General features: G+C 45.5%; 110 protein-coding genes, 3 pseudogenes and 1 other annotated feature (2 of these 114 cut by a window edge). Of the genes and pseudogenes, 34 read left to right on the top strand and 79 right to left on the bottom strand.

The genetic code is table 11. The features are described from left to right. On the top strand, positions 1–619 hold the 3' portion of the coding sequence (gene cobA, locus bslm_RS01830; protein WP_076458388.1) for a uroporphyrinogen-III C-methyltransferase. 833 nt of this gene lie to the left of the window's left edge; the window shows 619 of its 1,452 coding nt (coding positions 834–1,452); its start codon lies off the left edge, out of view; it ends in the stop codon at positions 617–619. 31 nt (positions 620–650) lie between these two features. Here the strand turns inward: cobA and ffoR are convergent, their stop codons facing one another. Continuing rightward, positions 651–1,661, bottom strand: coding sequence for a ferredoxin--NADP(+) reductase (gene ffoR, locus bslm_RS01825; protein WP_029727065.1), 1,011 nt, complete (start codon positions 1,659–1,661; stop codon positions 651–653). Between the two features lie 162 nt (positions 1,662–1,823). Between ffoR and bslm_RS01820 the strand changes: the two genes are divergently transcribed. The 3 genes from bslm_RS01820 to bslm_RS01810 all read left to right on the top strand — a co-directional run bounded on the left by bslm_RS01820 (position 1,824) and on the right by bslm_RS01810 (position 4,524). Next, positions 1,824–2,678 carry an alpha/beta fold hydrolase gene (locus bslm_RS01820; protein WP_046380773.1) on the top strand — a complete coding sequence of 285 codons (855 nt, stop codon included), beginning with the start codon at positions 1,824–1,826 and terminating at the stop codon, positions 2,676–2,678. Between the two features lie 99 nt (positions 2,679–2,777). Beyond that, complete coding sequence (locus bslm_RS01815; RefSeq protein ID WP_010886400.1) at positions 2,778–3,662, top strand: permease; 885 nt, start codon at positions 2,778–2,780, stop codon at positions 3,660–3,662. A 4-nt stretch (positions 3,663–3,666) separates the two neighbouring features. Beyond that, positions 3,667–4,524, top strand: coding sequence for a TIGR03943 family putative permease subunit (locus bslm_RS01810; protein WP_046380772.1), 858 nt, complete (start codon positions 3,667–3,669; stop codon positions 4,522–4,524). A gap of 36 nt (positions 4,525–4,560) precedes the next feature. Here the strand turns inward: bslm_RS01810 and putR are convergent, their stop codons facing one another. The 7 genes from putR to bslm_RS01775 form a co-directional block, all read right to left on the bottom strand. Next, positions 4,561–5,796, bottom strand: coding sequence for a proline utilization transcriptional regulator PutR (putR, locus tag bslm_RS01805; protein ID WP_003234651.1), 1,236 nt, complete (start codon positions 5,794–5,796; stop codon positions 4,561–4,563). A 152-nt stretch (positions 5,797–5,948) separates the two neighbouring features. Further along, positions 5,949–7,403: a sodium/proline symporter PutP gene (gene putP, locus bslm_RS01800; RefSeq protein WP_072175235.1), complete on the bottom strand. Its 1,455-nt coding sequence runs from the start codon at positions 7,401–7,403 to the stop codon at positions 5,949–5,951. Positions 7,404–7,493: 90 nt separating this feature from the next. Then, positions 7,494–9,041 carry an L-glutamate gamma-semialdehyde dehydrogenase gene (pruA, locus tag bslm_RS01795; protein ID WP_003234655.1) on the bottom strand — a complete coding sequence of 516 codons (1,548 nt, stop codon included), beginning with the start codon at positions 9,039–9,041 and terminating at the stop codon, positions 7,494–7,496. A 16-nt stretch (positions 9,042–9,057) separates the two neighbouring features. Next, complete coding sequence (gene putB, locus bslm_RS01790; RefSeq protein ID WP_003246421.1) at positions 9,058–9,969, bottom strand: proline dehydrogenase PutB; 912 nt, start codon at positions 9,967–9,969, stop codon at positions 9,058–9,060. 189 nt (positions 9,970–10,158) lie between these two features. Next, the gene (locus bslm_RS01785; protein ID WP_003246492.1) at positions 10,159–10,941 is read right to left on the bottom strand and encodes a nucleotidyltransferase domain-containing protein; all 783 of its coding nucleotides are present in this window, start codon (positions 10,939–10,941) and stop codon (positions 10,159–10,161) included. 84 nt (positions 10,942–11,025) lie between these two features. After that, positions 11,026–11,982: a cephalosporin C deacetylase gene (gene cah / locus bslm_RS01780; RefSeq protein WP_015382711.1), complete on the bottom strand. Its 957-nt coding sequence runs from the start codon at positions 11,980–11,982 to the stop codon at positions 11,026–11,028. A 71-nt stretch (positions 11,983–12,053) separates the two neighbouring features. Beyond that, the gene (locus bslm_RS01775; protein ID WP_046380771.1) at positions 12,054–13,028 is read right to left on the bottom strand and encodes a LysR family transcriptional regulator; all 975 of its coding nucleotides are present in this window, start codon (positions 13,026–13,028) and stop codon (positions 12,054–12,056) included. Between the two features lie 75 nt (positions 13,029–13,103). On the opposite strand from bslm_RS01775, the gene bslm_RS01770 reads away from it, so the two are divergent. Continuing rightward, positions 13,104–13,907, top strand: coding sequence for a class I SAM-dependent methyltransferase (locus bslm_RS01770; RefSeq protein WP_372553874.1), 804 nt, complete (start codon positions 13,104–13,106; stop codon positions 13,905–13,907). A gap of 27 nt (positions 13,908–13,934) precedes the next feature. Here the strand turns inward: bslm_RS01770 and bslm_RS01765 are convergent, their stop codons facing one another. After that, positions 13,935–14,495 carry a shikimate kinase gene (locus bslm_RS01765; RefSeq protein WP_003246473.1) on the bottom strand — a complete coding sequence of 187 codons (561 nt, stop codon included), beginning with the start codon at positions 14,493–14,495 and terminating at the stop codon, positions 13,935–13,937. Positions 14,496–14,772: 277 nt separating this feature from the next. Between bslm_RS01765 and tmrB the strand changes: the two genes are divergently transcribed. Next, complete coding sequence (gene tmrB, locus bslm_RS01760) at positions 14,773–15,366, top strand: tunicamycin resistance ATP-binding TmrB (RefSeq protein ID WP_029727058.1); 594 nt, start codon at positions 14,773–14,775, stop codon at positions 15,364–15,366. Between the two features lie 49 nt (positions 15,367–15,415). Here the strand turns inward: tmrB and nadE are convergent, their stop codons facing one another. Together nadE and bslm_RS01750 are read right to left on the bottom strand one after the other, a co-directional pair. Next, positions 15,416–16,234 (bottom strand): ammonia-dependent NAD(+) synthetase, encoded by an 819-nt coding sequence (nadE, locus tag bslm_RS01755; RefSeq protein ID WP_003246440.1) that lies wholly within the window; start codon positions 16,232–16,234, stop codon positions 15,416–15,418. Positions 16,235–16,363: 129 nt separating this feature from the next. Continuing rightward, positions 16,364–16,960, bottom strand: coding sequence for a DUF1989 domain-containing protein (locus bslm_RS01750; RefSeq protein ID WP_003246345.1), 597 nt, complete (start codon positions 16,958–16,960; stop codon positions 16,364–16,366). 129 nt (positions 16,961–17,089) lie between these two features. Between bslm_RS01750 and bslm_RS01745 the strand changes: the two genes are divergently transcribed. Further along, positions 17,090–18,430, top strand: coding sequence for an amino acid permease (locus tag bslm_RS01745; protein WP_029727057.1), 1,341 nt, complete (start codon positions 17,090–17,092; stop codon positions 18,428–18,430). A gap of 1 nt (position 18,431) precedes the next feature. On the opposite strand, the gene bslm_RS01740 is transcribed toward bslm_RS01745, so the two are convergent. The 3 genes from bslm_RS01740 to bslm_RS01730 form a co-directional block, all read right to left on the bottom strand. Further along, positions 18,432–19,193, bottom strand: a complete 762-nt coding sequence (locus bslm_RS01740) for a YqcI/YcgG family protein (RefSeq protein WP_046380770.1) — start codon at positions 19,191–19,193, stop codon at positions 18,432–18,434. A gap of 69 nt (positions 19,194–19,262) precedes the next feature. Continuing rightward, on the bottom strand, positions 19,263–19,892 hold the full coding sequence (locus bslm_RS01735; RefSeq protein WP_003246469.1) for a LysE family translocator: 630 nt from the start codon (positions 19,890–19,892) through the stop codon (positions 19,263–19,265). Between the two features lie 73 nt (positions 19,893–19,965). Then, positions 19,966–20,430 (bottom strand): MarR family transcriptional regulator, encoded by a 465-nt coding sequence (locus tag bslm_RS01730; RefSeq protein ID WP_003246360.1) that lies wholly within the window; start codon positions 20,428–20,430, stop codon positions 19,966–19,968. A 112-nt stretch (positions 20,431–20,542) separates the two neighbouring features. On the opposite strand from bslm_RS01730, the gene bmr3 reads away from it, so the two are divergent. Further along, positions 20,543–22,081: a multidrug efflux MFS transporter Bmr3 gene (gene bmr3 / locus bslm_RS01725; protein ID WP_003234681.1), complete on the top strand. Its 1,539-nt coding sequence runs from the start codon at positions 20,543–20,545 to the stop codon at positions 22,079–22,081. Positions 22,082–22,124: 43 nt separating this feature from the next. Here bmr3 and bslm_RS01720 read toward each other — a convergent pair whose 3' ends face one another. The 5 genes and pseudogenes from bslm_RS01720 to bslm_RS01700 all read right to left on the bottom strand — a co-directional run bounded on the left by bslm_RS01720 (position 22,125) and on the right by bslm_RS01700 (position 29,202). After that, positions 22,125–23,750, bottom strand: a complete 1,626-nt coding sequence (locus bslm_RS01720) for an L-lactate permease (RefSeq protein ID WP_032722894.1) — start codon at positions 23,748–23,750, stop codon at positions 22,125–22,127. A 31-nt stretch (positions 23,751–23,781) separates the two neighbouring features. Then, entirely contained in the window at positions 23,782–24,747 is a 966-nt protein-coding gene (locus bslm_RS01715; RefSeq protein ID WP_046380769.1) for an L-lactate dehydrogenase, read from the bottom strand. A gap of 176 nt (positions 24,748–24,923) precedes the next feature. After that, on the bottom strand, positions 24,924–26,903 hold the full coding sequence (amyE, locus tag bslm_RS01710) for an alpha-amylase (RefSeq protein ID WP_003234692.1): 1,980 nt from the start codon (positions 26,901–26,903) through the stop codon (positions 24,924–24,926). Positions 26,904–27,051: 148 nt separating this feature from the next. Further along, positions 27,052–27,653, bottom strand: a pseudogene (locus bslm_RS01705) (DUF6773 family protein). Positions 27,654–27,768: 115 nt separating this feature from the next. Continuing rightward, positions 27,769–29,202, bottom strand: coding sequence for a YfcC family protein (locus bslm_RS01700; protein ID WP_003246402.1), 1,434 nt, complete (start codon positions 29,200–29,202; stop codon positions 27,769–27,771). A 149-nt stretch (positions 29,203–29,351) separates the two neighbouring features. Between bslm_RS01700 and bslm_RS01695 the strand changes: the two genes are divergently transcribed. Next, on the top strand, positions 29,352–30,503 hold the full coding sequence (locus tag bslm_RS01695; RefSeq protein WP_003234698.1) for a M20 peptidase aminoacylase family protein: 1,152 nt from the start codon (positions 29,352–29,354) through the stop codon (positions 30,501–30,503). A gap of 38 nt (positions 30,504–30,541) precedes the next feature. On the opposite strand, the gene opuAC is transcribed toward bslm_RS01695, so the two are convergent. From opuAC to opuAA, 3 genes are read right to left on the bottom strand one after another with little or no spacing between them, the layout of a single operon-like run. Beyond that, positions 30,542–31,423, bottom strand: a complete 882-nt coding sequence (opuAC, locus tag bslm_RS01690; protein WP_003234700.1) for a glycine/proline betaine ABC transporter substrate-binding protein OpuAC — start codon at positions 31,421–31,423, stop codon at positions 30,542–30,544. Beyond that, the gene (opuAB, locus tag bslm_RS01685) at positions 31,423–32,271 is read right to left on the bottom strand and encodes a glycine/proline betaine ABC transporter permease subunit OpuAB (RefSeq protein ID WP_003234703.1); all 849 of its coding nucleotides are present in this window, start codon (positions 32,269–32,271) and stop codon (positions 31,423–31,425) included. The genes opuAC and opuAB overlap by 1 nt, the downstream gene beginning before the upstream one ends. A 1-nt stretch (position 32,272) precedes the next feature. Further along, positions 32,273–33,529: a glycine/proline betaine ABC transporter ATP-binding protein OpuAA gene (gene opuAA / locus bslm_RS01680; RefSeq protein ID WP_003246301.1), complete on the bottom strand. Its 1,257-nt coding sequence runs from the start codon at positions 33,527–33,529 to the stop codon at positions 32,273–32,275. A 289-nt stretch (positions 33,530–33,818) separates the two neighbouring features. On the opposite strand from opuAA, the gene bslm_RS01675 reads away from it, so the two are divergent. Continuing rightward, positions 33,819–34,121, top strand: coding sequence for an ArsR/SmtB family transcription factor (locus tag bslm_RS01675; RefSeq protein WP_010886398.1), 303 nt, complete (start codon positions 33,819–33,821; stop codon positions 34,119–34,121). A gap of 68 nt (positions 34,122–34,189) precedes the next feature. Further along, positions 34,190–35,362 (top strand): MFS transporter, encoded by a 1,173-nt coding sequence (locus bslm_RS01670; protein WP_003246304.1) that lies wholly within the window; start codon positions 34,190–34,192, stop codon positions 35,360–35,362. Between the two features lie 252 nt (positions 35,363–35,614). Here bslm_RS01670 and niaP read toward each other — a convergent pair whose 3' ends face one another. From niaP to bslm_RS01635, 7 genes are all read right to left on the bottom strand, one after another. Further along, positions 35,615–36,817 (bottom strand): niacin permease NiaP, encoded by a 1,203-nt coding sequence (gene niaP / locus bslm_RS01665; RefSeq protein ID WP_003246397.1) that lies wholly within the window; start codon positions 36,815–36,817, stop codon positions 35,615–35,617. 121 nt (positions 36,818–36,938) lie between these two features. Next, positions 36,939–38,030, bottom strand: coding sequence for a toxic anion resistance protein (locus tag bslm_RS01660; RefSeq protein ID WP_003234715.1), 1,092 nt, complete (start codon positions 38,028–38,030; stop codon positions 36,939–36,941). Positions 38,031–38,045: 15 nt separating this feature from the next. Next, positions 38,046–39,659 (bottom strand): YceG family protein, encoded by a 1,614-nt coding sequence (locus bslm_RS01655; RefSeq protein ID WP_003246317.1) that lies wholly within the window; start codon positions 39,657–39,659, stop codon positions 38,046–38,048. Between the two features lie 84 nt (positions 39,660–39,743). Beyond that, complete coding sequence (locus bslm_RS01650) at positions 39,744–40,517, bottom strand: TerC family protein (RefSeq protein WP_003246458.1); 774 nt, start codon at positions 40,515–40,517, stop codon at positions 39,744–39,746. Positions 40,518–40,567: 50 nt separating this feature from the next. Then, positions 40,568–41,146 (bottom strand): TerD family protein, encoded by a 579-nt coding sequence (locus tag bslm_RS01645; RefSeq protein ID WP_003241242.1) that lies wholly within the window; start codon positions 41,144–41,146, stop codon positions 40,568–40,570. A 34-nt stretch (positions 41,147–41,180) separates the two neighbouring features. Beyond that, a complete protein-coding gene (locus bslm_RS01640; protein WP_003234723.1) occupies positions 41,181–41,762 on the bottom strand; it encodes a TerD family protein in 582 nt (193 codons plus the stop codon). Between the two features lie 21 nt (positions 41,763–41,783). Then, positions 41,784–42,383 (bottom strand): TerD family protein, encoded by a 600-nt coding sequence (locus bslm_RS01635; RefSeq protein WP_003234725.1) that lies wholly within the window; start codon positions 42,381–42,383, stop codon positions 41,784–41,786. Positions 42,384–42,666: 283 nt separating this feature from the next. On the opposite strand from bslm_RS01635, the gene bslm_RS01630 reads away from it, so the two are divergent. Continuing rightward, complete coding sequence (locus tag bslm_RS01630; protein WP_046380768.1) at positions 42,667–43,662, top strand: LLM class flavin-dependent oxidoreductase; 996 nt, start codon at positions 42,667–42,669, stop codon at positions 43,660–43,662. Between the two features lie 37 nt (positions 43,663–43,699). Here bslm_RS01630 and znuB read toward each other — a convergent pair whose 3' ends face one another. The 6 genes from znuB to rapJ form a co-directional block, all read right to left on the bottom strand. Further along, positions 43,700–44,542: a zinc ABC transporter permease ZnuB gene (gene znuB, locus bslm_RS01625; protein ID WP_003246340.1), complete on the bottom strand. Its 843-nt coding sequence runs from the start codon at positions 44,540–44,542 to the stop codon at positions 43,700–43,702. Next, positions 44,500–45,195 (bottom strand): zinc ABC transporter ATP-binding protein ZnuC, encoded by a 696-nt coding sequence (gene znuC / locus bslm_RS01620; protein WP_003234730.1) that lies wholly within the window; start codon positions 45,193–45,195, stop codon positions 44,500–44,502. Before znuC ends, znuB begins: the two co-directional genes overlap by 43 nt. Positions 45,196–45,250: 55 nt before the next feature. After that, complete coding sequence (locus bslm_RS01615; RefSeq protein ID WP_003234733.1) at positions 45,251–46,210, bottom strand: metal ABC transporter substrate-binding protein; 960 nt, start codon at positions 46,208–46,210, stop codon at positions 45,251–45,253. A gap of 187 nt (positions 46,211–46,397) precedes the next feature. Continuing rightward, positions 46,398–48,083, bottom strand: a complete 1,686-nt coding sequence (locus tag bslm_RS01610) for a glycoside hydrolase family 13 protein (RefSeq protein WP_003234736.1) — start codon at positions 48,081–48,083, stop codon at positions 46,398–46,400. A 24-nt stretch (positions 48,084–48,107) separates the two neighbouring features. Then, complete coding sequence (locus bslm_RS01605) at positions 48,108–48,884, bottom strand: SDR family oxidoreductase (protein WP_003234739.1); 777 nt, start codon at positions 48,882–48,884, stop codon at positions 48,108–48,110. A gap of 106 nt (positions 48,885–48,990) precedes the next feature. Then, positions 48,991–50,112, bottom strand: a complete 1,122-nt coding sequence (gene rapJ, locus bslm_RS01600) for a response regulator aspartate phosphatase RapJ (RefSeq protein WP_046380767.1) — start codon at positions 50,110–50,112, stop codon at positions 48,991–48,993. Between the two features lie 122 nt (positions 50,113–50,234). Between rapJ and cwlK the strand changes: the two genes are divergently transcribed. Next, complete coding sequence (gene cwlK, locus bslm_RS01595; RefSeq protein WP_046380766.1) at positions 50,235–50,738, top strand: peptidoglycan L-alanyl-D-glutamate endopeptidase CwlK; 504 nt, start codon at positions 50,235–50,237, stop codon at positions 50,736–50,738. Between the two features lie 7 nt (positions 50,739–50,745). Here cwlK and bslm_RS01590 read toward each other — a convergent pair whose 3' ends face one another. Further along, positions 50,746–52,107 (bottom strand): YcdB/YcdC domain-containing protein, encoded by a 1,362-nt coding sequence (locus bslm_RS01590; RefSeq protein ID WP_046381483.1) that lies wholly within the window; start codon positions 52,105–52,107, stop codon positions 50,746–50,748. A gap of 186 nt (positions 52,108–52,293) precedes the next feature. After that, the gene (locus tag bslm_RS01585) at positions 52,294–53,715 is read right to left on the bottom strand and encodes a YcdB/YcdC domain-containing protein (protein ID WP_046380765.1); all 1,422 of its coding nucleotides are present in this window, start codon (positions 53,713–53,715) and stop codon (positions 52,294–52,296) included. 173 nt (positions 53,716–53,888) lie between these two features. Here bslm_RS01585 and bslm_RS21215 point away from each other — a divergent pair, with 173 nt between their 5' ends. After that, positions 53,889–54,020 carry a hypothetical protein gene (locus tag bslm_RS21215; protein ID WP_003246334.1) on the top strand — a complete coding sequence of 44 codons (132 nt, stop codon included), beginning with the start codon at positions 53,889–53,891 and terminating at the stop codon, positions 54,018–54,020. Positions 54,021–54,042: 22 nt separating this feature from the next. Continuing rightward, on the top strand, positions 54,043–55,107 hold the full coding sequence (locus bslm_RS01580) for a DUF4352 domain-containing protein (protein WP_003234750.1): 1,065 nt from the start codon (positions 54,043–54,045) through the stop codon (positions 55,105–55,107). Between the two features lie 39 nt (positions 55,108–55,146). Here the strand turns inward: bslm_RS01580 and bslm_RS01575 are convergent. From bslm_RS01575 to natA, 3 genes and pseudogenes are all read right to left on the bottom strand, one after another. Continuing rightward, positions 55,147–56,080: pseudogene (locus tag bslm_RS01575) on the bottom strand (aldo/keto reductase). 135 nt (positions 56,081–56,215) lie between these two features. Next, positions 56,216–57,376 (bottom strand): sodium ABC transporter permease NatB, encoded by a 1,161-nt coding sequence (gene natB / locus bslm_RS01570; protein ID WP_046380764.1) that lies wholly within the window; start codon positions 57,374–57,376, stop codon positions 56,216–56,218. Beyond that, the gene (natA, locus tag bslm_RS01565) at positions 57,377–58,117 is read right to left on the bottom strand and encodes a sodium ABC transporter ATP-binding protein NatA (RefSeq protein WP_003234757.1); all 741 of its coding nucleotides are present in this window, start codon (positions 58,115–58,117) and stop codon (positions 57,377–57,379) included. A 143-nt stretch (positions 58,118–58,260) separates the two neighbouring features. Here natA and natR point away from each other — a divergent pair, with 143 nt between their 5' ends. Together natR and natK are read left to right on the top strand one after the other, a co-directional pair. Next, positions 58,261–58,962: a two-component system response regulator NatR gene (gene natR / locus bslm_RS01560; protein ID WP_003234759.1), complete on the top strand. Its 702-nt coding sequence runs from the start codon at positions 58,261–58,263 to the stop codon at positions 58,960–58,962. A 12-nt stretch (positions 58,963–58,974) separates the two neighbouring features. Next, positions 58,975–59,931, top strand: coding sequence for a two-component system sensor histidine kinase NatK (gene natK / locus bslm_RS01555; protein WP_046380763.1), 957 nt, complete (start codon positions 58,975–58,977; stop codon positions 59,929–59,931). 39 nt (positions 59,932–59,970) lie between these two features. Here the strand turns inward: natK and bslm_RS01550 are convergent, their stop codons facing one another. Then, positions 59,971–61,047, bottom strand: a complete 1,077-nt coding sequence (locus bslm_RS01550) for a helix-turn-helix domain-containing protein (RefSeq protein ID WP_003234762.1) — start codon at positions 61,045–61,047, stop codon at positions 59,971–59,973. Between the two features lie 234 nt (positions 61,048–61,281). On the opposite strand from bslm_RS01550, the gene bslm_RS01545 reads away from it, so the two are divergent. Then, complete coding sequence (locus bslm_RS01545) at positions 61,282–61,665, top strand: RDD family protein (RefSeq protein ID WP_046380762.1); 384 nt, start codon at positions 61,282–61,284, stop codon at positions 61,663–61,665. 37 nt (positions 61,666–61,702) lie between these two features. Here the strand turns inward: bslm_RS01545 and lipA are convergent, their stop codons facing one another. Both lipA and ansZ read right to left on the bottom strand, forming a co-directional pair. Continuing rightward, the gene (lipA, locus tag bslm_RS01540) at positions 61,703–62,341 is read right to left on the bottom strand and encodes a lipase EstA (protein WP_015715191.1); all 639 of its coding nucleotides are present in this window, start codon (positions 62,339–62,341) and stop codon (positions 61,703–61,705) included. A 161-nt stretch (positions 62,342–62,502) separates the two neighbouring features. Beyond that, on the bottom strand, positions 62,503–63,630 hold the full coding sequence (gene ansZ, locus bslm_RS01535; RefSeq protein WP_046380761.1) for an asparaginase AnsZ: 1,128 nt from the start codon (positions 63,628–63,630) through the stop codon (positions 62,503–62,505). Between the two features lie 216 nt (positions 63,631–63,846). Between ansZ and lmrA the strand changes: the two genes are divergently transcribed. Continuing rightward, complete coding sequence (lmrA, locus tag bslm_RS01530; protein ID WP_003246449.1) at positions 63,847–64,413, top strand: transcriptional regulator LmrA; 567 nt, start codon at positions 63,847–63,849, stop codon at positions 64,411–64,413. A 38-nt stretch (positions 64,414–64,451) separates the two neighbouring features. Next, on the top strand, positions 64,452–65,891 hold the full coding sequence (gene lmr(B) / locus bslm_RS01525) for a lincomycin efflux MFS transporter Lmr(B) (protein ID WP_032728901.1): 1,440 nt from the start codon (positions 64,452–64,454) through the stop codon (positions 65,889–65,891). Between the two features lie 42 nt (positions 65,892–65,933). Here lmr(B) and bslm_RS01520 read toward each other — a convergent pair whose 3' ends face one another. Continuing rightward, entirely contained in the window at positions 65,934–67,046 is a 1,113-nt protein-coding gene (locus tag bslm_RS01520; RefSeq protein WP_046380760.1) for an aminotransferase class V-fold PLP-dependent enzyme, read from the bottom strand. Between the two features lie 78 nt (positions 67,047–67,124). On the opposite strand from bslm_RS01520, the gene pcp reads away from it, so the two are divergent. Continuing rightward, positions 67,125–67,772 carry a pyroglutamyl-peptidase I gene (pcp, locus tag bslm_RS01515; protein WP_046380759.1) on the top strand — a complete coding sequence of 216 codons (648 nt, stop codon included), beginning with the start codon at positions 67,125–67,127 and terminating at the stop codon, positions 67,770–67,772. Here pcp and tatC read toward each other — a convergent pair. From tatC to cwlJ, 6 genes are all read right to left on the bottom strand, one after another. Next, on the bottom strand, positions 67,769–68,497 hold the full coding sequence (gene tatC / locus bslm_RS01510) for a twin-arginine translocase subunit TatC (RefSeq protein WP_003234779.1): 729 nt from the start codon (positions 68,495–68,497) through the stop codon (positions 67,769–67,771). The genes pcp and tatC overlap by 4 nt on opposite strands. Positions 68,498–68,557: 60 nt before the next feature. Beyond that, a complete protein-coding gene (tatAD, locus tag bslm_RS01505; protein ID WP_003223835.1) occupies positions 68,558–68,770 on the bottom strand; it encodes a sec-independent protein translocase protein TatAD in 213 nt (70 codons plus the stop codon). 13 nt (positions 68,771–68,783) lie between these two features. Further along, on the bottom strand, positions 68,784–70,535 hold the full coding sequence (phoD, locus tag bslm_RS01500) for an alkaline phosphatase PhoD (RefSeq protein WP_014478721.1): 1,752 nt from the start codon (positions 70,533–70,535) through the stop codon (positions 68,784–68,786). Between the two features lie 18 nt (positions 70,536–70,553). Then, positions 70,554–70,730 (bottom strand): hypothetical protein, encoded by a 177-nt coding sequence (locus tag bslm_RS20300; RefSeq protein ID WP_003246278.1) that lies wholly within the window; start codon positions 70,728–70,730, stop codon positions 70,554–70,556. A gap of 81 nt (positions 70,731–70,811) precedes the next feature. Next, entirely contained in the window at positions 70,812–71,543 is a 732-nt protein-coding gene (locus bslm_RS01495) for a vWA domain-containing protein (RefSeq protein WP_014478720.1), read from the bottom strand. A gap of 105 nt (positions 71,544–71,648) precedes the next feature. Then, positions 71,649–72,077, bottom strand: coding sequence for a cell wall hydrolase CwlJ (gene cwlJ / locus bslm_RS01490; protein ID WP_046160016.1), 429 nt, complete (start codon positions 72,075–72,077; stop codon positions 71,649–71,651). A 312-nt stretch (positions 72,078–72,389) separates the two neighbouring features. On the opposite strand from cwlJ, the gene bslm_RS01485 reads away from it, so the two are divergent. After that, complete coding sequence (locus tag bslm_RS01485; RefSeq protein ID WP_003246313.1) at positions 72,390–72,776, top strand: YndM family protein; 387 nt, start codon at positions 72,390–72,392, stop codon at positions 72,774–72,776. Further along, positions 72,736–72,870: a hypothetical protein gene (locus bslm_RS21210; RefSeq protein ID WP_121591398.1), complete on the top strand. Its 135-nt coding sequence runs from the start codon at positions 72,736–72,738 to the stop codon at positions 72,868–72,870. The genes bslm_RS01485 and bslm_RS21210 overlap by 41 nt, the downstream gene beginning before the upstream one ends. On the opposite strand, the gene bslm_RS01480 is transcribed toward bslm_RS21210, so the two are convergent. The 15 genes from bslm_RS01480 to glnK all read right to left on the bottom strand — a co-directional run bounded on the left by bslm_RS01480 (position 72,831) and on the right by glnK (position 89,067). Next, positions 72,831–73,517, bottom strand: a complete 687-nt coding sequence (locus bslm_RS01480; protein ID WP_080480999.1) for an ABC transporter permease — start codon at positions 73,515–73,517, stop codon at positions 72,831–72,833. The genes bslm_RS21210 and bslm_RS01480 overlap by 40 nt on opposite strands. Positions 73,518–73,535: 18 nt before the next feature. Next, positions 73,536–74,459: an ABC transporter ATP-binding protein gene (locus bslm_RS01475; RefSeq protein WP_046160014.1), complete on the bottom strand. Its 924-nt coding sequence runs from the start codon at positions 74,457–74,459 to the stop codon at positions 73,536–73,538. Between the two features lie 91 nt (positions 74,460–74,550). Next, positions 74,551–75,486 carry a two-component system sensor histidine kinase YcbM gene (gene ycbM, locus bslm_RS01470; protein ID WP_046380758.1) on the bottom strand — a complete coding sequence of 312 codons (936 nt, stop codon included), beginning with the start codon at positions 75,484–75,486 and terminating at the stop codon, positions 74,551–74,553. A 1-nt stretch (position 75,487) separates the two neighbouring features. Further along, positions 75,488–76,168, bottom strand: a complete 681-nt coding sequence (gene ycbL, locus bslm_RS01465; RefSeq protein WP_080481000.1) for a two-component system response regulator YcbL — start codon at positions 76,166–76,168, stop codon at positions 75,488–75,490. Between the two features lie 96 nt (positions 76,169–76,264). Beyond that, on the bottom strand, positions 76,265–77,203 hold the full coding sequence (locus bslm_RS01460) for a DMT family transporter (protein ID WP_046380756.1): 939 nt from the start codon (positions 77,201–77,203) through the stop codon (positions 76,265–76,267). Between the two features lie 20 nt (positions 77,204–77,223). Continuing rightward, positions 77,224–77,385: an anti-TRAP regulator gene (gene rtpA, locus bslm_RS01455; protein ID WP_003234807.1), complete on the bottom strand. Its 162-nt coding sequence runs from the start codon at positions 77,383–77,385 to the stop codon at positions 77,224–77,226. 96 nt (positions 77,386–77,481) lie between these two features. Next, positions 77,482–77,729, bottom strand: a binding site (T-box leader). A gap of 110 nt (positions 77,730–77,839) precedes the next feature. Then, positions 77,840–78,706, bottom strand: coding sequence for a macrolide 2'-phosphotransferase MphK (mphK, locus tag bslm_RS01450; RefSeq protein ID WP_046380755.1), 867 nt, complete (start codon positions 78,704–78,706; stop codon positions 77,840–77,842). Positions 78,707–78,979: 273 nt separating this feature from the next. Continuing rightward, positions 78,980–80,512, bottom strand: coding sequence for a galactarate dehydratase (gene garD / locus bslm_RS01445; protein WP_014478709.1), 1,533 nt, complete (start codon positions 80,510–80,512; stop codon positions 78,980–78,982). Positions 80,513–80,603: 91 nt separating this feature from the next. Further along, positions 80,604–81,305, bottom strand: coding sequence for a FadR/GntR family transcriptional regulator (locus bslm_RS01440; RefSeq protein ID WP_003234813.1), 702 nt, complete (start codon positions 81,303–81,305; stop codon positions 80,604–80,606). Positions 81,306–81,374: 69 nt separating this feature from the next. Then, on the bottom strand, positions 81,375–82,742 hold the full coding sequence (gene gudD, locus bslm_RS01435) for a glucarate dehydratase (RefSeq protein ID WP_046380754.1): 1,368 nt from the start codon (positions 82,740–82,742) through the stop codon (positions 81,375–81,377). Between the two features lie 36 nt (positions 82,743–82,778). Beyond that, complete coding sequence (gene gudP / locus bslm_RS01430) at positions 82,779–84,146, bottom strand: glucarate transporter GudP (protein WP_014475680.1); 1,368 nt, start codon at positions 84,144–84,146, stop codon at positions 82,779–82,781. A gap of 84 nt (positions 84,147–84,230) precedes the next feature. Continuing rightward, on the bottom strand, positions 84,231–85,697 hold the full coding sequence (gucD, locus tag bslm_RS01425; RefSeq protein WP_046380753.1) for an alpha-ketoglutaric semialdehyde dehydrogenase GucD: 1,467 nt from the start codon (positions 85,695–85,697) through the stop codon (positions 84,231–84,233). A 29-nt stretch (positions 85,698–85,726) separates the two neighbouring features. Further along, on the bottom strand, positions 85,727–86,653 hold the full coding sequence (gene kdgD, locus bslm_RS01420; protein ID WP_003246372.1) for a 5-dehydro-4-deoxyglucarate dehydratase: 927 nt from the start codon (positions 86,651–86,653) through the stop codon (positions 85,727–85,729). A 226-nt stretch (positions 86,654–86,879) separates the two neighbouring features. Further along, positions 86,880–87,824: a glutamine utilization two-component system response regulator GlnL gene (gene glnL / locus bslm_RS01415; protein ID WP_003234824.1), complete on the bottom strand. Its 945-nt coding sequence runs from the start codon at positions 87,822–87,824 to the stop codon at positions 86,880–86,882. A gap of 10 nt (positions 87,825–87,834) precedes the next feature. Next, positions 87,835–89,067 (bottom strand): two-component system sensor histidine kinase GlnK, encoded by a 1,233-nt coding sequence (gene glnK, locus bslm_RS01410; RefSeq protein ID WP_010886394.1) that lies wholly within the window; start codon positions 89,065–89,067, stop codon positions 87,835–87,837. 301 nt (positions 89,068–89,368) lie between these two features. Between glnK and bslm_RS01405 the strand changes: the two genes are divergently transcribed. The 4 genes from bslm_RS01405 (at position 89,369) to mmuP (ending at position 94,419) form a co-directional block, all read left to right on the top strand. Beyond that, positions 89,369–90,352, top strand: a complete 984-nt coding sequence (locus bslm_RS01405) for a glutaminase (protein WP_032724836.1) — start codon at positions 89,369–89,371, stop codon at positions 90,350–90,352. Positions 90,353–90,374: 22 nt separating this feature from the next. Continuing rightward, positions 90,375–91,811, top strand: coding sequence for an alanine/glycine:cation symporter family protein (locus tag bslm_RS01400; RefSeq protein WP_046380752.1), 1,437 nt, complete (start codon positions 90,375–90,377; stop codon positions 91,809–91,811). Between the two features lie 128 nt (positions 91,812–91,939). Beyond that, positions 91,940–92,887 carry a homocysteine S-methyltransferase gene (mmuM, locus tag bslm_RS01390; protein WP_032722876.1) on the top strand — a complete coding sequence of 316 codons (948 nt, stop codon included), beginning with the start codon at positions 91,940–91,942 and terminating at the stop codon, positions 92,885–92,887. Between the two features lie 119 nt (positions 92,888–93,006). After that, positions 93,007–94,419: an S-methylmethionine permease gene (gene mmuP, locus bslm_RS01385; RefSeq protein ID WP_046380751.1), complete on the top strand. Its 1,413-nt coding sequence runs from the start codon at positions 93,007–93,009 to the stop codon at positions 94,417–94,419. Positions 94,420–94,455: 36 nt separating this feature from the next. On the opposite strand, the gene bslm_RS01380 is transcribed toward mmuP, so the two are convergent. The 3 genes from bslm_RS01380 to gamR all read right to left on the bottom strand — a co-directional run bounded on the left by bslm_RS01380 (position 94,456) and on the right by gamR (position 96,752). Further along, positions 94,456–95,526 (bottom strand): branched-chain amino acid aminotransferase, encoded by a 1,071-nt coding sequence (locus bslm_RS01380; protein WP_019712566.1) that lies wholly within the window; start codon positions 95,524–95,526, stop codon positions 94,456–94,458. 208 nt (positions 95,527–95,734) lie between these two features. Then, positions 95,735–96,010 carry a DUF1648 domain-containing protein gene (locus bslm_RS01375; RefSeq protein WP_014478698.1) on the bottom strand — a complete coding sequence of 92 codons (276 nt, stop codon included), beginning with the start codon at positions 96,008–96,010 and terminating at the stop codon, positions 95,735–95,737. A 34-nt stretch (positions 96,011–96,044) separates the two neighbouring features. Then, on the bottom strand, positions 96,045–96,752 hold the full coding sequence (gene gamR / locus bslm_RS01370; RefSeq protein ID WP_003234841.1) for a transcriptional regulator GamR: 708 nt from the start codon (positions 96,750–96,752) through the stop codon (positions 96,045–96,047). 218 nt (positions 96,753–96,970) lie between these two features. On the opposite strand from gamR, the gene nagB reads away from it, so the two are divergent. The 3 genes from nagB (at position 96,971) to gltP (ending at position 101,025) form a co-directional block, all read left to right on the top strand. Then, complete coding sequence (gene nagB, locus bslm_RS01365) at positions 96,971–97,720, top strand: glucosamine-6-phosphate deaminase (protein WP_046380750.1); 750 nt, start codon at positions 96,971–96,973, stop codon at positions 97,718–97,720. Positions 97,721–97,740: 20 nt separating this feature from the next. After that, the gene (gene ptsG, locus bslm_RS01360; protein ID WP_046380749.1) at positions 97,741–99,636 is read left to right on the top strand and encodes a glucose-specific PTS transporter subunit IIBC; all 1,896 of its coding nucleotides are present in this window, start codon (positions 97,741–97,743) and stop codon (positions 99,634–99,636) included. 144 nt (positions 99,637–99,780) lie between these two features. Then, positions 99,781–101,025 carry a glutamate-aspartate/proton symporter GltP gene (gene gltP, locus bslm_RS01355; RefSeq protein WP_014478694.1) on the top strand — a complete coding sequence of 415 codons (1,245 nt, stop codon included), beginning with the start codon at positions 99,781–99,783 and terminating at the stop codon, positions 101,023–101,025. Positions 101,026–101,059: 34 nt separating this feature from the next. Here the strand turns inward: gltP and trhO are convergent, their stop codons facing one another. The 10 genes and pseudogenes from trhO to purT all read right to left on the bottom strand — a co-directional run bounded on the left by trhO (position 101,060) and on the right by purT (position 108,457). Beyond that, on the bottom strand, positions 101,060–102,028 hold the full coding sequence (gene trhO, locus bslm_RS01350) for an oxygen-dependent tRNA uridine(34) hydroxylase TrhO (protein ID WP_046380748.1): 969 nt from the start codon (positions 102,026–102,028) through the stop codon (positions 101,060–101,062). 248 nt (positions 102,029–102,276) lie between these two features. Beyond that, positions 102,277–102,369 (bottom strand): annotated as a pseudogene (locus bslm_RS21575) (hypothetical protein); the annotation flags it as partial. Between the two features lie 86 nt (positions 102,370–102,455). Then, positions 102,456–102,734, bottom strand: a complete 279-nt coding sequence (locus bslm_RS01345) for a hypothetical protein (RefSeq protein ID WP_046380747.1) — start codon at positions 102,732–102,734, stop codon at positions 102,456–102,458. A 54-nt stretch (positions 102,735–102,788) separates the two neighbouring features. Further along, positions 102,789–103,580 carry a phosphatidylserine decarboxylase gene (locus bslm_RS01340; RefSeq protein WP_046380746.1) on the bottom strand — a complete coding sequence of 264 codons (792 nt, stop codon included), beginning with the start codon at positions 103,578–103,580 and terminating at the stop codon, positions 102,789–102,791. Continuing rightward, complete coding sequence (locus bslm_RS01335) at positions 103,573–104,061, bottom strand: DedA family protein (protein ID WP_003234861.1); 489 nt, start codon at positions 104,059–104,061, stop codon at positions 103,573–103,575. The genes bslm_RS01340 and bslm_RS01335 overlap by 8 nt, the downstream gene beginning before the upstream one ends. Further along, positions 104,052–104,585 carry a CDP-diacylglycerol--serine O-phosphatidyltransferase gene (gene pssA, locus bslm_RS01330; protein WP_009966430.1) on the bottom strand — a complete coding sequence of 178 codons (534 nt, stop codon included), beginning with the start codon at positions 104,583–104,585 and terminating at the stop codon, positions 104,052–104,054. Before pssA ends, bslm_RS01335 begins: the two co-directional genes overlap by 10 nt. A gap of 195 nt (positions 104,586–104,780) precedes the next feature. Next, on the bottom strand, positions 104,781–105,671 hold the full coding sequence (gene cesB / locus bslm_RS01325; RefSeq protein WP_046380745.1) for an enantioselective carboxylesterase CesB: 891 nt from the start codon (positions 105,669–105,671) through the stop codon (positions 104,781–104,783). A gap of 170 nt (positions 105,672–105,841) precedes the next feature. Then, the gene (locus bslm_RS01320) at positions 105,842–106,240 is read right to left on the bottom strand and encodes a YbfJ family protein (RefSeq protein ID WP_015482736.1); all 399 of its coding nucleotides are present in this window, start codon (positions 106,238–106,240) and stop codon (positions 105,842–105,844) included. Then, positions 106,203–107,144 carry an extracellular metalloprotease Mpr gene (gene mpr, locus bslm_RS01315; RefSeq protein WP_046380744.1) on the bottom strand — a complete coding sequence of 314 codons (942 nt, stop codon included), beginning with the start codon at positions 107,142–107,144 and terminating at the stop codon, positions 106,203–106,205. The genes bslm_RS01320 and mpr overlap by 38 nt, the downstream gene beginning before the upstream one ends. A 143-nt stretch (positions 107,145–107,287) precedes the next feature. Beyond that, the gene (gene purT / locus bslm_RS01310) at positions 107,288–108,457 is read right to left on the bottom strand and encodes a phosphoribosylglycinamide formyltransferase 2 (protein WP_259638743.1); all 1,170 of its coding nucleotides are present in this window, start codon (positions 108,455–108,457) and stop codon (positions 107,288–107,290) included. A gap of 215 nt (positions 108,458–108,672) precedes the next feature. Between purT and bslm_RS01305 the strand changes: the two genes are divergently transcribed. The 4 genes from bslm_RS01305 (at position 108,673) to bslm_RS01290 (ending at position 113,690) form a co-directional block, all read left to right on the top strand. Continuing rightward, positions 108,673–109,500, top strand: a complete 828-nt coding sequence (locus bslm_RS01305; RefSeq protein WP_015382640.1) for an AraC family ligand binding domain-containing protein — start codon at positions 108,673–108,675, stop codon at positions 109,498–109,500. Next, positions 109,497–110,417 (top strand): DMT family transporter, encoded by a 921-nt coding sequence (locus bslm_RS01300; protein WP_046380743.1) that lies wholly within the window; start codon positions 109,497–109,499, stop codon positions 110,415–110,417. The genes bslm_RS01305 and bslm_RS01300 overlap by 4 nt, the downstream gene beginning before the upstream one ends. Before the next feature lie 74 nt (positions 110,418–110,491). Further along, positions 110,492–112,690: a glycoside hydrolase domain-containing protein gene (locus bslm_RS01295; RefSeq protein WP_046380742.1), complete on the top strand. Its 2,199-nt coding sequence runs from the start codon at positions 110,492–110,494 to the stop codon at positions 112,688–112,690. Positions 112,691–112,778: 88 nt separating this feature from the next. After that, entirely contained in the window at positions 112,779–113,690 is a 912-nt protein-coding gene (locus bslm_RS01290; protein ID WP_003246251.1) for a hypothetical protein, read from the top strand. A 514-nt stretch (positions 113,691–114,204) separates the two neighbouring features. On the opposite strand, the gene bslm_RS01285 is transcribed toward bslm_RS01290, so the two are convergent. Beyond that, positions 114,205–115,343 carry the 3' portion of an MFS transporter gene (locus bslm_RS01285; protein WP_003246425.1) on the bottom strand. It continues 112 nt past the right edge of the window, so only the last 1,139 of its 1,251 coding nucleotides appear in the window; its start codon lies off the right edge, out of view; its stop codon occupies positions 114,205–114,207.

Here is a 115,343-nt window from a genome sequence, read left to right as displayed (position 1 = left end):
CGCCGATCTCATCGAGTGGCCGAAATGGCGGACCGAAAACATGCCTGTCAATGAAGAAATTCTTCGAAAGATTGGCACCTTTGAAGACGTTTTTTTCACATCGCGCCGGGCGGTTTGTGAATTTTTCAGAGCACTGGCTTCTCAGAAAATCGACATCCGCCAGCTGACAGCCAAACTGAGTGCAGCATCTGAGCAAGCAAAGACAGAGCTTGAGAAACGGGGCTTTCTTGTCACCGCCATTCAGCCTGATTCAGAGAAACGTCTTGTTGTCGGGAGCCGCCATGCAGTGGAAAACATGCAAAAGCATGAATCCTGTTCGTTTTATATCACTCATGAAAACGTCATAGATGACCGGTTCACCCACATGATTCAGCGTACCATCAGTGAATCCCCGCTGCACATGGTCATTTGCCCAAACAAGCTGTCCGTTCAGCAATTGATCAATGGTGGCGAACAAATTGGCATTTTGCCGGAACCGTCAGCAAGCCGCCCTCCTATCGTCTGCATAGGCGATGACTCAGCTGCCGGCATTTATGGATTCACAGCCGTACAAGAACAGGATGAATTGCTAGCTTTCATCCACAATCAACATGCAGAGAAAAAACTCCTTCACACCTGATGGCAAGCAGCCCTTTTCCTCAAGGGCTGTTTTATTTATGCACCAATTTTTTATGATGGGTGGAATACATCGCCATATTCTCGGCCTTAGGGTCCAGATAAGCCTTGGCACTGTTGACCGCTGTCGGGCCTTCCGTAAATCCGCCGGCAATCAATCTCAGCTTGCTTTCATAAAAAGCCGCGTCGCCCGCCACAAACACGCCCGGAAGATTCGTTCGCATATGTCTGTCAGCTTTCACCCTTCCTTCTTCAATCTCCAGCCCCCACTCCATCATCGGCCCTAGATCAATTTTGAAGCCATGATTAATGATCAGCTCATCAATTTCTATGTCTTTCCTCTGGCCAGACTCAGTATGACAAACGGTCACGCTTTTGATGCCCTCTTCATCTCCGTTCAAATGCTCCAGCCGATAAGGCGTAAGCACCCGCACCGATGATTGCTTCATTTTCGTCACGCTGCTTTCCATTCCGCCGAATTCCTCACGCCGATGAACGACAGTCACAGACGCCGCAATCGGTTCAAGCTCATTAGCCCAATCGACCGCAGTATCTCCGCCGCCTGATATCACCACGCGTTTCCCTTTAAACGCATCGAGCTTCTCCACTCCATAATGAAGATTTTTGCCCGCATATCGGGCCGCATCCTCGCTGTCAAACTCATTGACCTCAAGTGTACCCATGCCGCAAGCCAAAATCACAGTTCTTGTATAGTGCTTTTCCCCTTCAGAACCCGTCAGTACAATGGTGCCGTCATTCAGGCGTTCAAACCCGGTCACACGCTGATTCAATACGATATCAGGATCAAATGTTGCCGCCTGCTCCTTCAGCTGCTCGATCAGCTGCTTTCCCGCAATCCCCGGTATGCCGCCGATATCGCGAATGATTTTCTCAGGAAAGAATAAAGACACCTTCCCTCCGAGCTTCGGCAAAAATTCGATTACCTTTGTTTTCAGCTCCCGCATCCCGCAGTAAAAAGCAGTAAACAGCCCGATCGGCCCGCCCCCTATAATCGTAACGTCATATACCTCTTGATTCTCAGCCATCCGTCCTGCCTCCCGTTCACATCTATATCAAATCATTTTAATTGAGAATGAATATCAATACAGAGTATATCATATTTCACGAGCCTGTGTTTATTCATTTCTTCACCTTGTGATCAATTGCTGAAAACTCTATAATAGGCAAAAAACAAATGGGAGTAACAGATGAAAAGACGAGTCGAAACGATCACCTTCGATGGCAGTACACTAGAATATTCTGTGACAGGCAAGGGAACTCCGATCCTTGTCATGCATGGCGGGCATTCAAATTGTTACGAGGAATTCGGATACATAGCGTTGATTGAGCAAGGGTATTCCATCATTACGCCTTCAAGGCCTGGCTATGGACGGACGTCAAAAGAAATTGGAAAAAGTCTTGCCAATGCCTGCCGTTTCTATGTGAAATTATTAGATCATTTACAAATCGAGAGTGTCCATGTGATCGCCATCTCAGCAGGAGGGCCGAGCGGCATATGCTTTGCCTCACATTATCCGAAAAGAGTAAATACATTGACCCTGCAATCCGCGGTCACCAAAGAGTGGCTCACCCCAAAAGACACTGAATATAAATTGGGGAGAATTCTCTTCCGCCCGCCGGTGGAAAAGTGGATATGGAAGCTGATTTCTTCTTTGAATAACGCTTTCCCGGGTTTGATGTTTCGAGCTATGAGCCCCCAATTCAGCACGCTTCCGTTTCAGCGAATCAAGTCCTTGATGGATGAAAAAGACATAGAAGCATTTCGGAAAATGAACAGCCGGCAGCGCTCGGGTGAAGGATTTCTGCTTGACTTGTCACAAACCGCCGCTGTAACTTTAAAAGACCTGCAAGCCATCTTATGTCCCGTGCTGATTATGCAAAGTGTTTATGATGGATTAGTTGGCTTGTCACATGCACATCATGCAAAAGAGCACATTCGTGGCGCTGTTCTCTGTTTGCTTCACTCATGGGGACACCTGATTTGGCTCGGAAAAGAAGCTGCAGAAACAGACAGTATCCTACTCGGTTTTTTGGAATCCTAACCAAAGTGAAACGATCCTTTCCCTTCCTCCGTCAAACAAGCAGTGCCTTTTTTTCTGGTATCATAAGAAAGGCAGCTTAACATGAGCGGAGGTTTTATTGTGACAGCACAATCATCTTTTCTTCAGCTGAATTCTATTTTTATCAGCATTTTAATAGAAGCCATTCCGTTTATTCTGATTGGTGTCATACTTTCCGGAATCATTCAAATGTTTGTTTCTGAAGAAATGATTGCAAGAATCATGCCGAAAAACCGTTTTCTCGCCGTTTTATTCGGTGCGCTGGCCGGCGTTTTATTTCCCGCCTGCGAATGCGGCATCATCCCGATTACGAGGCGGCTTCTGTTAAAGGGAGTTCCTCTGCATGCGGGCGTTGCTTTCATGCTGACCGCGCCTATCATTAATCCTATCGTTTTATTTTCTACTTATATTGCGTTCGGGAATAGATGGAGCGTGGTCTTTTACAGAGGCGGACTGGCTCTCGCCGTTTCGCTGATCATCGGGGTCATCTTATCCTATCAATTTAAGGATAACCAGCTTTTAAAGCCTGATGAACCCGGGCACCACCATCATCATCACGGCACCTTGCTCCAAAAACTGGGCGGGACCTTGCGGCATGCCATTGATGAATTTTTCTCCGTGGGGAAATATTTAATCATCGGCGCCTTTATCGCAGCCGCTATGCAGACGTATGTCAAAACATCCACTCTGCTTGCGATCGGGCAGAATGATGTATCCTCTTCCCTCGTGATGATGGGTCTGGCGTTTGTCCTGTCGCTTTGTTCAGAAGTTGATGCGTTCATCGCGTCTTCCTTCAGCAGCACATTTTCATTAGGATCGTTAATCGCCTTTCTCGTCTTTGGCGCAATGGTGGATATTAAGAATCTATTGATGATGCTTGCGGCCTTCAAAAAACGATTTGTTTTCCTGCTGATTACATACATTGTCGTGATTGTTTTAGCGGGATCACTACTGGTAAAGGGGTGATTGGGTGTTTCGTCTATTGGTGCTGATGGGATTTACGTTTTTCTTTTATCATCTGCATGCCTCAGGAAATCTAACAAAATATATCAATATGAAATATGCCTATCTATCCTTTATTGCGATCTTCCTGCTGGCCATTTTGACAGTCGTTCAAGCGTACCTATTTATCAAGTCGCCTGAAAAAAGCGGGCATCACCATGACCATGATTGCGGGTGCGGCCATGATCACGAGCATGACCATGAACAAAACAAGCCATTTTATCAGCGTTATTTGATTTATGTTGTTTTTCTTTTTCCTTTGGTGTCAGGCATCTTCTTCCCGATTGCAACGCTTGACTCATCCATAGTCAAAACAAAAGGGTTCTCGTTTAAGGCGATGGAGAGCGGAGATCACTACTCCCAAACACAGTATTTGCGGCCTGATGCCAGCCTTTATTACGCGCAAGACAGCTATGACAAACAAATGAAACAGCTGTTTAATAAGTATTCCAGCAAAAAAGAGATTTCTCTGACCGATGACGATTTCCTAAAAGGAATGGAAACCATCTATAACTATCCGGGTGAATTTCTCGGACGGACGATAGAATTTCATGGATTTGCTTACAAAGGAAACGCAATTAACAAAAATCAGTTGTTCGTATTAAGGTTTGGCATCATTCACTGTATCGCTGATTCCGGCGTGTACGGGATGCTTGTGGAATTTCCGAAGGACATGGACATCAAGGATGATGAATGGATTCACATTAAGGGCACTCTGGCCTCAGAATATTACCAGCCATTCAAGTCAACTCTCCCTGTCGTCAAAGTAACTGACTGGAATACCATTAAAAAACCTGATGATCCGTATGTTTACAGAGGATTTTAAGTGAAGACGAAACCAGTACAAGTACTGGTTTCTTTTTTATTTCTTTTTCATCAGCATCAAATCGAGATAGAGCTGGCACCGTGTTCTGAAATCGCTTAAATCGATCGATGTCATCTCAGTAATCTGTTTGATGCGGTAATTCAATGTATTTTGGTGAATAAACAGCTGTTCTGCCGCTGGTTTTGTTTTGCAGTTGTTGAGGAGATAGATTTCCAAGGTTTTGAGCAGCTCAGTGCTGCTTTCTTCGTCTTTTGCTTTTAATAAAGCTAAATCTTTATTCTCGTATTCTAAAAATTCATTTTTCTGTTCGATGCTTTCTAAATAGCGGTAAATGCCGAGTTTGGCATATTCATATGGAATGTTTTCCTGATTGCCGGTGATTTCTGCGGCTTTGATGACTTCAAGTGCTTCTGTGTAGCTCTTGCCAAGTTTTAATAGGTGATTATATTCGTTTCCGATACCGATATAAATAGGGGTAGGTATTTTTTGAAAGTGAAAATGTGTTAACAGCTTGTTAATAAACTCAGAAGCTGCTGAGGAGACGGAGCTTTTTTGGGAAAAACTCGCTACGACGATGACAATGTTTGATTCGATCGTTAAGACATGACTGACCTTATCCCGTAAATTCAGGTACGACCTGATATTTTCCTTTAAATCCTCAACCGCTTCCCCATCCCCATTTGCGGCGTGCAGGATAACAACTGAAAACATGGAAGGCAGCACGGTGTTGATCCTTTCAGCTTCCCGTCTGAGTTCCTTCTCAGAGGTAAATTGCTGATAGATCGCCCGTTTGATGAGATCCTCTGCTTTTTCTTCCTTTTCCTGTTTCAATTTATTCGTTTTATAAATGATTTTCCCGACATGGAAGGAGGTCTCGTACAAAAAGTCGAGCTCTTCATCCGTCAGATTTTGGTCCAGCTCCTGAATCCAGATGTAGCCCATGACTTCCCCTTTGTGCTTTGCACTCACGACCACCCTCTGGTTTAACCCAATGCTTTCAATTTTATTGACGCGAAAAGGCTCAGGCTCTGTTTTCAATTTTTCAATAATTCCGTCCTTCAGAAACCTCTCAAAAATCTGGACCGGACACTTTTTCGAAAAAATAGTCTGCTGGTTGGCAGAATCAAAATGGTTAATATAGTAAGAATTATAGGCTAACAAAAAGAAATCCGCGCTTTCCAGTATCACTGGCTTTTGCAGTTCATAGCTAATAAAATCAATTAGCTTATCAACATCTGAAAATGAAAAAACTCTCTCTAAAAGCTCTTCCATACCTTTTTCTCCTATACTTTTTTTACTTTAATCATATCCATACGGGGTCTTTTTGTATAGAAAAAAATACGTTTGTTTCCAAAAGAAAAAAATGGCCGCTTAAAAGGAGAAAAGAGGAAAAAGGGACAGCCCCTTCCTCCTCCTTTCGATCTTTATTGCGACATTGTATCTTGGTAGTCGTTGAACTGGTCTGTGACAGCTTGTGACGGAGCCTGCGTCAATATGCTGACAAAAAAGACAGATAATAGACTCGCAGCAAAACCAGGTATCATTTCATACAGAAAGTCCGAAAGACCGGCATTCGCCCAAATGATTACAGTCGCTGCTCCCACAATCATGCCGGCGAGTGCCCCCCATTTGGTCATTCGTTTCCAAAACAGACTGAGCAGTACAACTGGCCCGAATGATGCACCGAAGCCCGCCCACGCGTAGCTGACCAATCCAAGGATGGTGTTATTTTTCTCCCAAGCCAGAACCAACGCGACAATTGAAACAGCCAGAACAGCCAGTCGGCCTAAAAACACCAGTTCTTTATCTGAAGCTGAGCGTCTGAACATCGACTTATACAAATCTTCTACCAGAGAGCTTGATGTCACAAGCAGCTGGGAAGAAATTGTACTCATAATCGCGGCCAAAATCGCTGAAATCAGAAAACCCGTGATAATCGGATGGAACAAGATATTCCCTAATTGAATAAAAATCGTCTCTGGGTCCTTCAGTGTCATGCCGCGCTGATGGTAATAAGCGATTCCGCCCAAACCGGTCAGCACTGCGCCTACTGCAGACAAAATCATCCAGCCCATCCCAATTCTGCGCGCTCTTTTGATCTCTTTGACAGACGTTATCGCCATAAAACGCACAATAATATGCGGCTGGCCAAAGTATCCCAGCCCCCAGGCAAACAAAGAAATAATGCCAAGGACGCTCGTTCCTTTGAAAATATTAAACATATCAGGATCTACAGAGCGGATTTCAGCAACTGTATCACCTGCTCCTCCCGTGTGGAAAAACGTAACGATCGGCACAAGAATGAGTGCGGCAAACATAATAATCCCCTGAACAAAATCTGTCCAGCTGACTGCCAAAAAGCCGCCAAACAGGGTATATGCCACAACAACACCCGTCACAATCCACAGGCCGGTGTGATAATCCATCCCCAAGATGCTGTTGAATAAGACGCCGCCGGACACCATTCCGGACGATACATAAAACGTGAAAAAGACTAAAATGACAATTCCCGAAAACAGTCTGAGAAGCTTTGTTTGATCTCCGAAGCGATTTTCCAGGAATCCGGGAATTGTAATAGAATTCCCCGCTTTTTCAGTATAGGTTCTCAGCCGTGGTGCGACGTAAAGCCAGTTCGCCCACGCTCCAAGGCAAAGTCCGATGACGATCCAAGCGCCGCTCAGACCAGTAGAAAACATGGCGCCCGGAAGCCCCATTAGCAGCCAGCCGCTCATATCGGCAGCGCCGGCACTGAGAGCGGTTACTGCCGGACCCAAAGAGCGTCCTCCCAGCATATAATCCGTCAGATTCGACGTACGCTTGTAAGCAAAGTAGCCGATTAGCAGCATTCCCGCCATATAAATACAAATCGAAATAATCAGCTGTGTGTTTTCTATGGCACTTCCTCCTCTTTTTTATAGTATATGGATGAAATGGACACCCCCGCAGGGAGGATGCCCATTTAGTCCCGCTTAGAACATTTCACTGATTGTTTTTGCTTGCATATGCAGAGCCAAGTAATCCGGCCCGCCTGCTTTTGAATCCGTTCCCGACATTTTGAAGCCGCCAAACGGATGGTAGCCGACGATAGCACCTGTACAGTTGCGGTTGAAGTATAGGTTTCCGACATGGAATTCCTGTTTCGCACGCTCGATGTGCTTGCGGTTGTTTGTGATAACCGCGCCTGTCAAACCATATTCAGTATTGTTTGCCACTTCTAAAGCTTCATCAAAGTCTGACACTTTACAAAATGCAACGACAGGTCCGAAAATTTCTTCCTGCATGAGTCTTGCTTTCGGATCAAGGTCAGCGAAGATCGTCGGTTTGATGAAGTATCCTTTCGAATCATCACCAGTACCGCCGCTTACTAAACGCCCTTCCTGTTTTCCGATCTCAATATAGCTCATAATTTTATCATAAGAACCTTGGTCAATGACAGGTCCCATATAAACATCTGCACTGTCAGGTTTAGCTGTTACTTTTGATTCCGTAATTTCAATGACACGCTCTAATACTTGATCATACACTTTTTCATGAACTACTGCACGTGAACCTGCAGAGCATTTTTGTCCCGCAAAGCCGAATGCTGAAGTAAAGATCGATTGAGCCGCTAATTCAATGTCCGCATCCTCATCAACAACAACCGTATCTTTACCGCCCATTTCAGCGATGACACGCTTTAAATGCTGCTGGCCCGGCTGAACCTTCGCCGCGCGTTCGAAAATTCTCGTACCAACTTCTCTTGATCCCGTAAATGTGATAAGGCTTGTTTTCGGATGGTCAACAAGATAGTCGCCTACTTCCGCTCCGCTTCCCGGAACAAAGTTGACTACGCCTTTTGGCAATCCGGACTCTTCAAGCACCTCAACAAATTTTGCTGCAATAACAGGTGTAGCACTCGCAGGTTTCAGAACCACTGTGTTTCCAGTAACGATCGGCGCCACTGTTGTGCCTGCCATGATCGCAAACAAGAAGTTCCAAGGCGGGATAACGACTGTCACTCCAGTCGGCGTGTATACATATTGGTTTTTCTCGCCTTCACGGCTGTTGACCGGTTTGCCTTTTGCCAGTTCGATCATTTGGCGTGCATAATACTCCATGAAGTCAATCGCTTCAGCCGTATCGGCATCCGCCTCGTTCCAAGGCTTTCCTGCTTCTTTCACAAGCAAAGCTGAGAATTCATGTTTTCTTCTGCGGACTTTGGCAGCAGCGCGGAACAGGACAGCCGCTCTCTCTTCAGGAGACGTGTATCTCCACTCTTCAAATGCTTTTGCAGCCGCTTGAATCGCTTGCTCAGCGTGCTCTTGAGACGCTTTTGACACTCGGCCGACGACTTCTTCTTTATCAGCCGGGTTGATTGAAACGATTTTCGCTTCCGTTTCCACTCTCTCGCCGTTAATGACAAGCGGATAGTCTTTTCCTAAATATTCGCTTACTGTCGCAAGCGCTTTTTTAAACGCTTCCACGTTGTTTTGATCTTGGAAATTTGTGAATGGCTCGTGTTTGTAAGGTGTTGTCATGATAATCTCTCCTTTTTTACTTCTTTGTCATTCCTTTGAAAGCAAATGCAATGTTTGACGGACGTTCTGCAAGGCGTCTCATAAAGTAGCCGTACCAATCCTCGCCGTATGGCAGGTAGACTCTCATGTTATAACCTTCTTTTACGAGGCTGAGCTGGGTTTGCGACCGCATGCCGTACAGCATCTGAAATTCAAACTTGTCATTGGCAATGCCATGTTCCTTGGCAAGCTGCTTTGTAAAGTCGATCATTTTGTCGTCATGTGTGGCAATCGCTGTATAGTGACCGTTTAAGAGCTGCTTTCGGATGATTTTTTTGTAATTTTCATCGACATCGCTTTTCTCCGGGAAAGCTACTTTTTCTGATTCTTTATAAGCTCCTTTTACAAGGCGAAGGAACGGGTTTAAAGAATCCAAATCGTCAATGTCTTTTTCCGTCCGGTACAGATAGGCTTGCAGCACTGTGCTCACATGCTCGTATTTCTTTCTGAAATCTTTGAAAATATCAAGCGTTTTCTGGCATCTGACTTCGTCCTCCATGTCAATGGTGACCATGATTTTATGTTTCTCGGCCGTCTGAAGGATTTTTGTCATATTTTCATACACCAAATCCATATCTATATCCAAACCTAAAGACGTCATTTTTAAAGAAACGTGTGAGTTCAGCTCCTGATCTGCGATGGTCGCAATGGTTTGAATGCACTCTTCCGTACGCTCCCGTGCGACCTCGGCGCTGTTCACAAACTCGCCTAAATGATCGACAGTAACTGACAAACCTTGGCTGTTAAGCTGTCGAATGGTCGGGATTGAACTGTTAAAGTCATTCCCGCCGATAATTTTACCCGCTGCTACCCGGCTTCCCCAGTTCCTCGCCATTTTATTGAGAAAGCCGCTTTTGGATAAAAATAAGAAAAAATCTCTTGTGATCACTTCCAACCTCAACACCCCGCAATCTAAGAAGTATTTGTATGAGTTTATTGTAAATGGACAAAACCGACGTTCACAATATTCTCAAAATACAAAGATTCTGATTATTTTTGTGGGTTTGCCACAATCAGATAGTTAGAAAGTCGGGGGGGATTCTGTCGAATAAAGGAGAAAAGGAAGCGACAAAAAACATCAGCTTCCTCCATCCTTCCACACTTCTTCAACCGTATTCAAAAGCAAACGGTTCAATTCAGATGTCATATCTTTTTTCTCTGCCTTCAGTTCTTTTGCCGCTTCCATGATTCTTTCGATTTCCGTTTCAATGAATTGGTGAATAACATCGATTCTTGCTTCGAGGTCAAGCTCTTCCCCTCTTCTTTTCCGTTCAAGCAAGGTTTCCATTTCAGCCTTCAGCTCGGGTTCAGCAACAAGTTCATTCATCAAAACAGTAAAGTCCATTGGCGGTATGGTTCCGTGCTTTTCAATCCATTGGCAGGCCAAAATAGGCCGAAGAACGTAGAAGTACTTTTTAATTTTGACCTCTTGTCCTTGTAGATAATCCTTGACGTTCCTTCTCGCCATATTGATATAGTGATACACGCTTGCTTCAGGCTTAAATGCCTCCGTGCGCAGTTTTCTTAACTGCTCTGCGGTCGTAAATGCTTCATAATACACAATGTCTGAGGACAGCCATTCGAGTAGCGGAGGGTTTGACTTTTTGAAAAGCCGAAGCGTTTTTCTCAGCTCCCAGCCGCTGATATCCAGCAAATCGTGAATCGGTTCCTCAATGACATCACGCTCCTGCTCAATTGAAAAGTACCACTCCTTTTTCGGAACATAAATAAAGCGGACGTCGTAATCACTATCCTGCGAGGGAAATCCCCATGCGCGGCTTCCTGACTCGACGGCATACACGATTTTGACTCCGTATGACTGCTCGATCCGTTTTAATTCATCAATGATTCTTTGTTTCATATCTATTCGTCTCCAGTCTGTTCTCATTCCGGCAGTTTGCAGAAAAAAACCGCCTGATGATATGCGGCGGCTTTTCACATTTTATCAGCCTTTAAGATGCTGCTTAAAGAAAGCAAGTTTTTCCGTTTGAAAAGCAGGGATATACTCATGTCCGAAGTAGCGGTACACCTTCAGCTCTTTCTCTGTTTCCAAATGATTGTAGGCGGCAAACACGGTGGACGGCGGCGTGACCTTGTCAATCAGGCCGATTGACATCAGGACAGGCACCTTCACTCGGTCAGCGAGATTCATAATATCGAAATATGAAAGTGTCTTCATCGCCTGCACTTCTGTTTCCGGACTGCCATTTCTTCTGAAGAAGGAATTGATTTCAAGATACGGCTGTTCAAGCGCCACATCAATGGCCCGTTCGAAGTTGCTTAAATAAGGATAATCGGCAACCGCGGCTTTTGGAATGTCTGACAGCGCCGCTGCGGCAATGGTTAAACCTCCGCCTTGGCTTCCTCCTGTCACACCGATCCTTGTTTCGTCAACCTCGTCAAAGCTGCTGATAACCTCAAGCGCGCGGACGGCGTCCAAATAAACACCGCGGTAATAGTATGTATCTTTATCAAGAATTCCTTTCGTCATCCAGCCCAAAGCGTGACCGTGCGGTGAAATACTCGTATCCTCGCTGCTCTGCTGGCCGCGGACAAGCATGCCGAATGCGGCGTAGCCATGGAGTGCCCAGTTTACCATTTCATGAATCTCACCATCATAGCTTGCATTGTAGCCATGATATTTCACGATCGCCGGATGCGGGCCTTCCTTGTCAGGCACCGCGTACCATCCGGTAATGCGGGCGTTTTCGAAGCTTTTATATGTGAGACGGTACACTTTTACTCCGTCAGCAGGATAGTCAACCGGCTGTAAATCAGGTTCTGCTTGGACTTTTGCAAGTTCCTCCAAAGATAATTTCCAAAACTCAGAAAAATCTTTCGGTGCTGTTTTTTCAGGCTTATATGTTTGCAATTGGTCGAGCGGCAGATCGAATAGTTGCATTTCCGATTATTCCCCTTTGTTTTATAAGATTTAGTTTGTATTCCTATACTACCACGTTTCGTCTTTGTTTTCTAAATATTTTCATCTTTGTTTCCCAGACAGCCTTCATCAAACGTTTGTTTAAGACTTTCCCGGCTTAGTTCCATAAAGGCCTGGGCGGTCAGACTGACATAGCGGTTCTTTAAAAAGACAAAGACGAGGGTTCGTGATGGCGCGGATTGAATCGATAAATAGATCACACCCGGATCTTTATCCCTTCTGACCATATTCGGCGCCATTGTCACACCTAATCCGTTAGCCACAAGAGATTGGGCGGTTTCAATATGGCTTGTCTTAAAGGCAGCATTCGGCTTAAAGCCGCTTTCCGCACAGAGATCGAGAACTGTCCTGCGAAAGCCGAAGCCTTCTTTTAACAGAATAAATGGCACGTTCCTTACCATGTCAATCGGCACACACGGCTGGCGTCCCTCCTTACCTTCCAGCGCTTTCTCAATCAGCGCGACCAATTCCGGCGGCATCCACCTTTGTTTTTCCTTCGGCACCGCCAGAACAACCGGTTCCGTGAGCAAGGGTGTAATGGAGAGCCGTTCATCCTCGATCGGCAAGGATAAAACAGAAAGGTCAACTTCTCCCTTTGCCGTCATCTCCTCTAATGAAACCGGATCTTTTTCAACAAGCTGAACCTCCACATGAGGATAGCGCGCCAAAAACTGCTTCAGCAGCGGAGGAAAGAGATATCTCCCTGTTACAGCAGGAATCCCGATGGATAATTTATGACCGATTCCCTGAGATCGCTCCTGCATTTCCCGAAGCAAATCATCTCTGGAACGAATGATGTCCTCGGCTTTTTCAATGAAACGCCTGCCGTGAGGTGTCAGTGTAACAGAGCCATGGGATCTGTGAAAAAGGATAAGCCCCAGCTCCGCCTCAAGCTTTTTGATTTGCAGGCTGAGAGACGGCTGTGCGATATGAAGATGTTCCGCCGCCTTTGTAAAGCTTTGGCGCCGGGCAATTTCCGCTGCATATTCCATCACTTTAATATCCATTTCAGCCTCCATAGGTTGAACCTATCATTTTCATCATTTTTATATCTTGGACGAATCATAACAGAAATTGCTAACATAATCCATATCATCATTTACGAAAAGAAGGAGCTGGTTCAAATGACAAATGAAACACCGTTTTCTAAAAACGCCGAGATGTATCGGGATGAAAAGGTATTTGCCGAGGGGGAAGATTTGGGGTTGATGATCAAAACAGCGGAATGCCGGGCAGAGCATCGAGTGCTGGATATAGGAGCGGGCGCCGGCCATACGGCGCTGGCATTTTCTCCTTATGTACAGGAGTGCATCGGTGTTGATGCAACGAAAGAGATGGTTGAGGTTGCGTCCTCCTTCGCGCAAGAAAAAGGAGTTGAAAACGTACGCTTTCAGCAAGGAACGGCAGAGTCACTCCCCTTCCCCGACGATTCATTTGACATCATCACCTGCCGATACGCAGCCCACCATTTTTCAGATGTCCGCAAAGCTGTCAGAGAGGTTGCACGCGTACTAAAACAGGACGGACGTTTTCTCTTAGTTGATCATTACGCGCCTGAAGATCCCGTTCTTGATGAGTTTGTCAATCATTTGAACCGGCTTCGAGACCCTTCCCATGTTCGTGAAAGCTCATTATCAGAATGGCAGGCGATGTTCAGCGCTAATCAACTGGCCTATCAAGACATCCAAAAGTGGAACTTGCCGATTCAATACGATAGCTGGATCAAACGAGGCGGAACCCCCGCTGACCGAGAAAAACAAATCATTACCCACTTGAATCACGCATCAGACGAAGCACGCGACACGTTCTGTATTACATTGAACCAAAACGGACAGCCCATCTCCTTTTGTTTAAAAGCGATTTTGATACAAGGGATAAAACGATAAAAAAAGCCGTGCGCTGCGCACGGCTTTTTACATCGGCTGATAAAGATCCCAGCCAATTTTTAATGTCTCAACAATGTAATCGGCAACCTCTTCCGGGGAAAGGTTGTCTGTTGCCACTTTTGAATTGTGCTTGTCATAAATGACTTTTCTTTCGTTAAACAGCTGTTCCATTTCATCCATTGAACGGTTATGCAGCACCGGGCGGCTTTCGATCAATAAATCCGCGCGCTGCTTCCAGTTCTCCCATGACAGGTCCAGATGAAGCACGAGACAGTTTTCCAGACAGCAATTCCTGATTTCTTCTTGTTTAAAAGATCCCCCGCCCAGAGATACGATTTTGAATCGTTTATGATGGCAGATGTCTAAAATATATTCCTTCTCCGTTTTCCGGAAAAAGTCTTCTCCCTTTTTCTCAAATATCTCAGGAATTGACATATTGAAATCCTTTTCGATCTGTTGGTCAATATCAATAAAATCTCTATATAATTTTTTAGCGACCAATTGGCCGATTGTTGTTTTTCCTACACCCATGAATCCGATCAGGACGATATTTCTTTCTCTTACTGGGATGGCTCGTTTAGCGTTCATCTTCGGCGAAATCCTCCTAAGGAATGAAATTTTATATTCATTATATGCTTATTTAGCGAATATTTATATAGATACCGGCTTTACCGGTCAAGCTTATAGTGCGCTTTGTTGTTTAGCCATTTTTGCCTGAATGACATTCATTGTACAACATTTCTGCAGGTATTTTAATACTTCGACGCAAAAAAGCATTAAAACCTTCTGCCTTTATTGTTTTTCCAGCTGACTCTTCGATGGAAGGGTCTTTTTCTGTATGATAAATAGGAAGGGAGAAATGGCGATGATCATTTGGATAAACGGGGCATTCGGTTCCGGAAAAACACAAACAGCCTTCGAACTGCACAGAAGGCTGAACCCATCTTACGTGTATGATCCCGAGAAAATGGGTTTTGCGCTGCGCTCCATGGTGCCGCAGGAGATCGCAAAGGACGATTTTCAAAGCTATCCCTTATGGCGGGCGTTCAATTACAGTTTGCTAGCTTCTCTGACAGATACATACCGCGGCATCATTATTGTGCCTATGACGATTGTACATCCTGAATACTTCAATGAGATCATCGGCAGGCTCAGACATGAAGGCAGGATCGTTCACCACTTTACACTAATGGCTTCAAAGGAAACCTTGTTAAAAAGGCTGCGCACCAGAGCAGAAGGAAAAAACTCCTGGGCCGCCAAACAAATTGACCGCTGCATTGAAGGTTTATCATCACCCATTTTTGAGGACCACATTCAAACAGACAACCTGTCGATTCAGGATGTGGCAGAGAACATTGCCGCGAGAGCCGAACTCCCATTAGATCCTGATACGAGAGGCAGCCTCCGAAGGTTCGCCGACAGATTAATGGTCAAGCTGAATCATATCCGCATCAAATAAAGCTTCTGTACACGACAAAAGCCCGCTCCAAGAGCGGGCTTTCTTCAACTTATTTCCACCAGTCATCAAACATAGACGCCGGAACCTGGCGTTTATGTTCAGTCATGCTGTAGCGTTTTTCCAGCGCTTCTGATACTTTCGCTGATACTTCTTTTCCTTCGAGATAATCGTCAATCTCGTCGTAGGAAATGCCAAGCTCTGTTTCATCCGACTGCTGCGGTTTTTCGTCGAGCAGATCGGCAGTCGGTTCTTTTAAGTATAAGCGTTCCGGTGCACCCAGCTCTTTCAGCAAGGTTCTTCCCTGGCGCTTCGTCAAGCCTGTCAGCGGCAGGAGGTCTGCTCCGCCGTCACCGTACTTCGTAAAGAAACCAGTCACTGCTTCAGCAGCATGGTCTGTTCCTAACACAAGAAGGCCTTCCTGGCCGCCGATCGCGTATTGCGCGATCATTCTTGTTCTTGCTTTTACGTTTCCTTTATTAAAGTCAGTCAGCTGATCGCCTGTTTCCTGCTGATACTGATCAGAAAAAGCGCTGACTGTCGATTTAATATCAAACTTCCATGATTTATCCGGCTTAATAAACTTCAAAGCAAGCTGGGCATCGTCTTCATCCTGCTGTGTGCCATGCGGAAGACGGACCGCGATAAATTGAGCGTCTCCGCCCTCCTCGCGAATGCTCTCCACCGCAAGCTGAGCGAGTCTTCCCGCAAGTGTTGAATCCTGGCCGCCGCTGATTCCCAATACAAAGCCTTTAGCACCGGTTTTCTTTACATATTGTTTTAAAAAATTGACTCGGTCCTCAATTTCTTGCTTTGGATCAATTGAGGGCTTCACATGTAACTCACGCATAATCTTTTCCTGCATGCTCATCCCAATCATTCCTCCTGTACATTTTCCCTTGTTACTGATCATTTCCCCAAATCAATGAAAATGAATCATGACTGTTATGTATCCCTATTAAATATAGCACAGGTCTTCATTCACAGTGAACAAGAGAGATCAGCTGACTTCAACCCGTATGGATGTCACACTGTCGCCATTGCATTTCCCTTTTTCAATCGGGCAGGAAGAAAACGCGACAATTAAATCCATCTCCGCCCTGAGCCTTACATAATCTCCGGCATTCGAAAGCGGCGTTTCCACAGACAGATTCCCTTTCTCATCAAGGACAGTATTCATAAAAATCGCAAATGGGTAATGCATGTGAGGCTTCGGTACGCCAAACTGCTCAAGCGCACGGTTCATATTGTCATAGCACGTATCCTGAAACTCATCCTTTTGCTTCCCATATAAGAGCCTGTTCATATCAGGACGGCAGGCGGGCAGCAGCAGATCATGCTTGCCGACCGTATCTTCAATCAGGGTTAACATCGGCTTATACAGGTTGGAGTAGAGATGGTCGTTGACCTTCACATGAATGGAGTGATTGGCGTCTATCGTCGCTCCCTGATCAAGGTGTTCATAAAAATCCTTGGCATGGTATGCGACAAAATCAGCCACCTGCTGCCCTTCTACATCAACCACCTTTAAAATCTGACCCTTTTTCAGCTTCAGCCCAAGCCCTTTTTTCGGCTCCACAATATATTGCTGTGTCATTGGTTTGCTCCTTTTTTCATTAGTATGAGCGTCCGCTTCCTTCTCCATGTAAAAAGAGGCAAAAATCCGATGTATATAAGCTTCGGACAGATCACAATCTAACCTTAGATAAAAGGGGTTGAATAAATAATGAGCCAAACAAAAAAAGACCAGCCAAAAGGGAATCTGGCTTGGTGGCAGCTGTCACTGATCGGAGTCGGCTGCACGATTGGAACAGGCTTCTTTCTCGGTTCCAGCATCGCAATTGTAAAAAGCGGTTTTTCCGTTCTCCTTTCATTTCTGATCGCAGGGATCGGTACGTATTTTGTCTTTGAACAGCTCGCCAAGCTATCGGCGAAGCAGCCGGAAAAAGGCTCGTTTTGTGCGTATGCCCGAAAAGCATTCGGCAAATGGGCAGGCTTCAGCAACGGCTGGGTGTACTGGACATCAGAAATGCTGATTACCGGAAGCCAGCTGACAGCCATTTCGCTATTTACGAAGCATTGGTTTCCTCAAGTGCCGCTATGGGTGTTTGCCTCAATCTACGCAGTACTTGGGCTCCTTATTATTTTCACCGGCCTGTCCGTCTTTGAAAAAACAGAAAACGTGCTGGCAGTGATTAAAACAGCTGCTATTTTTATGTTTATTGTCATTGCCATCCTGGCTTTATGCGGTATCCTGTCCGGCGGAAATCATGGCATACATGTTCCAAATAAGACGAGTGAGTTTTTCCCATACGGCGCCATGGGGCTGTGGACAGGTTTAATCTACGCGTTTTACGCTTTTGGCGGAATTGAGGTCATGGGGCTGATGGCGGTTCACTTAAAAAAACCTGAGGAAGCGTCTAAATCAGGGAAACTGATGCTGGCAACGCTGGCGATTATTTATATCATTTCAATCGGGCTGGCTCTGCTTTTGGTTCCGTTACACAAGTTTACAGAACAGGACAGTCCGTTCATTACGTCATTAAAAGGATATAACCTTGAGATCATCCTTGATATATTTAACGGGATTTTCATCATCGCCGGGTTCTCGACTCTTGTCGCTTCGCTATTTGCGGTTACGACATTGCTTTGTACAATGGCTGATGACGGCGACGCGCCGAAATGCTTTACTCTAAAGGAAGGCAAAAAAATATGCTGGCCGGCACTTGGGCTGACGTTTGCGGGGCTTGTCCTCTCCATTATTCTGTCGTTAGTGCTGCCTAAAAACATTTATGAGCATATGACAACAGCTGCGGGGCTTATGCTTTTATACACTTGGCTGTTTATCCTGTTCTCCAGCAAAAAGCTGACTGATCCCGAGGGCATGGGAAAAACGCAAATTTATTTAGCGATGGTTCTGATTGCTGCGGCTGTGTCCGGTACATTGTTTGAAAAATCAAGCCGGCCCGGTTTTTTCGTCAGCATAGGTTTTCTCGTGATCATCGCCATCGTTACCATGATCTATCAAAAAAAGCAGGGTCATAAAGATCGCCCTGCCAGTCCTTGATTTATTTCATTTTGTTGAACATGTTCTTTAAATAAGAAAACGGGCACTTCGATACCTGTTTTTCGTCATCACGGAGGAAATACTGCTTCCATTCACGATTATCTTTTCCTCCGTACCAGCCTAATTGCGGGTGAATCGGAGCCTGATCATAGGCCTCTAAACGAGATCGGATCAGCCTGCTCATGTTACGGCCAAATGCAGTTGATCCATTTAGGTCATCAAACACCCACCTTGGCTGAAACGTGACCATAAAAAAAGGAAAGCTCCGGCTTCTTCTTGCCTCGTGCCCCGGTGTAGCGCACAGAATGAAATACGGCTCGCCGTCAAAACAAAACTCCCATTTATAATGCTCAGGATCGGCCGGAATGTCTTCCGGCCATTCTTTTTCGTCTTGATGACTCAGTCTATTTAAAAAGCGCCAAAACATCTCTTCATACGCTTCAATCGAATAATGCTCCGCCAAATCTTCCGGTGTATCAAACAACACAACGAGGGATGCGTATTTTCCCGTGTCACGCGATATCTTGCCGTACTCCGCAAGCAACGGAGCCAGTTCCTCCGCTGTGCGGTTTACCCGCGGATCTCCGGCAAAAGCAATCCGAAGCTGATCAGTCAGAAACGCCTGGCGTCCGGGAATGCACGGAAATGTATCCGCGTCGTCCCCCAGAGTTTCTGCCAGCAGCTCAAAAGCGATTCTTTGCCATTCAGGAAGCTCTTCCTGAATACGTTCCAGAAAACTTTTGGTGTAAATCCCATTCACCATTGATCCACCTCCAGTATCATCTGGATACTATATTAAAACTGGAAGCGGCAGGTGACTGTCCTTCATGAATCAGCCCAATAACTGTTTGATGCCCTGATAACCAAAGTAAAAGCCAAACACAAGGAGGGATACACCGGCGATTCCGGTCAATCCTCTCAATAGCTTTTCATGAAGCAGGTTTCTGAACGTACTGGCTGTGATAGCCATGCAGAAATCCCAGATTAAAATGCCGATCATGATGCCGGAGCTATAGATTAGAAGCTGATTCATATTGTAGGCCTCTGCTGTTTTCGCAAGAATGCTTCCGTAAATTCCAAGCCAAAAAAGGATGCTCAATGGGTTTGACAATGAAATGAGAAAACCCGATGCGAATGTTTTCCTGTATGACGGTTTCCCCCGCGAGCTTCGCACATCCATCGGTTCTCTGACGTTTTTAAGCGTTTCAATTCCGGTATAGGTCAGGACAAAAAAGCCGAAGAGCCACAAAAACGTTTTCACAAATGGAGCGGTCAAAAACTGTGACAGCCCGAAATAGATAAAAAGCATGTACAGCCCATCCGCTGTCATGGCGCCTAAACCGAAAATCCATGCATGCCAAAAACCGTTTTTAATTCCTTTGTCTATTTGCGCCGCATTCACTGGCCCCACAGGCGCAGACAAAGACAGTCCCAGCACAATATAGCTCAAAAAAATGTTCACCGGCCCGTACTCCCTTCTCTTATGTAACTTGTACAATTTATTCGGGAACGGGCCAAGCTATGCACAAATTCACTTACTGTTTCAGACGTTCAAGCTCTTCCTCCATAATATCGGCGGCTTTGCCTACAAAACTGAAAATGAGTTCCAGCTCCTCTTCCGTATATTCGCGGCACAAATCCATCGTCGACTCAGACAGAGGACGGAACAAATCCTTTATATGTTTTTTCGAAGCAGTCAAAGGGACGATTACGACTCTCCTGCGATCGTTCGGGTCCTTTTCACGAGCCACATACCCCGCTTTTTCCAGCCGGTCAACAAGCGCCGTGACGGAACCCGTGCTGAGGCCGGTTTTTTTCCCCAACTCTCCGGCCGTCATCGGCCCTGCTTCATTTAAAATGTCAGCTGATTTCAAATCGGTGGGAAACAGACCGAGAGCTTGAGCGGCTGCCTGATGAAACAGAACCGTTCTTGTGCCCAGTTTTCGAAAAAGCTGAACAGCAGTCTTTTCCAACTCACTTCTAGAATTTCTTGTTGACAACTGACAGTCCTCCCTATAAAATCGAGTTTATCTTGATAATCGAGATATTCAACAATCAAACTATTATCATGATATCAGAACTTACATAGAAAAGTAAGAGGAGGTAGAACAAATGGACACAACAACAGCAAAACAGGCTTCCACCAAATTTGTGGTCCTCGGTCTCCTGCTGGGCATCTTGATGTCTGCAATGGACAATACGATTGTTGCCACCGCGATGGGCAATATCGTAGCCGATCTTGGAAGCTTCGATAAATTTGCCTGGGTGACGGCATCCTATATGGTGGCGGTTATGGCTGGCATGCCGATTTACGGCAAGCTTTCCGATATGTACGGCCGAAAACGTTTTTTCCTGTTTGGACTTATTTTTTTCTTAATCGGTTCTGCTTTATGCGGGATTGCCCAGACGATGAATCAGCTGATCATCTTCCGGGCCATTCAAGGGATCGGAGGCGGCGCGCTCCTGCCGATTGCCTTTACCATTATCTTCGATTTGTTTCCGCCGGAAAAACGCGGAAAAATGTCCGGCATGTTCGGTGCTGTATTTGGATTATCCAGTGTTCTTGGTCCGCTCTTAGGCGCGATCATTACAGATTCGATCAGCTGGCACTGGGTGTTTTACATCAATGTGCCGATCGGCGCATTGTCATTGTTTTTCATTATTCGCTACTACAAAGAATCTCTGGAGCACAGAAAGCAGAAAATAGACTGGGGCGGCGCGATTACCTTAGTCGTATCCATTGTATGCCTGATGTTCGCCCTTGAGCTTGGCGGCAAAACATACGATTGGAATTCCATTCAGATCATCGGGCTGTTTATTGTATTCGCCGTTTTCTTCATTGCCTTTTTTATTGTGGAGAGAAAAGCAGAAGAGCCGATTATTTCTTTCTGGATGTTTAAGAACCGCTTGTTTGCCACAGCGCAGATTCTCGCTTTCCTGTATGGCGGAACATTTATTATTTTAGCGGTATTTATTCCGATTTTCGTTCAGGCGGTCTACGGCAGCTCGGCGACAAGCGCGGGCTTCATTCTGACGCCGATGATGATTGGATCAGTCATCGGAAGCATGATCGGCGGGATCTTCCAAACGAAGGCAAGCTTCCGCAATTTGATGCTGATATCTGTTATAGCTTTCTTTATCGGCATGCTGCTTCTTTCCAATATGACGCCTGACACAGCACGGGTATGGCTGACAGTCTTTATGATGATTTCAGGCTTTGGTGTAGGCTTTAACTTCTCCCTGCTGCCGGCGGCATCGATGAATGATCTTGAACCTCGCTTTCGGGGAACGGCAAACTCTACAAATTCATTTTTGCGATCATTTGGCATGACCTTAGGCGTCACCATTTTCGGAACGGTGCAAACAAACGTATTCACGAACAAGCTGAGCGACGCCTTCAGCGGGATGAAAGGCTCAGCGGGATCAGGTGCTGCGCAAAATATTGGCGACCCGCAGGAGATATTCCAAGCGGGAACACGTTCCCAGATTCCTGATGCGATCCTGAATCGCATTATTGACGCGATGTCATCAAGTATTACGTATGTGTTTTTGCTCGCTTTGATTCCAATTGTCCTCGCGGCGGTTACCATTTTATTTATGGGGAAAGCCAGAGTGAAAACAACAGCCGAAATGACAAAGAAAGCAAATTAACATAAAAAAGCAGTACATGCTGGGCATGTACTGCTTTTTTCTATTACACTCCTAATCTTGCAAGAATAAACGTCCATATACAAATGATCAATAACAGAATCAGGCTGTACGCCACTGTCCTTTTAAACAGTTTAGATTCCTTGCCTGTTTGGCCGACCGCTGCGGCAGCGATGGCGATAGATTGAGGAGAAACAAGTTTCGCCATGACACCGCCCGCCGTATTTGCGGCTAACAGCAAATCTGAACCCGCACCGATCTGCGCTCCCGTGACAACCTGCAAATGGCCGAACAAAGCATTATTGCTGACAACAGAACCGGTGATGAACACGCCAATCCAGCCGAGAACAGGACTGACAAACGGGAACAGGTCTCCTGTTTTCGCCAATGCTAACCCAATTGAAGAGCTGAGCCCTGCGAAGTTGGCCAGATTGGCAAACCCCATCACGAAGCAGATCGTGATAATCGGCACCCACAGCTCTTTTCCCGTCTCCTTCAAGGAAGCAAAGGCATCCCGATAAGAGAAATTTTTGCTGAACAGCCCTGTCACGATGACCGCCGCTAAAATCGCTGTTCCAGTCGCTGACAGCAGATCAACTTTAAAGACTGCATCTAACGGCATGGCAGATGGCGCAATCGGCGGCATTTTCATAATTTGCTGATGCAGAAAAGGCATTTTGAACAGGAGCGTTGATTGATATAACAGCCCGCCTTCTTGGAAAAGCGCTTTGAAGGCAGGAAGGCTCCAAATGGTGATCGCCGCAGTTAAAATGTAGAAAGGAGACCACGCTTTCGCAATGTCAGCGGCACGGTATGCCTTTTTCTCACCAGCATCGCCGGCCCCTTCCTCGCGGTAAATCTCTTTCGGCTGCCATTTGCGGAGGAAGAGGGCAAGCCCGCCCATGCTGAATAAGGCCGCCAAAATGTTTGCTAATTCCGGCCCGAGCACCGCCATTGTCAGTGTCTGAACCGCTGTATACCCACCGCTCACAACCAGAAGAGCGGGCCATGTCTGTCTGATTCCTTTCATTCGGTCTAATAAGAATACAAGCAGGAATGGTATTAAAAATGAGATCATCGGCAGTGTCCACATTAATGTCCGAGATAGCTCAAGAGCAGACAAATCACCAATCTGCGCCCCTGTGATGACAGGAATCCCAATCGCCCCAAAGGCTCCGGAGGCGGCGTTTGCAATCAAGCAGAGCGCCGCTGCTTTTAACGGTTTAAAACCAAGTTCGACGAGCAGCGCCGCACTAATCGCAATCGGAACACCAAAACCGGCCGCGCCTTCTAAAAACGCGTTAAAACAAAAACCAATTAATAATAGCTGTAATCGTTGGTCAGGCGAAATGCCGGCAATGCTGGACCGAATAATGGTAAATTTCCCGGTTTTCACTGCAATTTTATACAGCCACACCGCCATCAGGACGATGTAGCCAATAGGCCACAGCCCGCTCCCGATTCCTAACAAAACAGAAGAAATCGCTTTTTCAACCGGCATATGAAATGCCAAAACGGAGACGAAGAAACTGACGGCTAGGGTAAGAAATGCCGCAAGAATGCCTTTCATTTTCAAAACAGTTAAAGCCAAAAGAAAAAAGAGAATCGGAGTGAGCGCCACAAGTGCGCTCACATACTCGTTTCCAAACGGATCATACAACTGCTCCCACATTGACAATCAGCCCTTTACTCTAAAGTTGCGGTTAGTTGACTTTTTGTTCTGCAAAATGAGGTTTTAAAATGTTTTTAAGGACGCCGGCGCTGTGAAGGAACTGTTCTTTTTCTTTCTCATTTAAGTTCAGCTCATTGATACCTGCGATCCCTCCGCGGTTCACGACAGCCGGCACACCGATGTACACGTCATCTGCACCGTATTGCCCGTCCAAATATGTGCTGACAGTTAATATGCTGTTTTCATTATGAAGAATGGCTTTTGTAATGCGAGCAAGACTCATCGCAACCCCATAATAAGTCGCGCCTTTTTTCTCAATGATATGGTAAGCTGCGTTTTTCACATCATCTACAATTTGGTCCAGCTCCTCTTGTTTGTACGCATCGTTTTTCTCAACGAGTTCACTGACCGGCACACCGCCGACATTCGCGTGGCTCCAAACAGGAAGCTCTGTGTCGCCGTGCTCTCCGATAATATGCGCGTGCACGTTTTGAGGCGCTGCGCCAAAGTATTCGCTCAGCATGAAACGGAATCTCGCAGAATCAAGTGTTGTGCCGCTTCCAATCACCCGCTCTTTTGGCAGGCCGCTGAATTTCCATGTTGCGTAAGTCAGGATATCAACCGGATTTGTCGCGACTAAGAAAATGCCGTCAAATCCGCTCGCCATGACTTCACTAACGATGCCTTTGAAAATCTTCAAGTTCTTTTCTACTAATTCAAGGCGTGTCTCACCAGGTTTTTGGTTTGCTCCGGCGCAAATGCAGACAATATCAGCATCCTTGCAGTCTTCATATGTTCCGTAAGATGTTTTGACCGGTTGTGGCGCAAACGCCTTTCCGTGGTTTAAATCCATCACATCGCCCATTGCTTTTTCTTTATTTACATCAATGACCACAAGCTCATCTGTGATCCCTTGGTTAATTAACGCAAATGCATAACTGCTTCCAACAAAACCCGCTCCGATTAAAGCTACTTTATTTACATGTTTGTTCATCATTAATCATCCTTCCAGGGTATGTTTCTCTTTGATGTCTTTTTGTTTGTGAAGTATTTCACATTTATATTGTGCAACACTTCACAAACTTTTGCAAGAGAAAAGTTTTGTCTGATTTATGAACAAAAAAGAAACCATCATTGATGGTTTCTTTCGGTAAGTCCCGTCTAGCCTTGCCCTCAATGGGGAAGAGAACCGCTTAAGCCCGAGTCATTATATAAACCATTTAGCACGTAATCAAAGCCAGGCTGATTCTGACCGGGCACTTGGGCGCTGCCATTATTAAAAATCACTTTTGCGTTGGTTGTATCCGTGTCCGCAGGCAGCGTCAGCGTGTAAATTCCGTCTGCATTTTTAGTCATTGGTTTTCCAGGCCAAGATCCGGTCAATTCAATTACTCGGCTCCCATCATGTTTATAGATATAAGCATTTACCTGGCTCCAATGATTCGGATTTTGATAGCCGATGGTTTTGGCCGACGCTGGATCTCTTTTAACAAAACTGTATTTCTCGGTCCTCGTTACACCATCACTGTTCGTTCCTTTTAACATGATGGTGTATGTTTTGCCAAATGGATCTCCTTTTCCGATTGTGAATTGATCTCCATCCTTAAACGCCGTCTCTGGTCCATTATTGATTTGATAAACGGCTTTTGTTGTATTCGCATCTGCACGCAAGGTAATCGTCAGTTGATCATTGAAAGAATGTGTTACACCTGTTTTGTAATTCTCAAGGAAAACATGAGGCGCTTTTGCAATATCATCAGGATAAAGCACAGCTACAGACCTGGCATTGATCGTGCCTGTCAGTTTACCATCGTTCACTTGAAATGAACCCGCTCCAGCTTTATTGTCATACCTGCCATCAGGCAATTTTGTTGCCGTATTGATAGAGACAGAGGATGAACCTGCATTTGCCAGCACAACGCCATGTGAGCCGCGCTGATTCATAAATATCTGGTTGTTTCCATTCGGGTTCGAGAGTTCCTCAGGCTGTCCAGCCATCACATTGTGAAATCTATTGACCGCAGTGATAGCCTGATCTTCAAATAAAGCACTCCCGCGATCGCCTATTTGGCTTTTCCCCGGGAACCTCACACCATTTCCGCCTCCCTCAGGTCTGGAAAAGAAAAGAGGCGTACTGCCTGAACGAGAAGCTATCACCGCCCAGCCTAAACGGATATCATCATCGCTCATCCATGTCGACTCTTCATCATCATTGGCATACGTATCATGCGACTCTACCCATGTCACTAGCTTGTCCGCAGACACATCAGATGCATAGTGGGAGATATTCGACACGCCCAGATTACGATTCTTTAAAGCGGACCTTATGGAATGCCCATAGTTAGACGCTGTCACATCCATATAATTCGCATATGCAGCATCTCTGGAGGCACTATCCTGCAGGATTTCTCCGTATTGGAACTCTGCAGATGTATTTGTGATATTCGGCCAAAATTGACTGCCGTAACTGCCATCATCTGGAAGCTCTATATGTTTGGCGGCATCAAATCGAAAACCGTCTGCCCCGTCATTCAATGCCCTGTCTAAGAACCGTTTCAGATAGGACTGTACTTGTGTATTTTGTGTATTCCAGTCATACAGCCCGAGCAATGAATTCTGCGTGACATCCCATCGATCAGACCAGTTTTTAATTTGTGTGTTTCCATGTGTCCAGTTTGGAATACTCTTAACCTCATTGGAAATCGCGGCATAATCACTGGTGGTATGATTGATGACCGCGTCAACAATGACCTTTATGCCATATTCTTCAGCGGCTGCACACATTTCTTTAAATTCTTGTTCAGTACCTAAGTAACGGTTGCCAATTTGATACGATGTCGGCTGATACAGCCAGTACCAGTTCGACATGCTTTTATCTCCTTGATTCCCTTCCTTTACTTGGTTAATCGGAGATGTCTGAATGGCTGTATATCCTGCATCATGAATATCCTTCATATTGTGTTTTAACGTATTGAACGACCAATTCCATGCATGAAGAATGGTTCCGCTTTTGATCGACGGTGCTGTAAGCTCATTCGATTTGTTCGCCGTTTCAGCACTCGCAGCCGCCGGTCCTGCCAGAACCAAATGAAACAGCAATAAAAATCCAGCGAATAACGGCAGTAAAGAGGTTTTGAATCGTTTTGCAAACATTCTTGACACTCCTTATTTGATTTTTTGAAGACTTACTTCGGAGTCAAAAATCCCTCTTACTTCATTCTTCCGCTTCCTCCTTTCAAACCGATGTGAAGACTGGAGAATTTTGTTAACGCTTACATTTAAAATTATCACAATCACTCTATCAAAACAACTTGGCAGAGTGAATACAAATCAATGTTCCTATAAAAAAAGCTGCCCGAAACTGTGAACGCTTCCCTCGCTTTCCAAACAAAAAAAGAAACCATCTATTTTTCAAGATGATTTCTTTTTTATTTCTTCTTTTACCGCTCTTCTGTAAGCCAGCTTCACAATCACATACCGAAGCAGAAACAGAACGCCGCCGCAGACGATAAAAAGAAGAATCATTTTCAGCCAAGCGAAGAATGTATGGGGAATCCCCCTGTCGTACATCGTAAGCACCACTACCGCAAAGGCGACCGCAATTGATTCTATTCGCTGCTGCTTCACCCGTTTTTGCAGTTCTTCTTTGGTGTCTATTCTCGGCATGAGCATTCCGGATGCCGCAGCCCTGATGCAGTAATATAAGATAATGATGAACAAAAACACAAGGCTTGCAGCCCATTCTTTAAACGGAAATTCAAACATAATGCCGCGGATGATCACATCAAGCAGCGCAAATGCTCCCGCTATCATCCCAATCTCCGACCAGATTTTTTGTTCTTTTTCTTTTACTCTCTTATTTTTCCCATTCACGCCTGAAAGTCTATTACGCAGATTATTCATGACCTTCCTCCCGCACTTTTACGAATGGCTTATGGCTTACATGTTACAATAACAGCCTGCGCTTCTGCAATGAATAACTCAAAAGCCCGCCGTACAAGCCGGCGGGCAGCAATCGTTAAAACGGCCCCCAATTGATCATGACGCCGATCACGATAAAGACAAGCCCGATCAAGAACCAAATCAGAGCAAGCGGCACCATAAACCGCAGCCACTTGACATACGGAATACCGCTGGCGGCAAGCACCGCCATGAGAACGCCGGATGTCGGGTTCACACAGTTGACGACCCCTTCTCCAAGCATAACCGCTTCAACCGCAACCTGTCTCGTGATTCCCATCAAATCAGCGAGCGGCGCCAGGATTGGAATAAATACAACGGCTTCGCCAGAACCTGAAGAGATGAGAAAATGAAGCAGCGCACTGGCGATATACATGCCGATTGCCCCAGCAATCGGGCTGAATCCATCCAAAAGTGAAGCCAAAGCATTGACGACAGTATCGAGAAGCTTTCCATTTTCAAGGATAACGGAAATGCTTCGTGCCATCCCGACAATCAGCGCCCCGTATACAAGACTTTGGCAGCCCGTAATGAAGGTTTTGGCAATATCGTTCGCCGCAAGCCCGCCTATTAAACCGGCAAGGACAGAAATAAAAATAAATGTCGCAGCCATTTGGGAATCTGACCAGCCAAGCTTCAAAGCGCCGTATAAAAATCCGACAAGTGAGAGTCCCGCCACAGCCAAAATCAGCTTATGGCGAACGGTAAACGGCACTGACTGATCTTCTTCTTTACCGGCTTCGCCCATTCCTGCCGCAGGGAACCAATCTGTTCCTAACACACTGGCATCTTTTGATTTTTTTAATTTTCTCGTATACAAATAGATATAAATAATAGAAGACAGCAAAAAGCATATGTATATCACAACTCGCAGGCCGATTCCTGAGAAAAGAGGGAGCTCCGCGATTGATTGTGATAAACCGAGCGGTGACGGTGATAATATGGTGGAGTTAAATCCAGCGTAGCAGCCGATGTATATAACAGCGGCTCCCGCGACTGCGTCCCATTTTAAGGATCGTGCCACAATGAGGCCGATGGGGATAAAACCGATAACTGAATTCACGACAATCCCGGTTGTTCCGAGAATGGAGAACAATGCGCCGACAATACAAATAAATAATAATTGCTTTGTGCGGAATTTGCTGATGACATTGTAAATCAGGCCATTGATGGCACCCGTTTTTTCTAGAATAGCAATGGTGCCGCCTGTGAATAAAATCAGAAAGATGATGGGTGCTGATCCAACCATTCCATCCTGTAGAGAAGTAAAAAAGCTGATCAAGCTGACCGGAGACTGTTCAATTGAATGATAGCTTCCCGGAACAGCGGTCGTGACATCCCCCTTTGTCACGCGGTCAAATTCACCTGCCGGCACAATATATGAAGCGATTGCGCAAATGAAAGCAATCATAAATAAGAGGACATAGGCGTCAGGCATTTTAAATGTCATACGTTTTTTCTTAGGCTGTGTTTCGGCTGCTGGCATACTCATATTTCGATCCATCCCCTCTGTTTGAAAATATTAATTATTCTGAAAAGTAGCAATATGTGCTATATTATATACAGCCTATATTTCTGTTTCAATATAAATAAAGTAAAGAAGGTAAAAATTCATTCTGATAGAAGGAGGTATTTCTAACCATGCAAAAGCTTTCAGAAGAAATGAAACAAACCATTATGGACATCTTCGAGCATCTGCACGCGAACCCTGAAGTCAGCTGGAAGGAATATGAGACAACTTCATTTTTGAAACAAAAGCTTGAGGATTTAGGGTGCCGGACGCGCACGTTTTCAGACTGCACCGGGGTTGTCGGCGAAATCGGCTCAGGCTCACCTGTTGTAGCGGTACGCGCTGATATTGACGCGCTGTGGCAGGAGGTTAACGGCACATTTCGCGCCAACCATTCCTGCGGACACGATTCACATATGACAATGGCATTGGGCACGTTAATGCTGCTCAAAAAACAACCTGAGCTTCCGAAGGGCACAATCCGTTTTATCTTTCAGCCGGCAGAAGAAAAAGGCGGCGGCGCCTTGAAAATGATAGAAGAAGGCGTGCTTGATGATATCGACTATTTGTATGGCGTTCACGTCCGTCCGATCCAGGAAACACAGAACGGCCGCTGCGCTCCGTCTATTCTGCACGGATCAAGCCAGCACATTGAGGGAACGATCATCGGGGAAGAGGCTCATGGCGCCCGTCCGCACCTCGGGAAAAACAGCATTGAAATTGCGGCATTTCTTGTACATAAGCTCGGACTCATTCATATTGACCCGCAAATCCCGCATACCGTCAAAATGACAAAACTTCAAGCCGGCGGTGAAAGCTCTAACATCATTCCAGGAAAAGCATCGTTCAGCCTTGATTTGCGCGCACAGACCAATGAAGCCATGGAGGCGTTAATCGCCGAGACAGAAAGAGCCTGTGAAGCGGCCGCCGCTGCATTCGGCGCAAAAATCGATCTGCAAAAAGAACACAGCCTTCCTGCGGCAACACAAAACAAAGAAGCTGAAGCGATCATGGCAGAAGCCATTACAGATATCATCGGGGCTGAGCGGCTTGATGACCCGCTTGTTACTACCGGCGGAGAGGATTTCCATTTTTACGCCGTGAAGGTGCCGAATCTGAAAACAACGATGCTCGGACTAGGCTGCGGGCTCCAGCCGGGGCTCCATCATCCGCACATGACCTTTGACAGAAATGCGATATTTACCGGCATTCATATTTTGGCGAACGCCGTGCTCAAAACATTTCAGAAGGCGGAATCACTTGCTGCCGCTAACGCTTCTTAACGCAAAAAAAGCAGCCTGGCTACAGGCTGCTTTCTTCATTATTTATTCAAATCTTCAATTGAGTTGACATTTTTCATATATTGAGGAACAACAAGCCCCATCTTCACACCAGTCATACTGGTGCCAATATCATCATATTTGCCTTTATATTTAGCAGCGTATGCTTTATGGGTATTCGGCAGCCATGCGGAAAGTGATGCATCCGCACTTCCCGTTGCAATTGCAGTCCACATCGGCCCAGCCTCTACCTGAGTAAGTGTTACCTCATAGCCCAAGTCTTCTAAGACTTTGCCTATGACGTTTGTACTTGCAATCTCACTGTCCCACGCCACATAGGCAAGGTTGATTTTGTCTCCCTTCACCTTTTGAACGCCTTTTGTCCATTCGGCTATCTGATCCTTGTGTTTATTGACGTACTCAGCAGCAACTTTGGCAGGTTTCTCGCCTTCTTCCACTTTGATCATGATTTCGCCCATTTCGTCTTGCGTCCATTTAAACTGGCTCAGAAGCTTTGCGGCATTCGGCTGCTCTTTGCTGAAGCCTTTGCGTGTGATCGTATGGATTTCCTCTGCGCTGCCATAAGATTGTTTCGGATCATCGAGATATTTCAGCTTATATCTGGAGAACATCCAGTGCGGTGTCCATCCTGTAATGATAATCGGTTTCTTACGGTCGTATGACTTTTTAAGCGTAGCGGTCATCGCAGCACTTGACGCTGAAATCAATGTCCAGTCATTCAGGTCATAATCCTTCATCGCTTTGTCAGTCAGGGACATAATCCCTGAACCGGGGTCAATCCCGATGATGGTCTTATTCACTTGTTCTGCTGCGGATGCATTTTCATCGTTTTCTGAACCGCAAGCCGCAAGTGAGAGCGCCAGCATGGCTGAAACGCCGATGCCGATGATTTTTTTAAGCATCAGGCATTCCCCCTGCTTTTCTTCTTCACTTTAATATTTTGAGTAATACGGTCCAGGGTAATGGCAACGATAACGATGGCGATACCGGCCTCTACTCCGACCCCGGTTTTCAGCTGTGTAACGGCACTGTATACTTCAGAACCAAGTCCCGGTGCACCGACCATTGCGGCGATAACAACCATTGATAACGCAAGCATGATGCTCTGGTTAATTCCGGCCAAAATCGTTTTTGTCGCAAGCGGAAGCTGAACTTTAAACAAACGCTGAGCTGTTGTAGAACCGAATGCCTCAGTCGCTTCAATCAGATCCGCCGGCACTTGTTTAATACCGAGAACAGTCATGCGGATTGTCGGCGGCATCGCGAAGATAACAGATGCAACAACACCCGGCACAACACCGATGTTAAAGAAGAAAATCGCCGGCAATAGATATACGAAAGCAGGCATTGTCTGCATTAAATCAAGAATTGGCGTTACAATACGGCGAACCGTTTCCTTCTGAGACGCCCAAATTCCGATCGGTACCCCGACCACAATCGAAATAATCACAGATGTCAACACAAGCGCCAATGTTTGCAGCATTGGGTCCCAATATCCTAAATAATCGATCAGGAGGAATCCAATCAACGTAAATAACGCAATTCCCCTTGTACTGATCCACCACGCAAGTGCGGCGAAAATAATCGTTAACAAAATAGATGGAATAAATCCAAGACCGGTGACAATTCCATTTACAAAAGCGGCCAATCCGTTAGCGATTCCGTCGAAGAATCCGCCAAACGTCATCGTAATCCAGTCAACAAAACGGTCAATAATATCTGCTAAAGGTATTCTAGGCAGTCTATCCATCTTATTTCACCTCCTGTGCAGAAGGATCTTGTGTTTGTTCGTTAGTGCCTTCAGCATTGATATACTCGTTATTGCCGGCAAGTGCGCCAATCAGCGCGCCTCTTACGACAATTCCTTTCATTCTTTGCTTCTCATCCACAACCGCAATTGGAATATTCGCATCGGACACAACGTCAAAAATCTCAGTCAGATACGTATTCTCTGGTACAGTCGTAAATTCTGTATTCAAGATGTCTTGAAGTGACAAATCAGACTCAGCCGCTTTTTTCGCATCAGACGCATAGATAACACCTAATAATTTCTTTTGTTTATCCACTGCATAAATTGAAGAAATTCCAAGGTTTTTCATCAGTGTCAATGCTACGCGAGGCCCTTTATCAATCCGCACTGTTTCAGCGCGTTTCATAATGTGGCCTGCTGTGAGGACTTTAGACAAATCAACATCTTCGACGAATTTCTCAACATATTCGTTAGATGGATTCATCAGGATTTCTTCAGGCGTGCCGATTTGAACGATGTTGCCGTCCTTCATTAGGACAATTCTGTCGCCGATCCGCAACGCTTCGTCCAAGTCATGCGTAATAAAGATAATTGTTTTTCCGACATTATCGTGAAGATCAAGAAGCTCATCCTGCATATCTTTACGAATCAGTGGATCGAGCGCACTGAACGCTTCGTCCATCAGAAGGATGTCCGGGTCATTCGTCAACGCGCGGGCAAGGCCGACACGCTGCTGCATCCCGCCGGAAAGCTGGTCGGGATATTGGTGTTCAAATCCTTCCAGTCCAACGAGCTTAAGAGACTCAAGCGCTTTTTGCTGCCGCTCTTGTTTGTCTACACCTTGAAGCTCCAGTCCGTATTCTGTGTTTTCAAGTATCGTTCTGTGCGGAAACAGAGCGAACTTTTGGAAGACCATGCTGATTTTTTTCCGGCGGACTTCCCGGAGCTGGTCTTTTGACATATTTGTTATCATGTCACCATCAATGTAAATATTTCCGGCAGTCGGTTCAATAAGCCGGTTTAACATCCGTACTAAAGTTGATTTACCGCTCCCTGATAGACCCATGATGACAAATATCTCACCATCATATACTTCAAAATCTGCCTGATTAACCCCAACGGTTGATCCGGTTGCTTTCAGGATCTCTTTTTTTGTCTTTCCGTTGGCAAGCATTTGAACTGCCTTCTTTGTTTGTTTCCCAAAAATCTTAGAGACTTTCTCGACTTTTATCTTAATTGGTTTCTCATCTACACTCATATTTTCCCTCCATATTAAGCAATCTTTATTACCGTAACATTTATGTAACTTCCCACACAAACAGCATATTCTCTTTTATTCTGTACCATTTCTTTATAAACATCCATGTGACCACATGATCTTATTTATGCTTCTAAATGCTCTGTAATCCTCCTATATGATTGTATTTTACGGGTGATTTTTCTCCTACCTTTAGTTGAAAACGCTTTTATTGGAATTGAATTCCTCCTTCCTCTTATGACTTCCTGCTCCTTTACTGGAAAAATAAGTTGCTTTTTCAACACCCATTATGTATTATAGTTTCATGACTATGAAACAATCAGATGATCAAATCAGAGCGCAAATTTTTAAAGCACTGTCTGATGAATCAAGGCTTGCCATTATTCGTACGCTTTATGTCAGCGGAAAAGAACTCAGCTGCGGTGAAGTAGGTGAAAAGTGCAATATTGTCAAAACCACGGCATCTTATCATTTTAAAACGCTGCGTGAAGCGGGATTGACGGCAACCCGGAAAGATTCGCGGACAAAATACGTCAGTCTGCGTGAAGACACATTTCAAACATACCTGCCTGGCTTTTTGGAAACCCTCTAACAAAGGGTTTTCTCTATACATATCTGTTTCATAGTTTTAAAGTTATAAAACAATAGGAGTGATAAAATTTGAATCGCATTTGGCTTTTCTTCAGTGTCATGTTTGTCATTGGCACGGATACCTTTTTGCTTTCGCCGCTTCTCCCCCTTTTACAGGATCAGTTTCATGTCTCTACTGATTTGTCAGGCTGGATGGTCAGTGCTTATGCACTCGGTTATGCACTCTTCGCTTTCATTGCAGGCCCAATCTCAGACCGGCTGAACAGGAAAACAGTCATGCTGTGGGGACTTGCAGGCTTTATCGTATCCACATTTTTATGCGGCATCGCTCCCTCTTTTGCCGCCATGTGCCTGTTCCGTTTTGCCGCAGGCGTTAGCGCTGCGTTTGTGACGCCTCAAATTTGGGCGTCCATCCCAGTCATTGTCCAGCCTTCTCAGATCATAAAAGGCATGGGGATTGCGACAGCAGGTTTGGCCGCTTCACAAATGCTCGGACTTCCTATTGGAGGGTTTCTCGCTTCCTTTACATGGCATACGCCATTTTTCGTTTTGTCAGCGTGCTCGCTTATTCTTCTATTGATCCTGGCGGCGGTCATGCCTGGCATCCGGCCTTCTGAACCATTGGCGCGCCCATCAATTGTCAACCCCTATCGGGAGCTTTTTTCATTGCCGAAAACATCGGTCATTCTGCTTGCCTATTTTCTGTTTCAAACCGGAAACTTCGCATCGTTCAGCTTTCTGGGTACTTGGCTTTCCGCGGATTATCATTTAACCGTGTCACAAATTGGCGCAGCTATGCTTGTACTCGGACTGGGAAATATGCTCGGGAGCCTTATCGGCAGCCGGGTTTCAGAAAAGCTGGGCATGTTTAAAACACTGATCAGCGGGATGCTGCTAATGGGCGCTCTCTATTTCGCTCTTCCGTTCTTTCCAAACTTGTTTTTAGTAGAAGCCGGCTTTTTTCTCACGTTCTTTACAGCTGGCATCATCTTTCCGTTAATGATGGGTGTCTTTCAATCCATTGCACCAAATGCGCGAGGAACCATCGCTTCCCTTTCCAATGCCGCTATGTATGCCGGAACCACTGTCGGTACAAGTATTGCAGGTTTTTTATATCAAAGCACACAGCATTTCGGAGCTGTCACAGGATTTACTGCCATTCTGTTCATACTTTCTATGACGCTCTACCAGACAATCAGTAAAACCGGGAAACGCCAATCCACAGCCCGGGCGCAATTGTAAAAAAGCACCTCATTCAAGAGGTGCCTCAGATTGTTGACAAAATCTTTTCAGCGTGATTGAAAACCCTTGAAGTCTAGGAAGGACGAGCATAGGAGCGGACATTCACAGGATGTGATGACGACGGCGTTTAGGCAGGACGCCTGAGAATTTAGCCGTTGATCCACTTCGCATTGAGCACCGAAGCGCAGTCCTGACAACGAATGCGAGGGTTTGTCGACACGCTGAAAGCACCTCTTTTAAGAGGTGCTTTTCCTATTCTAGCTCAGTTTGTTTCGTTTCTTTCCCCATAATCAAAATACAAGCAACCGCAAGTAAGATTGCAATGCAAAAGATTGAAAAGATGACCGAAAACGAAATATGACGGGCTGCCAGGGTTCCGACGAGCAAAGGCCCGAAGATGCCGCCGATTCTTCCAAACGCTGCTGTCGTTCCTGAACCTGTTGCTCGAATCGCAGTCGGGTATTGCTCCGGGGTATAAGCATACAGCACGCCCCACGCACCGAGATTGAAAAACGATAACAGCACTCCAGCCGTAAGCAGAAGACTTAAGGAATCCGCCGTTCCGAAGAAATAGGCGCTTCCTGCTGTGCCAATCAAGTAAACGACGAGTATCCACTTCCGGCCCGCTTTTTCAATCAGCCATGCGGCAGAGAAATAGCCAGGTAGCTGAGCAAGCGTCATCAGCAGGACATATTCAAAGCTTTGAATCATGCTGAAGCCTTTCAGCAGCATGACACTCGGGAGCCATAGGAACATGCCGTAATAAGAAAACACCACACAGAACCAAACGATCGACAGCATCACCGTCGGCCGTATATACTGTCTTGCCCAGACGCTTTTTACATTCTCCCACATCGACCTCTTTTTGGCAGAAAGCGATTCATATTTCGGCGAATCAGGTAGACTCGTCCGCAGGTACAGCGCATAAAAAGCAGTCAGCGCAGTTAACAGAAGGGCAGCCTGCCAGCCGAAGCTTGGTATCACAAAGTAAGAAATCAAGGCCGCTGCGAGCCAGCCCACGGCCCAAAAGCTTTCCAAAAGCACAATCACTCTGCCCCGCTTTTCAGGCACAACCGCTTCCGAAACGAGTGTTGAAGCGACTGGAAGCTCGCCGCCAAGTCCCATACCAATCACGAAACGAAGGATTAGAAATGCCGATAAGCTCGTCACAAAAGCGGAAATGCCGCTTCCGATGGAAAAGCATAAAAGGGTGATGATGAACACTTTTTTGCGGCCGATTCGATCAGCAAGCAAACCAAACAAAAACGCACCCGCAGCCATGCCGATGGAATTGACGCTTCCGATCCATTTCATTTCTTCGGGCGACAGATTCCACTCTACATGGAGCGCGGCGATAATAAACGATAATATTCCGACATCCATTGCATCAAACAGCCACCCCAAACCGGCGACGCCCAGCAGTTTACGCTGGGATATAGGCTGTTGTTTTCCCATTGCCAACACCTCTGATATGCAAAATGATTACCGTTTAAGTTTACACCTGTCTTTACACATTGTCATTAACTAAATGATGTAATTGAAATACCCCGCTTATGTTCCACAAGCGGGGTTTTTATTATTGCTGCAATGCTGCTTTTTTAATATTATCCTGAAGCTGGGCAATTCGTCTCGCGCCGTCTTCGCGGAGGCGCTTGTTTTCTTCTTCGATTTGTTTTGTTTCCTGCATGCCGCTGACAATCGTGTTCCAAGACGATTCAATCGTTTCAATATCTATGCTCGGTCTGCCGGCCATTCTCGCAATTTCAACACTTTGGCTCGAGATGTTTTCAGCATTTCGTTTCAGCATCTCGTTTGTCCGGCGGTCAAGCTCGCTCATGGAATCAGCCACAAGCTTTTGCCGCTTTACCGTAACAGCCTGAATAATGCCGTTTTTGAAAATCGGAATGGTAATGATAAACGCGGAGTTGATTTTCCCGATCAGCTTTGCATTTCCTCGCTGCAGGAGACGGATTTGAGGTGCGGTTTGAAGCGCCACCATCCGTGCCATGTCAAGATCATACACCCGTTCCTCAAGCGCCTGAATGCCGTTGCGCAACGTATCGAGCTGCATTTGCGCCAGCTGGTTCCCGCTTGCCGCTTTTTCCTCATATGAAGGAAGGATCGACTGCATCTCTTCCAGTTTCATCTGCCCGGCAACGACGTATTTTTCAAGCTCCATATAGTATTTGATATTGTTTTCATACATTTCATCGAGCGTGTAGTTCGTCTTCGTCATCTCATCTTTGTATTTTGAAATCTCAACGTGGATTTTTTCAATCTCTCCGCCAAGCGTCTGATACTTTTTAAAGATTTTTTCAATCATGCTGCCGCCGCGTTTGAAAATTTTCGCCATTAATCCCTTTGGCTCATCAAAATCATTTTTGTCGAAGCGGTCCATGATTTTCCCAAGCTGAGTCAGCATTGTGCCGGAGTCTGTCACGCTTGTTGTTTTCATCATCCCCAAGATGCGGTCAGAGAACTTGGATATTTCAACGGCCGGCTCCTTGCCGTACTCAAGCAGCTCCATTTGGTTTTTGACGTCAATTTGTTGAGCAAGCCGCTTCACTTCTGGTTCCTGACGGAGCTGAAGACGGATATCGTCAGCTTTTTGCTGGGAAATCTCTTCATTTTTATCGAGAACAAGCGGATTTTGATTTTCTGTTGTCATGCTTTTCTTCTCTCCTTATTTTTGGGTAATGGTTCTGAAGAGCCTTTTCACAAGCGAAGGCTCTTTGTAGTCCTGCTGAAACACCATGTCATCCAGCCAGTGGATATCATACTGATCCTCTTCAATAAACTGCTCAATATCTTGGTGTCCGGGCGGATTATAAATGATGATATCGATTCCGATTTCATTCAGGAACAGCAGGGCGGCAGCATCCGAACGCGTGAGTCCGCCGCTCATTTCCGTATGATATAAAACGAGTTTCGGAACGGTTTGCGCATAGTCGAACATTTGAATCAATTTCAGCAGATTAGCAGGCAGGTTTGTTGTTTGTTTAAACAAATAGATTTGAACATCCTTGACTTGTTCCTGATGCAAGGCTTTAAGCCGCGGGTACCTGCACATTCTCGAAATCGTTTTGGCAATGGCAGTCTGAACGCCCGCCGGCAGCTGTTTGTACTGCCACACATTGCTTGCCATCAGCTTGTCCGGATCAATGTTCCCTTCTTGATCAAGTGCGTGGCTGTAGTGAAATTGATAGTTCGACTTTATTTCTTCTGTAAATGGAAAGCTTCTGACCATTTCTGTTTCCTGATAATCCGCTAGAGTATGAAGCCTGTTCCAATATTCCTTATTGTCTTTCGACACGCCCATAATTTTGGCGAATACATTCGGAATCTCAATGGAATGTTTATCAGCTTTGAAATTCGGCCGAATAAAGGCGCGTTCTTTCGTGATTAAAAACAATTCATCATAGGTCGTTTTCAGCGTAACGGACACCGGTGTGTGATCTCTGAACTGCCACGGCTTATATAGCATGGATTCCTCGTGATTCAGCACATGTTCAATTTCCTTTGTTGAGCGGTAAGCCACTGTTGATTTCCGGTCTGGTTTTTCTTTCGGAAACGGCTGAAGCTCCGAAACATCCGGGAGCTTTTCCGTAAAACCGAGCTCCTGCTTCGGGTCGACAAGCGCCAGCTGATCCGTTCCCGCCGGATGGAACAGCAGTACATCACAGCCGACCAGCATCAGATAATATAAGAAATAGAGCTGGCTTTTCGTCGCATCTCCATACCAAACAACCTTCGGCATCTCCCGCTCTATATCGGTTTTTTCCAGCCAAGGGTTCAGATGGTTTAAGGAAAACTTCGAGACATCAAGCAGCACTCTGCGAAAATCAGGATGATTCAGCCCCTTTTCATGACTGTCCGCAAAGGTATGTAAAAGCGTCATCAACGCTTTTCTTAAATGGCGGTGCATCAAGGGATTTGAGTGCTTCGCAATCAGCTTTTCCCCGTCCAGAAAGGCAACAAAGCGGCTGACTGACAGCCCTTTTTCTTTCTGATTGATGGAATGAATATGCTGAAGCTTTTGAAATGTTTCCGGTTCGATTGTTTTATCAAGCGTTTCACTCAAAATCGTTATGCGGTCGTTTACAGACAGCTCATACAGCTCGTTATAGTAGTCCGTCTCATCAATAGGCGTGCCCAATATCTGACCGGCAAGACGAGAAAAAGAAAGGCCTTGTGCAGTTTCATAGTGATCCCGCTCCGGCAATGGCTGAAACAGCAGGCTTTTCCAATCGCCATCAGCCGGAAGTGCTTTATGAATGGTTAGTTCTTCTTGTCTCATCATATCCTCCTTTCCGGTTTGTCATTGAAACGATATTTCGGTAACAAAAAAGGAAGGACATTGAACCTCCCTCCTTGTTTTGTTTTATTCTTCTTTTGAAGCGGCTGTTTGTTCGCGCACCTGCTTTTGTTTATTGATGTAGTGAATGATCAATGTTACCGCAAATGCAGCGATAATGATAATGAAGAATACAGAGTGCGGCATTTCGTAATGGAAAGCGCTCCCCGCCATTTTCAGCGCGATAATGCCGATTAAGACGAATGCTGTGTTTTCCAGCTCAGGAATTTTATCAATCAGCACAAGGAACACTTTTGCCACTGTACGCATCATTAAAATACCAAGCATACCGCCAATCAGAAGCACCCATACTTTTTCAGATACTGCAAACGCGGCCAGGATGCTGTCCACAGAGAAGGCAAGATCCATTAATTCTACTGAAATGACAGTCGCCCAGAAGATCCCGAACGTGCGGACCATCCAAGAGTTTTTCTTCATGCCGTCCGCTTCCTCTTCTTTTTCGCCTATCCAGAAGTGCTTAATGACGAGCCAAGCCAGGTAAAGCGCGCCAAGCACCTTGATCCACCAGAATTTAATGAGAAGCATACCGAGCCCGATGAAAATAAACCTGAAAATATAAGCTCCAAACAAACCATACGTTAACGCTTTTTTCCGCTGTTTTTCCGGCAGGTGTTTAACCATGACCGCAAGAACAAGCGCGTTATCGGCCGATAAAAGGCCTTCCAGAACAACAAGGGAACCGATCAAACCCCAGGAAACAGGATCAGTCAGAACTTCCCCCCACATTTTCCAATCGAAAAATGAAGCATACGTAGACAAAATATGATGTAAAAAGTCCAAGTTTTTTCCTCCTATAATTTGAAACGGTGACTTCTCTATTTGTCACTCGCTTACACTTGCAAACCGTAATTCCGGCACAATGCAGCCAGCCCGCCGGAAAATCCGCTGCCGATTGCATTGAATTTCCACTCGCCGCCGTGTCTGTAAAGCTCACAAACGACAACAGCTGTTTCAATGGAGAAGTCTTCTCCCAAATCGAAGCGAAGAAGCTCATTCTGCGTTTCTTCATCCACAACGCGGACAAATGCATTGGAAACTTGTCCAAAGTTTTGGCTGCGTGCTTCAGCGTCGTGAATGGTCACTGTGATGCCGATTTTCTCAATGTGAGCAGGGATTTTTGAGAAATCAACGATAATCTGCTCATCATCTCCGTCGCCCTCACCCGTGCGGTTGTCACCCGTATGGATGACACCGCCGCTCGGATGTTCAAGGTTATTATAGAAGACGAAATCGAGATCATTTACGCAGTTATCATGCGCATCAACTAAAAAGGCCGAAGCATCCAGGTCAAAATCGTGTCCGCCGGAGTACTTGTTTGTATCCCAGCCTAAGCCGATCACCGCTTTAGTCAGTCCCGGATTTGTTTTTGTTAAATCAATGCGCTGTCCTTTTGATAATTGAATGGCCATACTGCCTCTCTCCTTTCTGCTCTTCGTATTTGTCTTAACCGACTTGCAAACCGTAGTCTGTTGCAATGCGGGCAAGGCCGCCTTGGTAGCCTGAGCCGATTGCTGAGAATTTCCACTCGCCGTTATGTCTGTAAAGCTCCCCTGCAATGATTGCCGTTTCAATAGAGAAATCTTCTGCAAGATCGTAACGGATGAGCTCTTCATTTGTTTCTTCATTTACGATGCGGACAAACGCGTTTGATACTTGTCCAAAGTTTTGGCTGCGCGCTTCTGCATCGTGAATGGTAATAACAAATGAGATTTTATCAATGTTTGCCGGTACAGCGCTGAGATTTACTTTTACATTCTCATCGTCGCCTTCGCCAGCACCAGTCAGGTTGTCGCCTGAATGAACGACTGAACCGTTGCCGCCTTCAAGCTGGTTGTAGAAAATAAAGTCGTTTGGTGACGCGCATTTGCCTGCGGCGTCTAACAGAAACACACTTGAGTCAAGATCAAAGTCGTGTCCGCCGTCATACTTGTTCGTATCCCAGCCTAAACCGACAACAACCTTTGAAAGACCAGGATTTGTTTTTGTTAAATCTACTTTTTGTCCTTTTGCCAATGAGATTGTCATGTTTCATCCACTCCTTTTCTTTTATACGTATCGGCTGATAATATCTTCTAATCTCGTATCGTTTGTGCCTTCACCGATCGCCGCAAACTTCCACTCACTGCCGCTGCGGTAGATTTCTGCTGTAATCAGGCTTGTTCTGCCGGCGTAATTGTCTCTCAAATTGTACTTGAGCATTTCCTCGTGATTAGATTGATCAACTACGCGGATAAACGCATTTTGAATCATGCCAAAATCTTGTTTTCTTCTGACACAATCGTAAATGTTTACTACAAATACAAGCTTATCGATGTTTCCAGGCACTTTATCTAAATCTATCATAATTTGCTCGTCATCGCCTGCACCGTCACCCGTCAGGTTGTCGCCTGTATGCTGTACACCGCCGCAGCGGCTTTTCAGGTTGCCGAAATAAATCAGGTTTTTCTTATCGGTGAATTTTCCGTTTTCCAGCATCAGCACTGAAGCGTCACAGTCGATATTCGGACCGCCTCCGCCAAGCAGTTTGCTGAAGAATCCTCCGCCTGAGGACACTGGGTCCCAGCCGAGACCGACCATCAATTTTGACAGACCGGCTTTTCCTTTTGTTAAATCAATTCGTTGACCTTTTTCTAAAGAAATTGCCACACGATTCACTCCTACTCATCGAAATGTGAAGATAGTCACATTTATTTTTACGCTCACAAGGAAAATAAGCCGTAAATTACTAATATATACGTTTGTTATTATATCAAAGTTTCGTAAAAGTTAAGAATAATTGACGAAAAACCTCGAAAAAAAACTTCCATATTTGATATATGATTTGCAAATGCTATAAAGTGCGCTTCTTAAACAAACCATTTGACGCGGGCAAGTCATTTTGCCTATTCTGGTGTCACCATCTAAAAACAGACAGAAAGGAAGCGGCCTTTTGATTCATTTAAGCATACTTGATCAGGCACCTGTTTCTAAAGGAGAAAGCCCTGTGACAACTCTCCAGCATTCGGTTGAGCTTGCCCAATTAAGCGAAGAGTGGGGCTATAAGCGTTATTGGTTTGCCGAGCATCACAGCACGAAAGGACTGGCAAGCACAGCGCCTGAAATCTTGATCGCCCGCATCGCAGCACAGACAAACACCATTCGTGTCGGATCAGGCGGCGTGCTTCTGCCCCAATACAGCCCATTTAAAGTGGCTGAAACCTTTCGCCAGCTTGAGGCCCTGTATCCAAACCGGATTGACCTCGGCGTCGGTCGCTCCCCCGGCGGCACGACAAAAACCAGACTTGCATTAACGGACGGGGTGAAAAAAAGCTTAACCGAATTTAACAGACAGCTGCAGGATGTCTCTTATTTTCTAACAGATTCCCTTCCTCCCGACCATCCGTATGCCGGAATCAAAGCGGCGCCCCTTATTGGTACGGCACCCGAGCTATGGGTGCTCGGTCTTGGTGAAAACAGCGCAAGACGCGCGGCGCACCAGGGGATTGGATATGTATTTGGGCATTTCATTAATCCCGAGCGAGGAGAAAATGCATTCCGCATCTACCGGGAAAGCTTTCGGCCCTCAGCCCATTTTTCGAATCCATCCGCACTGTTTACGATTTTTGTCATTTGCGCAAAAACAGATGAAGAGGCAGAAGAACTCGCATTAAGCCAGGATCTGTGGCTTCTTCGCGTCGGAAAAGGCTTGGACAGCCGCGTGCCAAGCATCGAGGAAGCGAAAGCTCATCCCTATACAGCGTCCGATAAAAAACTCATAGAAGAAAACAGAAAGCGGATGGTGATCGGTTCTCCCACCACTGTCAAACAACAGCTGTTAGACCTCACAGGCTGCTACGAAACAAATGAAATCATGGTTCTGTGCAATGTGTTTGATTTTGAGGCGAAAAAAGAATCTTATGAGCGCCTTGCCGAATTGTTTCTATAAAAAAAGCAGTTTTCCCTAGGGAAAACTGCTTTTCATGTTATCGGCTTCTTTTTTTGCGCTGAGCTTCTTTTTTGATAAACGTCCAAACTCCCTGAACTGCAAATCCGATTAATAGCAAAACGATCAATAGCAGGGTAATAGACGGACCTGGCGGCGTCCCGAGCTGATAGGATGATGTCAGTCCCGTAAATACGCTGAATAATGAAATGAGTATGGCTGTAATGAAAACCATGTTAAAGCCTTTTGCAATTCTGATGGCGAAGGCTGCCGGCAATACGAGCAGGGCCGATACAAGAAGGACCCCGATGATCGGAATAATGACTGAAATCGCAAGGCCTGTGACAATACTGAATGACAACGAGAGAACGTTTGTATTGATTCCCGATGTTTTGGCTGTAGCTTCATCAAACGTCAGCAGGTAGAGCGGCCTTCTCAGTACAATAAAATAAAGCAGGATCAGCAGTGTGATAATACTGATAATATAGACCTGCTGCTGGTTTACTGTCACAAGCGATCCAAATAGGTATTGATCGATGCTCATATTGGCTGTGCCTTTGGAAAGGCTGATTAAAAACATCGCGAAGGACAAACCAGCTGCCATTAAGATGGCAATGGACACTTCTGAATAAGTCCGATACGCCCGCCGCATGTATTCAATTCCGATCGCGCCGATGGTCACGACGACTATGCTTGCTGCGGTTATATTGGTGCTGAGAAAAAAGCCGATGGCAACACCTGACAATGAGATATGTGAAAGTGTGTCAGCCATTAAGGCCTGTCTTCTGAGAACGAGATACACTCCTAGTATCGGAGCCATGACGGCGATCATGCCGCCTGCTAGAAAAGCTCGTCGCATGAATTCCAAGTCAAACATTTCCATCCGCCTTTTTCTCCTCTCTCTAATCGAATCACTTTATCTAAAAATTGCTGTACTTCGTTTTGTTCGTGAGTAACCATCACAACTGTGCGGTTGTGATTTTTCACGAGATGATGCATAAATTCGTAAAATCCTTTTCTGCTGTCGTAATCAACAGCTGTCGTCGGTTCGTCCAGCATCAGCAGATCCGGGTTGCTGGCGAGCATTCTGGCGATACAGATTTTCTGTTTCTGTCCGCCTGATAAATCACCGATTTTACGATGGCGGAGGTCCCACATTTCCACCATTTTCAATGCTTTTTCTACTTCAAGATGATCTTCTTCATTTAAACGTTTAAACCATTTCCCTTTTGTATAGCGGCCTGACTGAACAAGCTCCAGCACCGTGCTCGGAAATCCGGCATTAAATGAAGAAATTTGCTGCGGGACGTACCCTATGGTCAGGCGTTTCCCTTCTGTATTCCTTTTACTGATCGTCACTGTGCCTTCCCACGGTTTCAGCATGCCGAGCATTACCTTTATGAGCGTCGATTTAGAGGCGCCGTTTGGTCCAGTGATGCCGACGAACTCACCGCTTTCAATATCAAGTGATACTTTATCTAAAACAGGCGTATGGGAATAGCCGAAAACGATATCTTTCAATGAGACGAGATTCATGTTAATCTTCCTTTCTCACAAAGAAATAGTGTGCACCCCTCCGGCGCACACTATCTTATGATTTAACCAATAGTGAATCTTTCAGGGCATCGAGGTTTTGTTTCATAATGTCGATATACCCTAAACCTTTATCCTGTTCTTCTTTGCTCAAGCCTTCCAGTGTATTCAGCACTTCTGTCTTCGCGCCGATTTCACTGGCGAGCGTATCTGCGACCTTTGAGGATGCAATTTCTTCAAAGTAAATAACTTTTACATTATGTTCTTTGGCATATGTTTTCAGCTTTGCCAAGCTGGCTGCGCTCGGTTCTTGGTCAGGTGAAAGCCCTGCAATCGGAACCTGCTTCAAGCCGTATTCTTTTGCCAGATAGCCAAAAGCTGTATGCTGCGTGATAAATTCTTTTTTCTCCGCTTTTTTTGCGGTTGTACGATATAGTTTATCAAGATCCTGCAGTTTTGCAATATATTCTTTACTATTTTTCTCATAGTATTCTTTGTTATCCGGGTCCTGCTTCACGATTTGAGCCGTAATATTTTTAACTTCCTTCTGTGCCAGAACAGGGCTAAGCCATACGTGAGGGTCCATTGCATGACTGTGCTCATGCTCCCCATGATCATGCTCTTCGTGTTCTTCTTCAGAGCCTTCCATTAAATCAATGCCTTTGCTTGCATTAACGAAAACGGCATGGCCTTGGCCCATGCTTTTTTCAGCTGACGGAACCCATGTCTCCATGTATTCACTATTATAAACGAACAAATCAGCATCCTGAATGTTGGCAATGTCTTTCGGCGTCGGTTCCCAATCATGCGGTTCAACGGAAGATGGGATTAACAGATCCACATCGCCTTTGTCTTTTACAATTTGTTTTGTGAATTCATACATCGGGTAGAACGTTGTGACAACGTGCAGTTTATCACCCTTTGAATCCGCCGACCCTTTTGTTGATGAGTTGCCGCATGCTGCAACTAATAAAAAGCACGCTGCAATCACAAACAAACCGCTCCATTTTTTAAACATATCGTATATCCCCTCTTTTTCAGTAACTTTAAATCAAAATGATAACGATTTTGTAATCCTATATCATAATAAACCGAAGTCATTACGTTTTGCAAGAATAAATTTCATTTTCATTTATTCTTCCCGCCTGCAGAGCGAATATATGTACTAAAAAAACCCGGCTAAAAATGCCGGGCTACTTCAATCATTAGTTTGTTTTGTCCAGAAGATAGACCCTGCTCTCATAAGGCCGGAACACCATTTCGTCATCAAGATCATCGTTGTTATAATTGCTGAGAAGCAGTGAGGCCTGAGCTTTGCCGCAGTTCTTAGGCCACTGAAAAACAGCCTGCTCTTTTGAAAAATTATTGACCGACAAAAGCTGTTGTTTACTGTTTTCTCTCATGTATACAAACAACTGCGGATCGTCCGGAAGCAAAAGATCAAAGCTCCCTTTCATGAGGTCAGCGTACTGCTTTCTCAGGCTGATCAGCTTTTTGTAATAGTTTAAGACAGAATCAGGATCTCCCTGCGCTTCCTCCACATTGATTGCGGTGAAGTTCGGATTGACCTTCAGCCAAGGCGTGCCGTCAGTAAATCCGGCATTTTTGCCGCTGTTCCACTGCATCGGGGTCCGGGCGTGATCCCGGCTTTTGGCTAAGATCGATCTCATCACATCATTTGGATCATAGCCTTTTTCAAACACCCGTTTATGATACATATTGATCGTTTGGATATCTTTGTAGTCTTCAATCCGGGTGAACGGCGCGTTTGTCATCCCGATTTCTTCTCCCTGATAAATATACGGCGTGCCCTTCATAAAATAAATTACGGCTGCCAGCATTTTCGCTGATGCTTTGCGGTATTCCCCATCGTCTCCGAATCTGGACACAATCCGGGGCTGGTCGTGGTTGCACCAAAACAATGTATTCCAGCCTTGATGTTCAAGCTTCTTTTGCCATTTTGTCAAAACCGATTTTAAATCAGAAAGCTCAAGGGGCTTCAAATCCCAATGTTCTTTTCCGGGCTGCTGATCAAGCTCCATATGCTGAAAGTGAAAAATCATATTCAGCTCATGCTTATCTGTTCCCGTATATTTCAGGCCTTCTTCCGGTGTGACACTGCCGACCTCTCCGACAGACATGACATCATAATGAGAAAACACTTCATCTGTGATTTCTTTTAAATAGTCATGGATTCGTTCGCCATTTGGCTGAAAGGGCTTCGGCTCTGCCTGCTGATTGATATAGTCCTCATACGAAGGAAGATATTCTTTCTTAGAAATGAGATGGAGCTGATCAATTCGCAAACCGTCGACCCCTTTATCGAGCCAAAATTTCATCATGTCATACACCGCCTGGCGAACTTCGGGATTTTCCCAGTTTAAATCAGCTTGTTTGACGGCATTCATATGGAGATAGTATTCTCCGGTGTGCTCTTCGTATTGCCAGACCGGGCATCCATAGTTTGAGAGCCAGTCCGTCGGCGGGCCGTTCTTTGTGCCGGGACGCCAATAATAATAGCTACGGTATTTGCTGTTTTTGTCCAGCTCCGCTTCTTTAAACCACGGATGCTCGACCGAGGTGTGATTTAACACAAAGTCCATCACCAGCTTTAATCCCCGCTGATGCACCTGGTCCAGCAGCTCGTGAAAATCGTCCATTGTTCCGTAAGAATCCATAATCGCCTTATGGTTTGTCACATCATAGCCGTAATCAACATTCGGAGAAGGATAGATCGGGCAAATCCAAATCACATCTGCCCCGAGCTCCTTTATGTAGTCAAGACGGGAAATAATCCCCCGCAAGTCCCCAATTCCGTCTCCATTGCTGTCCTGAAAGCTTCTCGGGTAAATTTGGTACACCACTGCATCCTTCCACCAGTCTGTTTTCATCCCGCAATCCCCCTGTTTTGTCTTCTATTCAAGCTGAGATGGATAAAGTGTCATTCCGCCGTCGACGAAAAGTGTTGCGCCGGTCACATAGCTTGCTTCCTCAGATACGAGCCAAGCTGCTGCTGCCGCCACTTCTTCAGGCTTTCCGAAGGCTTTCATCGGGATTTTTTTCAATTGTTTTTGCCTGCTCTCTTCCTTTTTCGTATCAACATTTGATTCTGTGGCAATGGTGCCGGGCGCTATCGCATTGACGCGGATTCCCTTATCCGCATAATTGAGCGCCAGCGTTTCCGTCATCATCTTGATGCCGCCTTTGGATGTGGAATACTGAACGTTTACAGGGCGCGGAATCTGCTGATGAACACTTGAGATATTCAGCACATTGCCCTTGATATTGTTTTTCATCATGTGGTTAAGTGCTGCTTTCGCTCCCAGAAAGGTTCCGGTAACATTGACATCAATCACTCTCTGCCAATCTTCAAGACTCATCTCATGCGGCATCGCCTCAACGCCGTTAAAACCAGAGTTGTTTACCATCACATCGAGCGTGCCGAAATGCTCTAATGCTGTGTCCAAGAGCGCCTGAATCCCCTCTTCTTTTGACACGTCCGCCTCAACTGCGACGGCTTTCCCTCCGTTCTGCTTAATGATTTCCAGGGTTTCATCGGCTCCAGACGGGTCGCTGTGGTAGTTTACAACAACATTCATTTTCTCCTGTCCGAACCGTTCCGCAATGGCCTTCCCGATTCCTTTTGAAGACCCTGTCACAATCGCTGTTTTTCCGGTTAAATCTTTGTACATACTTGATATCCTCCTCTGTTTCTCACTATGCAGTGGAAAATACCCTGTTTTTCCGAGTTGAAAACAGCACAAAAAAAGCAGAGAACCTGTAGTTCTCTGCCATTTCCTATTGAAAACGCTGCTCGGCAAGCTTCTTTTTAATATTCATCAGCCTGCGGTAAAAGAAAGCGGCGGACTCGTAATGTTCCAGCTGATTGAAACGTTCCGCTGTATCATGCAACAGATCTTCGGCGTCAGCAAGAAGCTGCCTGGATTCCAGCAGGTCAAAGCATTCTGTAAGCACGTTCAGGTCGCCGCTTCCAAGATACAGCTCATGAATGAGGCGGAATTTCGTCAAGTACGAGTCATCCTCCCATTCAGCCGCGCTCTTTATCCCGCGGTCATACGCCTCTACTGCCTTGTCGTATTTTCCCTCTTTACAGTAGATATGGGTCAGTGAAAATACAGCTTGAACAGCTTGCTGAAAGTTGTGCTCCTCAAAAATGGCGGCGGCTGTTTTGAAATAGCCCTCCGCTTCTTTGTAATCACCCAGACTGTACTTACAGTGTCCGACATTATAATAGGCAGCGGCGATCATGTATGCTTCTTCAAGCTGCCTGGCATGATCTAAAGCGCTGCACAAGTGGGTCAGTGCTTTTTCATGATGATACACATCGGTCAAATTTCCGGCGATGATAAATTCACACTGAACCCGGCGGCGACCGTACAGTTCATATTTCGTATAGATATCAAGCGCCTGGCTCGCATAATTCATGGAAAAATACGTTTGTTTGATGTGATAATACACTTCTGCGACTTTAAAAAGAAACTCAGCTTTTTCGATCTCATCCTCGACATACTCGAGCTTTTCCTCGGCATGTTTATAATGGTCAATCGCTAATATGAAATTTTTCTGCTTGAATTCGTACATTCCTCTGAAATAATAAAAGTAGTATTCCAATAAGCCCGTGAGTTTTTGCTGATTGCTTTCAATTTCGTTCAGCATATCAGAGAACGGAGGCTTGGTGTCGCTGTCTTTCACCGGCATCAGCTTATCAAGCATGATTCGATGCCGGAATTCCATCAAAGAAAAATATAAAAGCAAGTCCTGATTCTCTTCCATATCTTCTAAATCATATTCAATCTCCTGCTTTAACGCTTCTGCTTGATCTGCTTCAAATGCGCGAATGAGCTTGTACCATTCATTCAGCTTTACTGCTACTTCTTCTGATGGAATCTTTGCTCTCATCGGTCTGCCTCCTTCCTCCTGCTACTATTTATGTTATATTTTATCATAGCTGTTCGCTTTTAGAGAGAGTCAATCACTTAAAAGCGTTAACATTCAGCACATCTTGAGAAAGTGAGACCGATATGAAGTTACCCGCAAAAACATTTGTTATCTTATGTATTCTATTTCCTCTAGATCTTTGTTTTAGTTATATTCGGCATGAATGGCATTCTCAAAACGCCTTGCAGGACATGCCTGTCCCCTCGGATCTTCATCCGATTGTGAAGCAGAATGCCGATGCACTCAAAGCCGCTGCAGCGAATAAAGGCATTACCGTCGTCATTACTGAAGGATTCAGGTCCTTTAAGGAACAAGATGAATTATATAAACAGGGACGTACAAAAAAAGGGAATATTGTCACCTATGCAAGAGGAGGGGAATCGTATCATAACTATGGTTTAGCGATTGATTTCGCCCTTCAAAAAAAGGATGGAAGCATCATATGGGATATGGAATATGACGGCAATCAAAACGGAAAATCAGATTGGCTGGAGGTTGTCGAGATCGCTAAGACACTCGGTTTTGAATGGGGCGGGGATTGGAAACGATTCAAGGACTACCCCCACTTGGAGATGATTCCTAACTAGACACCCCTCACAGCCTTTTCTTTTTCCTTATGTGCGCATCAATATAGGAAGGGTAAACCGGCTTATAGACAAGTTTGTAGTGCTGGTCACTGCCTGCTGTAAAGTCAGGCTGCCATTCCAGCTTCACATCAAAAGCGGCTAAAAACGCTTCTCTTGCTTCTTCAGCGGAAACATCCGGCCTGTGATTTATCGCTTCCAATTGTTCAGGTTCAATATCAGGCGCCATAAAAGCGTCAATCAACCCAGTTTCCGGATTGACAATGATGCGGGCAGCGCCGAACCGCAGCGGCACTCCTTTATACCAGACAGAAAAATGGTTGCGGACTCTCCCTCTTTCATCAATTCGGACGGGATTCACCCTGAAAAACTCAGCCGCTCTCGGATAAAGGGCATACAAAAATTGAAGCGCTATCTCTTGGCATTCTTCCGTGGAGCATTGGCGGTTGTTCGGCCGCTCCATAAAAGAAAGCGCTGCTTTTAATTTTCCGGTTCTTTTATCCGTCTTCATTTTGATTGTGTTTTTATTTCTCGTTTCAAAATAGCTTCCTATGCTTAAATCCTTACGCTCCGGCGCAGCGCCCCTGCGCCATGTGCTTCCAATTTGTTCTCCAAAGTCTCTTTCACTGACTTTCTGCATATCAGAGGTAAAACCCAGCAAGGCAAATATATCAACTTCTTCCTTGTTCTGAAGCGGCGGCAGTGGCGCCGTGTTTTCTATTCTTTCATCTGCGATATGCTGGTCGGGCACAATTTCGTCTACATCTGCGGGATAGCTGTATCCCGGGAGAATCGGTTCATAAACAAGCCTTGGTTCCTGTTCGCCATCAATGACATCGTACATCAGCTCAAAAGACATTGTGTTTAAGTAATGGGACACAACCTTCTCTTTTGCTACAAATTCCGTCGGAACTTCGGCTTTATGCCCTTCCCCGTAATATAGAAAGTGGACAATCTGACCGTTGCGTGTCATATCAATTAAAAAACCTGAATTGGGAATCGGAAGCCCCAGCTCCATTTTGGTATAGACAAACCGGATGTGCTGCCCCCGTTCTTCCTTGCCTTGAAAATGAAAATTCATAAATGTACCGGGATGATTGGCAGCGGCAAATTGAAGAGCCGTCAGCTTCAGCTCGGCATCTGGAAGTTGTTTGTCTGTCTCGGAGCGGACAGTTGTTGAAAAGGTGAGCAAAGCGCCGTCATTTCTGAGTTCAACTGTAATGTGCTTTTCCGGATCTTTAGGGTCCTTCCAGATAAAATATGCCTGCCCGTTCTTCTTTTGCTTTTGGTCGTAATCTTCTATCTCAAGCTCATAATGCGTCGGTACATTTCCGATCTCCTGCGCCTTCTTTTTCAGCTGTTTATTAACCAATGAAGTCATCCCTTTCAAAGAGTCTACGACAAAGAGAATCCTGTTTATTATATAAAAAGACCTTTCTTCTTTTAAAGTGAAGAAAGGTCCTTTTCTATTATTGTCATTGTTTTTCGAGATTCTTTCTGTTACTTTCATCACGTACTCTCTTCTATGCCTGAGGCAATTGCGTGACTTTTGGCTGTTTTACCATGAGCTGAAGACAGGCTCTCCTGTATGTGCATCGATAAAACGCGGATACACCGGCTTATAGACGAGCCGGTAGCTGTGTTCTTCATCATCTCCGTACTCTCTTTCCCAGCCAAGCTCAACTTTAAAATGCTGCCAAAAGATAGCCTTGGCTTGTTCAACTGAAATGGCCGGCACAGGATCAATGGTTGCCAGCTCATTTGGGTCAATATCCGGTCCCATATAAACGGTGATATACCCTGTCTGGCGGCTGACACAAATTTTGATCTGCCCAAATCGGAGCGGAACTCCGTGACAATGCGTTTCAAATGTAAAAACAGCGACTGCGTTTTCTTCTTCATCCTTTTCATCGTATCTGATCCTAAAATATTGATCGGCATTCGGAAATAAAGCAAACAGAAAGCGAAGCGCGATTTTTTCGCACTCTGCCAAGGTTACTGTCAGCGGCCCTTTTTCCTCCATAAATGACATGACGCCTTCGAGTTTTCCGGTTTCTTTGTTATAGATGGTTTTCAGCACTTGATGAGTCCGTCCCTTAAACCAGCTGTCCATGCTTTTATCCGCCGGCTGATACACAGGGTCATCCGGATTCCGCCAAACGATTCCGATTCTCCCATCTCCCAAATCCGCTTCCCGCTCTTTGACAAACCCATTTTCAATACCAATCATGCTGTCAGGATCGGCCTTTTCGCGGATGCCCTCGAATAAAGGGAGAGGAAAGCTCTCCGGCTCCCTGTAATCATCGTCATCATCAACTCCTCCTTGTTCTTCTTGAACCAAATCCGCAGGTACGGTAATCGCCCTACATTCAGGCTCATACACCAAATGCGGCTGATCATCTCCGTTTTTGTAAACAGAACGATGGAGAACCTCAAACAAAAGGTCGAACTCCACGTCCTTCTTGATAAAGGCAAGTGCCTCTTCAACATCCGCGACCCTCTTTGGCTTGATGATGCTGCCCGCTTCGCCGTAATAGCGGAAGTAAACGATCTCACCTGATAAGGAAACATCAGCCATAAATCCGCTCATGGGGAGAGGAAGCCCAGCCTCCATTTGAACATATGAAAATCTCACTTTATCGCCGTATGCAGGGTCATTTTCTTCACGAACAAAGGCAGAGAGTGCCCCCGGATGATGAGTCTCGACAAATTGGCGCATGATATCCTCTAGTTTCTCCTCAGACAGCCTTTTTCCGCTTTCAGGCTCAATATCACGGGAAAGGGATTCCAGCTCCCCGTCCGGTCCAAGTTCCACGATAATGCCGATATTCTCATCCTGAGGATCTGTCCAACAAAAATAGGCTCTTTTGTCATCACCGCCATAATCTTCAATTTCCAGTTTTAAGTGTGTCGGCACCCGGCCGATTTCCAGTGCTTTTTGTTTCAGTCCCTCTTTCTTCACAAAGGCGGCCCCTTTCATCCTTCTTAAGTTCCCTCCAACTAATCAAAAAGTAATAGTCTAAAATACACAGTTTTCTGAGTTTACCAGTTTTACCAGAACATTTTTCACCAAAAATAGGATGATGAACCTATTCAATATAAAAGCTAATAATCTTAAAATTAATTCCGTTGTAACTTTTTATAGGTCCATTCATGACAAAGGAGGGCGGAGTTTCCAGAAAATCCGGTGAAAACCGTGAGAAAAGAACTGATTTTTTTGGTTATATGATGCTAATCCATTCAAAAAGATCCATTTCTCAAAGACAAAAGACTCCCCTTTCCTAAACCATTTGAGGAGGAAAAATGAATGTTTCAGAAAAAAACGTACGCTGTTTTCCTAATTCTTCTGCTGATGATGTTTACAGCTGCTTGTTCCGGCAGCAAAACAAGCGCGGAGAAGAAAGAATCAGAAACAGAAAAAAGCTCAGATATAGCTCAAGTCAAAATCAAGGATGTCTCTTACACACTTCCGTCTAAATATGATAAGTCCACTTCAGATGACCAGCTTGTGTTAAAAGTCAATGTCGCGGTGAAAAACACAGGAAAAGACCCGCTGAATGTAGACAGTATGGATTTCACATTGTATCAAGGTGATACCAAAATGTCTGACACAGACCCTGAAGACTATAGCGAAAAGCTTCAAGGCAGCACGATTAACGCTGACAAATCCGTTGAAGGAAATCTTTTCTTCGTTGTAGATAAAGGCAAGCAATACGAGCTCAACTATACGCCGGAATCTTACGGTGATAAAAAGCCAAAATCAGTTACTTTTAAAATTGACGGAAAAGACAAAAAAATCCTGGCGACGGCAGATAAGCTTCAAGATTCTGCAAAAGCGTTATCAGCTTATGTTGATGTCCTTCTTTTCGGCAAAGATAACGCCGATTTCGAAAAAATCACCGGCGCTAACAAAAATGAAATTGTAAATGATTTCAATGAATCAGCCAAAGACGGTTATCTCTCAGCTTCCGGCCTTTCCAGCACATATGCGGACAGCAAAGCGCTTGATAATATCGTGAACGGCATTAAAGAGGGATTAAGCAAAAACTCTTCCATTCAAGCAAAAACGACTTCAATCTCTAAAGACGAAGCAATTGTTGAAGCCACAGTTAAACCTGTAGATGCATCTTCTCTTTCAGACCGTATCGAAGACAAAGTGAAAGACTACTACAGTAAAAACTCTAGTGCCAGCTATGAAGAGGCAGTGAAATACGCGCTTCAAGTCTACCCTGAGGAATTCAAAAAGCTTGGACCTGCTTCATCTGAAAAAACAGTTGAAGTGAAAATGAAGAAAAATGACATCGACCAATGGCAGCTTGATATGGATGATTACAGAGCAGCAGAATTAGTCGAAGCATTCATCAAAGAATAAAACACCAAAAGGAAATAGCCATGACGGCTATTTCCTTTTTTATTTGAAAATGTCGCTGATGAAATTCACTTCATCTTCGGTCAGTTCAATGTTCAAGGTTTTCAGGTTATCCTGTAATTGCTCAGGTCGTTTAGCTCCTGGAATAATGGCATCAATCGCCGGTCTCGTTAACAGCCACGCCAAGGCGACATGTGCCGTATCCGCTTGTTTTTCCTCTGCTACTGCTTTCAGCTTATCTACTTTTTTGAGATTGTGGATAAACGTTTCACCCTGAAATTGAGGTTTATCCTTTCTGAAATCATCAAAGACTGTGTCTTGCGTGAATTTTCCTGTCAGCAGTCCGGACGCAAGCGGAAAGTAAGGAATAAAGGAGATGCCTTGTTTTTCACAGTATGGAAGAAGCTCTTTCTCGGCATCACGCTGTATGAGAGAATATTCGGCCTGGAAGACCTCCAAATAGCCGTCAGCATTAAAATCCTGCAATTGCTGATAATCGAGGTTCGAAGCGCCGATCGCTTTGATTTTCCCCTCATCCTTCAGCTCTTTCAAAGTGCCCGCCACTTCAGCGAGAGGTGTTTTTCCATCCGGAAAGTGAACATAATACAAATCAATGTAATCTGTTTTCAGCCGCTTCAGGCTCTTCTCCACCTCGCTGCGAAGAAACTCCCGGCTATTGTCTAATTCAATGCTGCCGTTCACTTCTTTATGAGCTCCTTTGGTGGCGATGATGAGCTCATTCCGCACGCCGCGTTCCTGTACGACTTCGCCGATTAATTCTTCAGATCGCCCCAATCCATATATAAAGGCGGTATCGATAAAAATTGACGCCGCCATCCAATGCCGTGCGCACTAAATCCTTCCCTGTTTCATCATTTAGATTTGGAAATAGATTATGTCCGCCGACCGCATTCGCGCCGAATCCGATCCGCTTCACCTTCAGCTTCGTTTTGCCGAGTGTACGTGTTTGATCCATTGTTCCTTCTCCTTTGAAACCAATTTTGATGAAAAATAGTGCAGGGTCACTTTTTGTATTAGATATCCTTTTTCTATTTTCCTTCTTTTTTCAGGATATACAAAAAGGAGAAAGTGTATTTCTCCTTTCGCAAGTTTATTTTGGAAGAACCCATTTGTCTTTCAGGAAACAGGCTCTGGCTAGTAAAAAGAAGATGGCGATGAGCACGGCGATGGTTCCTGATGTAGACAAAATGGCAGCCGGGTCAATCATCCCGAATAAAAGCTGTTTAAATAACGCATGCAGGTTCAGAAACGGGATGAGAAAGTATGATAAGTCAAATTGGTTCGGTGCCTTGCTGAAGATGAAAAACATCGGGAATACAGGCAAAAAGACGACGAGAGACATATAACTTTGCGCTTCTTTTACCGAGCTGGACATGATGCTGATGAAAAGCTCCATCGCAGATATCAGCAATGCAGAGAGCACAATGATTAAGGCTGAAGCGCCGATTACACTCCACATATGATCTCCCAGCTGGAAGGCCGTTTTTAAATTTTCGGTAAATAACACGGTGGACAAAATCAAAAACACCAAAGCCAATACACCTGAAGCCACGCCAAAAGTGGAAACCGCAAGCCACTTGCCGACCAGCACTTTATTTCTGCTGACTGGCGTTAATAGCAGCGCCTCGATTGACTTCCGGTCCTTTTCACCGGCCATGATATCAAGAGCGATCGGCATTGCGCCGGAAACAATGGAAGTCAGAATCAGCATGGGCAGAATGGCGGAAAGCATAATAGCGGAAGTCCCTTTCTCCTCATCCGCTTCCTTTTGCTGAATTGTAAACGGCTGGATCACCGATTGATCAATATGCTTATTTGTTAAACGTTGCTGCACAATTTCATTTTTGTACTGATCTAAGGCTGACTGCACAAGCTGCATGGCATTTGACGACCCTTGATCGATTGAATTGCCGTAAACATCAACCTTAAAAGGTGTCATGCTGTTGACATATGAGTCGAACTCTTTCGGGACGTTCAGATAGGCATCTGCTTTTCCTTCATCAACTGCCTCTTCAGGCTTTGCAAATGTTTTTACGCTGATTTCGTCAATCGCATGAAGCTTGCTTTCCAGTGCGGGCGGAAGCGAATGGCCGACAGCCAGCGTGTACTGCTCCCCTTTGTCGGACAGCATGCTTTCATAAAAGAAGACAAGTCCAAGCATCATAATCATCGGCACTAAGATTGTGAGTAAAATCGTTTTTCTGTCGCGCAAAGCGTCGATCATTTCTTTTTTATAAATATGGCTCAGCATTTAAGAAATCCCCCTGACAAGCTTAGACATAAAGATGTAATTCAAATCCTCACTGCGCTCGCTCTCGTATAGTGATTCAAGCGCCCCTCGATAAATCACCTCTCCGCTGTGAATCATGATGACACTGTCACAGAGCGCCTGCACTTCCTCCATAATGTGGCTGGAGAAAAGAATCGTTTTTTGTTCTCTTTTCAGCTGCTGTATAAATTCGCGGAAGATGTTGCTTGACGTAATATCAAGCCCAGTTGTCGGCTCATCAAATAAAATGATGTCCGGATCGTGAATCAGCGCTCTGGCAATGGCGACTTTCTGCCTCATGCCTTTCGAAAACCCGCCCACTCTCCGGTTCATATAATCGCGCATGCCGAACCGTTTCGATAAATCTTCTATTCTTGCTTTGATCTCGTGGCGGTTCAGCCCATACAGCCTGCCGAAGTATTGGAGATTTTCTTTAGCGGTCATCCTGTCGTAAAGCCCGGTTTCTCCTCCGAATAAGACACCGATTCTTTGTTTGACCTCAGCCGGCTGCTTGACCGTGTCAAAGCCGTCTACTGTGATTACACCCTGTGATGGTTCAAGCAAGGAAGCAATCATTCTCAGCATCGTCGTTTTGCCGGCACCGTTTTCTCCGAGAATGCCGACGACTTCTCCTTTTTCAATTGTTAAGCTTACATCTCGCACCGCTTTGACTACTTTTTTCTTATCCTGAAACCTGCGGCTGCAATCGGTCAGTGTAATCATGTCACAATCTCCCTTATCTTTATTTCTAGTAATGACTATATACGAAAAGCTGGATTAGTTGGATAAAGTTGTCGCGAAGAGTTCTTTTTATGTCGCGAAATGGGATAGAATAAAGATGATTCTATGTAACTAGGGGAATGATAATGGTAAAAGTCGGACTTGTAGATGATTATCGAGTAGATTTAGAGAAGCTGGAAGCGATCGTGTCCAGAATGCAGGACGTCGAAATTGTCTTTTCCACCGATTCAGCGAAGGAAGCCTACAGGCGGGTAAAGAACGGAGACATTGATCTGCTGCTTGCCGATATCGAGATGCCCCATATGTCTGGCTACGAGCTTGCTGATTTGATCAAATCCCATTCACTTGATGTGGATGTGATTTTTGTTACCGGCCACGGCGGTTATGCGGTTCACGCCTTTGACCTAAATGTCCATGATTATATTATGAAGCCGTACTATGCCGACCGTCTGGCCGCTTCCTTCGACCGGTACTTGAAAAAGAAAACGGAAACGAGTTTGAATGGGCGTATATTGATAAAGCAAAAGTCTGAAATGCACGTCCTGCAAAAGAAGGATATTATTTTCGCAGAACGGACGGGACGTTCGACGACGATTGTGACAACCGCCGAAGAGGTGCAAACGTATCAAACATTAAATGATATTAAAGGCGACCTGCCCGAAAAGGATTTTCTCCGTTCGCATCGTTCCTTTATTATCAACATTCATTACATAAAGCATTTTTCCGCTTATACCAAGCATTCATTCACAGTTTCCTTTGAGGGAACGTCTAAAAAAGCGATGATCACCAAGCAGCAGCTTGATTATTTTCAAAACTACTACTTTTGAGGAGTTCAGAACGTGATTACCCTTTTTCAATGTCTTTATCTGGTTTTATTTAGTTTCATATGTTATCAGGGAGCTGCTGCTTTTTCACACAGCACAGCCGTCTCTTGGCTCACCGCTGTTTTAGGCGCAGCTGCTGCAGGATTGTACATTTGGAATACGAAGCGGGTGTGGAAACACTGTTCCTCAGGGCTTTGTGCATGGATTGCCGTGATTCAAGTGATGGCGGCGGGAGTGGTGCTGATCGGCATAGACATCATGCAGGCATTATGTGTAATCGTAATATTTGCAGGGTGTGAAGGGCTCCGTATCGGACAGTCTGCTTTACAGGCAAGGCTTTCTGATCAAATTGATAAGCTGACTCAAGCTGAACAGCACGCCAATCAAATGCTGATTGATGTCAGAAGCCGGAATCATGACACAATGAAACATATCACTGCAATCAAATCAGCTCAGCCCAAGGCAGATACACAAGCATATATTCAAAACTGGGCGGATCAATACAGCCAATATGACCGTTTTTTGAAAGGAGAGAACGCGTACGTTGCAGGGGTGCTTTATGATTTTTTAGAAAAAGCCCGCGCCTCGAATGTGAGTGTTTCGCTGCATATGCATACACCGCTTTCTTCCCTTCCGTTTTCGCCTGCTGATCAGGTCAGCTTGGTCGGCAACATATTAGAAAATGCGCTCGACAGCGCAGCGGAGGCCCGAGAAAAAGCAGAGATTAAACTGGAAACTTCACTGCGCAGCGGACTTTATGTACTGACTTGTGAAAACAGCACTCCCGGGATGGACCCAAAAGTGCTCGATACAATTTATCAATCGTTTGGCCGCTCAACAAAAAACGGCGCTCATGAAGGCATGGGCACATATATCATTCAAAAACTGGTGAAGGGCGCTTTTGGCAGGCTGGATTTTACCTACCGCCACCCCGTCTTCCGGTTAGAAATCAAAATTCCGTTTCAGAAATAAAAAAACCTTGAAAAGCCTGGCTTTTCAAGGTTTTTTCCATTATGAGGATAACGCTTGTGCAAAGCGATCCGCTTCATCCTGCAGCGTGCTTTCAATTTCTTTGTAACGGCTGGAAATCGTTGATGCGCTGACGCCGTATTTTTTCGCCAGTTTAGCTTGAGAAACGGACGCGCCGTTAAGAGAAATCGCGTTTACATAATATTCAACTGCCGCAGCAAAAGCTTCCGGCTTTCTGATGACAGGTGATTTTTTCTCGCAGAATGTTTTCCAGATGTCAATAACAGCTGGGATCAATTCAGTCGGATACTCTTCCCCGCTCATGCCTTCTTCAATAGCCGCAGCGGTTTCTTTCTCCAAGTCGTTTGCCCACTCAACAGTGCTTACTTCCGCTTTTTCTGCTTGTGGCTCTTCATCTTTCTCAGCTAACAACGCGAACAGAACGTTGTTGAATTCCTGCTTCATGAAGTCCTCCGGCGTTTTGCCTTCCTTCACAGCGGCATCCGCATATTTCTTCACCTTGCTGATCAGCGCTTCTGTTCGCTTTACCGGGAAGATCGTGAACTGCATGAAGAATTCTGCTTTTTCCGCTTCGTGGATTGGGTATCCAAGAATCAGGCTTCCCACTGGAGGAAGGTCTTGATTGCTGGCGTCCATTTCCACTTCAAATTGTTTTGCCGTAATAACATCTTCAAAGTGAATGATGCCTTCCTTCAGGTCCTTCAGCAGCAATAAAGCAGGCGTCATGCTCTGCCATGATTCTACGATCTCACGCGTTTTCGGACGAGTGATCGAATCGCCTTTTTTCTGAAGGTACTCTTCGAAGATTGTCTTCTCACCAGCAAGCGGGTGGAAGAAGATTCCCCAGATTCCTAAGTTAAATACGCTGATGTCTTTCGTCTGTCTGTCCATAGCAGAAAGAAAATCATGCTGGTTGATAAAGCCTGAAATGCTTTCTCTATGTACTGTGAAGGCATACTCCACTAAGTCTTCCTGAATTTGTTTCGCTTCTTTTGCCGCTAGTTCCGCCGGGAAGTCGACAACTTTACTTCCGCAGCATTTTTTATATTTCTTGCCGCTGCCGCATGGGCAAGGGGCATTTCGTTTCACTTTTCCCACAATAAACCCTCCGAATTCTGTTGTAACTTTTCTATTTTAACAAAAATAACTTCTGAGGGCTTGGTTTCGGGCTAAAAAAGAATTTGGTAATGTAATAAGCTGGCTGATTATGCCAATTTACCTATGACATTTTCACCAATTTTTGTGATTTAAGGCTTATCACCTATTCCCACTTTAGGCCCTTCTTTTTTACAATCATTAGGTATTTATTTAACATTTTAAGGAGTGTTTCTATTGGAACTAGCTGGTTTCATGCTGCGCGCCTGCGCGCTTGTACTTGATGTAATCATTGCCGCAGCAGTGATTTTGGCAGCCGGATTTACGTTTGGCGATGGGTCCGCCGGTGTCATTATTGTCGCCATATTGATGCTGATTGTGTCCCCTTTGCTGATGCCGCTGACAAATTGGAAGGGCACACTGGGCAAAAAAATCATCGGGCTGCAAATCGTGAGGGACGAAACATATAAAAAAATATCCTTCCCGCAAGCCATTGTCCGTTACCTGATAGCGTGGGTGCATGTGTTCTCCCGCCTGATCTATTTGACTGCCGCATTTACGAAGAAAAAACAAACCGTTCATGATATGGCTGCGAAAACAATTGTGCTGAAAGCAGAATAACCTTGAAGAATAGGACTCTTCAAGGTTATTTATCTCATTAGTTTGTATTCTGGCCCCCGCCGTTCAGCCCTTCTTTAATCAGGCTGTTGACTTGGCTGCTGTACAGAAGGCCGATGTGTCCAACGCCATGGATTTGAACGTTTCTAGCACCGTCTAATCTTGATAAATAATTCATGACAATCATATCGGCACTGCTGTAAATGGATGTGTATAAAATCTTTTGATTTGGATCTGTTCCCGGAAGCGCCTTGCCTGTCGTCAAACGGTTGGCGCCGCCAAGCGTCACGACGTTTTCAACTTTATTTCCGCCGTCCAGATTTTTTATGTAGTAAAGTGTGTTCGCGCCCCCCATACTGTGAGCGACAATATCCACTTTTTTCGCACCCGTTTCATCTAAAACCTTTTGCACAAATCGTGACAATACCGGGCCATTGTTATAATTTGTGCCTGTCTTGTCCCAAAAATCAACTGCATACAGCTTGTCCCGCGACCAGCCCTGAGATACGAGATAGCTCTTAATTCCCGCAAAATTGAATGATGCCCCTCCAATACCGTGAACCATAACGACTGGATTGTGTTCAGCGGCTTTTGCTGACGGCTGCAACGCAAACAGCGATGTAACAGACAGCATCAAAATTGTTACAAGTGCAATGATCCTTCTTTTTACAAATTTCATAATATCCTCCTTTTTTTGTAACAAATTCTCCAAATATATTACGTTACCAAATTAATTAAGTAAAGGGTAATTTTGGCTTATTTTTAAAGAAATTTTAAGATTCATAGATCATTATTGGTCCTAAAAAGCCAAAAAAAGAAGGCTTATTCGCCTTCTTTTCTTCAATACTCATTGAAATAAGCTTGGATTTTTTGAGGATCATTTGTTTTGGTAAGCGCAAGCATCAGCAACATCCGTGCTTTTTGGGGGTTTAAAGAGTTCGATGCCAGCAGGTCCTTTTCCGCATAGTCTTGGTTTGGTGTGACGACACCATTTCCCGTGCGGGTAGAGCGCACCACTGTGACGCCTTTTTTGACTGCGCTGTCCGTCCCTTTTTCGGCTGCGTCAGATAAAGACCCGTTCCCAGAACCGGCAAATACAATCCCCTTTGCTCCGGCTTTTACAGCAGCGTCAAACAGGTAGCTTCCGTCATTTTGGTATCCATAGATAATGTCAACCTGAGGCAGCTCATCAAGATTAGAAACCGAGAAATCCGTGTCCTTCGTATGCTTACGGGTAATCTCATTATTAAAATAGATATCATCGGCAATTGTTCCGACAAAGCCCATTTCATCTGATTTAAATGTATCTGTTGTGGTTGTGTTTGTTTTGGTGACATATCGGGCTGAGGCAATCCGGTCGTTAAGAACAACAAGCGTCCCTTTCCCTTTTGCCTCAGGGGCACCTGCCACTTTCACTGCATTGTACAGGTTAGAAGGCCCATCAGCGCTGATGGCTGTGGAAGGTCTCATCGAACCGACAATAACAACCGGTTTATCACTTTTCACGGTGAGATTCAAAAAATAAGCGGTTTCCTCCAATGTATCTGTTCCATGAGTCACGACGATTCCGTCTACATCATCTGAAGCGAGCAAGTGGTTGATGCGTTTCGCCAGCTTCAGCAATATTTTATTATCAATATTTGTGCTGCCGACGTTAACAATCTGCTCGCCGCTGACGTTTGCAATGTCCTTCATTTCTGGAACTGCCTCGATCAGTGATTCAACGCCGACAACACCTGCTTTATATTCAGTTGTTGAGGTTTTCGATTGATCGGCACCAGCTATCGTGCCTCCTGTCGCTAAAATTCTAATGTTTGGCAGATCCTTTTTTTCAGAGGCAGAAGCCGAAGAGACTTTTTGTGTCTGCGTTTTTTCTTTCGGGGATTCTTTTGTTTCAGGAGAATGTGAACATCCGGTAAAAACAAACAATAGTGCGGTAAAAAGTACGAGCATTCGTTGTTTTTTCATCTATTTCTCTCCTTACATCCATATGATGATTAATCATTGAATATTTTATCTATTCAGTCAAAAGATCAGTCAGCTTTTCTCTCAGTATTTTTTGTTGTCATATCCTTCTTTTTTTGTCTTTTCATACAATGAATTTTTCTTGACAATTGATGATTGAATCAAGATAATAGACCAGTCACTATATTTTTGATTGCAATTCAGTAAGGTGGGAATGTTATGAGTTATGGAGATTCCCGTGAGAAAATCCTTTCGGCAGCTACCCGGCTTTTTCAGCTGCAGGGGTATTACGGCACGGGGCTGAACCAGATTATAAAGGAAAGCGGCGCGCCTAAAGGCTCTCTTTACTACCACTTTCCCGGGGGTAAAGAACAGCTTGCGATCGAAGCCGTGAATGAGATGAAGGAGTATATCCGTCAGAAAATCGCGGACTGCATGGAAGCCTGCACCGATCCAGCGGAAGGCATTCAAGCCTTTTTGAAGGAGCTCTCCTGCCAGTTTTCATGTACGGAAGACATTGAAGGCTTGCCTGTGGGCTTGCTAGCGGCTGAGACGTCATTGAAAAGCGAACCGTTGCGCGAAGCCTGTCATGAAGCCTACAAAGAATGGGCCTCTGTGTATGAGGAAAAACTGCGGCAGACTGGCTGCAGCGAGAGCCGTGCAAAAGAAGCCAGCACTGTGGTTAACGCGATGATTGAAGGCGGCATTCTTTTATCTTTGACGGCAAAAAACAGTACGCCGCTCCTTCATATCTCCAGCTGCATTCCTGACCTGCTGAAGAGATAAAAAAACGACATACTACATGCAGTTGATAGAGAGGGGAAATGATTTTGGAAACAACAGCTAAAGCATCTCAGCAATACAAAGTGATGCCGATTATGATTTCCTTGCTGTTGGCCGGTTTTATCGGCATGTTCAGTGAAACAGCACTGAATATTGCGTTAACCGACCTTATGAAGGAATTGAACATTACAGCGGCAACCGTCCAATGGTTAACGACGGGCTACCTGCTTGTACTCGGTATCCTTGTTCCTGTTTCAGGACTGCTGTTGCAGTGGTTCACAACAAGACAGCTTTTTACCGTGTCACTAATCTTTTCAATTATAGGAACCTTGATCGCGGCACTCGCGCCAAGCTTCCCGTTTTTATTGGCGGCAAGGATCGTTCAGGCACTTGGAACCGGTCTTTTACTGCCGCTGATGTTTAACACAATCTTGGTGATTTTCCCGCCTCATAAACGGGGTGCCGCAATGGGAACGATCGGGCTTGTCATTATGTTCGCGCCCGCCATCGGCCCAACTTTCTCAGGATTGGTTCTGGAACATCTCAACTGGCACTGGATTTTCTGGATCTCTCTTCCATTCCTTGTGCTGGCGCTTGTTTTCGGTATCGCATATATGCAGAATGTATCTGAAACGACAAAGCCGAAAATCGATGTATTGTCTATCATCCTGTCGACGATTGGCTTCGGCGGCATTGTGTTCGGATTCAGCAACGCGGGTGAAGGCTCCGGGGGATGGTCCAGCCCGACTGTTATCGTGTCGCTGATTGTCGGCGTTGTCGGCCTTATCCTATTTTCAATCCGCCAGCTGACAATGAAGCAGCCGATGATGAACCTCCGTGCGTTCAAATACCCGATGTTTATTTTGGGTGTGATCATGGTGTTCATTTGTATGATGGTCATTCTGTCATCTATGCTGCTTCTGCCGATGTATCTGCAAGGCGGCTTAGTCCTGACTGCATTTGCATCTGGTCTTGTTCTCTTGCCGGGCGGTATTTTAAATGGATTTATGTCCCCTGTTACAGGCCGCTTGTTCGATAAATACGGGCCGAAATGGCTTGTCATTCCGGGATTTGTGATTGTCACTGTTGTACTATGGTTCTTCTCAAATGTCACGACCACTTCAACGGCTGTGCTGATTATCATCCTGCACACCTGCTTGATGATCGGGATTTCTATGATCATGATGCCTGCACAGACAAACGGTTTAAACCAACTGCCGCGCGAATTTTATCCAGACGGCACCGCCATTATGAACACGCTGCAGCAAATGGCCGGCGCTATCGGAACAGCGGTTGCGGTCAGCATTATGGCTGCAGGCCAGCATGATTATATGAGTACAGTTAAAAACCCTGCCGATCCGGCAGTCATCCCGCAAGCTTTGACAGCAGGCGTACAGCACGCATTTGTGTTTGCAATGATTGTTGCCATTATCGGTTTAATTGGCGCTTTCTTTATGAAGCGCGTGAAGGTAGATCATTAATATGAAAAGCCCCTGACTAGTGTTCAGGGGCTTTTTTTATGTTTACTTGTGGATCGTTTTCGCCGCGATTTCATCAATCGCGTGCCGCATTTCCTCCTTCGTATTATAAAAATGGGGAGCGAGACGGATGACATTGTCCCGCGGCGCACAAATCACTTTTTTCTTCTTCAGCAACACCGCCGTTTCCGATGCCCGCTCATCCCGGATCGCAACCATGCCCGGCTGAATCCCCTCTTGTCCCGCCGCCAGCTTCAGGCCTTTTTCAGCGGCATATTGAACTGCATCGACACAGATCGTTTTCACATGATCCCGGATATGAGAAACCCCAATATAATTCAGCAGCGATAAAGCCGCTACAGCTGCGGATACGCTGATAAAAGCTGGGGTGCCCGTTTGAAAACGGCGCGCGCCTTTCGCATAAGCCCCATCAAATCCGTTCTCTCTGCCGAACCAAGCTGATGCTTTCGGTTTCAGTGCGTCAGCCAGCTCCTTTCTCACATAAAGAAACGCCACACCCGGTATGCCGAGCAAATACTTCCGGGTGCCTGCCGTCAGCATATCTACGCCCCATTCCTTCACATCAATGGGAATATGCCCGGCTGATTGATAAGCATCTACAAACAATAAAGAGCCCTTTCTCTGAGAAATCTCGGCAATCGCTTTTATATCCTGAACATAGCCGTCACGATAATGAACGTGAGGAACACACGTCAGTACTGTTTCATCCGAAATATCCGTTTCATACTGTTCGAGCGGCATCACACCGTCTATTGATGGAATGACGGATACGGTATAATCGGAGTGTGCCTGCCAAACATGAGGCACCGCCGGAAAATCCATATCTGTATATACAACGTGCTTCTTTCCAAATGCAGTTAAGGACGATGCTACAGAAACCAGCGCATCAGAAACTGACGGCACAATCGCCACTTCATCCGGTTCAGCCCCGATCAGCTTTGCAAACTCGTTTCTCGCAAACTCTGTTTTTTCGATCGCTTCTTTCCAGTTCGTCCCCATATACAGCAGGCTATCATGATAATCCTGGATCGCCCTTGATACAGGCTCTGCCAATGCGCTCTGAGAACAGCTGGCAAGCATCGTATGCGTCTGCAAGGTTGGGAATAAATGACGATACTGCTGCGGCAAATGCTCCATTATGATTCACTCCTTTACATTATTTTGATGAAAAACCCATAAATAAACAATAGAATAAAAGAAAAAGGAGATGAGAAGATGAGAAAAAAAGTGCTGATCACTGGCTTTGACCCTTTTGACAAAGAAACCCTCAATCCATCATGGGAAGCGGCGAAACGGCTTAATGGCTTCGAGACGGAAGAAGCCATTATTACAGCGGAACAAATTCCAACCGTCTTTAGATCCGCTCTGGACACTCTGCGCCAAGCCATTCAAAAACATCAGCCAGATATCGTGATTTGTGTCGGCCAAGCAGGAGGACGGATGCAGATTACACCGGAACGAGTGGCGATCAACCTTGCAGATGCGCGAATCCCCGATAACGAAGGGCATCAGCCGATTGATGAAGAGATTTCTCCAGATGGGCCCGCCGCTTACTGGACAAGGCTTCCCGTGAAACGAATGACTGCTAAGATGAAGGAACACGGCATTCCAGCTGCGGTTTCCTACACAGCGGGGACCTTTGTATGCAACTATTTGTTCTACGGGTTAATGGATCACATTAGCCGGACATCCCCGCACATTCGCGGCGGTTTTATTCATATTCCTTACATTCCGGAGCAAACAATCGACAAAACAGCACCGAGCCTCAGCCTGGACACGATTGTCCGGGCATTGAGAATCGCCGCTGTTACGGCCGCACAATATGATGAGGATGTGAAGTCACCGGGCGGTACGCTGCACTAAGCGGCCGCCGCTGTTTCTTCCCTCAGCCTCTTTTTGTAGACAAACGCCGATAGGGTGACACTCACTTCAAACAGGACAAGAAGCGGGATCATCACGAGAAAATCAGAAATAAAATCAGGCGGTGTAATCAATATGGACACGACAATCAGCAGAAAATAGGACAGCTTTCTCGCTTTGGCCAGTCTGTAAGGATTTAAGATGCCCAGCCTTGTTAAAAACATCACCACCAAGGGCATCTCAAACAAGAAGCCGAACGGCAGGCTCAAATTCACCATAAACCTAAAGTAGCGGTCAGCCGTAAACATCGTTTCAAAGTGGCCGGAGGATAAATGAGTCAAAAAGCTGAGCACGATCGGAAACAAGACAAAGTATCCGAAGGAGATGCCCGCCAAAAACAACGCAAATAAACCTGGTATGTACATGAGCGTCACCTTGCGCTCCATTTTCGTCAGCGCCGGTGCAACGAAACGCCACAGCTGGTACGCGGCAACAGGGATAGAAGCCGCAATGGCACAAATGCCGGAAAGCATCATATACACCCAGAGGATTTCACTCGGCCCAAGCACAGCCAGCTTTCCATCCAAATCCCTGATTAGCCAGTCATAAATGTCCTGTACGAACAAAAAAGCCGTGATGAGAAATAGAAAAAATGCCGCAAGGGTGACGATAATCCGGCGGCGAAGCTCTTCTAAATGCCCGATCAGATGGGTTTCTTTTTTATCCATTCAAAAAAGCCCTCCCTTTCATAAAAAAAGAGGCAGACCCGGTGTCTGCCTCATCAGCATTCAGCCCGCGTTTTTGTCCTGCTTTACCGCTGTCAGCTCAGCTGATTTCTCTTCTTTTTCATCACCAGACACAAGTGATTTTGTGGCGCTTTTAAATTCCAGCAGTGTCCGTCCGGCAGCTCGCCCGATTTCCGGCAGCTTGGAAGGGCCAAAAATAATGAGGGCGATGACAAAGATCAGAATCAAGCCCGGTATACCAATGTTTGAAAACATGTTTTTTCACTCCTTAATTCGTGATTTTTGCCCTTTTCTTAATCATTTGTTTTTCGTGGGCTTTGTTGTGCGCAAAGAAACGATCCTCCTCGACTTCATCGGATTGCTTCACCCCGCCTTGGATTGTTGTGGATGATACCTTTCTCAACCCAGTTTGGTCTTTCTGGTAAACGAATGAAGCCCGCGTGGAAATGGCTGCGCCCGGCTCGGTCACAAACGGCATCACCCGATAATCGGCTTTCCACTGGTGAGGCGTCACTGTACAGCGGACATATCCGCGATAGTCGTTAAAGAACTTGATGTGCGGATTTTCTTTTAAAATTTGGTCCGTATCCGCTCGCTTATCCGCTCCGTTCCCTCCGGAAGTGATCGAGGTTCCGACAAATTCGGCTCCGAATATTTTTGAACTTGTCTTCTCGAAATCGACATGCAAATTCGATGCCCAGCTTGCATGTACATCACCTGTCAGTACGACAACATTATTCAGATTTTTGCTTTTAATGAAATTGATAACCCGTTCGCGCTGAGCCGGATAGCCGTCCCACGAATCCATGCTGTAGATCGGGCTTGCGCTTGTCCCGAAATTCCACTTGGCAAAGAAAATCTGCTGCGCCAGCACATTCCAGTGGGCTGTCGAGCTGCCCAAATTGTTGAAGAGCCACTGCTCCTGTTCTTTTCCAAGCAGGGTCCGATTCGGATTGAGCGATTCATCAGAAGGCGGCTTATTGCCGTCGTTATTGGCTTGGTCGTCCCTGTACTGGCGGGTATCAAGCACATTGAAGGACGCCAGGTTTCCGTACGTAAAGTGCCGGTACAGCTGCATATCTGGGCCATTCGGCAAAGAGGAAATGCGGAGCGGCATATGTTCATAGTATGCCTGGTATGCTGCCGCGCGACGGAGCACGAATGCTTCAACCGACTGTCCTTTTTCAGGTATTTTATTGGCATAGTTGTTTTCAACTTCATGGTCATCCCAAGTTACAACCCAAGGGAATGCCGCATGTGCAGCTTTAAGATTGGCGTCAGAACGGTATTGAGCGTGACGGTTCCGATAGTCTTGCAGCGTAATGATTTCCGCGCTGTTGTGCGTGCGGACATTGCCTGTTTTTGATACATATTCATTTGGGCCGTATTCATATATGTAATCACCGAGATGGAAGACAAGATCAAGCTTTTCCTTTGCCATATGCTTGTAGGCCGTATAATATCCGTGCTCATATTGCTGGCAGGAAGCAAATGCAAAGGTCATTTGCGGCACATTGGCGCCAGGGGCAGGCAGTGTTTTTGTTTTTCCGACAGGGCTTAGTTCATGACCGGTTTTGAAACGGTAATAGTACACTTTGTTTGGCTCAAGCCCGTCCGCTTCCACATGAACGGAATGGGCAAGACTTGGTTTAGCCATTTCAGTGCCTTTTCTTACGATTTTGCGGAAATGCTCATCCTTTGCGACCTCCCATTTGACAGGCACTGCTTGCTTCGGCATTCCCCCGCCATTCAGCGGATCTGGTGCCAGACGTGTCCAAAGCACGACACTGTCAGAAAGCGGATCACCTGACGCTACCCCTAATGTAAACGGATAGCTTGAGAATTTAGGCGCAGCATTTACTTCAAAGGCCCCAACCGACTGGGCAATCGTTAATCCAAGAGAAAGTCCTGCAATCTTCCCCGCTCCTTGAATAAATTTGCGGCGGTCAAACGTATTGTTTTGAAAGCTTTCCTCTTTCAGTTTCTGTACCCATTCATCAAAACGACTGTCGTATGCCATTCAAGATCCCCTCTCTCCTCATTGATCGTCTCCATTATAGGAAATCATTGTTAAACGACTGTGAAGAAGTGTGAACTGATTGTAAGCGCTGAACATTAAAAACAGGTCTTCCCTCACAAGCCTGCTGCTGAAACATGCCGAAAGCTGGCTGAATGACGCGTTTTCTGCATATCCTGTCGTTTGCAAGCCGCCCATTCGGCCTATTTTTCTTCACATGATCTTAAAAAAACAAAAACACCGAGCCATTTCGCAGAATGACTCAGTGCTCTTTATCAGTTATTTCGAAAACAATCTGCTGAAAAAGCCCTTCTTTTTCGGCTTTTCAGCAGGAGGCTCTTGTTCTCTTACAATCCCTTTTTCCTTCGCTTCTTTCAGCCAAAATGGAAATTCAGCAAGCAGAGCATCATAAAGCTCATCATCAGAAATGCGGTCAATCTCTTCGATATGCAGGAAGTTCGTGTTATCAATGACACGCCCTTCTAACGTATCCAGTTTATTGAGAAAATCAAAGTTTCCGTTTCCGATGCCGACAAACTGCCAGAACACCGATTTATCAGAAGAAGCTTCAATTATCGGTTTGATTGACTTTTTACAGCCCCCGTCATTGATAAAAACAATGAAAGCAGGATACGAGCTCGGCTCCTCCGCAACATATTTGCGCAGCACGTCCTTCATGACTGGCGGCTCATCATTTCTGCCGAATTTATGCAAGCGGTCATTATTTAAAATTTCACGATCGACATAGCCCGAAAAATCCTTTTCTGAAACTGGCTTTAATCGGGAAAATTCATTATCATACACCCATACATCCAGCAAACCGTTATCATCAAACTGATCAGCCACTGCCAAAATCCGCTCCACCACATTTTGAACCGTCCCGTTTTTGTAGAGCGGTCTCATCGATCCCGTAATATCAAGAACCAGTCCAACACGAGCCGTCACCTTCGTTAACTGCTTTTTCTCCAGTACGATCTTTACACTTTTCTTTTGCAGGTCAATTGTTGCCATTCTGTCATCTCCGTCAGCTCTTTTTTCTTCGATTATCTCACAGGAATATTTTCCATTGCATCTTTTCAAAGAAAAACACCGTTCAATTTGAACGGTGTCCTGTCTCTAAAATGTGTTATATACATTTTCACACGTCTCCGCCGTCGGCTGATAAAAGCAGTGTGACTTAAATCTGGCCACAAACGGCTGGTTATACCACTGGGCTGGACAGTCCCCCTGCGGCCTGAAGTACCATAAACTAAATTTTGCAGGCCAGCGCCTTTCACCATTAATCGACCGGCGTGCAAGGGCACGCTCGCTATCTCGAGCCCTTTGATAAAAATATCCATGAGTCACAGCCTCAAACGCGTGTGGCTGATAAATCATCTGCCTGATGGTGCGGAGGCCTTTAAAATCTGAGCAATTCGCCCGCAGCCGATTAATTCCAACGTTGCCGACAAGCAGCATCCCCTGCTTGCCTTCACCTTCCGCTTCCGCTCTGAGCAGCCTTGCCATCAAATCGACATCCGCACTCGTTGCTTTCACGACCGCCATCACGTCACCTCCTCTTGATCTCTTTTCATCATATTTCATTACTTCAGAAGTGATGACGGAGGGACAGGAGAGTTTTTAAATTTATTCATCTAAAAACAACAAACATAATGGGCTGTTGGGCATCAAAGCAGCGTCCGGTGCAGTACAAGCTTCACATTTCCGCTGTCGAAGCGCCGCAGCCTCAATTCCTGGATTCACATCATTGACCCCTCCCCAGCAGATTTGCACCCGCCTCCGAAAAGAAATAAGGTTTAACTTTTTACATTTGAGGAATTATACATAACAAATCAAATGACAAAAGGAGGAATTGTAATGACACATGTGAAAGCGCTCGCTATTAAAGGTATTATGACGATTATTGTGTTGTATCTGGTGCTTGGTCTGGGCTTTGGTTTCACGTTTGGTGATACGCTGCTAATGACGATTGTGTTAGGGGTTATTTCTTATTTGCTGGGCGATCTTTATGTATTGCCGAAATGGAATAATATGATTGCAACTTTGGCTGATTTTGGCTTGGCCTTTCTCGTGATTTGGCTGATGGGCATGCCGCTTTCTATGGGGATGACTGGCGGTGAAGTTGCATTGGCGGCTTTATTCGGCGCGATCGTCATGGCAATCGGTGAATATTGCTTCCATTTCTATATGATGAGCAAAGAGATTGGCAAGAAGCATTATCTTGAAACAAGAACAGACTCATAATAGAAAGGCCGGTGCTGACAGCATCGGCCTTTTATACATATTGGGCGCCTTTGTTTACGCATCCTGCTTGTCCGCATTCCTGATCGCCATGTAGGAAAAGAACAATCCGAATGCCGCTAACGATAACGGGATATACACAACAGATGAAATCGAGAAGCCCGGACTTGTTGAACTGATGAGCATCACAATCACTACAGACGAAATGATGGTTGCCGGAACCGAGTGTTTACGCATTCCAAAAAAGATGGGAACTAAACTGGTTCCAGCGGCGCCAAAAGCGAAAACCGCCATTTTGACCGCCTGTTGAGAAATGATCTCGGAAGTAAGCTCTCCCGGTATGAAATGGCAGATCGAGTTCAGCCAAAAGAAACCGGCGGCTATGAGTATATTTGAAAGTAAAATCGTGATAAACGTCAGTCCGCCCGCGATCATGAGCTTAGCGGTGAGCAGCTTTTTACGGCTGATCGGGTACGTGAACATCACAAGAATGGTTTTGTTTTTATATTCCGAAATCACCAATTTTACGATCAGCACAGCGCCAAATACGATAAATACCGCTCTGACGAAGGTGCCGATGATGAGGAATGCTTCATCCGAACTTTGGAACGAAACCCCGCCATCGGCTTTTTCGGAATAACTGATCAGCCACATAAAGCCCATAATGATCACGTTGGCAATAAGGGCACCTCTGATATACCAGCCCATTTTCATTTTTCTTAATTCGATTCTGATCAAATTCATCAACGTGTCTCTCCTCCTTTACGCACTGATGCTATTGCCGTTGATCAATTTGATAAAATAATCCTCCAGCGACGTATATTTTCTGTTCAATGATTCAATGTCTACATCATTTAAAATCAGCGCTTTGGATATAGCAGCCTGTGAGGCTTCGGCTTCGTAAATTCGGATTGTTTTCTCATTTAAAATTTTAAAGTTGGTTAATTGCAGCTCTTTCTCCAGCACAAAGCAGGCCCTTGTCTGATTCGGCGTGACAAGCTCGATGTATTCAGTGTTCTGGCCCCTGACATCTTCCATTGACACCTCTTCTAGCAGCCTGCCGTCCCGAATGACGCCGATTGTGTCCGCGATTTGTTCGATTTCACCCAGCAGGTGGCTTGAGATCAGCAGTGTCATCCCGTACTCTTTGCTCAGCACTTGAAACAATTGCCTGATCTTTTTAATGCCGAGAGGGTCAAGACCATTCACCGGCTCATCCAAAATGAGCAGGTCCGGCTTCGTGAGGATGGCACGCGCAATTCCAAGGCGCTGCTTCATCCCGAGGGAAAAGGTTTTGACGGGTTTTTTGTCGATTTGTTTTAAATTCACCATATCCAGCACTTCTTGTATGGCTTTTTTATTGTGGTATCCCATATATTCACAATGCAGATCTAAATTTTCTTCAGCTGTCAGGTTTTCATAAAAAATCGGATAATCAATCATGCTGCCGATGTTCCCCAGCACCTCATATGACGTGTGGGTGAACTTGTTCCCAAGAATGATGATTTCACCGCTTGTCGGTTTGACAAGGCTCGTCAGCATTTTCATAATGGTTGTTTTCCCCGCGCCGTTCGGGCCGAGAAAGCCGTAGATTTCACCTTTTTTAATATGCATGCTGACATTGGATACGACCTCTATGCCCTGATACGTTTTGGTCAGCCCGTTTGTTTGTACGATATAAGTCAACTTTGTTTCTCCTTCCCTCTCTTTTCCTGTTTTCTATTGTAGCGGCGAGCCCTGTCATTTTTATTTCTCAAACCTTAAGAAATTCTTACGATTAATATGTCATGCGTTTCAATGTGATCGTAAATGCAGTCCGTTCGTACGGCTTGCTTTGGACGGATATCGTGCCTCCCATTTTTTCTGTAAGCCGTTTTGTGATGGTTAAACCCAGGCCGCTTCCTTGAAATGCTTTATTTCTGGATTCTTCAAGTGTGTACAGCCTCTCAAACACCCGCTGCTGATCGGTTTCACTAATCCCTTTTCCGCGATCCCATACGGTGATGGCGATGTTCCTCTCATCATAAGACAGCGTCAGCCCGATTAACTTGCCGGCCGCGCCATATTGAATCGCATTGGACAATAGGTTTTGCAGGATTCTGTCCAGAGCCTCTTCATTCGCCTGCGCATACACCGGCGTATCCGGGATATCGATGGCTGCTTGAAAGCCTTTTGACTGAACAGCGTCATAATAGTGCAGGATATTTCGTTTGCATATGTCATTCATATGTACTTTGGTGATCGGGATCTCTTTATCTTCAGATTCTAATTTCGCTAAATCAAAAAAGGAGTTGATCATCTGAATGAGTTCATTTGTTTTCTGGCGGAGCTTCTCCAGCAATCTTTCCCGCTCTTCGTCCGGCATGTTCGGATCACTTTGAATCGCTTCGATATAACCAAGAATGACTGTTAACGGCGTTTTCAGGTCGTGCGACATATTGGTCAGCATCCGCTTCATGGATTGCTCTGTTTTGGCAAATTGGGCGCTGATCTGCTGACGATTCTCAACGATAAGATTGATGTTAACAAGCAAGCCTTTGAGCGTATGATCGTCTGTAGGAAGCAAAATTTGTCCTGCCGAATCCCGGCTGAGCATGTAGCTAAGCTGGTCAGCCGTGTAAGCCAGATTCCCGTCCCGCTTCTTTTTCATTATGAATTGAATCACATTCAGACACGCCAGAGCGATGACAGCGGCCACCCATAGCACTGTCATTCTAAAACTCTCCTAATTTATAACCGATGCCCCATAGCGTTTTAATATATTGAGGGGAGGAGGGGTCATCCTCAATCTTTTCTCTGAGCCGCCGCATATGTACGTTAATGATGTTCTGATCATCAAAGTACTCTTCATTCCAGACGGAACGGTAGATTTGTTCTTTCGTAAACACTTTTTTAGGATTTGATGCGAATAAGCACAGCAGCTGCCATTCTGTTGACGTCAGCTGGAGCGGTTCTCCGTTTTTGAAAACGGACACATTGTCTACGTCTATCGCAAGCTGGTGAATCCGGATCACCTTATTCACAGCCGGCTCCTCTGCCGAATATTGCGTCGCCCGCCGTATCGCGGCTTTTACTCTGGCTGTCAGCTCAATCATCGAAAACGGTTTGGCGATATAATCATCCGCCCCAAAGCCCAGTCCCAATGCCTTGTCCACATCTCCATCTTTTGCCGAAATCATTAAGACCGGAACGTTGCTTTTTTCCCGGATGATTTTCAGAAAATCCATGCCGTTCAGCTTCGGGAGCATGATATCAAGGAGGACCAAATCGTATGAACCCTGCTGAAACAGCCGGATGCCCTCTTCTCCGTCGAAAGCATGCACAATTCCAAAGCCTTCTTTTGTTAAATAATGATCCACCATTTCACTGATTGAGTGGTCGTCTTCTACAAGCAATATGCGTTGCATCTTCTCACCTAACCTTTACAAAATCAAAAAACACACACGTAATTACACTTATTGTAATTGAAAAACGTGTGCGTTTTATAAAAATTATTCATTTTTTCCTGTTTTCAGCTTCCTGTATTCCATGCCCGTAATGACAAAGAATACGGCAGTGCATCCAATGACTTGAATAAGCCGATGCCGTTCACCGAGAAATAAAGCTCCATAGAAAATCGTCAGGATAGGCCCTGCCATTGAAATGGCGGCGGCTCGCTGTGCCCCGATTCGTTTTATGCCCTCAAGCATTAGCACAAATGGAATCACAGTGGTCACGACTGCAATTACCGCGAACAAACCATACATAGAAAGCGGATATGCTGCCATTGGCGTATTCATGCCAGCCGCCGATTTTATCCCTGTGTAAAGCATCATGGCAGCTCCAGCAGCTGTCATCCCGTATGCATTGAGACGGATCCCCCCGATTTGATGGACGAGATGCCCGGAAAGGACAAGATAACCAGCATAGACGGCCGAAGATAACAAAATGAATACAGCTCCAATCATATTCGCCTGGAAAAGCTCAGCATTCCAGCCGCCCAGCGCCAAGAAAAGCCCAAACATGACCGCCAGCACTGCGAAGAGGTCCTGAATTAAGGATATTTTCCGGTCACGACACGCGGTGAATCCAAACACAAACAACGGATAGCTCATCAGCAATATACGTTCAACCATTGCGGATACATGGTTCAGCCCGATAAAATCAAGCAAGGGAGACAGAAAAAAACAAAACACTCCCGCGCCACAAGCCTTCCATAGGTCTCCTTTTTTCTTACCGTCTGGCATTGGAGGACGGTATATTAAAAAAATCAGCCAAAACAGCGGAACAGCCAGCAGCTGCCTGTATAGCAGCACGGCATCTGGCTCAGCACCCATTTGGTATGCCCATTTTATCCAAATCGATTTAGACGCAAAACAAACTGTTCCGATCAGCAAAAAAATCGTACCTGCTGCGGCCTCACGAATCTTACTCTGCTCTTCTGCTCTCATCTCAGCTCAGCTTTTCTCCTTTACTTATTCAAATGCTTTTGGATAAAATCCAGAAGCGTATATCCTTGAGCAGTCAGAATAACACCTTTTCCGCTGCAGGCCGGGCAAGGTGTTCCTTCGATTTCTCCCGCTCTTTCACATTTAGGACATGCGACCTCAAGATCATCAGTTGCAATGACCATTTGATATCCTCCTTTCTAACTCATCTGCTATGCCACCACCAGCCATCGTCCATTGGCCGTCACCTCCTTTAAGAAACACAAAAACCCCCGTCCTATGCAAAGGACGAGGGTCTCGCGGTACCACCTTTATTAACAGCTATACAGCCGTTCACTCTAAGTACAGAAAACCTATGTTTCGATACTCCTCTCTTGGTAACGGGGAGAGAAACCCGGCATCGCCTACTATTCGTTCAGCAAAGCAATTCAGAAGCCCATTCGGCATCAGGGGAGGATCGGTTCACACCTGCCACCGACTCTCTGAACCTCCATTCTGATGCGTACTTGCTCTTCCTCACGATTGTTAATCCGTTCTATTATTTGTAGAGTTTATAATACTCGGTTCATGAAACGAAGTCAATTCTTAATCCGATGTTACAGCAAGTGCTTCCAGCGCCATATTGATGTGTTCCTCCTGCTATGTTTGCAGAGCGAATTTAGCTATTTCCAACGGATATGCAGCTTGCATCTCTGAGATGTGTTCCTGCATTTTTGCCCATTTCCGGCCGCCTGCTTGATCATAGTATTCAAGCAAACGGGCAGTTTCTTTTTCTCCGAAAATGGTTTGATAAAGAACAAAATCCTTAGCTGGGTCAGCAACCTTCGCTTCTGTCCAATCCAGAAGTCCTGTGACACGTCCATTTTGGTCGATAAGGATATGCGGCGGGTGGAGATCGCCGTGTATCAAAGAAGAGAAACCCGGCCAGTATGCATCATCATCTATCCACTTTTGCCATCTTTCCCAAAGCGTCGTAGATACGCCAAGCTTATTCTTCACATCAACCATAGAGTCTGCTGTCATTTGCCTGAAATCTTCTGGCCTTATCACTTCTATTCCGGATTGCCCAGCAGATATTTGATCCGTGCCATGTAATTCAGCCAGTATGTCGGCAAGTGTGCGGACAAAGTCGTCTGACGGCGGCTGATGATCCATATTCCATACATATTGCTTTTGTTCCAAGTCAATTCCAGCAGCCGGCGTTCCTTTTAACATTGGGTAAGCGATCAATTCCGGTGTATGAATTCTCCAATCCGGCACATCAGCAGTCAAATTCGCGCGGAGAAAGGCAAGCGTTATGCCTTCTGCAGATGCTCTTTCCACAACATCACTTCGCCGCGGTTTTCGCAGCACCCATGGCATACCTGTGTCGTCCTTGGCAAATACAACTTGAAAGTCCATTCCGGTTTCATTCAATTGCGCGTTCTCAGAATGAACCGTCAAACCTTGGCTGCGTGCAAGCCCGACAATCTCAGTGATAAGCTGTTTTTCGTTAAGGTTTGTCATCCCATTTCCCCTTTCTCATGCTCCGGCCTGCAGTAAAGAGAAGGGATGCTTGAAGGTACAAAAAAAGGGCAGGCACGCCACCCTCTTTTTTGATAATCATGTAAGGGCTCATACATAGGCGGATTCATCCCGTCTCGCATTCAGGCGAGAGTTGTTCACTATTGAATTCGTGTCACTCGGAATCTAATGAATGCCATGCTGTAACCCCTCCGTTTCCTATACGCTGATTTTCATTTTACAACATATTCCATCTTCCCGCTATAAAAACATGAATCAAGTCACTGGAGCAGGATTAAACAAGCACAAATCATTATGAAGGCCCCAACGGTCAGCCCACGTTTGTTTGCGGCCGCTTGCCACATCCAAAATCGTCCTGAAGATTTCCCAGCCTACGTCTTCGATACTGGCCTCTCCTGTCGCGATTCGGCCGGCATTGATATCGATTAAATCAGCCCAATGCTCTGATAAGGAATGCCGCGTCGATACTTTCAGCACCGGTGCAGCAGCCAGGCCATATGGTGTTCCCCTCCCTGTCGTAAACACCTGCAGATTCATGCCCGCAGCCAGCTGCAGGGTGCCGCACACAAAATCGCTTGCCGGTGTCGCCGCGAACAGCAGGCCTTTTTGCTCTGCTCTTTCACCAGGGCCGAGCACGCCGGAGATGGGGCTTGTGCCTGATTTCGCTACCGAGCCTAACGCTTTTTCCACCACATTGGATAATCCGCCTTTTTTATTGCCTGGTGACGGGTTTGCGCTTCGGTCTGCGTCTCCCCGCCGGAGATAGCTGTCATACCACTTCATCTCTTTGATCAGTGATTGTCCGACCTCTTCACTGACAGCCCGCGGCGTTAATAAATGAATGGCATCCCGCACCTCTGTCACTTCAGAAAACAAAACCGTTGCACCTGCGCGAACCAATAAATCAGCCGCGTACCCCACGGCAGGGTTCGCCGTCACGCCGGAAAACGCATCACTGCCGCCGCATTGCAGGCCGATAACCAGATCCGAAACAGGGCATGACACCCGGGTTCTGCTGTTCAGCCTGATTAACCGTTCCTCCGCCATTTCCAAAATGGATTGGATCATCGCCGCAAAACCTCGGTGATCCTGGAGCGATAGAATGTCATCATCATTTTCGGAGGCAATTCTTTCCGGGAGGAGCTTTTCACATCCCAATCCGATTACCATTACTTCTCCGCCGAAGTTCGGATGCTTCGCAAGATTTTGAATCGTGCGGATCGGAATGACAGCGTCGGGCGCATTGATCGCCACGCCGCATCCGTATTGATGATGCAGCGGCACAACGTCATCAACATTTGGGTATTTCGGCAGCAGCTCTTCTTTTATTCGTTTGACTGCATAATCCAAAACACCAACAACACATTGAACACTTGTCGTGATGCCGAGGATATTTTTTGTCCCCGCACTGCCATCCGCATTTCGGTATCCTTCAAACGTGTAGCCTTCAAGAGGCGGCCGCGGCTGCGGCACCCTGTTTGCGAGAGGAAGATCGTCTAACGCCGGAGGAGCGGGCATTCTCACGAGGGCTTCCCGTATCCAGCTCCCGCGTTTGATCGTCTCATCAGCAAATCCGATCACCTCTCCGTAACGCACGATCTCGTCCCCTTGATTGAGATCGGTGAGGGCCACCTTATGGCCTTGAGGAACATCCTCTTCAAGTACGAGCCCGCATGAGAAAACAGTGCCCTTTGGCAGTCCTCCATCATTTACAATAATCGCGGTGTTATCTATTTCATGCACTTTGATGTAAAGGGGCGCTTGGTTCTTCCTGAGGTTCATCGCCATATGAAAATCACTCCTCATAACTTAGTAAGCGTTTTCTAAATTGGTTTTAAAAAAACCGCAGCTCTTACGTTTCAACTGCGGTTGCTCACCATTATTTTTCATCCATTCCTTTTAAAATTTTGTCACGGACAAATTTCAGATGCTCATACATGTGGTAATGTGCTTTGTACGGATCTCTTTTGGCAAGGGCGTCGTAGATTTTTTTGTGATATTCGACCGTTACATCTCTCTCCCTGTACGGAATTTGGCTGTCAATTTTCGCATGGGTGATCAACAGGGACTGAATCATCCCTTCAACGACGGGGTTATTGGCGCTTAACGCAATAATTCGATGGAACTCTTTATCCGCTTCACCATAAAGATTGTCAGTGCTGTTGGCAATATCGTCGATCGTCTTCTGCAAACGCTGAAGCTCTTCCTCATTGATTTTTTCCGCGGCAATTGTCACGAGTCCGAGTTCTAGCGCCATCCGCGCTTCAATGATAGCCGGAAGATTATCAGTGGCCAAGGCAAGCATGACGGAAAACGGCTGCATGCCGATTTTATCGTTGAAATATGTGCCCCCTCGTGTTTTTCTCGTAATGACGCCCAGCGTTTCAAGTGAACTGAGTGCCTCCCGAAGCACCGGCCTGCTGACATGCAAAATGTCCATCAGTTCCATTTCTGTCGGCAATTTGTCTCCGGCCCTCAACTGTCCGCTCGATAATAAATGGACAATCCGTTCGATGACCTGCTTGGCTAATGTTTTCCGATTGACTGTATCGACTTTCAAATCCTCTAAACCTTCGTACACGAACAACTCTCCCTTCAGTTGTTCAATTGTAAGACAAAATAGCGGATATGACAATATTTACAATCAAACTTATCGCACAAGACACGGGCGCTTCCGGTCAAATTCCCAGTTGCTGATCAGGAACTGCATTGGGATCGCGTCATTCCGTGCGCCTAAATTCATTTTCCGATAGATCTCATGCGCTTTTTCCACTTGTTCCATATCAATATCGATGCCTAGTCCAGGCTTATCCGGCACCTTGACACAGCCAGAAGAAATCTCAAAAGGCTGTTTCGTTAATCGCTGCCCGTCCTGCCAGATCCAATGGGTATCAATCGCCGTGATCCGCCCCGGAGCCGCTGCTGCCACATGGGTAAACATCGCAAGGGAAATATCAAAGTGGTTGTTGGAGTGCGAGCCCCATGTCAAACCCCAATCATGGCACATTTGCGCAACCCGCACCGACCCTTGCATCGTCCAAAAATGCGGATCAGCCAGCGGTATATCGACCGCGTGGAGCTGAATCGCGTGACCCATTTCCCGCCAGTCTGTCGCAATCATATTTGTCGCAGTCGGAAGCCCTGTCGCGCGGCGGAATTCAGCCATTACTTCACGAGCGGAGTAGCCATTCTCATCCCCGCACGGATCTTCCGCATACGCGAGCACATCTTGCTTTCCTTTGCATAATGCAATAGCTTCCTCTAATGACCATGCCCCGTTCGGATCAAGAGTGATCCTTGCCTCTGGAAAACGTTTCGATAATGCGGTAACAGCTTCGATTTCCTCTTCTCCCTGCAGCACCCCGCCTTTCAATTTGAAATCCTGAAAGCCATAGCGCTCCTGTGCGGATTCGGCAAGACGCACAATGGCCTCCGGCGTCAGCGCTTCCTCATGGCGCAGACGGAACCACGCACAATCTGACTGCTCATCGCTTTGATACGGCAAGGTCGTCCGCTTTCGGTCGCCGATGTAAAAGAGGTAACCGAGCATTTTTACTTCATCACGCTGCTTCCCTTCGCCCAGTAAAGCCGCGACCGGTTCCTGAAGAAACTTTCCAAGCAAATCTAACAAAGCCGCTTCCAGTGCGGTGACGGCGTGCACAGTGGTGCGCAAATCAAACGTCTGGTTTCCGCGCCCTCCCCTGTCCTGATCGCCAAACTGCTTTCTGACCGTTTGCAATATCGCCTGGTACGCACCGATAGATTTTCCGACAACAAGCGGCTCTGACAGCTCCAGCGTGCGGCGAATATGCTCTCCGCCAGGCACCTCGCCGACTCCCTGATTTCCGCTGTTGTCTGTTAAGATTACGATATTCCGGGTAAAAAACGGGCTGTGTGCTCCGCTTAGATTCAGCAGCATGCTGTCATGTCCCGCAACAGGAATCACCTTCATTTCAGAAATTGAGGGAATATTCGATCTTTTTTCTTTTTGAACCTGCTCTTGTATCGGTGAACTCATGCATTTTCCTCCCTTTATAAAGCGCTTTCATAAATATTAGACAGGCAACGATTGATCGGGGTCTTGTTCTTGTTTCTTTAACACGACCCGTTTGATCGGCCCGACCAGCAGCAAATAGCTGAGGATCGCCGCAATCGCGTTAGCGCCGACAAACACAAGCGCGCCATTGAAAGATCCAGTGGCATTAACAATGTATCCGATAATAATCGGTGTTGTAATTGAGGCAATATTCCCGAAAGTGTTGAACAAACCGCCGCTTAATCCTGCACATTCTTTCGGAGACGTGTCCGACACGACAGCCCAACCCAATGCGCCGAAGCCTTTTCCGAAAAACGCGAGCGACATAATGACAACGACGAGCCATGCTGAATCTGTGTAGTTGCAGACAATCATACTGCAAGACAGCAGCATGCCGGCAATGATTGGCACTTTTCTTGCAAAGGTCAGTGAACGGCCTTTTTTGAGTAAGATGTCTGACACAATACCTCCAAGCACGCCGCCGGCAAATCCGCACAGCGCCGGCAGGGAAGCGACAAACCCAGCTTCAAGAATAGACATGCCGCGGGCCTGAACCAAATATACCGGAAACCATGTGAGAAAGAAATAGGTGAGAGTCGTAATACAGTATTGCGCGATGTACACGCCAATCAGCATGCGGTTCGTTAACAGCTGTTTGATATACGGCCATTTCGATTCTGTTTCTTGTTTGCTTTTACTGTCATCCATGGAAATCAGCCCGCCGCCCTGTTCGATGTACGCAAGCTCAGCTTCATTAACCTTTGGGTGTTTTTTCGGTTCATACACCGTTTTTAGCCAGATGACAGCCAGAAGAATGCCTGCAATACCCATGACAACGAAGACGGAATGCCAGCCGAAAGAGTGGGTAAGCCAGCCCATTAAAGGAGAAAAAATGACGATTGCGAAGTATTGTGCTGAATTAAAAAAGGCTGAAGCTGTCCCGCGCTCGGAGCTTGGAAACCATGAGGCAACAACTCTGCCGTTTCCGGGAAATGAAGGCGCTTCTGATAAACCAACCAGAAAACGCAGTGCAAACAGCAGGATAATCGCTGTGCCGGCGGAGAAAAAGCCAATCGCCCCTTGCAGCAGCGTAAAAAACGACCAGAAAAAGATGCTTAACGCAATGATAGTCTTTGAACCAAAACGGTCCAGCAGCCAGCCGCCCGGAAGCTGTCCGATGACATAGGCCCAGCCAAAGGCAGAAAAGACATATCCCATGGCGACCGAGTCCAATCCCAAATCGTGCTGGACGGAATCTCCGGTGATGGAAAGCGTCGCTCGATCCGCGTAGTTAATAGAGGTCACAAGAAACAGCATAAACACGATGAACCAGCGCACGGACGTTTTTTTGCCCGCCGGTGTAACATTCGCAAAGTCTTTTTTCATAGTATCTTCTCCTTTTCAAAGTAGAGAATCATATGCTGGCTGTGATAAAGCCGGGAAAGAGACGCATGCCTCTTTCCAGCACCATTACGGCTTCACAAAAACGGTTTTGATCGCTGTGAAAAAGTCCTTCGCTGCCTCACCCTGTTCTCGGGAGTGGGAGCTCGACTGCTTCATGCCGCCAAAAGGCGCCTGCAGCTCAACACCTGCGCTTTCTGCATTGATCCGAACCAGCCCGGCATCGATTTCATCAATGAAAGAAAGCATTCGGCCGATGTTTTCCGTGAAGATGGATGCACTTAATCCGAACTTCACATCATTGGCGATGTTCAGCGCCTCTTCCATCGAGTCCACCTTGATCAAGGCGATCACCGGACCGAAAATTTCCTCCTGGGCAATTGTCATCTCAGATGTCACATTGTCAAAGATGGCAGGCTGAACATAATAGCCGTTTTGATACTTTCCGTTCTCCAGCTTTTCTCCTCCTATTAAAAGGGAAGCCCCCTCCTGTTTGCCTTTCTCAATGTATGACAGGCAGTTATCAAGCTGATTCTTGCTGGCAATCGGTCCCATCCAGACATCCTCTTTTAAGCTGTCTCCGATTGTAATATCTTTTGTGCGCTGGAGCAGTTTTTCTTTAAAGCGCTCATAAATTTCGCTTTGTACAATGACACGGCTTGTCGCGGTGCATTTCTGGCCGGTTGAACGGAAGGCCCCCGTTATGACAGCTTCGGCCGCAGCTTCAAGGTCAGCGTCATCAGCTACGATGACAGGGTTTTTGCCGCCCATCTCAAGCTGGTACTTGGCTCCCCTCGCTAAAGCGGCTTGCCCGATGATTTTTCCGACTTGATTTGAACCGGTAAACGTAACGGCGTTTACACCGTCATGCTCAGCAAGCCCCTGCCCGACAACAGAACCCGGGCCTGTCACCAAATTGATGACCCCTGCCGGGAGCCCCGCTTCCTCAAAGCAGGCAATGATCTTCGCGCATGTCACAGCTGTTTCTGTCGCCGGTTTGATGACAACGGTATTGCCGTATACCAATGCCGGCGCCATTTTCCAAATCGGAATCGCCACTGGGAAGTTCCACGGAGAAATCACGCCGACCACACCGAGCGGAACACGGGTGGTAAACATGAGCGCGTCTTTGTCAGTAGACGGAATGACGTCACCCGTTTTTCGCATGCCCTCTCCGGCGTAATAGCGCAGAATGGCAATCCCCCGGGCTGTTTCTCCCTTCGCTTCCGGCAATGTTTTACCCATTTCACGCGTTGCACAGGCGGCGATTTCCTCCAAGCGCTGCTCCATAATATCCGCTGTTTTGTATAAGTATTGGCCGCGCTCGGCACCCGTCAGCTTTCTCCAAGCCGTTTTGGCTTCATTGGCGGCGGCGACGGCACGTTCCACATCTTCAGCCATTGAATTCTGTACATATCCGACAATGTCATTCACATCGGCAGGGTTTTCGACCTTGACCAAATCGCCTGATTGAGACTTAACCCACTCTCCGTTAATAAAGTTGAGGTACGTGTTTTGTTCCGTGATCACAGACATGCCCATTGCCCCTTTCGTGTTTTTTCTGGTCAAACCGTCGCGGCTTTTTTCGGAAAACGGTCAGCCGCCTGCTTCAAAATTGCTTCCAATTGCTGATAATGATCTTTTTCAACCGGGCCGACAGGCGGTCTGGCTGTATTCCTTACATTCAAACCCATGATTTCCATACCGGCTTTAATCAAGGATACGGCGTAGCCTTTTCGTTGTTTGCGAATGTCGTTGATCGGCAGAATCACATGCCGATAGAGTTCCTTCACAAGCTCGTCATTTCCGTTTTTCAATGCATCATAGAACATTCGCGAAATATGCGGGATATAATTTGAAATCGCTGAAGAGTAAGAGTGGAACCCGATCGGCAGATAAGCCGGCATCGTCACTTCAGCCATCGGCATTCCGTTGAGCCATCCTAAGCGGTCGCCGATCGTATAGACGAGGTTGATATTCAAATCCATATTTCCTACCCCGTCTTTGACACCGACAAGCTGTTCACATTCGGTCAGACGTTTGATCTGTTCAACAGAGAGAACTGCGTTATCGCGCTGATAAAGAATCGCGTTCAAGTCAGTGCTTTCAATAATCGTTTTCGCATACTGGTACAGCCCCTCCTGTTCGCCATGCACCAAATACGGAGGCAGGATCAAGTAGCCGTCGGCGCCTTTTTTCTCCGACAGCTGCGCCCAATCAAGCGCTGTGCTGAGGTTGCCGCCCACCCCCGTGTAGACCGGCACCTTTCCTCCGGCTGCCGAGACTGCGACTTCCACCATTTGCTCATATTCCTTCTGGCTGAGAGATTGGAATTCACCAGACCCGCAAGCGATAAAAATCGCTTCCAAGCCCTCATTCAGCAAAAACTCAATGTTTTGAAAAAGAGCTTCTTCCTCCAGTTTTCCTTGTGTGTTAAAAGGAGCAACCGGAAAACCTAAAATTCCAGCGGGTGCTTTTCTGATACGGCTCATCAACATAACCTCCTGTTATTTGTGTATACAGCCTCTATCTGTAAGCGCTATTATTAATTTTTCTTTCATATCCGCTCCTTCCCATATATCCTTTTGTTTAATTGTAAGACAAATAAACAATAAGTCAATATCTTTATTTTCTGATATTTTATAAAAAAGAGGTAAATCACTGTCCGGCCGGGATTCTGCGCAGCAAAAAAACAGCCAGGTCAGCCGGCTGTTTGGTTTATATCCTTCTTTGTTTCATCGTCTCATGCAAAAGCTTTGCTTCCAAAAAAAACACGTGGATGAATTTTTTCATATTTATTCTAGCAGGTGCAAGGGGTTTTGCATCCTTGGATTGGAGTTCTTTCATTTTCTGGCTGACAACCGGAAAATCAAAGAATTTGGATGCATAGGTTTCAAATTTTGGATTCGAAAAATCAGTTGTGCCCAGTGAAGCAAAATGGTGCAGCGAATGAATAATCGCTCTGCGGATACGCTGCTCCGAGGCTTTCATTTCGCGATTGACTTCCGTCTGTGAGGCCCCTGTGCCCAGCTTCCGTACCGCTACTTGGGTGAATATTTGTTTTAGCGAAGGGCTTTGTTTTTCGTGCGGCTCGGATTGCTCGTGTTCTGCTAAATACTGCAGGACCGCCATGAGATCATGTGCGCCGCCTTCTCCCATCATGCCCAGCTCGGACAACAGGAATGTTCCTGCCTCTTTTAAACCGCTGTCACTCTTCTGCTGGGGACGCGCTTTCCGTTCAGTCCGATTGACAAGCCGGCTTAGAGAATGCTGAATGGCTCCAATCGAGTGTTCAAGCTCGATCCGCTCCTTAACCTTTTGGAGAACCGTGACAATTTCAATGCGGTTAATCGGCTTATGGATAAAATATTCGATGCCGAGCGAGTACGCTTCCCCGACCATTTCCTTCGCCTCCACTTGAGAGATCATTACAATTTTGCCGGAGTACGTATTCTGGATCTGACGAATCGTCTCAATGCCGTCTCTTCCGGGCATTAACAGATCGATTAATAAAATATCAATCTGTTTAAATTGCAGCATATGCCCTTCCACTTGGCTTCCATCGTCTGCTTCACCAGCAGCTTCCCCGAGATCTTCGTCCTCAATGATCTGCCTTAAAATTGACCGCACCGCACGGTCATCATCTGCAATAAAAAAACGCATAGCTTTTGGTTCACCCTTTCTGAATCAAATGCCGGACAGGCAGCCTGATGGCAAACACCACTCCCCGCTGCTGATTATCAAACGTGATATCCCCTTCTAGCTCTGTCACGATTTCCTTTACGTAGGAAAGTCCGATACCCGTAGAAGGCGTGCCAAATTCGTCATATTTTGAAGTAAAGCCCGGGTCAAACACAATGTCTCCGATTTTCTCGGAAATCCCGGGGCCATTGTCTTCCACCTGGAATTCTACCATACTCTCATTTGGCTTACGGAGCCTCAGGCTGACCATTCCCTCTTCATCCATAGCCTCTACCGCATTTGCTGTTAGATTATTAATGATCGAAAGCACGATAAATACGTGATATTCGTCATGCTCTCCCTCGATCGAGCAGTAAAAATCAATCTGCTTCCCTAGTGCTTCAGCGTACTTTTCATTCATTCGAATCACGAGCTGCAGCAAATCAGAAGCCCTCATATAATCTCTCAAACTCTCATTCGAAATCAGTTTTGAAAGCCCTGCGAATATCCGCTGGTTGTCCTTTTTCACTTCATGAATCTCTCCGGCCAGTCTCAGGATTCTGCCGCTCAGCTGAACATCCTTGCCCTTCATTTCCCGATAGAGCTGATACGAATCGTTTGTCACTTTCTCTGTCGTTTTCAATGTCTTTTTTAGGTGCACCGTTTCTTCATATAAATTGGAAACGATCATCAGCATGTGCTCGTGCTGCTGCCTTGTCTGTTTTTCTCTCGATTGTGTTTCATACAGCTTCAGCACACTATAAAAGCTCATCACAATAAATGTGTGAGAAATCGCAATCACCGCAATGTCAGTGATTTTCTCAGGCGTGACAACCGTATGAAAAATGAGAAATTGCACAGTTAGCTCGACACAATCTGACACAACTTCAATCATAAACCCAATGAAACCGAGCATAATCGGCCGTTCACGGAAACGATTGGCCTTTAATATGGAAAACAGACAGGCGTAAGTCATATAAAAGAAAAAGCCAGACGCTTGATCATACAGAATCGGAGTCAGTCCATTGTGTCCTCCGCCCCATAATTCCAGGAAGACGCGAAAGATGAAAACAGCCGCTCCAGTCAGAAAACCCGGCAGCACAGCGGGCACATGCCGCAACAATGATAAAAAGAAGAAAAAAACCGGTGCCCCAAAGCTGACCCGGAATTCTTCATTGAGGGGATAAAATTTCAGTTCACCGGCCAGCGGCACCGTAATCAGCATCAGGGCCAATATATATCCGTCTTTTTCAATAAACCGTTCCAGTTTTATGTTGATCACATCCTCGCTTTTTATTTTGGGGAATCGGGAGAAAACCTGCAAATTGCTTTTGACCCAGAACATGAGGTTTTTATAAATCTTACTGCTTATTTTCAAAATGTTTTTGTCGTATTTTGTATGATTCTGTAGTCTCCATTATACAGTAATTATACCTTCCGCTATTATGAAAGCGTTTAACGCCCCTTTAGCCTTCGTTTTGATACACCTCAGTCCTTTAAGAAAAAAATCAGTGAGGAGGAATTCGATGAAAGAATTGATAAAAGAGCACCAGAAAGACATAAATCCGGCGTTACAGCTTCATGATTGGGTTGAATACTATCGCCCTTTTGCCGCCAATGGACAAAGCGCAAACTATATCCCCGCTTTAGGAAAAGTCAATGATTCACAGCTCGGCATCTGTGTATTGGAGCCTGATGGAACGATGATACACGCCGGCGACTGGAACGTCTCTTTTACCCTGCAAAGCATTTCAAAAGTGATTAGCTTTATTGCCGCCTGCATGAGCCGCGGCATTCCCTATGTGCTGGACCGCGTAGATGTCGAGCCGACAGGCGACGCCTTTAATTCAATCATTCGGCTCGAAATCAACAAGCCGGGAAAGCCCTTCAATCCCATGATCAACGCGGGTGCCCTCACCATCGCTTCGATCCTTCCCGGAGAATCGGCATACGAAAAGCTCGAGTTTCTTTACTCGGTGATGGAAACTTTGATAGGAAAACGGCCGAGAATTCATGAGGAAGTATTCCGTTCTGAATGGGAAACCGCCCACCGCAACAGAGCGCTGGCCTACTATTTAAAAGAAACAAACTTTTTAGAAGCTGACGTAGAAGAAACACTTGAGGTGTACTTGAAGCAATGCGCTATGGAGAGCACCACAGAAGATATTGCGTTGATCGGCCTGATCCTTGCTCATGACGGGTATCATCCGATTCGACGCGAGCAGGTGATTCCAAAAGATGTGGCAAAATTAGCCAAGGCATTAATGCTGACGTGCGGCATGTACAACGCTTCAGGCAAATATGCGGCGTTTGTCGGCGTGCCGGCCAAAAGCGGCGTCTCCGGCGGCATCATGGCGCTGGTGCCTCCAAGCGCCAGAAGAGAACAGCCTTTTCAATCCGGATGCGGCATCGGCATTTACGGGCCTGCCATTGATGAATACGGCAACAGCCTCACTGGCGGTATGCTGCTGAAGCATATGGCGCAGGAATGGGAGCTCAGCATTTTTTAAATATGAAAAAAGAGGTGATTGTATGCAGCAAATCCTAGAACATATCGTCGGTATTGCAAATGATCTTTTGTGGTCAAAGCTATTAATTGTTTTGCTCCTTTCTCTGGGAATCTATTTTACGTTCAGGCTTAAGTTTTTACAGGTTCGCATGCTGAAAGAAATGGTCAGGGTATTAAGAGAAGGTGCTGCTTCCCGGTCAAAAAACAGCATTTCTCCGTTTCAAGCCTTTTGCATCAGCATGGCAGCCCGTGTCGGAACGGGAAATATTACGGGCATTGCTATCGCCATTGCACTCGGCGGGCCCGGTGCAATCTTCTGGATGTGGATTATCGCCATTATTGGATCAGCATCTAGCTTTGTGGAAAGCACACTGGCTCAGATTTATAAAGTAAAAGATGTAAACGGCTTCCGCGGCGGGCCGGCGTATTACATGGAAAAAGGGCTGAACAAAAGGTGGATGGGCGCGCTGTTCGCTGTGTTAATCACCTTATCGTTCGGTATCGTCTTCAACTCGGTTCAATCCAATACAGTCAGCCTTGCCTTTGAAAACGCGTTTGGCACAAACCGCCTGACATTGGGACTCATTTTAATTGCTGTATTCGGCACGATTATTTTTGGCGGAGTCAAGCGCATTGCAAAGCTGGCTGAATCCATTGTCGTCGTATTGGCTGTCCTGTATATCGGAGTTGCGTTTTTCGTCATTTTCACCAACATTACGCAGCTGCCAAGTGTGCTTGCGCTAATCGTGAAAAATGCGTTTGGTTTTGATCAGGCCGCCGGCGGGGCTTTGGGCGCGGCACTCATGCAAGGCGTCAGACGGGGAATCTTTTCAAACGAAGCAGGAATGGGAAGCGCACCGAATGCCGCTGCCACCGCCACAACAAGCCATCCCGTCAAACAGGGGCTGATCCAAGCTTTTGGTGTACTGACAGATACACTGGTCATTTGTACAAGCACCGCTTTTATCATTCTGTTTTCGGATGCCTATCATACTCCGGGTCTGAGCGGAATCGCCTTGACACAAGCCTCCCTCAGCTCCCATGTCGGATCATGGGCATCAGGCTTTCTCGCCATTCTGATTTTGTTATTCGGATTCTGTGCTCTAATTGGAAACTATTATTATGGCGAAACCAATATCGGCTTTTTGAACAAAAGCAAAAAACTGATTTTTGTCTACCGTATCGGCGTGCTGGCAATGATCGTGTTTGGCTGTGTTGCCAAAGTCCAGCTCGTCTGGGATCTTGCTGATTTGTTCATGGGTTTGATGGTCATCGTGAATTTAATCGCGATTTTCTTACTATCAAAGGTCGTTTTTACGGCGCTGAAAGACTATACACGCCAGAAAAAAGCAGGCAAGGATCCGGTCTTTTATAAAGATGTGCTCAAAAACCATAATGGCATTGAGTGCTGGCCGGTTTCAGACACAAAGACTGACACGCACAACAAACAAATATCATAAGAAAAGGGTGTTCAGACATATGGGCTGAACACCTTTCTCTTTTTGCGTTTATTGACAAACACGTAAGCCTCCATTACGATTTTCATATCTTTTTCAAAAAAATCTGAAAGAAGGCATCGGTACATTCTATGAATCCTATCCAACACATATTAGATACATACCCGCTTATTGTGCTAGACGGCGCCATGGCGACCGAGCTTGAACGCAAGGGCTGTGATTTGAACGACAGTCTGTGGTCGGCAAAAATCCTGATGGAAGAGCCGGAGCTGATTAAACAAGTTCATACTGATTATTTCGCGGCAGGCGCCGATTGTGCAATCACCGCCAGCTATCAGTCTACATTTGAAGGCTTTGCCGCACGCGGGCTGAGCGAAGCGGAAGCACGCCGGCTCATCGAGTTATCCGTCAGCATCGCAGCTGAAGCACGTGATGAATTTTGGTCGCTTAAAGAGAACCGTTTGAATCGGCCAAAACCGATCATTGCGGCTTCTATAGGCCCTTATGGCGCTTATCTTGCAGACGGGTCTGAGTATCGCGGCAACTACGCAATATCAGAAGATGAACTGATTGAATTTCATCGCCCCCGGATGAAGGCGCTGATTGAAGCCGGAGCTGATGTTTTGGCATGCGAAACGATTCCGTGTCTGACTGAAGCCAAAGCGATTGTTCGGCTGTTGAAGGAATTTCCTGAAACGTATGCATGGATCAGCTTCAGTGCTAAAGACGGCTTGCATATCAGTGACGGAACACCTGCAGCTGACTGCGCATCGTGGCTTGATGAACACCGCCAAATTGCAGCACTCGGCATCAACTGCACGCCGCTTCAGCATATCCCTTCCTTGATAGAGGAGTTAAAAAAGAACACGTCAAAACCGATCATTGTCTACCCGAATTCAGGTGAGCAATATGATCCGGAAACAAAAACGTGGAACGGCGCAGCATGCGCAGAATCTTACGGGGCGAGCGCCCGCACCTGGCATGAAAAAGGAGCGAGGCTGATTGGCGGCTGCTGCCGGACAAAACCCGAAAATATTCAAGAAATTGCGGCTTGGGCCCGCTCTTTAAAAACAACTTGACTTATCGGAATAGTTTGTATATTCTAACTTAAAGCCGGTTCGCCGGAGTCTCGTGTCACTTTCTGACATGAGATTTTTTATTAGGAGGAAATAAATCGCTGATAGAAAGTTGGAAAAAGATGAACTCTGCCCACAACAAGAATGAGACAACCTTTCAGAGAAGTATGAAAAGCCGGCACCTCTTTATGCTTTCCTTGGGAGGTGTCATCGGAACCGGGCTGTTTTTAAGCTCAGGTTATACCATTCAGCAAGCAGGCCCGGCCGGAACCATACTCGCCTACCTAGTCGGGGCCGGCATCGTTTATTTGGTCATGCTATGCCTCGGTGAGCTGTCAGTCGCCATGCCTGTGACCGGCGCCTTTCACACCTATGCAGCCAAATACATAGGGCCGGGCACCGGATTTACGGTTGCTTGGCTGTACTGGCTGACATGGACCGTGGCATTGGGATCAGAATTCACAGCAGCCGGCCTGTTAATGCAGCGCTGGTTCCCCCATACATCGGTTTGGATGTGGAGTGCCGTCTTTGCGCTGTTCATTTTCTTGCTTAACGCATTTTCGGTCAAGTTTTTCGCTGAATCAGAATTTTGGTTTTCCAGCATCAAAGTATTAGCCATTGTATTATTTATTCTTTTAGGCGGCTCTGCCATGTTCGGCATCATCCCGATCAAAGGCGGAGAAGCCGCACCGATGCTGTCCAACTTCACCGCGGAAGGCGGGCTTTTTCCAAATGGATTTGTCCCGATTTTGATGACGATGCTGTCCGTTAATTTTGCCTTTTCGGGAACGGAACTAATCGGAATCGCAGCCGGTGAAAGCGTTGATCCTGACAAGACAATACCAAAAGCGATTAAAACAACGGTCTGGCGTCTCTCACTCTTCTTTGTCGGAACAATTTTTGTGCTGTCAGGGCTGATTCCGCTTCAAGATGCAGGTGTCATCAAAAGCCCGTTTGTCGCTGTCTTTGACAGAGTCGGTGTACCATACGCAGCCGATATCATGAACTTTGTTATCCTGACAGCGATCCTGTCAGCGGCTAATTCCGGACTCTACGCTTCTTCCCGGATGCTGTGGTCTTTATCAAAAGAAAAAACGCTTCATCCGACATTTGCAAAGCTGACGTCAAAAGGAACCCCTTTTAACGCGCTGGTGTTCAGCATGATCGGCGGCATTCTGTCGTTGCTGTCCAGCGTATTTGCGCCAGACACTGTATACGTTGTGCTCGTGTCGATTTCCGGTTTTGCCGTCGTTGTCGTGTGGATGGGAATCGCTGCTTCTCAATTCATGTTCAGAAAACGTTATATCGAAGCGGGAAACAAGGTTACTGATTTGAAATACAGAACCCCTTTGTATCCGTTCGTGCCGATTGCCGCGTTCCTGTTATGCCTGGCTTCCGTCGTTGGCATTGCCTTTGATCCGAATCAAAGAATCGCACTCTATTGCGGTGTTCCATTTATGGCCATTTGCTATGCAGCATATTATGCGAAAAACCGCAAAAGCCTGCCGGCTGCTGATATGACTCATTCAAAATAAAAAGAACCTGCCTTCGGGCAGGTTCTTTTTCGATTTTCACACTTCCACTGTCCAGTTAAACGGGCCTTTTACCTTGCCAAGCTGAATATCTGTTATCGTTTCATACAGCTTTTTCGAGAGGTCCCCGATTTGCCCGTCGCCTACAATCACCGTTTTTCCATGGATGTTGAGTTCACCGACAGGCGTAACGACTGCTGCCGTGCCTGTGCCGAAGACCTCTGTCAATTCTCCGCGTGCAGAGGCCGCATACACCTCATCAATCGATATTCTCTCTTCACGAACCGGAATGCCCCAGCTTCGAATCAATTCAATCGCAGACGCGCGTGTCACCCCGCTTAAAATGCTTCCGCTTAAAGCAGGTGTGACAGCTTCCCCGTTTATGACGAAAAAGATGTTCATGCTTCCCACTTCTTCCACATATTTCTTTTCGATGGCGTCCAGCCACAGTACCTGGTCATAGCCCAGTTCATTCGCTTTCCGCTGTGCCTGAAGACTGGCGGCATAGTTTCCAGCCGTTTTTGCAAACCCGACTCCTCCGTTGACCGCCCGCACATACTCATCTTCGACATAGATTCTAACCGGCTTCAGCTGATCGTCGCCATAATAGGAGCCGACAGGCGAAAGCACGATCATAAATGTATAGCTCCTGGATGCCTTCACACCGAGACTCGGTTCTGTGGCAATGACAAAAGGACGAATATACAGTGACGTTCCTTTTTTCTTTGGAACCCAATCTTTCTCCAGCTCAACTAATTGTGTCAATGCCTCAAGCACCAGCTCTTCGTCTAAAGGGGGCATGCTCATGCGCTCACACGATCTGTTCAGCCGTTTGATATTTTGATCCGGACGGAACAGGAGCACCCTGCCATCCTCTGTTCTGTATGCTTTTAATCCTTCAAAAACAGCCTGGCCGTAATGAAAAACAGATGAAGACGGATCGAGCGTAAGCGGTGCGTACGGTGCAATTCTTGGATGATGCCATCCAATTCCCTCTTCGTAGTCCATCACAAACATATAATCTGTAAAATATTGTCCAAACCCCAAGGAAGACGGGTCGGGCTTTTCTTTATAATATACAGTTTTTTCTCGTTCGATAAGCTTATTCAATCTGATCAGCACACCTTTCATATAATTGTTTAAATATTCAGTCTTTTTAAGGCTGCAAAAAACATACAGCCCTTCCTTTCATGATACGCCGCTTCACACCTATAAATTTCAGAATATTCTTTAGGATCATCAGCTATTATACACCACATTCATTGTCAGATGAAGCTGAAATTAAAGAAAACAGCCAGTTTTATTCTGGCTGTTTGATTTAGAGCGCTAAACAAAGGACGACAATGTGGCAAATCAGCAAAATATACACTGCGAATACAAATTGCCAATTGATCTTCCGCGCCCATGCAAACACCACCATCAAAACAGGCAGCATCACAGTCCCCGCCAGCTTGTTAACCGTCAGATCCGGACTGTTCGCAACATCATAATGAATCGGCATCTGCGTCGGCAGAAAAGGGTAAAATACAATTGAAAGGATGAATGCAGCAATCACTGCTCCCCACAGCACTTTTCCATTCGTCAATAAAAACATAGAACCACCATTCCCTTCTTATAAACACATTGCTTTATGAATGATATGACTGTTCAACGGTGAATTTCGTTCGGTCTCCCCGGGTAATAATTTGCGCATATTCCACCACTTCTTCATTTTTATCATAGGTAAGGGATTCTGATAAAAACGCAGGCGCTCCGACATTGGTTAATAAGTGGCCGCTGATCGTTTCATCCGTTAAAATCGGTTCGATCGATTCCGTGCCCCTGCTGATTTCAATATTGTATTTTGTCCTTAACAATTCAAACAGTGAGCCGGTGCATTCCTCCTGTGCCAGCCCCGGTGCCGCCTTCCAGGGAATATATGAGGTATGATACTGCAAAGGTTCCCCCTCGGCGTATCTGACTCTGACAAGCTTGTTGACAGGTTCATTCTCTTTCATTTTCAAAAGCTCGGCAATGGAATGATCGGCAGGAATCACCACAAGCTCAAGCACTTTTGATTCAGAACGAAGTCCTCTCATTTGTTCTGCAAAGCTCGTAATCTTATGCGGAATCGGCGTTTGTATTTTGGCCGCCGATACAAATGTCCCTTTTCCTTGAATTCTTTTAATATATCCCTCAAGCTCTAGCTGCTGCAGAGCCAGTCTCACAGTTGTTCTGCTGACATCATATTGTTCGCAAAACTCACTCTCCGTCGGCAGCTGATCATTCGCCTGATATTTGCCCGATTTAATTAACTCAATGATCTTAAACTTGATAACAGAATATAAAGCTGTCATTTCATTCTCCCCATTCTGTATGCAATCCGTTCTTTTTCATTGAGACCATAATACCATTTGCCCTCCCAATATGAAAGATTTGTATCCTTCTTTTATAACAAATTTTCAGAAATTAATATTGACAGTTTGATAAGGGCGGTGCTAAATTCGTAATGACAAGTATCATAAATTGGTCATAACAAATATGGTGCTTGTCTATCTCTTTGAGGGGGTGTCACATGAAGATTCTGATCGCCGAGCACTACGAAGAACTCTGTAAGTTAAGCGCTGCCATTATTAAAGAACAAATACAAGCTAAGAAAGATGCCGTTCTCGGCCTGGCAACAGGAAGCACACCGGTCGGCTTGTATAAGCAGTTGATTTCAGACTATCAGGCAGGCGAAATTGATTTTTCAAAGGTTACTACATTTAATTTGGATGAATACGCTGGTCTCTCTCCATCTCATCCGCAAAGTTATAACCATTTTATGCATGAGCATCTTTTTCAGCATATCAATATGCAGCCTGATCATATTCATATCCCGCAAGGAGACAATCCGCAGCTTGAGGCGGCATGCAAAGTATACGAGGATCTCATCCGCCAGGCGGGAGGCATTGATGTCCAAATTCTCGGCATCGGCGCCAATGGCCATATCGGTTTCAATGAACCGGGATCTGATTTTGAGGACCGGACACGTGTTGTGAAGCTCTCGGAAAGCACGATACAGGCAAATGCCAGATTCTTCGGCGGTGATCCGGTGCTGGTGCCGAGACTCGCGATTTCAATGGGCATTAAAACCATCATGGAATTCAGCAAACATATTGTGCTTTTAGCAAGCGGCGAGGAAAAAGCAGACGCTATTCAAAAGATGGCTGAAGGTCCTGTCACGACAGAAGTACCAGCCTCCATTCTTCAAAAACACAATCATGTAACCGTTATCGCCGATTATAAAGCAGCTCAAAAATTAAAGAGTGCACCATGCTCATAAAACAATAAAAGGAGACTGTCATGTTTAAAAAGGCATTTCAAATTCTGCAGCAGCTTGGCCGCGCGTTGATGACTCCGGTTGCCGTCCTGCCGGCAGCAGGTCTTTTGCTCCGTTTCGGAGACAAGGATTTACTGAACATCCCTATTATAAAGGATGCAGGCGGCGTTGTATTCGATAATCTCCCGCTGATTTTCGCCGTAGGGGTCGCGATCGGATTAGCCGGCGGAGAAGGTGTAGCCGGACTTGCCGCTGTCATCGGATACTTAATTTTAACCGTCACCCTCGACAATATGGGAAAATTACTCGGCCTTCAGCCTCCGTATGAAGGAGCCGAGCACCTGATTGATATGGGGGTTTTCGGAGGAATCATCATCGGGCTTCTCGCCGCCTATTTATATAAGCGATTTTCATCAATCGAGCTGCATCCGGTCCTTGGATTTTTCTCTGGAAAACGCTTTGTCCCGATTATTACTTCCGTCAGTTCATTGGTGATCGGCGTCTTTTTCTCATTCGTTTGGCCGCTGATCCAAAACGGAATTAACGCAGCCAGCAGTTTAATTGCCGATTCAACAGTCGGACTGTTCTTTTATGCAACGATCTATCGTTTGCTGATTCCTTTTGGCCTGCATCATATTTTTTATACGCCTTTCTATTTTATGATGGGAGAATACACAGACCCATCAACAGGCAACACCGTAACCGGCGACCTGACAAGGTTTTTCGCGGGAGACCCGACAGCCGGGCGCTTTATGATGGGGGATTTTCCTTACATGATTTTCTGTCTGCCGGCAGTTGCTCTTGCCATTATCCATACCGCGCGTCCGGAAAAGAAAAAAATGATCTCCGGCGTGATGATTTCTGCGGCGCTCACATCTATGCTGACCGGAATTACAGAACCTGTTGAGTTTTCTTTCTTGTTCGTTGCGCCCGTGCTCTATTTGATTAACTCTATTCTTGCCGGCGTCATCTTTGTCGTTTGTGATTTATTCCATGTCCGCCACGGCTATACGTTCTCAGGCGGGGGAATTGACTACGTATTGAACTACGGATTGTCTACAAACGGCTGGGTTGTCATTCCTGTCGGGATCGTGTTTGCTTTCATTTATTATTATTTGTTCCGATTTGCGATTCTGAAATGGAATTTGAAAACGCCCGGCCGTGAGACAGATGAAGACGGTCAGAATGAGGAGAAAGCTCCAGTTGCAAAAGACCAGCTTGCCTTTCACGTGCTGCAGGCCTTGGGCGGACAGCAAAATATCGCTAACCTGGATGCGTGTATCACTAGGCTTCGTGTGACCGTTCATCAGCCAAGCCAAGTCAGCAAGGATGAATTAAAACGGCTTGGTGCAGTAGGTGTGCTGGAGGTCAACAACAACTTCCAGGCAATATTCGGAACCAAGTCCGATGCCTTAAAAGACGACATCAAAACAATCATGGCCGGAGGCGTCCCTGCCACCGCCGCCACGCTGGACACGGTAACTGACAAACCGCAGAAGCCCGATTCCGGTGAGACCTTTATTTATCCGATTAAAGGAGAAACAGTCTCTTTAGGGGATGTGCCTGATCAAGTCTTTTCAGAAAAAATGATGGGCGAGGGATTTGCGATTATACCATCAGAAGGAAAAGTCGTTGCACCTGCGGACGGCGAGATCGTCTCGATTTTTCCGACAAAACACGCCATCGGCTTTATGAGCGCCGGCGGCACTGAAATCCTGATTCATGTCGGCATCGATACCGTCAAACTGAATGGGGAAGGCTTTGAAGCACATGTCACAAGCGGACAAGCCGTCAAACAAGGCGAACTGCTTCTCACCTTTGATCTCAATTACATCAAGCAGCATGCCGCTTCAGCCATAACACCGGTTATTTTCACAAATACCTCTGAAGAAGATCTAAAGCACATTCAAATGAAGTAAAAAAGTCCCCCCTGCTGCGGGGGACTTTTTCGCCAACATAATGAAAGCGCTGTCAAAATAAAATAACTTGAAAAAAGGTGTTTGCATTTGAATCACGAATGATATGAATATGCCTACATTCTATCGTTCTAAAGGGGGATTCATTTGAAAAAATTAATCGCGTTTCAAATTTTAATCGCTTTGGCTGTCGGCGCGGTGATCGGCCACTTTTTTCCTGATTTCGGGATGGCACTGAGGCCTGTCGGAGATGGATTTATCCGCCTGATTAAAATGATTGTTGTGCCGATTGTGTTTTCTACCATTGTCATTGGAGCCGCAGGAAGCGGAAGCATGAAAAAAATGGGCAGTCTCGGCATCAAGACGATCATTTGGTTCGAAGTGATTACAACGTTGGTATTAGGGCTTGGACTTTTATTAGCGAATGTCTTAAAACCAGGTGTCGGGCTTGACCTCTCCCATTTGGCAAAAAAAGATATTCATGAACTTTCCGGCTACACAGACAAAGTTGTTGATTTCAAGCAAATGGTCCTGGATATTATCCCTACAAACATTATTGATGTCATGGCCAGAAATGATTTGCTTGCTGTTATTTTCTTCGCCATTTTATTTGGTGTCGCCGCAGCTGGTATCGGCAAAGCTTCTGAACCAGTAATGAAGTTTTTTGAATCTACAGCTCAGATTATGTTCAAGCTCACGCAAATCGTCATGGTCACTGCTCCTATCGGCGTGTTAGCCCTGATGGCAGCTTCTGTGGGCCAATATGGCATTGAACTCCTCCTCCCTATGTTTAAGCTGGTTGGCACCGTATTCCTTGGCCTGTTCCTGATCCTCTTTGTCCTCTTTCCGCTTGTCGGTCTCATCTTTCAGATTAAGTATTTCGAAGTATTGAAAATGATATGGGATCTGTTTTTAATTGCATTTTCCACCACCAGCACTGAAACCATTCTCCCTCAGCTGATGGATAGAATGGAGAAATACGGCTGTCCCAAACGAGTGGTATCATTTGTCGTTCCCTCCGGCTTGTCATTGAACTGTGACGGCTCCAGCTTATATTTATCGGTTTCTTGTATCTTTCTCGCACAGGCCTTTCAAGTAGACATGACATTGTCCCAGCAGCTGCTCATGATGCTTGTGCTTGTGATGACCAGTAAAGGCATTGCAGCTGTCCCCTCAGGATCACTTGTAGTTCTTCTGGCGACTGCCAATGCTGTAGGACTGCCGGCTGAAGGCGTTGCCATTATCGCGGGTGTTGACCGCGTCATGGACATGGCGAGAACAGGCGTGAACGTACCGGGACATGCGATCGCCTGTATCGTGGTATCAAAATGGGAAAAGGCTTTCCGCCAAAAAGAATGGGTTTCCGCAAACAGCCAAACCGAAAGCATATAGAAAAAAGAACACCTCAATACGAGGTGTTCTTTTTTTATTCAGCAGCAGCGTGATCTTCTGTTTCAATCGCTGCCAGTCTTGCTTTCACTTCTTCTTCTGTCATATTATGCTCTTTCACATACAGGTTTCTTGGGTTCGTGCGGCATTCGTGGCTGCAGCTGCGCATATATTTATACTCATTTTCCGGTGTGCATATCATTTTTTTATTGCAAGATGGATTTGCGCAGTTCACATAACGCTCACACGGTTCTCCTGTAAAGTAGTCCTTGCCGACAACCACATGCTCGACACGGTTGACAGGCACGCTGATTCTTTCATCAAATACGTAGCACTGGCCGTCCCAAAGCTTGCCTTGCACCTCAGGATCTTTTCCGTATGTCACGATTCCGCCGTCAAGCTGTGCTACATCTTCAAAGCCTTGCTTCACCAGCCATCCTGAGAACTTTTCACAGCGCACGCCGCCTGTACAGTACGTTAAAATCTTTTTGCCTTCAAGCATATCTTTGTGTTCTTCAATCCATTCAGGTAATTCGCGGAAGGCTTCGATGTCAGGACGGACCGCACCTCTGAAATGGCCAAGGTCATACTCGTAATCGTTACGCGCGTCGATTACAATTGTGTTTGGATCCTGCATCTTCTCATAAAATTCTGCAGGCTTCAAATGCTGGCCTGTTGTTTCGTTCGGATCGACATCATCTTCAAGACGAAGCGTTACAAGCTCTTTTTTATGGCGGACGAAGATTTTTTTGAAGGCATGGCCTTCTGCTTCATCAATTTTAAATACCATGTCCGCAAAACGAGGATCAGCTTTCATCGTTTCCATATATTTTTCAGTCTGTTCAACCGTACCTGATACCGTACCGTTAATTCCTTCAGAAGAAACAAGGATACGGCCTAACAAACCAAGCTCCTTACAAAAAGCCAGATGCTGCTCTCTAAACGCCTCTGGATCTTCAATCGGAACATATTTATAGTAAAGTAATACTCTGTATTGTTTTTCCATGTTTTAAACACCCTGTTCAATTATAGTTAGTTGCTATGCACACTCTTACTATATCATACAGGAAAATGCCGCAAAGATGAACAGATCCGCCCAGACTGATAAAAATATCCAAGCTCTTACAAACCTAAGCAGCACAAGGGTTTCTCATGGCAAACAAGTATTTTCCATTCATTTACTAATCGATATAGTTATCTGAAAACTATCAAACAAAAGGTGAACTCCACCTGTTATAGCACAGGGGACACCGCTCACTTGATAATGACAGAGGGCGTGATATGCTCCAGCCAAATGACACCGTCATATTGTTCCTTAAGGATCATCTGCTCTTCTGTGAATCCCCAATTAGGTTCTCTAGTCATTACGAGATAGATATAGAAAGAGTTTCCTTTTACTGCCAACAAAAAAAGCTTCTCTGTTGAAAGAAGCTTTAGCTGGATTCTCTCATCACCTGATGAAAGTAAAACCGATACGTATTTTGTAAAAATGTCTCAACCGGAAGCTGCACATCCGCTTGGTATTTGCTGATGATGAATGGAAACCGCTCGATTCCTTTTTCGCGCAAATTGTTCGCTTGTTCATCATCCATTGCTTTCTCTTGCAAAACCGCTTCAACGATCGGCCAGCACACTTCTCGCACTTGCCGCAGGACGGCTTCATCTCCGTTGTTCTGATAATCTGTAATCCAGCTGATGATTTGTTTCTCCATAAGTCTCACCTTTCTTCAAAAAAAGAGGCGCTGCGTTTATGCAAGCTCCTCTTTTTACTCTTCGTAACCTATCAGTTCTCCGACTTGGACTTCTTGGCCTTCTGCTAAATGGGCGGACGGCTGGAACGCGTCTTTTTCAAAAATCAAAATGACCGTTGAGCCAAATGAAAAGTATCCCAGCTCTTCGCCGATCTCCAATTCAGCACTGGTGCTCGTCTGCACGATAGAATTAATATTCATCGCGCCGACAGGAATCATCAGGACATTTCGGCTACCGCTATTCAGCTCGTACACAAACCGGTAATTTTTCGACAGCACATCTTTCCCGTATTTTAAGCCTAGTTGATTTACCGGGTATGAGCGATTTCCGAGCTCGGCCAGCTTTTGATACCTGCAGCTGATCGGAGAATGGAAACGGTGATAATGCCTCGGGCTTAGATACAGCACGACGAAATATCCGCCGTTGTATTGATGGTCTGCGCTTTTACAGCCGGTCAGCTCAGCAAATGAGTAATCTTTTCCCTTCACCGTAAAGGTTTGATTCGGGTTGATGATTCCTACCGTCTGAACCACACCGTCAACAGGGCTGACCACCGCATGCGCCTCTTTTGACACAGGGCGCCGCTCCAGATTTATTTGTCGAATGAACAATTCGGACAGCGATCCGTAATCAGCAGCCGTACCGTCCACATCATCCCAATTCAGCCGAAAATGTTTTGAGAAAAGCGGAATGACCGGTTTGCTGATTTTCGACTCGCAAAATCCTTTAATCAGATAGGATGACAGACGATGATTCGTCAGCTCTATCAATGATCGATACAGAATCTTTACAGCCGTATTAAACATGAATAATCCCTATAACCCTTCCGATTGTAATAAAAACAAAGCACCATAAAAAGGCGCCGATTGCAGCAAACGCAACATACGTTTTCAGATCCATTTTGCCGATCCCCGAAAAGTAGCACGTCACATGTCTGACGCCGGGAATAAAATAACCTAAAATAAGAGAATATGGACCGTATTTCTTCATCCATTTTTCCACTTTCATCATTCTTTTTTCTTTTAAGCCGACCCACTTGCCGTACTTGTCGATAAACGGGCGTCCGGCTTTTCTGCCAATCATGTAGCTGATCAGCATACCTAACAAAGCCCCGACAAAACTAATCAATATCGAAAGCTCATAATTCAATACATCGGTATGCGTGAAATAGCCAACAACGGTCATCATCACTTCATCTGGAATCGGCAATCCTACAATTCCTAATACCAGCATCAAAAAAATAGCGAGATAACCGTAATCCGCTATGAGCTGCTGAACTAATTCCATCTCCCAGACTCCAGGTTTTCTGCCGCATGTTTTTTAAAATGAGGGAATTTTATTTTACTCACCATCAAATATGAGAGTCCGCAAGTGCCGATTGCCAGAAGGATCGGGTTATAGGTGAAGCTTAGAATAACGAGACACATGCCCGCAAACGGAATCGGCATACCGATAAACGTCGGGAGCTTGCTTTGTTCAATGTTAAATTTAGAGAGGCGAAGCATTCCGCAAATGCTGTACGTCAATGCGCATAAGATCCCGATAAATGGCAGGGTATACAACGCGACACTGTAAGCAAGCATAGAAGGAGCCACCCCAAACGTAACCAGATCGGCAAACGAATCCAGTTCTCTCCCCATATCAGAAACGGCATTCAGCTTACGAGCAGCCATCCCGTCAAAGAAATCAAGGAACATGCCTGTAAAAATAAAAAGCACTGCTGAATGAATGTTGTGATATAGCAAGGAATGAATCGCCAGCAATCCGCAAATGAAGTTTCCTATCGTAATCATACAGGGGATGTAATTCACAGTGTAACCAAACCTCCAATTGTAAAACCATCTATATTATTTGACGATAGTGATCGAATAGCGTTACAGGAAAAATTTTTCTCCAATAAGCATGATAACATAGAATGCTCACAAAAAAAGCAGCATTCAAATTCTATTATTATACAACATTTGTTACCTTTTGAAAAATGAATGCCAATCTTTTCATGTTCCTTACTAGTTTATCCCCCCGCATAAAAAGGACAAGACGCGTTGATTGACGTACTCTGGCTGCTCCAGAGATAACAGATGTCCGGCGTTCTTTACGATTTCAGCCTGAATTCCCGGCACCAATACCGAAGCCCGCTCAAAGGCCATTTGCTGATGGTACATGGCCTCGTGCTCACCGAACATCAGCAGTACCGGGACTTGTATCGATTTCAATTCCTGGTCTGTGAACACGTACGGAAACCCGTTTTCTGTCGGCTTCAGGCTCCTTTGCTCATCCTGCCATTCCACGCCCGCCACAATTTGTCTTTGCAGTAAAGGATGCAGATCATAACTGTTGCCTGTGATCCACTTGATATATGATTCAGCTCCTCTTGCCCCTGTAAGCTCTGCAGCGTATTTATAGACATCCGGATGAAATGAAATAAACGCTTCAGCGGGACTCATAACAACCGCCCGCTCTACTCTTTCAGGCGCGCGGAGTAAGAAATTCACGATATGGGACCCGCCAAGCGAAAGGCCGGCCAGGTGTGCCGTCTCAAGTCCAAGAGAATCAAAGACATCTTTCATCCATTCTGCAAAATCAGCTCTCGTTTCCATGGCTGCTGATGGTATACTTTTATTTTTGTCTCCTATTATATCGACCGCATATGTACGAAATTGACTGCTCCACGCTGCGATATTCGGATACCACATCGCAGAGCTGAAAAGGCCTCCGTGAAGCAAAATGAGCGAAGGTGCGTCCTTTGGCCCACTTGCAATGATATGTGTTTTTCCAAAACGAGTAGAAACATAGAATGCTTCCGACTCAATCGGCCACAAAGAAAGGCTTTGATCATATGCCTGGTAAAAGCGCAGACCGCTTTCAACCGCGGCAAACTGCATTGAATCTTGTATCATTTTCTTCTTTTTCCTCCGGGTTTGATTGATATAAAATAAAGGATAACGCCCCTTTTGTCTCGTAAGAAAAAATACCTATTTCTTATTATCTCACATAATAAATTTCCAGTATATAGTTTGGTTTCCTGCAATAAATAAAAAAGGCAGTTTCCTTAAAATCAAGGAAACTGCTATTCTTTGAAGACTAATGGAATGGCATGATCTTTCTTATCCTCTGTTAACGAGATGTGATGGGTTACTGATATTTCACCCTTCGTCAACGCGACTGAGTAATCGCCTTTTCTGCCGGTATCCCATTTGATATCACCGTTTTTGTCTGTTTTACCGAGTATCTCGCCAATCTCTGTACTCGGCTCCTCATCTGAAGAGGGCGCTTTGACAATCGTCACTTGAACCCCTTCGACCGGCAGCCCCTTAGCATCCTCCACATGAAGAGTGACAGGAATAGTCGTTTCTTTTTGAGAAGAATGCGTCTGCGAACTGCACCCGCATAAAAACAAAATAGACATGAATATGGCTAGTTTGCTGTATTTATTGATTTGCCCAATATTGAATATTGTTGAATACATCGTTCGTCACCCTTGTTCCCAAGTTATATGACGATCCTCCGTTCGTGTGAATGGCAATAGCTGTCTGCCCTGTATCACTGTAGTTTCGATAAACAGGCGAGCCGCTTTGGCAGCCGTACGTATCGGTTGTATAGGTCAGCTTATACGTTTCAGCGGAGCGAATCGGCTTTGTATCAGACCACATCGTGCCAAAGGTTTTGTCACACGGGAATCCTGTCACTGACGAGGAAAGGCCCACGGGACTGCTGCTGTTTGTGGTCCGGTAGCCGTACCAGCCAACCGTGTTTCCAGGAGAACCGTTTAATTTAATAGCTCCGTAATCATAATTGGTGTCTTTGCTTTCCGTCCATCCTTTGACGGAGTAAAACATCGTGCCTGAATAAGTACCGTACGGATATGACGAACCATTGCGGCCCGGCGCGGCGGTTATCGTCGAAGCCCATCCATGATCCTGGCTGTACACACAATGTCCAGCCGTGACGACTGTATTTGGATTGACTAAAAATCCGGTACATCCATAAGTGCTTGAAGTGTTGGGATACTTGATTGACAGTTGAACAGTTGCTCTATATGGAAAAGATGTCGTGCTGGAGATTCTGGTGCGTTCATCAGTTCCGATAATGCTCGAAGGCTGTAAGGTTTGAATATTTTTCTCCAGTTCCGTTTGGCCGCCGTATAACGATTTACTTGTTTTTCCGGTTCCCTCATAAGGGGCAGAAACCTGTTCTGCTTTTGACGTTTGGTTTTTCGTAGCATCAGCTTCTTTACCAGTATTCGATACAGAAGTTTGCGAGTTCTCTGCCGCTTTTGCCGGTACGCCAAAAGATACCGCTGCTGCCAAAGCCAAACACAAAACCGTTAAGTAAGCGAACCATTGTTTTCTGAATCTTGGAACTAATTTCATTTTGTCATCTCCCTCCTTTAGTGTCAACCACCCGTATTGATGGAAGACTTTTACATTATAATCGGGTTTCTGATTCTTATGATAAAACTTTTACGGAGAAAGAAAAAAACAGGCCTTGTACCATGACAAGGCCTGCTCAAACTCTATTTTATCGTTAGCTGTTCCAACGCTTTCTTTGCATTCTCTCTTGCCGTTTCAACTGAATCAGCAGCAGAAAGCGCAACTGCCATACGACGTCCGGCTTTCGTTATCGGCTTTCCAAAGACGCGCATTTGAGTCTTTGGGACTGCCAGTGCGTTTTCCAATCCTTCAACAGTGTAATCCGCTAATTCTTCCGGCGCTTTGAGGGGCCTGCTGGCGCCAGGAGAAAGCTGTGTGATTTCTGTAATCGGAAAGCCGAGAATCGCCCGGACATGCAGCGCAAATTCTGACAAATTTTGCGTCACCAGCGTGACAAGACCCGTATCATGCGGACGGGGAGATACCTCACTGAAATATACCCTATCTTTCGCAAGGAACAGCTCAACACCAAACAGACCGTATCCGCCAAGCTTATCCGTGATCGTTTTCGCAATATGCTTCGCTTCTTCTATTTGCTGCTCTGTCATATCATGCGGCTGCCATGATTCGATATAATCCCCGTCCTTTTGCACATGACCGATCGGCTCGCAAAATGCCGTATCGTTAACCGCACGTACGGTTAAGAGTGTGATTTCTGATTCGAATGGGATAAACTCCTCAACGATCACGCGGCCGTTTTTCACCCGTCCGCCTTCCATCGCCGTCTCCCAGCAGCTCTCTAAATCCGCTTCAGAGCGGCAGATACTTTGGCCTTTTCCAGAAGAACTCATCAATGGTTTAACGACACAAGGAAAACCGATCTGAGCTGCCGCTTGTATAAATTCATCATATGTATTCGCAAATTCATAGCCAGCTGTCGCAAGTCCAAGCGTTTCCGCCGCAAGTCGTCTGATGCCTTCCCGATCCATCGTCAGCTTGGCCGCACGGGCATTCGGGATAACGTGAAATCCTTCCTCTTCAAGCTTCAGCAATTCATCCGTCGCAATCGCCTCCACCTCAGGCACAATCAAATCCGGCTTTTCTTTCTCAATAATGGTTCTGATCTGCTCTGGGTCCAGCATATCAACGACATAACTGTTATGCGCGACCTGCATCGCCGGAGCATGCTCGTAACTGTCAACTGCCACCGTCTGTACCCCAAGACGCTGGGCTTCAATCACTACCTCTTTACCTAATTCACCTGAACCTAACAATAAAACCTTCTTTGATTGATACATCTTTGCCCCTCCTATCTGTTCCAAACCATTATAACTGAAATATTTGAAAAATAAATTTTTATTAAAAAAGATAAAATTATTATTGAGGGTTAAAATCTTTTAAATTCTTAAACGAAAGCAGATCAATAACGGTCTGCTTTCTCTATTCCTAAACAGCAACATCATACAAGAAATCCCCCTAAATCATGCTACACTTAATTCAAGACCACCACACCGACAGGAGGCATCCCATGCAAAACGAAACCCGCACACTGCAGCTTGACCCACACCTTCATATAGAAGCCTACCGCTTCAAGGGAATTATGCAAAAATTCCCGAACCACTTTCACGATTATTATGTGATTGGATTTATTGAAAAAGGGCAACGGTATCTGGCCTGTCAGGATCAAGAATATATCATCAATCCAGGTGATCTTCTCCTCTTTAACCCCCGTGACACGCATAGCTGTGAACAGATTGACGGCCGGACGCTTGATTATCGGTGTATCAATGTCATGCCGGATATCATGGAGAAGGCGGTGAAAGAGATTACTGGCGCCGGGCATCTCCCTTATTTCTCCCAGCATGTGTTATTCCGCCATGAGCTGACAGCCAGCCTGCAGGAATTGCATATTTTGATATCCGAGGAAAAACAAGCTTTGCGTAAGGAGGAGCTGTTTCTTCATCTATTAGAGGAGCTGATCCGCCATTATTCAGATGTCACGTTCCTTAGCAGCGTTCCAGAACCATCAGACGAAGTCAAAATGGTTTGTGAATTTTTAGAAGAGCATTATGCCGAAAATGTTACACTCAATGATTTGAGTGAATTAACAGGCTGGAGCAAGTATCATTTATTGCGTTCATTTACAAAACAAAAAGGCATTACCCCTAATAGCTACATGGAAACAATCCGGATTAATCAAGCCAAAAAACTCCTTGAACAAGGGGTAAGACCGATTGATGCGGCATTTCAGACAGGATTCAGCGATCAGAGCCATATGACGAAGTTTTTTAAACGGCAGGTGGGGCTGACGCCGAAGCAATACATGAAGATTTTTGAAAAGGAGCTTCACAGATGAACATACAAAGAGAAACTTCGGGGCATATCGCAGCCATTGTGACCATTCTGATTTGGGGGACGACCTTTATTTCGACAAAAGTTCTGCTGGCTGACTTCTCTCCAATGGAAATATTATTTTATCGGTTTTTGATGGGCTTTATCGCTCTTATCCTCGTCCGTCCCAACATGATTCCGTTCAGAAATTGGTGGCAGGAGCTGTTGTTTGCCGGAGCTGGTTTATTTGGCGTAACCTTATACTTTCTATTAGAAAATATAGCTCTCACCTATACATACGCCTCCAATGTCGGCATGATCGTGTCCATTATACCGATGATCACTGCGGTTTTGGCCCATTTTCTGCTCGAAGGCGAAAAACTGCGTCTGACTTTTTTGATTGGATTTATCTCGGCACTGATCGGGCTTTTATTGATTACGTTTAACGGCAATGTGGTACTGCGTCTAAATCCGCTCGGAGACATCATGGCAGCCGGGGCTGCTCTCGTGTTTGGCGGATACTCGATATTCATGAAAAAATTAAGCGCTTACGAATACCACATCATCGAGCTGACACAGAGAGTATTTTTGTATGGCCTATTATTTATGGTTCCCGCTTTATTTTTGTTCGACTTCCATTTTGACCTAAGCCGATTTTCATCTGCTTCAAATATACTCAACATGCTTTTCTTAGGAATTGGCGCTTCTGCCCTGTGCTTCGCCACTTGGAATTATTCAGTTGGCGTGCTCGGAGCCGTCAAATCCAGTGCGTATATATACATGGTCCCGGTTATCACAATCGCCGCTTCCGTCCTGGTCCTGCATGAAAACATGACATGGATCGCTCTTCTAGGAGGCGCCCTTACGCTTTTAGGCCTCTACATTTCGGAGATGAAACCGAAAGCGAAGCTGATGGAGAACGGATGTAAAATGGATGCTTAACGGCATCCATTTTTTTATTTTGTCCTACGTTTGCCACCTATAAATGAACGCAATCTAACAAAGGAGGAATCGAAATGGTTGATGAAATGGTCTTAATCACACAGCAATGGCTAAACGATACGTACAGCGGCAAACATGGGTATAACCCAGTTGAAGAAAGCGGGAAAACTGGGTGGGATACAATCTACGGTCTGACTCGGGCGCTTCAAATTGAATTGGGTATCTCAGAGCCAGCCGATAACTTCGGGCCGACAACACAGCGCTTATTTAAGCCTCTTAAACGCCAAGCTCCAGATTCAAAACCAAGCAACATGAATTTTATTTTACAAGGGGCTTTATGGTGTAAAGGCTTTAATCCCGGCGGTTTTACAGGCGTCTTTTACGAAAAAACAGAAAATGCGGTAAAAGAATTTCAAAAAGCTGCCGGACTGACAACACAGGATGGGATTGTCACCACGTTAATTATGAAAGCCTTATTAGACATGAGCGCTTTTAAGCTGGTGTCTGGGGGTGATTCAAGAATTCGCCAGATTCAACAAAACTTAAATCGAGACTACAATGACTATATCGGGTTAATGCCTTGTGACGGACTGTATGGCCGCGATACAAATAAAGCTCTTATTTATGCCCTGCAAAAAGAAGAAGGCATGAGCACAAGTGTTGCCAATGGATTTTTCGGAAACGGCACCACAAGTTTGTGCCCTACTTTAACTCCCGGCGATTCAAGAACAGGATTTGTCTTAATTGTTCAGTACGCCCTCTATTGTAACGGAAAATCGTTCGATCCTGGTGAGTTTGACGGCAAATATGGTGTGGGTGTTGTTTCAGCTGTTAAAGCATTTCAAGAGTTCATGTGCCTGCCGCAAACAGGTTATGCAGATATGCCAACCATTAAAGCTTTATTATCAAGCTCAGGAGACACAACTCGCGCCGCTTCTGCTTGTGACACTGCTACAATTATAACCGCAGAAAAAGCTCAAACACTGCGGAATAACGGTTATAAAACGGTTGGCAGATATTTGACCGGAAATGTGCGGACAAGCAGCGGCCTCACATCTAAAGCCCTGACATCTAAAGAGCTTGCAGTTATTCTTGATGCCGGATTGAAGGTTTTCCCAATTTATCAAGACGGCGGCTATGAATCTTCTTATTTTGTCAAAGACCAAGGCACAAGAGATGCATATAGTGCCGCTTCTGCTGCTAGAAGATTAGGTTTTCCGTCAGGCACGACCATTTATTTCGCTGTCGATTTTGATGCATACGATTATGAAGTGACCGATAAAATCATTCCTTATTTCCAAGAGATTAAGTCAGCATTTACAAAAATGCAGACATTTTCAACCGCACCTAAGTATGAAATAGGGGTTTACGGACCAAGAAACATTTGTATCCGTACATCTGAAGCAGGACTGACAAAGTATAGTTTTGTGGCAAATATGTCAACAGGATTTAGCGGCAATCTCGGCTATCCGATGCCAAACAACTGGGCCTTTGATCAATTTTATGAAGGAACCATCGGAAGCGGTTCTGGAAGCATCGGGATTGATAAAGACGGATTTTCAGGAAGAGACTCAGGTGCAAGCAATGTAAATCCGCCGTCTGATCCGGTATATGATGCAAGGCTGCGTACACTGACAGACATTTTATCTACCATTCCGGCTTTAGAAAATCTAACAAGTTTGGCAAACGCGATGTTTGAATTTGATACGACAGAAACCATTTTCACATCACCTGAGTTGGATATTATTCTATCAACTTCACTTCTGGCAACCATACCAAGTGAAGGTTCACCAAACACAATTACCATTACAAATGGTAAACCAGGTGCCTATATCACGGGTTTATTGGGCGACACTCAAACGTCTCTCACTGCGTCACAAATCGACTCTTATCAAAACCTTTTAAATAGTCTGAGCTTATCAGTACGCAACGGTTATTTGGAGGTTTATGTAAATCCAACAGCTGAATCTTTAAACATTCAAATTAAAATCTATACACCTGATATTCCAGTCGGTGACAATGTCACAACTGGACTAACGACTACGATTACGTTTAAAATAAAGACGTACAAGGGAGTACCAGTTACGTCTCCCGAGAGTGAATTAGCGTTAGATTGGCCGTCTTATGATCAATATTTATTCCCTGTTGTAGGTGTTGCTGCACTTTTACTAATTGGGAATATGGGCAGTGATTTAACGAACAATAAAGGAGTCAAAGTCGCTACCGCATTATCTGCTATGTTACTGGCCATTTTTGCTTATTATACTAGCTAACTTTAATACAAAACTGCATGAACATAAGTTAAAATATGCTCATGCAGTTTTTTTAGTTTATCTATCGTCTTTTGGAGGTTTATCAAAAATGAAAAATGATCAAATAGTTTTTGAAAAAACAAAAAACATCGCTCATGATATCAATCAGATGCAAAATCAGCAGGAGATAATAGATTATCTTTTTCGCCAAGATTCTCTGACACTCAACCAGTTGAAGCACTATTATTCGGAACCTTCTCTTCCGCTTCAGTTTCTTGTGAAAGTAGCAGTTTTATGCATGTTTATATCTATGACTTTAGCTTCTTTCCTTTTCATCCAAGCAAAAGAAGTCTTCACCAATACTATTCTTTCAGATATTTCACCTGCAGTGTTTTCTATTTTTACAGTCATTTGTATTTTTATGACTTATACTAAAATCATAAAAAAAGGAAATAAAAACAAAGGAAAAGCATCCCTTAATCAACGATCTGAATTCTATGAGAAAAACAAGTTAATTAATACAATACTTTATAAAAAATATAAAATGGATCAACAAAACATACAGGCTAATAAACATACTGCCTCTGATAATGAAGATTCAATGAATTTTAGTGCTGTATTGAATCATGTTCTTACAATTAGTAAAAATGATAAAGAGCTTTTGGGCTACTTAGATACAAGAGATAATGCTATGCTAAGCCAATTAAAAGCATATTTTTCAACTCGTCCATTTTCCCTTCCACATTATATGAGTTTGATGTTTTGCGGAAGTATTATTGTTGTCTATGCAACTTCTTTATTTTCAGGACAAATCAATTACATTGACATACCACACATTTTTATCTTTCTATTATTAATTATTTTCTTGAAAATCCTTATTGATTTGATAAAGCTTTTAAATATATCTAGAAAAGGACAATTACATACTGTTCTGCACTTTGCACAGAGAGCCGAATATTTGCGAATGAGAGGAGTTATAGATTTTATTCTAACTGAAAGATATAACAAAAAAATCATGTAATTTTGTTTCATCCTTACTAAGAAATACTCAATTTTTATACTTTAAGAGATGTATATATTGAATGTAGACCACCATACATATAAAGAAACAGAAACAGCAACTTTATTTTAGAACATAAAAAAGATGATAAAGAACTTCTTATTTTCCTAAACAAATATGATTCAATCATGCTGAATCAATTAAAGGTATTCTTTAGTGAACCATTGCTTACATTCAAACACACTTGCCAAAATCGTATGTACTGTGACATTAATAACGTTATACTTCTATTTTTTCAGCACTCGTTTTAATGAATTAATAGAATTAGCTGTACAAATGTTTTTTGCCTTGATCGGCCTTTTTTGGGTTTTTATTGTTTCCCCATTTTCAAGAAAAGTTCAAATTTCTGAACGCTTCAAACAAAAATCCGAAAACGCCCGCATAGTCGGTATGATCGACTTCGTATTAGAACAAAAATACAAAAAAAGCATCTCTGAATAATCTCGAAATCAGAGATGCTTTCCCTTTGTCCTCATCACTTGTCTACCACAGCCGCACTGTCACGCGTAACCGCAGCTGGCTCCCTCAGCATCACATTCATTACGCTCGCAAGCACGAGCATTCCAATCGACAAATAAAAAGCCAGTGTATACTCACCCGTTACCGTGTAGATGACGCCGGGCACATACGCACCTAGTGCCGATCCGATCTGATGGGCGAGTGACAGCCAGCCAATCATGAGGCCGATCGAGTAGTTTTGAAAGTACTGGGTGGCGAGCATTTGAGTCGGTGCTACCGTTGCAAAGTCCACTAATCCAAACAGAATCGCAAAGGCTAAAAGCAAGTAGGGCTCGTGGCTGTAAATAAGAATCACGATCGACAGCGCCCGCACCGCATATAAAATGCACAGGATTTTCCGGCTGCTCCACCGGTCCGCTACAATTCCGGACAGCAAGATCCCAGCAATATTAAAGCCTGCTAGCAGACTGACAGCAGCACTCGTGACTGTCGTTGAAAAGCCATGATCATGAGAAAACGGAATCAAATGGGTATCCATCAGCCCCACGGTCGTAAATCCACAGATCAAAAACGGAAAAATCAAGAACCAGAATTGCCTCATACGAAACATCCCGGCCACTGAAAGAGCTGTTGTTTTGGGTGCTGTTTCTTTTTCTGATGCAGCCAGTCCGCCTATCGGCTCTGTATTCTTTTCTGAAGGATTGTTCCGCAGCATCAGCAGCGCAGCCGGAAAGACAATCACGATTAACAGCAGTCCCAACACCACAACCGTCAGCTTCCAGCTAAACCAATGGATCAACATGAGTGAGCCGGGAACGAGAAGCATTTGCCCCGCGCCAAAGCCTGCTTCCATGATCCCAAAGGCTAGTCCCCGCTTTTTGCTGAACCAATTGACGACCAATACACTTGCCGCCACATTCGATGCTCCGCCCACTCCAAGCGAGACACCCAGCCCGTAAAGCAAAAACAGCTGCCAAGGCGAAGTCACAAGGTATGTTAAGAAAATGCTGACTCCTGTCAGTAACGCACTCCATGCCAAAACAGCCCGGGCACCCCATTTGTCCACAAGCCGACCGATCACAGGCTGTGATATGCCATAAACAATAAAACTCACCGTCGAAATCAGCGAGATGGTGCTTCTATCGATTGAAAACT

This window comes from Bacillus sp. LM 4-2, from assembly GCF_000978495.1.
Classification (GTDB): Bacteria; Bacillota; Bacilli; order Bacillales; family Bacillaceae; genus Bacillus; species Bacillus subtilis.
Note: the sequence above shows the minus strand (reverse complement) of the source record. Positions and strands in the feature narration are given on the sequence as shown.

What these genes read in the sequence shown, in the direction of transcription:
- ffoR (WP_029727065.1), bottom strand. Translation starts at nt 1,661, where the DNA reads ATGGCTGAGAATCAAGAGGTATATGACGTTACGATTATAGGGGGCGGG.
- bslm_RS01820 (WP_046380773.1), top strand. Translation starts at nt 1,824, where the DNA reads ATGAAAAGACGAGTCGAAACGATCACCTTCGATGGCAGTACACTAGAA.
- putR (WP_003234651.1), bottom strand. Translation starts at nt 5,796, where the DNA reads ATGGAAGAGCTTTTAGAGAGAGTTTTTTCATTTTCAGATGTTGATAAG.
- pruA (WP_003234655.1), bottom strand. Translation starts at nt 9,041, where the DNA reads ATGACAACACCTTACAAACACGAGCCATTCACAAATTTCCAAGATCAA.
- bslm_RS01785 (WP_003246492.1), bottom strand. Translation starts at nt 10,941, where the DNA reads ATGAAACAAAGAATCATTGATGAATTAAAACGGATCGAGCAGTCATAC.
- cah (WP_015382711.1), bottom strand. Translation starts at nt 11,982, where the DNA reads ATGCAACTATTCGATCTGCCGCTCGACCAATTGCAAACATATAAGCCT.
- bslm_RS01775 (WP_046380771.1), bottom strand. Translation starts at nt 13,028, where the DNA reads ATGGATATTAAAGTGATGGAATATGCAGCGGAAATTGCCCGGCGCCAA.
- bslm_RS01765 (WP_003246473.1), bottom strand. Translation starts at nt 14,495, where the DNA reads ATGAACGCTAAACGAGCCATCCCAGTAAGAGAAAGAAATATCGTCCTG.
- tmrB (WP_029727058.1), top strand. Translation starts at nt 14,773, where the DNA reads ATGATCATTTGGATAAACGGGGCATTCGGTTCCGGAAAAACACAAACA.
- nadE (WP_003246440.1), bottom strand. Translation starts at nt 16,234, where the DNA reads ATGAGCATGCAGGAAAAGATTATGCGTGAGTTACATGTGAAGCCCTCA.
- bslm_RS01750 (WP_003246345.1), bottom strand. Translation starts at nt 16,960, where the DNA reads ATGACACAGCAATATATTGTGGAGCCGAAAAAAGGGCTTGGGCTGAAG.
- bslm_RS01745 (WP_029727057.1), top strand. Translation starts at nt 17,090, where the DNA reads ATGAGCCAAACAAAAAAAGACCAGCCAAAAGGGAATCTGGCTTGGTGG.
- bslm_RS01740 (WP_046380770.1), bottom strand. Translation starts at nt 19,193, where the DNA reads ATGGTGAATGGGATTTACACCAAAAGTTTTCTGGAACGTATTCAGGAA.
- bmr3 (WP_003234681.1), top strand. Translation starts at nt 20,543, where the DNA reads ATGGACACAACAACAGCAAAACAGGCTTCCACCAAATTTGTGGTCCTC.
- bslm_RS01720 (WP_032722894.1), bottom strand. Translation starts at nt 23,750, where the DNA reads ATGTGGGAGCAGTTGTATGATCCGTTTGGAAACGAGTATGTGAGCGCA.
- bslm_RS01715 (WP_046380769.1), bottom strand. Translation starts at nt 24,747, where the DNA reads ATGATGAACAAACATGTAAATAAAGTAGCTTTAATCGGAGCGGGTTTT.
- amyE (WP_003234692.1), bottom strand. Translation starts at nt 26,903, where the DNA reads ATGTTTGCAAAACGATTCAAAACCTCTTTACTGCCGTTATTCGCTGGA.
- bslm_RS01700 (WP_003246402.1), bottom strand. Translation starts at nt 29,202, where the DNA reads ATGAGTATGCCAGCAGCCGAAACACAGCCTAAGAAAAAACGTATGACA.
- bslm_RS01695 (WP_003234698.1), top strand. Translation starts at nt 29,352, where the DNA reads ATGCAAAAGCTTTCAGAAGAAATGAAACAAACCATTATGGACATCTTC.
- opuAC (WP_003234700.1), bottom strand. Translation starts at nt 31,423, where the DNA reads ATGCTTAAAAAAATCATCGGCATCGGCGTTTCAGCCATGCTGGCGCTC.
- opuAB (WP_003234703.1), bottom strand. Translation starts at nt 32,271, where the DNA reads ATGGATAGACTGCCTAGAATACCTTTAGCAGATATTATTGACCGTTTT.
- opuAA (WP_003246301.1), bottom strand. Translation starts at nt 33,529, where the DNA reads ATGAGTGTAGATGAGAAACCAATTAAGATAAAAGTCGAGAAAGTCTCT.
- bslm_RS01675 (WP_010886398.1), top strand. Translation starts at nt 33,819, where the DNA reads ATGTATTATAGTTTCATGACTATGAAACAATCAGATGATCAAATCAGA.
- niaP (WP_003246397.1), bottom strand. Translation starts at nt 36,817, where the DNA reads ATGGGAAAACAACAGCCTATATCCCAGCGTAAACTGCTGGGCGTCGCC.
- bslm_RS01660 (WP_003234715.1), bottom strand. Translation starts at nt 38,030, where the DNA reads ATGACAACAGAAAATCAAAATCCGCTTGTTCTCGATAAAAATGAAGAG.
- bslm_RS01655 (WP_003246317.1), bottom strand. Translation starts at nt 39,659, where the DNA reads ATGAGACAAGAAGAACTAACCATTCATAAAGCACTTCCGGCTGATGGC.
- bslm_RS01645 (WP_003241242.1), bottom strand. Translation starts at nt 41,146, where the DNA reads ATGGCCATTCAATTATCAAAAGGACAGCGCATTGATTTAACAAAAACA.
- bslm_RS01640 (WP_003234723.1), bottom strand. Translation starts at nt 41,762, where the DNA reads ATGACAATCTCATTGGCAAAAGGACAAAAAGTAGATTTAACAAAAACA.
- znuB (WP_003246340.1), bottom strand. Translation starts at nt 44,542, where the DNA reads ATGGAAATGTTTGACTTGGAATTCATGCGACGAGCTTTTCTAGCAGGC.
- znuC (WP_003234730.1), bottom strand. Translation starts at nt 45,195, where the DNA reads ATGAATCTCGTCTCATTGAAAGATATCGTTTTCGGCTATTCCCATACG.
- bslm_RS01615 (WP_003234733.1), bottom strand. Translation starts at nt 46,210, where the DNA reads ATGTTTAAAAAATGGAGCGGTTTGTTTGTGATTGCAGCGTGCTTTTTA.
- bslm_RS01610 (WP_003234736.1), bottom strand. Translation starts at nt 48,083, where the DNA reads ATGAAAACAGACTGGTGGAAGGATGCAGTGGTGTACCAAATTTACCCG.
- bslm_RS01605 (WP_003234739.1), bottom strand. Translation starts at nt 48,884, where the DNA reads ATGTACAAAGATTTAACCGGAAAAACAGCGATTGTGACAGGGTCTTCA.
- rapJ (WP_046380767.1), bottom strand. Translation starts at nt 50,112, where the DNA reads ATGAGAGCAAAGATTCCATCAGAAGAAGTAGCAGTAAAGCTGAATGAA.
- cwlK (WP_046380766.1), top strand. Translation starts at nt 50,235, where the DNA reads ATGAAGTTACCCGCAAAAACATTTGTTATCTTATGTATTCTATTTCCT.
- bslm_RS01585 (WP_046380765.1), bottom strand. Translation starts at nt 53,715, where the DNA reads ATGAAAGGGGCCGCCTTTGTGAAGAAAGAGGGACTGAAACAAAAAGCA.
- bslm_RS21215 (WP_003246334.1), top strand. Translation starts at nt 53,889, where the DNA reads ATGACAAAGGAGGGCGGAGTTTCCAGAAAATCCGGTGAAAACCGTGAG.
- bslm_RS01580 (WP_003234750.1), top strand. Translation starts at nt 54,043, where the DNA reads ATGTTTCAGAAAAAAACGTACGCTGTTTTCCTAATTCTTCTGCTGATG.
- natB (WP_046380764.1), bottom strand. Translation starts at nt 57,376, where the DNA reads ATGCTGAGCCATATTTATAAAAAAGAAATGATCGACGCTTTGCGCGAC.
- natA (WP_003234757.1), bottom strand. Translation starts at nt 58,117, where the DNA reads ATGATTACACTGACCGATTGCAGCCGCAGGTTTCAGGATAAGAAAAAA.
- natR (WP_003234759.1), top strand. Translation starts at nt 58,261, where the DNA reads ATGGTAAAAGTCGGACTTGTAGATGATTATCGAGTAGATTTAGAGAAG.
- lipA (WP_015715191.1), bottom strand. Translation starts at nt 62,341, where the DNA reads ATGAAATTTGTAAAAAGAAGGATCATTGCACTTGTAACAATTTTGATG.
- ansZ (WP_046380761.1), bottom strand. Translation starts at nt 63,630, where the DNA reads ATGAAAAAACAACGAATGCTCGTACTTTTTACCGCACTATTGTTTGTT.
- lmrA (WP_003246449.1), top strand. Translation starts at nt 63,847, where the DNA reads ATGAGTTATGGAGATTCCCGTGAGAAAATCCTTTCGGCAGCTACCCGG.
- bslm_RS01520 (WP_046380760.1), bottom strand. Translation starts at nt 67,046, where the DNA reads ATGGAGCATTTGCCGCAGCAGTATCGTCATTTATTCCCAACCTTGCAG.
- pcp (WP_046380759.1), top strand. Translation starts at nt 67,125, where the DNA reads ATGAGAAAAAAAGTGCTGATCACTGGCTTTGACCCTTTTGACAAAGAA.
- tatC (WP_003234779.1), bottom strand. Translation starts at nt 68,497, where the DNA reads ATGGATAAAAAAGAAACCCATCTGATCGGGCATTTAGAAGAGCTTCGC.
- tatAD (WP_003223835.1), bottom strand. Translation starts at nt 68,770, where the DNA reads ATGTTTTCAAACATTGGTATACCGGGCTTGATTCTGATCTTTGTCATC.
- phoD (WP_014478721.1), bottom strand. Translation starts at nt 70,535, where the DNA reads ATGGCATACGACAGTCGTTTTGATGAATGGGTACAGAAACTGAAAGAG.
- bslm_RS20300 (WP_003246278.1), bottom strand. Translation starts at nt 70,730, where the DNA reads ATGGGCGGCTTGCAAACGACAGGATATGCAGAAAACGCGTCATTCAGC.
- bslm_RS01495 (WP_014478720.1), bottom strand. Translation starts at nt 71,543, where the DNA reads ATGGCAACAATTGACCTGCAAAAGAAAAGTGTAAAGATCGTACTGGAG.
- cwlJ (WP_046160016.1), bottom strand. Translation starts at nt 72,077, where the DNA reads ATGGCGGTCGTGAAAGCAACGAGTGCGGATGTCGATTTGATGGCAAGG.
- bslm_RS01485 (WP_003246313.1), top strand. Translation starts at nt 72,390, where the DNA reads ATGACACATGTGAAAGCGCTCGCTATTAAAGGTATTATGACGATTATT.
- bslm_RS01480 (WP_080480999.1), bottom strand. Translation starts at nt 73,517, where the DNA reads ATGAATTTGATCAGAATCGAATTAAGAAAAATGAAAATGGGCTGGTAT.
- ycbM (WP_046380758.1), bottom strand. Translation starts at nt 75,486, where the DNA reads ATGACAGTGCTATGGGTGGCCGCTGTCATCGCTCTGGCGTGTCTGAAT.
- bslm_RS01460 (WP_046380756.1), bottom strand. Translation starts at nt 77,203, where the DNA reads ATGAGAGCAGAAGAGCAGAGTAAGATTCGTGAGGCCGCAGCAGGTACG.
- rtpA (WP_003234807.1), bottom strand. Translation starts at nt 77,385, where the DNA reads ATGGTCATTGCAACTGATGATCTTGAGGTCGCATGTCCTAAATGTGAA.
- mphK (WP_046380755.1), bottom strand. Translation starts at nt 78,706, where the DNA reads ATGACAAACCTTAACGAAAAACAGCTTATCACTGAGATTGTCGGGCTT.
- garD (WP_014478709.1), bottom strand. Translation starts at nt 80,512, where the DNA reads ATGGCGATGAACCTCAGGAAGAACCAAGCGCCCCTTTACATCAAAGTG.
- gudD (WP_046380754.1), bottom strand. Translation starts at nt 82,742, where the DNA reads ATGAGTTCACCGATACAAGAGCAGGTTCAAAAAGAAAAAAGATCGAAT.
- gudP (WP_014475680.1), bottom strand. Translation starts at nt 84,146, where the DNA reads ATGAAAAAAGACTTTGCGAATGTTACACCGGCGGGCAAAAAAACGTCC.
- gucD (WP_046380753.1), bottom strand. Translation starts at nt 85,697, where the DNA reads ATGTCTGTGATCACGGAACAAAACACGTACCTCAACTTTATTAACGGA.
- kdgD (WP_003246372.1), bottom strand. Translation starts at nt 86,653, where the DNA reads ATGAGCCGTATCAGAAAAGCACCCGCTGGAATTTTAGGTTTTCCGGTT.
- glnL (WP_003234824.1), bottom strand. Translation starts at nt 87,824, where the DNA reads ATGCGTTTTTTTATTGCAGATGATGACCGTGCGGTGCGGTCAATTTTA.
- glnK (WP_010886394.1), bottom strand. Translation starts at nt 89,067, where the DNA reads ATGCTGATTACGGTGCCGCTGGCCGGTGAACTGAAATTTTATCCCCTC.
- bslm_RS01405 (WP_032724836.1), top strand. Translation starts at nt 89,369, where the DNA reads ATGAAAGAATTGATAAAAGAGCACCAGAAAGACATAAATCCGGCGTTA.
- bslm_RS01400 (WP_046380752.1), top strand. Translation starts at nt 90,375, where the DNA reads ATGCAGCAAATCCTAGAACATATCGTCGGTATTGCAAATGATCTTTTG.
- mmuM (WP_032722876.1), top strand. Translation starts at nt 91,940, where the DNA reads ATGAATCCTATCCAACACATATTAGATACATACCCGCTTATTGTGCTA.
- mmuP (WP_046380751.1), top strand. Translation starts at nt 93,007, where the DNA reads ATGAACTCTGCCCACAACAAGAATGAGACAACCTTTCAGAGAAGTATG.
- bslm_RS01375 (WP_014478698.1), bottom strand. Translation starts at nt 96,010, where the DNA reads ATGTTTTTATTGACGAATGGAAAAGTGCTGTGGGGAGCAGTGATTGCT.
- gamR (WP_003234841.1), bottom strand. Translation starts at nt 96,752, where the DNA reads ATGACAGCTTTATATTCTGTTATCAAGTTTAAGATCATTGAGTTAATT.
- nagB (WP_046380750.1), top strand. Translation starts at nt 96,971, where the DNA reads ATGAAGATTCTGATCGCCGAGCACTACGAAGAACTCTGTAAGTTAAGC.
- ptsG (WP_046380749.1), top strand. Translation starts at nt 97,741, where the DNA reads ATGTTTAAAAAGGCATTTCAAATTCTGCAGCAGCTTGGCCGCGCGTTG.
- trhO (WP_046380748.1), bottom strand. Translation starts at nt 102,028, where the DNA reads ATGGAAAAACAATACAGAGTATTACTTTACTATAAATATGTTCCGATT.
- bslm_RS01345 (WP_046380747.1), bottom strand. Translation starts at nt 102,734, where the DNA reads ATGGAGAAACAAATCATCAGCTGGATTACAGATTATCAGAACAACGGA.
- bslm_RS01340 (WP_046380746.1), bottom strand. Translation starts at nt 103,580, where the DNA reads ATGTTTAATACGGCTGTAAAGATTCTGTATCGATCATTGATAGAGCTG.
- bslm_RS01335 (WP_003234861.1), bottom strand. Translation starts at nt 104,061, where the DNA reads ATGGAATTAGTTCAGCAGCTCATAGCGGATTACGGTTATCTCGCTATT.
- cesB (WP_046380745.1), bottom strand. Translation starts at nt 105,671, where the DNA reads ATGATACAAGATTCAATGCAGTTTGCCGCGGTTGAAAGCGGTCTGCGC.
- bslm_RS01320 (WP_015482736.1), bottom strand. Translation starts at nt 106,240, where the DNA reads ATGTATTCAACAATATTCAATATTGGGCAAATCAATAAATACAGCAAA.
- mpr (WP_046380744.1), bottom strand. Translation starts at nt 107,144, where the DNA reads ATGAAATTAGTTCCAAGATTCAGAAAACAATGGTTCGCTTACTTAACG.
- bslm_RS01305 (WP_015382640.1), top strand. Translation starts at nt 108,673, where the DNA reads ATGCAAAACGAAACCCGCACACTGCAGCTTGACCCACACCTTCATATA.
- bslm_RS01300 (WP_046380743.1), top strand. Translation starts at nt 109,497, where the DNA reads ATGAACATACAAAGAGAAACTTCGGGGCATATCGCAGCCATTGTGACC.
- bslm_RS01295 (WP_046380742.1), top strand. Translation starts at nt 110,492, where the DNA reads ATGGTTGATGAAATGGTCTTAATCACACAGCAATGGCTAAACGATACG.
- bslm_RS01290 (WP_003246251.1), top strand. Translation starts at nt 112,779, where the DNA reads ATGAAAAATGATCAAATAGTTTTTGAAAAAACAAAAAACATCGCTCAT.